Consider the following 111,958-nt stretch of genomic DNA (forward strand, 5'->3'; position numbering starts at 1 on the left):
GACCGCCGCCTACGGAGTCGCGCTGGCCATGCGGGCCGACCCGTCCGACGCGGCGCTGGAGGAAGCCCATGCGCGGCTGCTCGCCACCCGCCCGACCGCGGTCAACCTGCGCTGGGCGCTGGATCGGATGCGCGCCCGTCTGGCGCCGCTGCCGCCCGCCGCCCGTACCGAGGCCGCCTACGCCGAGGCCGCCGCGGTCTGCGACGAGGACGTCGCGATCAACCGCGCCATCGGCGAGCATGGCGCCGCCCTGATCCGCGAGGCCGCCCGCCGCAAGGCCCCGGGCGAGCCGGTGAACGTGCTGACCCACTGCAACGCTGGCTGGCTCGCCACCGTCGATTGGGGCACGGCGCTCGCCCCGGTCTATGTCGCCTTCGAGGAGGGCATCCGCCTGCATGTCTGGGTGGACGAGACGCGTCCGCGCAACCAGGGCGCCAGCCTGACCGCCTGGGAGCTGAACCGCCACGGCGTGCCCCACACGGTGGTGGTGGACAACACCGGCGGCCACCTGATGCAGCACGGCATGGTCGACCTGTGCATCGTCGGCACCGACCGCACCACGGCGACCGGCGACGTCTGCAACAAGATCGGCACCTATCTGAAGGCGCTGGCCGCCCACGACAACGGCGTGCCCTTCTACGTCGCGCTGCCCTCGCCGACCATCGACTGGGGCATGGCCGACGGGGTGAGGGAAATACCCATCGAGGAGCGCGACGCCCGCGAGGTGACCGAGCTGACCGGCATCACCGCCGATGGGCGGATCGAGACCATCCGCGTCACCCCGGCCGGCAGCCCGGCGGTCAATTACGGCTTCGACGTGACCCCGGCCCGTCTGGTGACCGGTCTGGTGACCGAGCGCGGCGTCTGCCCGGCGAGCCGGGAGGGGCTGCTGGGGCTGTTCCCCGAGCGGGGCGGCGCGCCGCGCTGACGCCCTCCGTCTCCGAACAGCGGCTTACGCCGCGGCGACGACGAGCAGGGCGACGGTGAGCGCCACCGCGTCCTCGATCAGCGCCGCCGGCCGGTCGCGGCCGAAGGCGGCGGCCATGCGCCGGCGCGCCTCATAGCCGAGGAGCGTGCCGGCGACCGCGCCCAGCCCGCCGGCGATCAGGCCGGGAACCCACGCGCCCGCGTTCGCGCCGATGGCCGCCCCCGCGATGGCGCCGCCGGCGATGCGGCTGGCGAAGGGGAAGGGGAGTTTGCGGCTGGGGGTGCTCGGCAGCTTGTCGGTGATCAGCTCCCCCACCGCCATAACGGTGAAGACCCAGGGCGAGACCGGGTGGCCGAGGAAGAACAGCCAGCTTCCCGACAGGTCGAGCCAGCCGCCATAGGCGGCCCAGGAGACGGCCGCCGGTGCGAGAAGAGTGCGCGAACCGGCGACGGCGCCGATCAGGACGGCGAGAATCAGGGCAGTCGTCACATTGCTCTCCGCGTCAATCGGTCCGGCGGTCGCGCAGGGCCTGGATCAGGGTCCGGACCGCCCCGGCGCGGGCGCCGGGACCGCCGTGGAGCAGGCGGAGCGCCGCCAGCATCAGCGCCGCGTCGCCGTCGCGCGGCGGGTCGGTGTGGGGAAGCCGCCGGCCGCGCCGCACCGAGACGGTCTTCACCCGCGTCATCTCCAGAAGCCCCTCGGCCCCGCGGGTGACCCCCCAGCCGCTGGCGCGGCGCCCGCCGAAGGGCAGACGGGGGTCGGCGGTCGGCACGATCAGGTCGTTGACCGTCACCGTTCCGGCGTCCAGCCGCCCGGCCAGCGCGCGCGCCTCCTCCTCCGGCCCGAAGACCGAGGCGCCGAGCGCGTAGGGGCTGTCGGCCGCGGCCTCCAGCGCCTCCCCGACATCGCGAACGGGCACCAGCGACAGGATGGGGGCGAACAGCTCCTCGCGCAGCAGCGCCATGCCCGGCCGCGCGTCGGCCAGGACCAGCGGCGCCATCGCCGGGTCGGAGTCCTCGGGCAGAGGGCCGAGCGGGCGGGCGCCCTCCGCCATCGCCGCGCGGACCAGCCCGACCAGCCGGCGCCGCACCGGCAGGGGCACCGCCGCCGGCGGGATCGCCGCCACGCTGCGCGTCAAGGACTCCTCCAACTCGGCTGCCAGGGCGCGCGGCACGAAGACCCGGCGCGGCGCGATGCAGGTGGCGGAGCCGTTGAGGCGCAGGCCGAAGGCCAGCGCGCGGGCGACCGCGTCGAGATCGGCGCCCGGCAGGACGAACACCGGGTCGTTGCCCGACAGCTCCATGGTGGAGGGCACCAGCGAATCGGCGAGCTGGCGGGCCACCGCCCGGCCGGTGCCGGCCGATCCGGTCAGCACCAGCTTGTCGATGCCGGCGGTGATCGCGTCGGACACCGCGTCGGGGGACTCGTCGAGCAGTTGGAACAGGCCGTCCGGCAGACCCGCCTCGGCCAGCCAGTCCGCCAGCCGCTCCATCGGCGCGGAGCAGCCGGGCGCCGGCTTGACCAGCACGGCGTTCCCGGCGGTCAGCGCCTGAAGCGCCTGCACCCCCGGCAGCAGCAGCGGGTAATTGGACGGGCCGACGATCAGGATGGTGCCGAACGGCTCCCGCCGCACCTCCGCCGCGACCCCGAACAGCCAGACCGGACGGCCGCGCGCCCCCAGGCGCCGCGGCGCCAGCAGCGCGGCGGCCTCGCGCTCCAGGAAGCGGCAGGCTTCGGCGAGCGGCAGGATCTCCGCGCTCAGGCTCTCGGCCGCGCTGCGTCCGGGGCGGGGCGCCAGCGTTCGCACAAGGTCTTCGGCATCCGCCGCGATGCGGCGGCGGATTTTGCGGATGATGGACAGTCTTTCGGCTGTATTGCCGCCGGCCCACGCCGCCCGCGCAGACGAAAATGGATCGATGGTCCCGCTTGTCCAAGGGGTTACACCTGGAGAGGTGGTATTGTGGCTGTGATCCATTTCCGGTCCATGTTCGTAACTGCCTTCACACAAGTCGGCAGCTCGGGAGCGTTTGACAAGCGGATGGAACGGCAAGTCGTGATCATTGGCGCTGGGCCGGGTGGATTGGCATCCGCGATGCTTCTGGCGCTCACCGGGGCGAAGGTCACCGTGCTGGAACGGCAGGACCGCATCGGCGGCCGGTCGGCCGGCTTCGCGCTCGACGGGTACCGCTTCGACAGCGGGCCGACCTTCTTCCTCTACCCCCGCATCCTGGAGGAGATCTTCGAGGCCTGCGGGCGCCGCCTGTCGGACGAGGTCGATCTGATCCGCCTCGACCCGCTCTACCGGCTGGTCTTCGAGGCCGGTGGGGAACTGCGGGTCCACGGCGAGATGAAGGCGCTGATGGCGGAGATCGCGCGCCTCAACCCGCGCGACGCCCAGGGACTGCCGCGGTTCCTGGCCGACAACCGGGCGAAGATGGAGCTGTTCCGCCCGATCCTGGAGACCGACTTCTCCAGCCCCTGGGCGCTGGCGTCGCTGCCGATGCTGAAGGCGCTGGGACGGCTCGCGCCGCAGCGTTCGGTCGATCGCGACCTGTCCCGTTACTTCCAGGACCCGCGCGTCCGCCTCGCCTTTTCCTTCCAGAGCAAGTATCTGGGCATGTCGCCCTTCCGCTGCCCCAGCCTGTTCACCATCCTCTCCTTCCTGGAGCACGAGCACGGCGTCTTCCACCCGCGCGGCGGCACCGAATCGGTGATGGAGGCGATGCGCCGGGTGGCCGAGAGCCTCGGCGTCACCGTGCGGCTGAACGAGACGGTGCGCCACATCCGCTTCCAGGGCCGCCGCGCCGTCGGGGTGCGGACGGAGGCCGGCGAGTATCCGGCCGACGCGCTGGTCATCAACGCCGACTTCGCCCGCGCGATGACGACGCTGGTGCCCGACGACCTGCGCCGCCGCTGGAGCGACGCCCGCATCGCCACCAAGAAATTCTCCTGCTCCACCTTCATGCTCTATCTGGGGATCGAGGGGCGGATGGAGGGGCTGGACCACCACACCGTCTATCTGGCGGAGGATTACGCCCGCAACCTCGCCGAGATCGAGGACGGTCGCGAGATGCCGCGCCGCCCGTCGATCTACGTGCAGAACGCCTGCGTGAGCGACCCGGACCTCGCCCCGCCCGGCGGCAGCACGCTCTACATCCTGGTGCCGGTCGGCCACCAGCGCGGCCACATCGACTGGGCGGCCGAGGCGCCGCGCTACCGCCGTCTCGTGCTCGACCGGCTGGCCGGCTTCGGCCTGAGCGATCTGGAGCGCCGCATCCGGGTGGAGCGGGTGGTGACTCCGGCCGACTGGGACCGCCATTTCGCGGTGCACCGCGGCGCCACCTTCAATCTGGCGCACAGCCTGGACCAGATGCTCCACCTGCGTCCGCACAACCGGTTCGAGGATCTGGACGGCGTCTATCTGGTGGGCGGCGGCACCCACCCCGGCAGCGGCCTGCCGGTGATCTTCGAAGGCGCGCGCATCACGTCGCGGCTGCTGGCCTCGGAGCTGGGCCTGCCGACGCCCTGGCGCAGCGAAACCATGGGACTGTCCGGCCTGCCCAAGCGGGCCGTAGCGGGGGGACTGGCATGACGGATCGGATCGCGGTGATCGGCGGCGGCCTGGGCGGGCTGGCGTCGGCGGTGGTGCTGGCGGCGCGCGGCCACAAGGTGGTGCTTCTGGAGAAGAACGGCTGGGTCGGCGGCAAGGCGGCGGTGCTGGAGGAGGGCGGCTTCCGCTTCGACATGGGGCCGACCATCCTGACGGTGCCGCGCGTCCTGCGCCGCATCCTGGCGGAGGCCGGCTGCGACCTCGACCGCGAGCTGGAGCTGGTCCGGCTGGAGCCGCAATGGCGCTGCTTCTTCGACGACGGCACCGTGCTGGACCTGTCGGAGAACATCGGCGCGATGGCCGCGGAACTCGACCGGCTGACCCCCGGCCGGGGCGCCGGGGAGGGCTACCGCCGCTTCCAGGCGCTGTCGGAGCGTCTGCACGGCATCTCCGAACGCTTCTTCTTCTGGAAGTCGGTGGAGGATCTGGGCGACACGCTGAAGTTCCGCGACAGCATGAACACCAGCACCTTGTCCGACGTGCTGGCCCTGCGCATGGGCAGCACGGTGGCCGGCACCATCCGCAGCCACGTCCCCGACGCCCGCGCCGCCCAGATGCTCGACCATTTCACGCAGTATGTCGGGTCCTCCCCCTACGGCTCCCCGGCGGTGCTCTGCGCCATCGCGCACATGCAGACCAACGACGGCGTCTGGTACCCGATGGGCGGCACCCGCGCCGTTCCGGTGGCGCTGGAGCGGGTGGCCCGGCGCCTCGGCGTCGAGATCCGCACCGGCACCGGCGTGCGCCGGCTGGAGGTGACGGACAAGCGCGTCACCGCCGTCGAGACCGAGGGCGGGGAGCGCATTCCGGTGTCGGCGGTGGTCTCCAACATGGATTCCGTCCGCACCTACGAGGAGCTGGTGGGCGGCGCCCCGGCCAAGCGCTTCCGCAAGCGACGCCGTTACGAGCCGGCCTGCTCGGGCGTGGTCTTCTATCTCGGGCTCGACCGCGGCTACGACCACCTGCTGCACCACGACTTCGTCTTCTCCCGCGACCCGGCGGAGGAGTTCGACTGGATCTACCGCCGCGGCGAGCCGGCGCCCGACCCGACCTGCTACATCGCCGCGCCCGCCCGGACCGAGCCCGGCGTCGCGCCGCCGGGGGGCGAGGCGCTCTATGTGCTGGTCCACACCCCCTACCTGCGGCCGCACCACGACTGGTCGCGGATGCTGCCGGACTACCGCCGCGTGGTCTTCGACAAGCTGAAGCGCACCGCCGGCATGAGCGACCTGGAGGACCGCATCCGGGTCGAGCGCGTTCTGACCCCGCAGGACATCCACGACCGCTACCGCGTGCTGAACGGGGCCATCTACGGGCTGGCCAGCCATGGCCGCTTCATGGGCGCCTTCAAGCCGGGCAACCGCTCCCGCGACGTCGCGGGGCTGTATCTGGCCGGCGGGGCCGCCCATCCGGGGCCGGGCATGCCGATGGTGCTGATGTCGGGCTGGATCGCCGCCGACAGCCTGGACCAGGACCTCCGGAGCGGGGCGCGCGACAACGACCTGCGCGCCGTCGCCTGAGGGGTGGGCATGGGGGATGATGGGCGGGATGACGGGCTGAAGGACGATCCGGTCGCGTTGCGCTCGCCGGCGCTCTGCCGCTTCTTCGGCGCCGTCATGGCGCGGCGGATGCGGCGCGACTTCCACGCGGTGCGGCTGGCCCGGCCGGGCTGGCCGGCCCTGCCGGCGGACCGGCCGGTGATCGTCTGCCTGAACCACCCGTCCTGGTGGGACCCCGCTCTGCTGATCGTGATGGGGACGACCCGCTACCGCGACCGGCCGGGCTACGGCCCCATCGAGGCGGCGATGCTGCGCCGCTACCGCTTCATGGCGCGCATCGGCCTGTTCGGGGTCGAGCCGGGCCGGGCCGGGGCCGCCGCCTTCCTGCGCCATGGCCGGCGCATCCTGGCCGATCCGCGGTCCATGCTGTGGATCACCGCGGAGGGAGCCTTCACCGACCCGCGCCGCCGCCCGGTCCGCCTGCGTCCGGGCATCGCCCATCTGGTCCGCCGCGCGCCGGAGGCGCTGGTGGTGCCGCTCGCCGTGGAATACCCGTTCTGGGACGAGAGCACGCCGGAGGCGCTGGCCCGCTTCGGCGAGCCCCTACCGGCGTCCACCTTCGCCGGCCAGCCGGTGCCCGACATCGCCGCCGCGCTGGAGCGGCGGCTGGAGGCGGTGATGGACGCGCTGGCGCTCGACGCGCAGAGCCGCGACCCGGCGCGCTTCCTGACGCTGATCGACGGCACGGCGGGGGTGGGCGGCGTCTACGACCTGTGGCGCCGGGCGCGCGCCTGGGCCGGCGGACGGCGCTTCACCCCCGCGCATGGTGACGCATCCGATAAGGAGGGGGGGTGCCGCCCATGACCGCCGCCACGCTGCTGGCCGCGCTGGCCCTGGCGCTCGCCCTGCTGCCGCTGGGGCTGGGCCTCGTGAATCTGTGCCTCTACCGCCGCCCGCGGGCCGAGCCGCCGCCGGGCGCCGCCGTCAGCATCCTGATCCCCGCCCGCAACGAGGAGGCCACCATCGCCGCTGCGGTGCGGGCGGCGCTGTCGAACTGCGGCGTGACGGTGGAGGTGGTGGTGCTGGACGACCATTCCACCGACCGCACGGCGGAAATCGTCCGTGCCATTGCCGCCCGCGACCCGCGCCTGCGCCTGGAGACGGCGCCGCCGCTGCCGCCGGGCTGGTCGGGCAAGCAGCACGCCTGCCAAGCGCTCGCCAAACTGGCGCGGCACCCGGTGCTGCTGTTCCAGGACGCCGACGTGCGGCTGGCCCCGGACGCCGCCCGGCTGGTCTGCGCCGCGCTTCTGGCGGGCAAGGCGGGGCTGGTCAGCGGCTTCCCGCGCCAGGAGACCGGCACCCTGGCCGAGGCGCTGGTCATCCCGCTGATCCATGTGCTTCTGCTCGGCTATCTGCCGATGGTCGGGATGCGCTGGTCCTCCAGCCCGGGCTTCGCCGCCGCCTGCGGTCAACTGATCGCGGTGCGGCGGGACGCCTACGAGACGGCCGGCGGTCATGCCGCCATCGCGACCTCGCTGCACGACGGGGTGACCCTGCCGCGCGCCTTCCGGCGGGCGGGGCGGGGGACCGACCTGTTCGACGCGACCGGCCTCGCCCGCTGCCGGATGTATCGCGGCTGGCGGGAGGTGTGGTCCGGCTTCTCGAAGAACGCGACGGAGGGGATGGCGACCCCCGTCGCCCTGCCGGTCTGGACCCTGCTGCTGTTCAGCGGCCATGTCCTGCCCTGGCTGCTGCTGGGCTGGGCGGCGCTGGTCCCGCTGCCGGACGCAGTGGTCATCATGGCGGCGCTGGCCGTGGCGGCGGGGCTGTCGTTCCGCTTGCTGCTGGCCGTGCGTTTCCGTCAGAGTCTGGCCGGCGCGCTGCTCCATCCGCTGGGCATCCTGATCCTGCTGGCGATCCAATGGTCGGCGCTGCTGCGCGCCCGCCGGGGCCGCCCGGCGGAATGGCGGGGCCGCGCCTATCCGTCCACCTCACGAACGGGTGCACCATGACTCGCTGGCAGTTCCGGAACGCTCGTCGCTTCGCCGCCGGTGGATGGCTGGCCGCTCTGGCGGTCCTTCTGGCGACGGCCCAGGCCGCCGCCGCCGATCTGGCCATCACCGTCGCCAACGTCGCGAACGCCCAGGGAAAGGTGCTGGTCGCGGTGTGCACGCCGGAGACCTTCCTGGGGCCCAACTGTCCCTACACCGCGGCGGAACCGGCGCGGCCGGGCAGCGTCACCGTGGTGGTGCACAAGGTGCCGCCCGGCACCTACGCCGTGCAGTCCTTTCATGACGAGAATCAGAATCTCGAACTCGACCGCAACTTCCTCGGCCTGCCGAAGGAGGGGGTCGGCTTCAGCAACGACGCCCCCATGCGCTTCGGCCCGCCGCGCTACGCCGACGCCGCGCTGGCCGTCGCCGAGCCGGTGACGCGCACGACGCTGACCCTGCGCTATCTGGTCGAGCGCTGATCTTCACATCATCGGCACCAGACGCCGCCGCCGGGGCGGCGGGTTGCCGCCCTTGCAGGGGCTGTAGCCGCCCGGCGCCAGCTGCCCCAGCGTGATGCCGGTGGCCGCGGCGATGTCGGCCAGCCGCTCCAGCCCCAACACGCGGGTGGCGGCGAGCGCGATGCGCCCGCAGGCCTCGGCGTCGCTGCCGGCGCGGTGGTGGTCCAGCGCGATGCCCAGATGGTCGGCCAGATAGTTCAGCTTGTGCGCGGCCAGCTGCGGCCACGCCTTGCGCGCCAGAACCACGGTGCACAGGTAGCTGCAGGCCGGCCAGTCCAGCCCGTAATCGTCCAGCGTGTGGCGCAGCACGCTGATGTCGAAGGAGGCGTTGTGGGCCAGCACCAGACGCCCCTCCAGCCGGCGGGCGAAGCGGTGCCAGACCTCCGGGAACTCCGGCGCGCCGGCGACATCCTCCGCCCGCAGGCCGTGGACGGCGGTGTTGAAGGGGTTGAAGCGCATCTCGCGCGGGCGGATCAGATGCTCCTCCGTCTCCACCACGCGCCCATCCTCGATCCAGGCGACGCCGATGGAGCAGGCGCTGGTCCGCAGTTCGTTGGCGGTTTCGAAGTCGATGGCGACAGCCTGCATAACGTCTTTCCTCAACCGAGGATCAGGCGGGTGACGTCCTCGGGCAGGTCGCCGTCGAGCGCCATCAGACGGACCCTCATCAGGCAGGCCACCGCGATGGCGTCGGTGATCTCCCCGCGCTTGACCATGGCGTAGGCCTCCGCGAAGGGGACGTGGCGCAGCTGCAGGACCTCGGTCTCCTCCGGTTCCGCCTGCCCCTGCTCGATCCCCCAGGCGAGATAGCAATGGGCGGTCTCGTCGGTGATGCTGTTGGAGAGATGCATGGTCAGGATCGGCAGCCAGTGGCGGGCGGTCTGGCCCGTCTCCTCCAGCAGCTCGCGCCGGGCCGACTCCACCGGATCGACGCCCTTCTTGCCGCCGCCTTCCGGGATCTCCCAGCTGTACTGCTCCAGGGGGAAGCGGTACTGGCCGACCAGCGTGACGCGGCCCTGGTCGTCGATGGGAACCACCCCGGTCGCCAGATTCTGGGCGTGCATGACGCCGTAGATGCCGGGGTTGCCGAGCGGGGTCAGCACGTCGTGCTCCACCACCCGCATCCATGGATTCTCGTAGATCGGCTTGGTCGTCAGGACGGTCCAGGGGTTGCCGGTCTTGTGCGGCACGCCGGTGCTCCTTGCGCGGGGTGGGGAACGGGCTGTGGGGGTGCTGGGGCGGAACTATAGGCATTGCAGGGCCATGCTGCAACGCGGCGCGCTTTGGCCGCCGCGCCGCGCGTCGGCGCCGTGACCGCAGGCGGCGGGTGTTGCGGAAATATTTCACAGTTAGATAAAATTTTCGCGACAGTTCATGCAAGTCCTCTCCAACTGTTCGCGCTGGTTACTTGACTCCCCGACTGTTGAGGTCTACCTCTATATTGTGCGGTATCCGTTGATGCCGGCGGTGGCCGTCCTTCGTGGGGCAGCAATTTTGGAAACGCAGCGCCGGATGCGGCACAATTTTCAGGATAGGGAGCGCTGGCGCAACCCGGACTGGCGGACGAAATTCGTCGCCTGGTGGGAAGGCTACGACCTCGCCGCGCTGTCCCGTCTGGCCCGCACCGCCCCGGCCTCCCGCCTGCCGCTGCGCGGCCCGGTGGCGGCTCTGGGCTCCGCCGCTCCCGCCGCCGCCCTGCCGCCCGAGGCGCCGCGGGCCGATGCCGATCTTGAGCGGCTGGAGAACCTGCAGCTGGACCGCCAGGGCGAACCGGTCTGGTCGGTCGCCCGCACGGAAGGGGCGCAGATGCTGTGGGGCCAGGACTGCGTCGGCCCTGGCGACTCGCAATGGATGGTCGAATCCGTCCGCTCCTTCGGGCTGAACCCGGCCAAGAGCGTGCTGGACCTGTCGGCGGGGCTGGGCGGACCGGCGCGCGGCATCGTCGACAGCTACGACACCTGGGTGACCGGGCTGGAGATGTCGCCCCTGCTGGCCAAGCTGGGGATGGAGCGGTCCAAGGCGCTGGGCGTGTCGAAGAAGGCGCCGATCGGCCATTACGACCCCGAGCATTTCAACCAGGCGGGCTCCTTCGACCTCGTGCTGGCCGACCGGGTGATGCACCGGGTGCGCGACAAGGAGGGCTTCCTCGACCGCGTCTGCGACTGCGTGAAGCCGAAGGGCGGCGTGCTGCTGTTCGATTACGTGATCGAGGGCACCCCGTCCTCCTGGGAGAGCTGGAACGGCTGGCGCGACTCCGAGCCGCTGGAGGTCTATCCCTGGTCGGCCACCCGCATGGCCGACGAGCTGACCCAGCGCAACCTGGACCTGCGCATTTCCGAGGATCTGACCCAGTTCCACCGCCGTCAGGCCGTGGATCGGGTGCGCCGTCTGGGCGAGGCGCTGAAGACCGCCGCCCCCGAGCCCCGCGTGCTCAAGGCGCTGGCCCGCGAGCTGGCGCTGTGGTGGTCGCGCCTGCGCGTGCTGGGCAGCGGGCTGCGCTTCTGCCGCTACGTGGCGATGCGCCCGACCTGACAGGTCCTAATCGCAGGCGCGCGGTTCGATCTTGCGTTCCGCCGCGAAGCGCCGGGCCGACTCCGCCACCAGCTTGCGGATCAGGGCGCGGCGCGGCTCGATGGGGCCGGAGACGTCCAGCCAGCGCTCCCCGTCCCACTGCTGCACGTGCAGCGGCGCGATCCCCTCATGGTCGGCGCAGGTGATGCGCAGCGGCTGCATGAAGCCGTCCAGCCCCAGCGCGGCCAGCCGTTCGGCGGTCAGGTCCAGATGGTCGAAGCCCCAGGCCACTTGCGCCCCGGTCAGCGGCCGGCGCCCATACTTTCCCTGCGCGGTGCGGATGGCCTCGACCAGGACGGCGGCGTTGAAGACCCCCCGGTTGTAGAGCACCGTGCCGATCTGGCCGGGATCGCCGGCCCCCAGCCCATGGGCGTGGACCCGCTCGCGGATGGCGCGGATCACCGGCAGGTCCGCCCCGGCGGCGTGGAAGGCCACCGCCTTGTAGCCGACCGCCGCCGGGCCGACCGGCCGGACGTCCAGCTCCGACCCGGCCCACCAGACGCCGATCATGCGGTCGGCGGGGTAGCCGGCGGCGGCGGCATCGCGCAGGGCGGTGGAGTTCTGCACGCCCCAGCCCCACAGGATCACGTAGTCGGGCCGGTAGTGGCGGGCGATCTGCGTCCACACCGCGCGCTGGTCCAGCCCCGGCGGGGCGACCGGGAAGCTGCGCATCTCGAAGCCCAGCGGGCCGCGCAAGGCCTCCAGCATGGGCAGCGGCTCCTTGCCGAAGGCGCTGTCGTGGTAGACGTAGGCGATCTTCCGCCCGCGCAGCCGCTCCGTCCCGCCCAGTTCCGCAGCGATGTGGCTGATCGCGGCGTCGATGCCCGTCCAATAGCTGGCCGGGGCGTTGACCGCGTAGGGGAAGACCCGCCCGTCCGATACGTCCGCCCGCCCGTAGCCGGAGGAGAAGACCGGGATGCGGTCGGCGGCCCCGCGCTCGATCAGGGCGTAGGTGATGCCGGTGGACAGCGGCAGCACGGCGGCGGCCCCGGTCGGACCCTTGCCCTTCAGCCGCTCGTAGCAGTCCACCCCGCGGTCGGTGTTGTAGCCGGTGTCGCACTCCTCCCAGGCGATGGGCACGCCGCCGATGCCGCCGTCGCGCCGGTTGACCAGCGTCAGATAGTCGGCCACCCCGTCGGCCAGCGGGATGCCGTAGGGCGCGTAGGGGCCGCTGCGGTAGACGAGGTGCGGGAAGAACTGCGCCCCTTGCGGCGACTCCGGGGCAGCCCCCGCCGGCGCGCCGACAAGCACCCCCGCCAGGGCCGCAACCGCCAGGGCCACACCCGTCAAGGCCGTGGCGCGCCATGCCATTCCGTTTCCTCCACCCGTCGCGCGCCGGGCCGTTCCGCCCGTCCGCCTGATTATCATTTCCCGCGATTCTAGTACGGACCGGCCCCATTTCGCACGAAGAGAGCGCAGCCCCCACGCTTGCGCTTGCCTGCCCTTTGCGAGGAGCCGTTTGAAGGGGGGCGGGACCGGCACTAAATCAGGCGGTTGAGACATGCGGAAACCATGGCCGCCGCCCGGCCGGTCCGCCAATAACGCGAAGGAGGGGTACCGTGACGACGTTCACCGGTCAGGACTCGCTGAAAACCCGCCGCTCCCTGTCCGTCGGGGGCAAGAGCTACGATTATTTCAGCATCAAGGCCGCGGAGGACGCCGGACTGGGCGACCTCTCCCGGCTGCCCTATTCCATGAAGGTGCTGCTGGAGAATCTCCTGCGCTTCGAGGATGGGCGCACCGTCTCCACCGACGACGTCAAGGCGGTGGCCCAGTGGCTGCACGACAAGCGGTCCGACCGTGAGATCGCCTACCGCCCGGCGCGCGTGCTGATGCAGGACTTCACCGGCGTGCCGGCGGTCTGCGATCTGGCGGCGATGCGCGAGGCGATGGCCGCGCTGGGCGGCGATCCCAAGAAGATCAACCCGCTGGTGCCGGTCGATCTGGTCATCGACCACTCGGTGATGGTCGATTTCTTCGGCAGCCCCTCCGCCTTCGAGAAGAACGTGGAACTGGAGTTCGAGCGCAACCTGGAGCGCTACGCCTTCCTGCGCTGGGGCCAGAAGGCGTTCGACAACTTCCGCGTCGTGCCGCCGGGCACCGGCATCTGTCACCAGGTGAATGTCGAGTATCTGGCGCAGGGCGTGTGGACCGACACCGACCCGGCGGGCAAGCTGGTCGCCTATCCCGACACGCTGGTCGGCACCGACAGCCACACCACCATGGTGAACGGGCTGGGCGTGCTCGGCTGGGGCGTCGGCGGCATCGAGGCGGAGGCGGCCATGCTCGGCCAGCCCATCTCCATGCTGATCCCCGAGGTCGTCGGCTTCAAGCTGACCGGGCGGCTGAAGGAGGGCACGACGGCGACCGACCTCGTGCTGACCGTCACCCAGATGCTGCGCAAGAAGGGCGTGGTCGGCAAGTTCGTGGAGTTCTACGGGGCGGGGCTGGATCACCTGACCCTGGCCGACCGTGCCACCATCGGCAACATGGCCCCGGAATACGGCGCCACCTGCGGCATCTTCCCGATCGACGCGGAGACCATCCGCTACCTGACCTTCACCGGCCGCGACGCCGACCGCGTGGCGATGGTCGAGGCCTACGCCCGCGCCCAGGGCATGTGGCGCGACGCCGGCACGCCGGACCCCGTCTTCACCGACACGCTGGAGCTGGACATGACGACGGTCGAGCCGTCGCTGGCCGGCCCGAAGCGCCCGCAGGACCGCGTGCCGCTGTCCGGGGCGGCGCAGAGCTTCAGCGGCGATCTGGTGGGGACCTTCAAGGCGGAGGACGCCGACCGATCCATCCCCGTGCAGGGCTGCGGCTACAGCCTCGACCAGGGGGCGGTGGTGATCGCCGCCATCACCTCCTGCACCAACACCTCCAACCCCGCGGTGCTGGTGGCCGCCGGCCTCCTGGCCCGCAAGGCGGTGGAGAAGGGGCTGAAGTCCAAGCCCTGGGTCAAGACCTCGCTGGCGCCGGGCTCGCAGGTGGTCACCGACTATCTGGCCAAGGCCGGGCTCCAGCCCTACCTCGACCAGCTCGGCTTCAACATCGTCGGCTACGGCTGCACCACCTGCATCGGCAACAGCGGCCCGCTGCCCGACCCCATCGCCGCGGCGGTGGAGGAGGGCAACCTCGTGGTCGCCGCGGTGCTGTCGGGCAACCGCAACTTCGAAGGCCGGGTGAACCCGCACACGCGGGCGAACTATCTGGCCTCGCCGCCGCTGTGCGTCGCCTACGCGCTGGCCGGCAACATGAAGATCGACCTGACCAGGGACCCCATCGGCACCGGCCATGACGGCCAGCCCGTCTATCTGAAGGACATCTGGCCGACCAACCAGGAGGTCCAGGACGCCATCGACGCCTCGCTGTCGGCGGAGATGTTCCGCAGCCGCTACGGCAACGTGTTCGAGGGGCCGGCGCAGTGGCGCGGCATCCAGACGGCCGAGGGCCAGACCTACGAGTGGCAGGCCGGCAGCACCTACGTGAAGCTGCCGCCCTTCTTCGCCGACATGCCGAAGACGCCCGAGGCGGTCAGCGACGTGCGGGGCGCCCGCGCGCTCGCCGTGCTGGGCGACAGCATCACCACCGACCACATCTCCCCCGCCGGCTCGATCAAGAAGACCAGCCCGGCCGGCGAGTATCTGCTGAGCCATCAGGTGCGCCCGCAGGACTTCAACTCCTACGGCGCGCGGCGCGGCAATCACGAGGTGATGATGCGCGGCACCTTCGCCAACATCCGCATCCGCAACGAGATGCTGGTGGGCGTGGAGGGCGGCGAGACCCGGCACTATCCCTCGGGCGAGCAGTTGCCGATCTACACCGCGGCGATGCGCTACGCCCAGGAGGGCGTGCCGCTGGTGGTCATCGCCGGCAAGGAGTACGGCACCGGCTCCAGCCGCGACTGGGCGGCCAAGGGCACCAAGCTGCTGGGCATCCGCGCGGTGATCGCCGAAAGCTTCGAGCGCATCCACCGCTCCAACCTCGTCGGGATGGGCATCCTGCCGCTGCAGTTCAAGGACGGGCTGACCCGCAACGATCTGGCGCTGGACGGCACGGAGACCTTCGACATCGACGGCATCGAGCAGGACCTGCGCCCGCGCAAGGACGTGACGATGACCATCACCCGCGCCGACGGCCAGACGCGGCAGGTGCCGCTGCTGCTGCGCATCGATACGGTGGACGAGGTCGAGTATTACCGGAACGGCGGCGTGCTGAACTTCGTCCTGCGGAACCTGGCGAAGTAGCGGACCCCGGCGGGGAGGCCGCGGCGCCTCCTCCCCGCCTCGCGGCGTCCCGGCCGGGCCTCACTCTCCGTAGGCCGGGTCGGGGGCGCTCAGGATCTCCTGGATGCTCTGGACGATCAGGGTGCTGCCATGGGCCGAGAAATGGCCCTGGTCCAGGAAGTAGAAGCCCTGGTCGTCCCGGATCCGGCAGAGCGGAAGGGCCTTGCACGGGTCGGGGTCGCAGAAATAGTCGGAGGTGTCGACGAACCGCGCGCCCTGCGTCGCCGTGATGACCGGCTGGTCGGCGGCTTGGCCGGTGATCGAATAGGCCCGCTCCGACTTCATGAAATAGGTGTGGTCGTAGGGGTTGCGAAAGCGGAAGACCGGGCTTTGCCCCAGCACGACGATGCGGATGCCCCGGTTCAGCAGGGTCTCCACGGTTTCATGCAGGCGGCGGAGGTCGAGGGCGTTGGTGTCCATGTACCATTCCCACCGCGCCGCCATGATGACGATGCGGATGCCGTTGCGGTCGATGATCTCCTCGACCCGGCTGTTGAACTCCTGGCAGTTCGGGCGGGCGTTGACGGACAGATCCTTGATGGGCGGGCAGCCGGACGCCGTGTACTGGACGATGTTGAAGGGCAGGGTGTCGGCGACGGTCTGGAGCCCCGGCACATAATGGGCCGCGAAGGAATCGCCCCAGAGCAGGGCGGTGGGCGCCTTCGCCTTCAGGGGGCCGATCCGGCAACTCTCCAGGCCCGGCCACGCCTCGGGCGGCTGGTCGGTTTCGAGGAAGCAGGTGTGTTCCTTGTAGAGTTCCCGTCCTGAGATGTCCTGCGGCGCGTAGTCGGTGAAGCGCTGCGGCAGTCCGTTGGTCAGATGGCCGATCAGCCCGACCCCCGCCAGCCCCGCCATGGCCCAGCCGGTCCGGGCGAAGACCTTGGACGGCTGGCGGTCCGACGCCGTTCCCGCCTCCGCCCTGGGCTTGCGGAAGGGAACCTCGATCAGCCGCCAGGACAGCACGGACACCGCGGCGATGGCCGCGAGAAGGACCAGCGTCTCCTTGGTGGACAGGTCCCGCCCCTTGTGGAAGCGCGCGAAGACCATCAGCGGCCAATGCCAGATGTACATCGAGTAGGAGATCAGGCCGATGAAGACCATGGGACGCAGCGTCAGCACCGTCCCGACCGCCGTCGGGCCGCTCCGCCCCGCATGGATGACCAGCGCCGCGCCCAGGCAGGGCAGCAGCGCGGCGTAACCCGGAAAGGCCGTCGCCTCCGTCAAGGCGAACACGCTGACGAGGATCAGCGCGGCACCGAGCGCGGCAGCCAGTTCCCGCACCGCGCGGCTGGGGATGTCCGGAACGGCGCCGAAGGCGAGAAGGGCGCCCAGCACCAGCTCCCACAGCCGGGGCGGCAGCAGGTAGAAGGCGGCCACCGGATGATCCCGCACCAGGAACACGCCCAAGGCGAAGGACGCCGCCGCCGCGGTCAGCAGAACGGCGATCCACACCGGGCGCCCGTACGGGAGCAGGACCAGCAGGGCGAGGGGAAAGACGATGTAGAACTGCTGCTCCACCCCCAGCGACCAAGTGTGGAGAAGCGGGTTCATCTCCGCCGCGTTCTCGAAGTAACCGGACTTCAGATAATAGACGATGTTGGACGAGAACAGCGTGGTCGCCGCGAGGTTCTGGGAAAAGCTCTTCAACTCCTGGGGCGACAGCAGAAACAGGGCGAGCACCGTGGTGACCGCCAGCGCCGCGAACAGGGCGGGAAGGATTCGGCGGATGCGGCGGACATAGAAGGTGGCGAGGGAGAAGCTGCCGCGCCGCGCATCGTTCAGGACGATCGAGCCGATGAGATAACCCGAAATCACGAAGAACACATCGACGCCGATGTATCCGCCGCTGAACAGGGAAAACTTCGCGTGGAACAGCAGAACCGAAAGGATCGATACCGCGCGCAGGCCATCGATGTCGGGGCGGTACGTCATGGGACCCGCAAGGTTTGGGTGAAACGAAGGCGCGGGTTAGCGGTCCCGAACCCGGTTCTACGGCGGGAGGCGAGCGACGATGGGCGCAGGGTTGTCCGGTCAGGCGGGGGAGCGCAGCGGTTCCGCTCCCCGACAATCCAATGATGTCGATCCAGTGATGTCGATGAAGACTATGGATAAAGACGCTGAATTATGGGCGTAAGGTTTGCGTTGTTATCGCTTGGATTGCATCAATGTTTTTGGTGTGGTTGATAGGAAAATGCCCTTGAATTCGATGGTATGGCATCGGAGCGCGGTGTTGAAGAAAATTCTTGAATGAATGTCCTTAGGGTGTCGGCATTTTGAATGATGTAACAAGGATGCAAAGGTAATCGGCGGCCGATGGGGTAGAGGAGGCACCCGTTATTGCGTGGGGTGTCTGGGGTCCGACCGGGCTTTCACAGTGAATCCGTGTGCTCCGCCGGGGAGTTGGTCACGGCCCCGTCTTCTCCGCCCAGCCCGCCTCGCGAACCGCCGGCGCGTAGCTGCGGCTGACCGGCACGCGCAGGCCGTTGCGCAGGACCAGCACCAGCTTGCCGTCGGGCTTGCGCTCCACCCCGGCGACGGCCGCGGCGGCGACCCAGTGGGAACGGTGGACCTGCATCCCGTCCAGCCCGGCCAGTTCGGCGATGGCGTCCCGCAGCCGCATCAGGATCAGGTCGCTGCCCTCCGTGGTGTGGGCGCGGACGTAATGGTCCTCCATCTCCAGCGCCAGCAGGTCCCGGCCGAGGCGCGCGGGCAGGCGGGCGAGGAAGGCGGGCTCCGGCGGGGTTGCCGCCGCGTCGTCCGGGAGGGGCGGGGCCGGCGCCGGCACCGGTGCGGCGAGAAGCCCGCGGTCGCGCAACTCCAGCCAGACCGGAATGGCGGAGACCAGAACGGTGACGAGGGCGACGTAGACGAATAGCTCCGCCAGACCCAGCGGGTGCAGCATGTCCTTGCCGCGCAGCGACTTCTCCAGCAGCGCCACGGCCAGCGTCATCGGCGCCGCCACCGCCAGCGTCACCCCGGCCAGCATGGCGCGCCACGCCTCCGGTCTCTCCCTCAGCCGGCGGGTGGCGGCCAGGGTCAGAAGCTCGAAGGCGAAGCCGCCCAGCCCGATCAGGCCGACCCAATAGGCCAGCCGCTGAGCCAGCGTCAGATCCGCGAAGGTGCCGAAGGGACCCAGCAGGGCCAGCACCAGCGCCGCGGCGAGCAGCACCGGCAACCGCCGGCCCAGCAGCCGGCGGCGGTAGGGCGTGCGGGGCTGCCCCATGTCAAGTGTGTCCATGGCGGGTGTGTCCATGGCGTCACGCAGGGTCACGCGCTGGCGGAGCGGGCGGACTGTTCCAGCGACTTGATGTGGGACAGGCCGGGCAGGATTTCCGACTTCACGAATTCCATGCGCCGGTTCGGGCCGCCGCCGCCGCGGGCGAAGCGCGCCTTCCACAGGTCCATCTTCACCGCCAGACCGCACAGCACGCCGCCGATGGTGACGTGGTGGGACGCGATCAGCTCGCGGATGGAATGGAAGGTCTCGGCGTTGATGTCGCGCCAGAAGTCCTTGGACCGGTTGTCGAAGCTCTCGAAGCGCCCGGTGATCGAGGTGGAGATGTCGGTCAGGTCGCGGCTGATCTCGTCCAGCATGCGCATCTGCCGGGCGTCGCGCTTGACCTCGGTGGAGCTGCGGATCTCGGCCATCCAGGAGAGGAAGCGCTGGATCTCCGGGACGATGTCGTCCAGGCATTTCTTGAAATAGGCCAGCGACAGGAAGATGTCGCCGTACTCCTCGAGGAACTGCGGGATCTCTCCAAGCTCGATGTCCAGCCGGTCGGCCATCATGCGCAGGTTGCGCAGCGCCTCGTCCCGGTTGGGGTTGGAGAACATGCCGATGATGTCCTTCACGTCCTGGACCTGCATGTCCTCGGACCCGTAGACATACTCGACCAGCGGGCGCGTGAAGACGCGCATGTAGTTGGTCAGCTCCTCCTTCTTGCGGTCGGACAGGGTCAGCGACTCGACGCTGTTGACGTCGATGTTCATCCGCCGCAGCTCGATGCGGGAGGTGTAGACGTCGAAGCTGGAGGCGGCGGCGATCTTCTCGATCTTGACAATGTCGCGCTCCACCTCCTCCTTGTAGGATTCGAAATAGGCGGTGAGGTGGCGCGGCGAGACCTGCCCGCTGCCGGTCTGGACGTCGTGGAACATCTCGACGACGGTCTGCAACCGCACGTTCTTGATCAGCCGGGCGTGCTGGAGTCCCGGCGTCTCCAGCGGGATGGCCGACAGCGGCATGATGTGCAGCGCGTCGCGGGCCTCGTCCTCCCACTGCTTGCGCCGGCCTCCGCCCTGGGAGCGGGCGGATTTGTCGCCCGCAACCTCGGCCACAGCCTCGCTGGTGTCTGCCCCGTCGCTCAATGCCATCTCCCCGCAAGCCGGCGCCCATCCGCCCGCTTGGCCACTGTCGCGGTCCCCCACAAGGATAGCGGGTTGAGGGGGGCAGGCAAGGGTTGAAGGGGGCGTCCCGGAGCAATGTCATAGCACCGGTCGTACAGAAACGAAAAGGGCCGGTCCGCGGCGGACCGGCCCTTTCGCAACCTCCGGGGAGGTTTCGGAGAAACCACCGGGCGTCACCAACAAGACGCCCCAGGCGTCAATGGACCTCAAAGACACCCCAGGCGTCAATGGACCTCAAAGACGCCCCAGGCGTCAATGGACGCTCAGCGGCTCCATGTCGTTCTGGCGGACGGTGGCGAAGGCCACGTCGCGTTCGGCCAGCACCGTCAGCGGCGTGCCGTCGGCGGCGTGGACGGAGAAGGCCGGGGCGTCGTCGACGGTCACCGGCCGCACATAGGCCACATGGTCCAGCCCGAAGGTGGCGAAGTCCTGGGGCGACAGTTGGCGCAGGTAGGCCGCGGCCTTGTCGATGTCGAAGCTGTTCATGACGCAGTCCTTTGGACGAATCGGTCGAAGAGGTGCGAGGCGGCGGGCGATCACGATGGCGGACAATCGCGATGGCGGACAATCGCGATGGTTGGCCGTCAGGCCGGTCAGGCGTCGCCGCGGTCGGGGGCGACGTCGATGGTCTGCGGTCCGGCGGTGCCGCTGGCGGCCTGGGCGGGCTGTTCGATCTTGATGGTGCGGACCTTCGGTTCCGGCAGGGGCCGCTTCAGGTCGATGTTGAGCAGGCCGTTGTCGAGCGAGGCGCCGACCACCTCGATCCCCTCCGCCAGCACGAAGCTGCGCTGGAACTGGCGGGCGGCGATGCCGCGGTGCAGGTAGATGCGCGAGCGGTCATCGGTCTGGCGGCCGCGGATGACGAGCTGGTTGTCCTCGATCTGGACCGACAGGTCCTCGGAGGTGAAGCCGGCCACGGCCAGCGTGATGCGCAGGCCCTCGTCCCCGATCTGTTCGATGTTGTAGGGCGGATAGCCTTCCGCGGAATTCTTGGCGATGCGGTCCAGCGTGCGCTCGAACTGGTCGAAGCCCAGGAGCAGCGGACTGTTGAAGAGCGAAAGACGTGTCGTCACGGCGCATCCTCCTCGAGAGGCGAGCGAGTTGCACATTGGGCCCGTTTCCGGCGCCCGGCTGGCTGGCGGCCCGAAAGGGGAGGATCGGCGCCGCTCCGTCATAGATTGGGGTAGGCCGCCCGGCGGTCAAGGTTCGCCGTTGCGGCAAAGCGCCCCCGCCCCTCGGGCGGGGGCCAGCGCCGGGGACTCAGACGAGGGGATTGGCGGCCGGCGCGGTGAAGACGAAGCGCCGGCTCGACCAGTAGTTCCAGGCGAAGGTGACGGCGGTCGCCGCGATCTTGGCGGCCAGCGGGGGAACGGTGGGGACGAGCAGCCCGACCACCAGCGTCGACAGCCCCAGCCCGACGAGGTTGAAGGCCAGGAACAGCGGCAGGCGGCGGGCCATGGGGGCCGCCTCGCGGCGCAGGCGGAAGGTCCAGCTGCGGTTCAGCAGGAAGCTGCACAGCACCCCGGCGCCGTAGCCGACGGCGTTGGCGGCCAGAACGGGGGTGCCGGCCAGCGACACCAGCGCCAGGAACAGCGCGAAATCCACCCCGGTGTTCAGCAGGCCGACCACGGCGAAGCGGATGGCCGTCCAGGGAACGGCCCGCCCCCGGCCTTCGCCGCGGCTCAACTGTTCGCCCCGCTTTTGGCCTCGATGCGGGAGAAGGCGCCGGCGGCGGCGGCGATGCCGGTTCCCAGATGCACCTCGACGGGGACCGGCGCCGGCTGTCCGTCGGCGGCGGCCTGGGCCGCGGCCTGGACAGCGGCCTGGACGGCGGCTTGGTGGGCGGCGATGGCGTCGGGATGGCGGGCGATGCGGTCCACCACGAACAGCGGCCGCTGCTTCGTCTCCATGTAGAGCCGCCCCAGATACTCGCCCAGGACACCCAGGATCAGGAGCTGGGTGCTGCCCAGCACCAGCGAGACGACCATCACGCTGGTCCAGCCGGGGACCGTCGCGTGCTGCGACCAGCTCACCAGCGCGTAGCCCAGCGCCAGCACCGCGCACAGCGCGAAGAAGAAGCCGATGTAGGAGGCGGCGCGCAGCGGCTTGATGGAAAAGCTGGTGATGGCGTCCACCGCGAAGCGGATCATCTTGCCCAGCGGGTACTTGGTCTCGCCGACGGCGCGGGCCTGCCGGTCGTAGGGCAGCGGCTCCTGCTTCAGCCCGATCCAGCTCACCATGCCGCGGATGAAGCGGTGCTGCTCCGGCATGGCGTTCAGCACCTCCAGGGCGCGCCGGCTCATCAGGCGGAAGTCGCCGGTGTCCTTGGGGATCTCGATGTCGACCAGCCGGTCGAGCAGGCGGTAGAACAGCGCCGCCGTGCCCTTCTTGAACCAGGTCTCGCCGTCGCGGGCCATGCGGGTGCCGTAGACCACGTCGGCACCGGCGTCCATGCGGGCCATCATGGTGGAGAGCAGTTCCGGCGGGTCCTGCAGGTCGGCGTCGATGATCAGGATGCGCTCGCCCCGGCAGACATGGAGACCGGCCGTCAGGGCCAGCTGGTGGCCGTGGTTGCGCGACAGCCGCACCCCCGTCACCGCCGGATCGTCGCGCACCAGATCGGCGACGCGGCTCCAGGTGCCGTCGCGCGACCCGTCGTCCACCAGGATCAGCTCATAGCTCTCCCCGACCTCGGCGCGGCAGGCCGCGGACACCCGGCGGTGCAATTCGCCGATCCCCTCGGCCTCGTTGTAGCAGGGAACCACCACGGACAACCGCGGAGCCCCGGCAACGGCGTGCTGCATAAACCTTCTCCCCTCACCGCCTCCCGTCCGCCCCCCGGCCCGATGGCCGTCCCACCGACGGCTTTCACGGCGTGAAACCCAACGGAGAACCCCTTCGGGCGAGAGGGCAGTCTTCGGGCGACACCGGCGCGGTACCGCCGGCATCCCGCTTCGCCAACGGGATCGCAGGCCCTTTTGCGCCGCCGGAATTCGGTACTAACCCGGTCATGCGCCCGCCAAGCCGGCCTGGCCGGCGGAAATCCCCGGATCGTCACAGGCCTATGGCATTTGCGACGATTGCCGGCGCGGACGGGGTGACCCGAAGGGCGTGGTGCGATGCGCAATGCCGGGCCTTTTCCGTCCCGGGCCGCCGCCGCTCCGCCACCCCGGACGGGGATGCCGGGCGGATTGCCTCCGCCGGGTTGCCTATGACGGGTGACCACCTCCGGAGCGGCACGTCCTTTGCGTGAACGGGGCGAGCGGGCGGACCGGAACAGAGCGGCATCCTCCCGTAAGCCGGGAATGCGTCGCACGATGCGAATCCGCATCGCACGGCACAGGCAAAATGCAAAACGGGACCGCTGGGAGGTTGCGATGAACATGGTTTCCAGTGAACTGCTGCTCGGACTGGCGCAGAACATTGGGCTGTTCGCCGTCGTGGCGGTCGTCTTCCTGCAGATCCGCGGCCGCGCCGCCGGCTGGCCGGCGCCGCTGGCCAACGCCCTGCTGGGGCTGATGTTCGGCGGGGTGGCGGCCCTGGGCATGGCCGATCCGGTGCGGGTGGCGCCGGGCCTGTTCATCGACGCGCGCAACGTGATGGTCGGGCTGGCCGGGCCGTTCGGCGGTCCGCTGGCCGGGGCGGTGGCGGCGCTTCTGTCCGGTGCCTTCCGCCTCTGGATGGGCGGTCCGGGCGCGGTGGCGGGGGTCACGTCGCTGTTCGGGGCGGGGCTGATCGGCATGCTGGTGGGCGCGGCGGCGCGGCGGAGCGGGCGCTTCAGCAATCGGCATCTGACCGCGTTGGCCCTGCTGGTGACGGTCATGGCGCCCTTCAGCTTCCTGCTGCTGCCCCCCGATCTGGCGCGCCGGCTGATGGACACCGCGCTGGTGCCGCTGAGCCTCGGCAACTTCTTCGGCACGCTGGCGCTGGGCACCTTCCTGCGCAAGGAGCAGGAGCGTCTCGATCTCCAGATCGCCCTCACCGAAAGCCAGCGCCGCTTCACCGCGACGGTGGCGAACCTGCCGGGCGGCGTGTATCAGCGGGTGCTCGGGGTGGACGGCCGGTTGCGCTTTCCCTATTGCAGCCCCGGATTCTTCCAGGTGATGGGCCTGCCGCCGACCGAGCGGGTGACGCTGGAGGCGCTGAACCGCATCCTCCATCCCGAAGACCGCCCGCGCCTCTTCGCCTCGATCCATGCCTCGGCCGAGACGCTGGAGCCCTGGAACCTCGAATACCGGATCGTCCGGTCCGACGGCGAGATCCGCTGGATCAGCGCCACCAGCCGCGCCGCGCAGCGCGACAACGGCGACATCGTGTGGGACGGCATCGTCACCGACGTGACCGAGGCCAAGCGCAACGAGCAGGCGCTGATCCAGGCCCGCCTGGAGGCCGAGGCGGCCAGCCGCTCCAAGGCCGAGTTCCTGGCGACCATGAGCCACGAGATGCGCACCCCGCTGAACGGCATCCTGGGCTTCTCCCGCCTGCTGCTGGACGAGGATCTGACGCCGCGGCAGAACCACCACGCCCGCCTGGTGCGCGACGCCGGACGGTCGCTGCTGACGGTGATCGAGGATGTGCTGGACTTCTCCCGCATCGAGGCGGGACGGCTGGTGTTGAACGACACCCCCTTCGCCATCCGCGACCTGATCGCCAACTGCGCGGCGGTGCTGCGCCTGGAGGCCGAGGCGAAGGGCTTGACGCTGCACGCCGCCGTCGCGCCGGACGTTCCGGACTGGCTGAACGGCGATCCCGACCGGCTGCGGCAGGTGGTCCTGAACCTGCTGGCCAACGCGGTGAAGTTCACCGAGCATGGCGGCGTCGGCCTGACCATCGTGAAGATCGCCGATACGCCCACCGGCCCCCACCTGACGATCAGCGTCACCGACACCGGGATCGGCATTCCGCTCGACCGGCAGGGCCAGCTGTTCCAGCGCTTCAGCCAGATCGACCGGTCGCGCGGGGGCACGGGCCTGGGCCTCGCCATCAGCCGGCGGCTGGTGGAAATGATGGGCGGAACGGTCGGGGTGCAGAGCCAGGCGGGCGTCGGCTCCACCTTCTGGCTGTCGCTGGTGCTGCCGGAATCGGCCCCGCCCATCCGGGGCTGCGTCCCTTGCGCGGCGGCCCCCCCGGCCCCGCGCCGTCCGTCGCGCATCCTTCTGGCCGAGGATCTGGCGATGAACCGGGAACTGACCGTGGCCATGCTGCTGGGGGGCGGCCACCGGGTCGACACGGTCACCGACGGGCGGCAGGCGGTGGAGGCGGTGCAGCGCGGCGTCTACGATCTCGTGTTGATGGACGTGCACATGCCGGAAATGGACGGTCACGCCGCCACGCGGGCGATTCGCGCCCTGCCGCCGCCGGTGGGGGCCATCCCGATCCTGGCGATGAGCGCCAGCGCCTTGCCCGACGAGGTCCAGCGCTGCCACGCCGCCGGCATGAACGGCCACATCGCCAAGCCGGTGGACCGCAGCCTTCTGCTGGACGCCATCGATCGCGCGGTGGAAGGCGCCGTCGAGGGCGAGCCGGCCGTTCCGCCGAGGACCATGGCGGCGCCGATTCCGCTCCGTCAGCCGCTGGACCTGGCGATGCTGCGCCGGTTGTCCGACGACCTGGGGGAGGGCGCCTGCGTCCGTCTCGCCGTCGCCTTTCTCGATGACCTCCCCGAGCGGATGAGCCTCCTGGTCGCCGGCGGCGCGTCGGGGGCCGAGTCCGGCGACGTGGCGGCGCAGGCGCAGCAATTGATCGCGCCGGCGGCGAGTCTGGGGCTGGTCCGTCTGGCGTCCACCTGCCGCGCGCTCTGCGCCGCGTCCCGGGCGGGTCGCCGGGACGAGGCGGCGGGACTGGTCCGCAGCGTCCTGGAGGCGGCGGCGGAGGGGGAGAGGGCCCTGCGCGACGTCCTGTCGGCCAACCGGGCGGAAGGCCTTTTCAAGTCTCTTGCGAAGGACATCGTCCGGACGCCATAATTACCATGCGCGGCAATTTTCTCTCTTCCGGCGTGCGCCGGACTGGGCGGGCACCGGTGATCGACGACGTTTTCCTGACGACGGAGGGGTCCGCCGCGGCCCCCCGCACGCGGTTGCGGACCCTGTTGACGACCATCGTCGGGGTGATCGCCCTGTTCGGAGTCGGCCTGTGGGGGGCGGCCACCTGGGCCGACCGCGACGAGGCGGTGAGCCATGCCCGCGACCGGACGCTGAGCGCCGCCCGCCTGCTGCACGAGCATGTGCGCCGCACCGTCGCCACCAGCGATCTCGTGCTGCAGCGCGTGGACGACCGGCTCCGCGTGCGGGAGATGGAATCGGTCGCGCGCGACCTGCCGCTGTGGCAGGAGCTGCGCGCCATGGCCGACGCCATACCGGAGATCAGCGCCATCTGGATTCACGACGCCGCCGGAAACGGGCTGCTGACCACGCGCCAGTTCCCGGCCCCGCCGATGAACAACACCGACCGCGCCTTCTTCCAGGCCCACCGGAACGGCGAGGCGTTCCACATCGGCGGGATGATCCGGGGCCGCCTGTCGGGCAAGCCGACCTTCACCATCAGCCGAAGGATCGGCACGGTGGAGACGTTCCAGGGCACCGCCAACATCGCCGTGGACCTTGATTATTTCCGGTTCTTCTTCGAGGGGCTGAACATCGGCCGCGGGGGGGCGGTCGCCGTCTACCGCGAGGACGGTACCCTGCTGTTCAGCCTGTCCGGCCAGGAAAGCGACGCGACGCCGTCTGCGGCACCCGCTGCAGCCCCCGCTGCGGCCCCCACTGCGGCCCCACCGAACCTGCCGCCGGTCGCTCCGCCGATGGACGAGGCGCCGCGGACCACCGGCGGCACGATCTTCAGCCGGTCCCCGGTGGACGGGTCGGAACGGATCGTCGCCAACCTGCGGGTCCAGGATCTGCCGCTGATCGTGCAGGTCGGCATGTCGCAGGACGAGGCGCTGACCCCCTGGCGCGAGCGCACGATCCATGGCGGCCTGCTGGTCCTGCTGGCGGTGGCCGCCTGCGCCGCGCTGGCGATGGCGGCGGCGCGCAGCCTGTCGCGCGAGGAGGTGGGGCGCCGCCGGCTGGCCGAGACGAACGCCGACCTGGACGCCACCGCCCGCAGCCTGGAACAGGCCAACCGCGCCTTCGCCGGGGCCAACCGGCGGCTGAACCTGATCCTGCAATCCGCGTCGGAGGGCATCTGCGGCGTCGACCGGGACGAGCGCATCACCTTCGCCAACCCCGCCGCCTGCGCGCTGACCGGCTACAGCAACGAGGAGATGCTGGGCCGCAGCCTGCATGTGCTGCTGCACCACACCCGCGCCGACGGCACGCCGGCGCCGACCATCGACTGCCCGGTCTTCGAGGTGCTGCGCACCGGCGAGGCGCGGGGCGGCTCGGAGGACATCTACTGGCGCAAGGACGGCACGAGCTTTCCGGTGGAGTTCGCGGCGTCGCCGATGCTCGAGGACGGGCGGGTCGAGGGCGCCGTCGTCGTCTTCCACGAGATCGCCGAGCGCAAGCGGGCCGAGGAGGCCCTGCACCAGGCCAAATCCGTGGCCGAGGCGGCCAGCCGCGCCAAGAGCGAATTCCTGGCCAACATGAGCCACGAGATCCGCACGCCGATGAACGCCATCCTGGGTCTGGTCCATCTGCTCCAGCAGACCGACCTGTCGACGCGCCAGCGCGACTACGCCCAGAAGATCCGCGTGTCGGCGCAGTCGCTGCTCGGCATCCTCAACGACATCCTGGACTTCTCCAAGGTCGAGGCCGGCAAGCTGGAGCTGGAGCGGGTGGAGTTCCGCCTGGACGACCTGCTGCAGAACCTCGCGGTGATCGTCGGCGCGGCGGCGCAGGACAAGGACATCGAGGTCCTGTTCTCGGTCGGGCCGGAGGTTCCGCTCGACCTCGTCGGCGATCCGCTGCGCCTCCAGCAGGTGCTCATCAACCTCGCCGGCAACGCCATCAAGTTCACCGACGCGGGGGAGGTGGTGGTGTCCGTCCGCGCCGTCGAGGTGACGGAGGAGCGGACGGTCCTGGCCTTCTCAATCCGCGACACCGGCATCGGCATCGACGCCGAGCAGAAGGAGCGGCTGTTCCAGGCCTTCAGCCAGGCCGACAGCTCCACCACCCGGCGTTACGGCGGCACCGGCCTGGGGCTGGCCATCTGCACGCGGCTGGTCGCGCTGATGGGCGGCGTGATGGACGTGACGAGCGAGCCGGGCCGCGGCAGCGACTTCCATTTCACCGCCGTTTTCGGGAACGCCGCCCGCGGGCTCGCCGCCCTGGGGAGCGCCGGGCGGGCGGGGGAGCGTCCGTCGCGGTTCCGCGCCGTGCCGCGCGGCCTGTCGGTGCTGGTGGTGGACGACAACCTCACCGCGCGCGAGGTGCTGGGCGAGCTGGTCACCTCCTTCGGCTGGCGGACCTCGCTCTGCGCGTCGGGGGCCGAGGCGATCGCCGAGCTGGAGCGCGCGACCGCCGCGGGGCAGCCCTACGACGTCGTGCTGATGGACTGGAAGATGCCGGGGATGGACGGGCTGGAAACCTCCCGCCGCATCCGCGACGACGGGCTGGTCAAGGCGCCGGTCATCATCGTGGTCTCCGCCTTCGGACGCGAGCGGATGGGCGCCCAGTCGGGGGATGCGGACGCGCAGGATCTGGGGCTGAGCGGCGCTCTGGTGAAGCCGGTCACCGCCTCCTCCCTGCTCGACGCGGTGATCGACGCCTTTGGGCGCGGCGCCGACGGCGAGGCGCCGGGCACCGCCCCGCTGCACGCCTGCGCGCCGGTCCCCGCCGGGCTTCTCCGGCCGCCGCAGCGGCGCCCGCTGTTCGGGCAGCGCCTGCTGCTGGTGGAGGACAACGGCATCAGCCAGGAGGTGGCCCGTGAGATCCTGGAGCGCGCCGGCGCCCGCGTGACCCTGGCCGGCAACGGCTACGAGGCCATCGCTTGCGTCGAGGAGGCGGACCCGCCCTTCGACCTCGTCCTGATGGACGTGCAGATGCCGGAAATGGACGGTTTCGAGGCGACCCGCCGGCTGCGCGCCCGGCCCGCCGGGCAGGGGCTGCCGATCATCGCCATGACCGCCAGCGCCCTGCCGTCCGACCGCCAGCGCTGTCTGGACGGCGGCATGGACGACCACATCGCCAAGCCGATCGACGTGGATCAGCTGTTCTCGGTGGTGACGCGCTGGCTCGGCCAGCCGGCGGTGGGCAGTCTGGCTGCGGGCAATTTGGCTGCGGGCGCGCCGCTGCTGCCCAAGGCCGTGCCCTTCGCGGCCCGCGCGTCCCTTCCCATCGAGCTGCCGGGCATCGACGTGCAGGACGCGCTGCACCGGCTCGACGGCGACGTCGGGCTGTTCCGCAAGTTCGTCGCCGACTTCGCCCGGACCTACGACGGGGTGGCGGACGGAATCGCCGTCGCCCTGGCGTCCGGGGACTTGCCGCGGGCCAAGGCGCTGGGGCACGAGTTGAAGAGTCTGGCGGGCAACATCGGCGCCCGCAGGCTGTCGGCTGCCGCGGACGCCGTGCAGGTCGCCGCCTTCCGTGGGGACGGAGGGGCGGCGGCGGCGCAGCTGCCGGTTCTCCGTGCGGAGCTGGAGGCGGTGCTGGACTCCGCCGCCCGGCTGGCCGTTGCGCCGGGACGCGCACCCGGCGGCGCACCCAAATGCGGCGCTGGCGGTGGCGCTGGGGAGCCGGCGGTGGACATCCAGACGCTGGACTCCATGCTGGAGCGTTTCGCGCGGCTGCTGCGTGACAGCAACTTCGCCGCGGCCGAGGAGTTCGCCGCCCTGGCTCCGTCGCTGGCCGACTGGATCGACCCGGTGGCCATGAAGTCGCTCTCATCCGCCGTCGACGGCTTGGACTTTACAAAGGCTCAAGGAATATTGCGCAGGATCATGCTGGATCTCGGCTTGTCCCTTCCGGCCGACTGACCCGCGCCGCACCCGCAACCGCCGTCTGGGACCCGCTCTCCGGGACCCGCCGCCCGGGAACCACCCTCCAGGAACCGACCATGACCGATGCACGTCCCAAAATCCTGGTGGTCGATGACATCCCGTCGAACGTGCATGTGCTGAGCCGCATCCTGAAGGACGAGCACGACATCTATTTCGCCACCGACGGGGCGAAGGCGCTGGAGCTGGTGCAGGCCCGGCTGCCCGATCTCGTTCTGCTGGACATCATGATGCCGGGCATGGACGGCTACGAGGTCTGCTCGCGGATCAAGGCCGACCCGATCACCCGCGACATCCCGGTCATCTTCATCTCGGCCAAGAGCGAGGTGGAGGATGAGACCTATGGGCTGGAGGTCGGCGCCATCGACTTCATCTCCAAGCCGATCAGCCCGCCCATCGTCAAGGCCCGCGTGCGCAACCATCTGCTGCTGAAGCGGCAGACCGATCTGCTGCGCACCCTGTCCTTCAACGACGGCCTGACCGGCATCGCCAACCGCCGCCGATTCGACGAGGTGCTGATGCGCGAATGGCGGCGCTGCGGACGGGCGCAGCTTCCGCTGTCGCTGATCATGCTCGATGTCGACCAGTTCAAGCCCTACAACGACCATTACGGCCATCAGGCGGGCGACGAGTGCCTGCGCGCGGTGGCGCAGATCCTGGGCGGGCAGATCATGAGGCCGGGCGATCTGATCGCCCGTTACGGCGGCGAGGAGTTCGTCTGCCTGCTTCCCGAAACCGACGAGGACGGGGCGGTCGAGGTCGCCGAACGCCTGCGCCAGACGGTGGCCGAGCGGCGCCTGCCGCACGCGGTCTCCCACGTCGCCGACCACATCACCATCAGCCTGGGCGTCGCCACCGCGCGGCCGATGCCGGACGACACGCCGGACCGGCTGACCCAGCTTGCCGACGGCCTGCTCTATGAGGCCAAGCGCGCCGGCCGCAACCGTGTGTGCAGCGGCGGTGTGGAGGTTGCGGTATAAGGGGCCGACCTGAGGCATCACGGGTGCAGCCATGAGTTCGGCCAGAGCCGGAGACGACCGCGCAACCGCGGACCGGCGTCCTTTTGCAGCGACTCCGCCCGACGTGCGCGGGCGCGGCTTCTCCAGCCGGGCTTCCCTGCCGGTCATGGAAGGCTGGATCGACGCGACCATTCTCCCCTTGCCGCCACGCGCCGCGGCTCCGGCCGATCTCGCCGCCACGCTGGCGGAGGGCGTGGTTCTCGCCGCACCGGTGAGCGCGCCGGGGGATTGGCCGCCCGCCGACCGGGCCGCCCGCGACGGGGTGGCGGTCGCCTCCAGCGACACGCTGGGCGCCGGCTCCTACAACCCGGTTCCGCTGCCCGGCGCCGTGACGGTCGCGGCGGGCGAGCCGATGCCGCCGGGGACCGACGCCGTGCTGCCCGTGGAGGCCATGCAGGCCGATGGCCCCTTCGTCGAGGCGCTGGGCAGCGCCGCTCCGGGCGAGGGAATGGAGCGGCGGGGCGAGGGCCTGCGCGCCGGGACGGTGGTGATGACGGCCGGGCACCGCTTGCGCCCGCAGGATCTCGGGCTGCTCGCCGCGCTGGGGGTCGGCACGGTGAGCGTCGGTGCCCGCCCGCGGGTGCGGATCGTGCTGGCCGGGGGGCCGCGGTCCGGCCCCGAAACGCTGGGCGCCATGCTGACCGCGCTGGTGGCGCGGGATGGCGGCGTGGTGGAGCTGATGGGGCCGCTGCCCGCGGACCGCGCCGCGCTGGCCGCCGCCTATGCGGCTCCCGGCGCCGACCTGCTGATTTCCGCCGGGCGCACCGGGGTGGGGGACGACGACGTGGCCCCGCTGGCGCTGGCCGACGCGGGGCAGCTCACGCTGCACGGCGTGGCCCTGCGCCCCGGCGATTCGGCGGCTCTGGGGCTGGCCGGCGGCGTGCCCGCCCTGCTGCTTCCCGGCGAACCGATGGCCTGCCTGACGGCCTACGAACTGCTGGCCGGGCGGGCGGTGCGCCGTCTGGCCAGGCGCGACCCCGCGCTGCCGCATCCGGCCGTCCCCGCCGTGATGGTGCGCAAGCTGGTGTCGGAGATCGGCTGCACCGAACTGTACCGCGTGCGCCGGACGGCCGACGGGATGGTCGAGCCGGTGGCCTCCCCGCACCGGCCGGGTCTGGCGGGGGCGGTGCTGGCCGACGGCTTCGTGCTGATCCCGGCGGAAAGCGAGGGCGTTCCCGCCGGGGCGACCGTGACCCTGCGCTGTTTTGACGGTACAACTCTCTGAACGGCATCAAACGAGGGGGGAGGGGCGTGTCCCAACAGGACATCCGGCGTTTTGTCGCCCAGGCGGCCCGGCAGGAGCAGTTTCTCGAGGTGGTGGGCCGCGACGAGGCCGAGGCGCGGTTCCGCCGCCATCTCGACCTGACGCCCAAGGGGGCGGAGACGGTGCCGCTGGGCGCCGCGCTGGGCCGCGTCCTGGCCGCCGACGTGGTGGCGGAGGTCGATGTGCCCGGCTTCGACCGTTCCTCGGTGGATGGCTTCGCGGTGCGCGCCGCCGACACCCAGGGGGCGGGCGAGGACACGCCGGTCGTTCTGCGTCTGAACGAGGAAGTGCTGTCGGCCGGGCGCGTCCCGTCCCTGACCGTCGCCCCCGGAACGGCCACGGTGCTCGCCACCGGCGGCATGCTGCCGCGCGGCGCCGACGCCGTGGTGATGGTCGAGCACACCGAGTCGCATGAGGAGGGCGACGCCCTTCTGGTGGAGATCCGCAAGCCGGTGGTGCCCGGCGCCTTCGTCGCCGCCGCCGGGTCGGACATCGGGCGCGGCGAGACGGTGATGCGCCGCGGGCAGTTGCTGACCTCCCGCGAGATCGGCGTGCTGGCCGCCATCGGGCGGGCCGAGGTGTCGGTGGTCCGCCGCCCCCGCGTGGCGATCCTGTCCACCGGCGACGAGATCGTCGCGCCGGGCGCGCCGATCCGGACCGGCGCCGTCTATGATTCGAACGCCGCCATCCTCGCCGCCGCGGTGGAGGAGCTGGGCGGGGAGGCGGTCCGGCTGGGCATCGCCCGCGACGACGAGGCGGAGCTGGCCCCGCTGGTCGAGCAGGGGCTGGCCTGCGACGCGCTGCTGCTGTCGGGCGGCACGTCGAAGGGGGCGGGCGACCTGTCCTACCGCATCGTCAGCCGCCTGACCGACCCCGGCATCGTTGCGCATGGCGTCGCGCTGAAGCCCGGCAAGCCTCTGTGCCTCGCCGTAACGAAGGGCAAGCCGGTGGTGATCCTGCCCGGCTTCCCGACCTCCGCCATGTTCACCTTCCACGAGTTCGTCGCCCCGGTGCTGCGCGCGCTGGCCGGCCTGCCGCCCGCCGCGAAGGAGAGCGTGGAGGCGACGGTGCCGATGCGGCTGGGATCGGAACGGGGCCGGACCGAATATGTCATGGTCTCGCTGGTGCGCGGGGCCGACGGCGCTCTGGCGGCCTATCCGCTGTCCAAGGGTTCCGGCGCGGTGACCGCCTTCAGCGCGGCGGACGGCTTCATCGCCATCGACCCGCAGGCCGAGGCGGTGGAGGCCGGCACCCCGGTGTCGGTCCAGCGCATCGGGCGCGACACCCGCCCCGCCGACCTGATCGTGATCGGCAGCCATTGCGTCGGGCTGGACGCCATCACCGGCCAGCTCGTCGGGGAAGGGTTGACGGTCAAGGCGCTGAACGTCGGCTCGATGGGCGGGCTCGCCGCCGCCCGGCGCGGCGAATGCGACGTGGCGGCCATCCACCTGATGGACCCCAAGAGCGGCGCGTACAACCGCCCCTTCCTGACCCCGGCGCTCGGCCTCGTGACCGGCTACCGCCGCCTCCAGGGCATCGTCTTCCGCAAAGGCGACACTCGTTTCGAGGGCGGAACGGCCGAGGAGGCCGGTCTGGCGGCGGCGCAGGACCCCGACTGCATCCTGGTCAACCGCAACGCCGGCAGCGGCACGCGCATCCTGACCGACCGGCTGCTGGGGGCGGCGCGCCCCACCGGCTACTGGTCGCAGGCCAAGTCGCACAACGCCGTGGCGGTGGCGGTGGCCCAGGGCCGCGCCGACTGGGGCGTCGCCATCGAAAGCGTCGCCACCCTCTACGGGCTGGGCTTCCTGCCCCTGCAGGCGGAGCATTACGACTTCGTGATCCCCAACGACCGCCGGGAACGGCCGGCGGTCCGGCGCTTCCTGGCGGCGCTGGCCGATCCGGCGGTGCGGGAGAGGCTGACGGCTCTGGGCTTTACCGTTCCGGAAGCGGAATGAATTCCGTCTCGCCGGGAACGGCGTCGAACCGCCCGGCCTTCCATTCGGCCTTGGCCTGTTCGATGCGGTCCTGGCGGCTGGACACGAAGTTCCACCAGATGTGGCGCGGGCCGTCCATGACGGCGCCGCCCAACAGGATCAGGCGGGCGGCGGTTTCGGCCTCCACCGTCACCGCGTCGCCGGGGCGCAGCACCAGGAGCCGCCCGGCCTCGAAGCGGTCGCCGTGGATGGTGACGGTGCCGTCGGCGATGTAGAGCGCCCGCTCCTCCGTCTCGCGGTCGATGGGCAGGCGGGCGCCGGCGTCCAGCGAGGCATCGACGTACAGCGTGTCCCACAGGGTGTTCATGGGCGAACGTACACCGTACGCCTCGCCCGCGACGACGCGCAGCCGCTTGCCCTCGCCCTCCACCACCGGCAGCTCGTCTGCGCCGAGATGGACGAAGGCGGGGTCGGTTTCCTCATGGGTCTTGGGCAGGGCGACCCAGGACTGGATGCCCGACAGCAGCCGGTCGCGCCCGCGCTCGTCGGTGGCGGAGCGTTCGGAATGGGCGATGCCGCGCCCGGCGGTCATCCAGTTCACCGCCCCCGGACGGATCGGCAGGACGGTGCCCAGGCTGTCGCGGTGCAGGATCTCGCCATCGAACAGATAGGTGACGGTGGCCAGCCCGATGTGCGGGTGGGGGCGGACGTCGATGCCCGCCCCGGCCTTGAGGATCGCCGGCCCCATCTGGTCGAGGAAGACGAACGGCCCGACCATCCGCTTGCGGACGGAGGGCAGGGCGCGCCGCACCTCGAACCCGCCGATGTCGCTGGTGCGCGGGACGACCACCGTTTCCAGCCAGCCGTCCGGAGACTCGGTCGATGTTGGCGCCGTCGTCATGCTTGTCCTCCCGTTCCCGAAGCCTGTTCCCAATGGTGGGTGCCACCAACAGGTGGGGTCCGGCGCCGCGAATGGGAGGGGGAAAGCGCTCAGTGCCTGGGGGTGCCGCAGCCGCCGCTTCCGCAGCCGCAGCCGCCGGCCGGGGCGGTGACGTGGATGGCGCCGCGCGCCGTGGCCAGCAGCACGTCCAGCGGGATGCCGGTGGCCTTGGCGAGATCGCCCAGGCTGGCGCTGTCCGGCACGCCGACTCCGGGGTTGAAGACCGGGTGGATCTGCGCCAGACGGCCCACGGCGTCCGGATCGACGGCGTTCAGCGCGCCCAGGGTGGTGTCGCCCGTCAGGGTGTTGGCGATCAGGATGTCGGCCATGGCGTGTCCGAAGCGGGAGGGAAGGGGAATCGGCGGAAGCCGAAGGTGCCGCCCGACCAAAAAGCCTTCCTTGACGCCTGTCAAGACGGTGGCGGAGGGGGGAATGGGAAGAAAAAAGGACCCGAAACGCCGAAGGGCCCGCGCGGTGCAGCGCAGGCCCTTCGGGTATTTGGTGGAGCCAAGGAGGATCGAACTCCTGACCTCTACAATGCCATTGTAGCGCTCTCCCAGCTGAGCTATGGCCCCGAAACTCTGGGTGGCGAGCCTTGCGGCCTGCCTCGGTGGAGCGGGATATTGGTCAGGACGGGGGGCCGATGCAAGAGAAAAATTCGGCCCCACCCACCTTTTTCCACCCCACCGCACCCCTCCTTCCTAGGGGAGCGCGGATCAGCGCTCCTCCTCGTCCTCGCCTTCGACGTCGACGACCTCGTCCATGTCGTCCTCGCCCAGCTCCGAGGTGTCCTCGATCAGGACATCGTCCTCGTCCTCGGGAGTCTCGTCGGTTTCCTCGATGTCGTCGACGGACACGTCGTCCTCGACCTCATCGAGTTCCGTCGACTCCTCTTCCTCGGTCTCGGTTTCCTCGTCCTCCGAGGAGACCACCGGGGCCTTCTTGACATCGTCGACCGGCGCCGGGCGCGCCTTGCGGGACTTCAGCAACGCCTCGGGATCGAACTGCGCTCCGCAGCTCGGGCACACCGGCGGGTCCTTGCGCAGATCGTAATAGCGCGCGCCACAGCTCGGGCAGATGCGCTTGACGCCCCATTCGGGTTTGGCCACGCCTCGTCCTCCGTCACGTTCCTAGGGAATGCCCAATTCGGGAATTGCAAGAATTACAAGCCGCGCCCTTTGCCACGCCAGCGGGCGCTTGTCAAAAAAAAGTTCGCTGAATGTCGCCGGCAAACTGGCGGAGGCGCCGGCCGGTGACAAACTTCACCCTGCGGTGGTCCTCCGGGCCGCCGGCAAGGATACCATGATAATGGGGGAGGAACCCGATGCCGATCCTGCTGTCCCGCCGCTGGCGGGCGCTGCTGTCCGCCGGCCTGCTGGCGGCGCTGCCGCTGGCGGCCCTGGCCCAGACGGCGTCCTCCACGGCGCCCTCCACAGCGTCACCCACAGCGCCTTCCGCCGCGGGTGACGTGGCGCCGGAGCGCGCGACCGGACGCGGCAGCCGCGGCGTCGACACCGCCACCCGGTACATGGTGGCCGCCGCGAATCCGCTGGCGGCGGAAGCCGGGCGGGAGATCCTGCGCGCGGGCGGCAGCGCGGTGGACGCGGCCATCGCCGTGCAGCTCGTCCTCAATCTGGTGGAGCCGCAAAGCTCCGGCATCGGGGGCGGCGCCTTCCTGGTCCATTACGATGCCGCAACGAAGACGGTGACCTCCCTCGACGGGCGCGAGACGGCGCCCGCCGCGGCGACTCCGGAGCGTTTCCTGGGAGCGGACGGCAAGCCGATGCCCTTCTACGACGCGGTGGTCGGCGGGCGGTCCGTCGGGGTGCCGGGCACGGTGATGCTGCTGGAGCACGCCCACCGCACGCACGGCAAGCTGCCCTGGCCCCGCCTGTTCGAGCGCGCCATCGCGCTGGCCGAGACCGGCTTCACGGTCAGCCCCCGGCTGAACGGCCAGCTGGCGATGGAGAAGCACCTGCCGGCCAACCCCACGGCGCGCGCCTATTTCTACCAGCCGGACGGCACGCCCTGGCCGGTCGGCCATGTGCTGAAGAATCCGGAGTTCGCGGCGACCCTGCGCGCCATCGCCGAGAGGGGCTCCGCCGCCTTCTACGAGGGGCCGATCGCCGCCGACCTCGTCACGGCGGTCACCGGCCATCCCACCAACCCCGGCGACATGACCGAGGCCGACCTGAAGGCCTATCGGGTGAAGGAGCGGGAACCGGTCTGCGGTCCCTATCGCGCCTACACCCTGTGCGGCATGGGGCCGCCCAGCTCCGGCGGGGTCGCGGTGCTGCAGATGCTGGCCGTCCTGGAGGGACGCGACATGGCCGCCACCCGCGGCGACCCGGCGCTGGCGGCGCACTGGCTGTCGGAGGCCGGGCGACTCGCCTTCGCCGACCGCGGGCTCTATCTGGCCGACCCGGATTTCGTGTCGGTGCCGGTGAAGGGGCTGCTCGACCGCGGCTATCTGGCGGGCCGCGCCGCCCTGGTCGGCGAGCGGTCCATGGGCAAGGCGCAGCCGGGCGAGCCGCCCTTCCGGGAAGGCCGCGCCTGGGGCTTCGCCGAAGCCGAGGAGCATGGGACCAGCCACATCTCGGTGGTGGACGGGGCGGGCAACGCGGTCGCCATGACCACCACCATCGAGGACGGCTTCGGCTCCCGCCTGATGGTGCGCGGCTTCCTGCTGAACAACGAGCTGACCGACTTCGCCTTCACCCCGACGGAGGACGGCAAGCCGGTCGCCAACCGGGTGGAGCCGGGCAAGCGCCCGCGCAGCTCGATGGCGCCGACGCTGGTCTTCCGCGACGGCGCCCTGGTGGCCTCGGTGGGGTCGCCGGGCGGCAGCAACATCATCAATTACGTGGGCAAGACGCTGGTCGCCCTGCTCGACTGGAACCTCGACCCGCAGGCGGCGGTGGACGCTCCCAATTTCGGCAGCCGCAACGGCCCGACCGAGCTGGAGCAGGGCACCGAGGCGGAGGGCTGGATCGCCGCGCTGGAGGCGCGGGGGCACACGGTCAAGGCGATGGAGCTGACCTCCGGCACCCAGGCGATCGTGGTGACCGGCCAGGGGCTGTCCGGCGGCGCCGACACCCGGCGCGAGGGGGTGGCGGTCGGGGACTGATCGCTAGAGCCGCGCATCGCTCGCATCGCCCTTCCCGCTGTGCTAGGTACTCCGCCCTGGTCACATTCTTGTCTGGGGAGCCCTCCCATGCTGCAGGCGAAGCCGCTTCGCTCATCCTCCACCGGCGCGCTGGCCGGCACCATCCGCGTGCCGGGCGACAAGTCCATTTCGCACCGGTCGCTGATGCTGGGCGCCGTTGCGGTGGGCGAGACCGTCATCCACGGCCTGCTGGAAGGGGAGGACGTGCTGAACACCGCCGCCGCCATGCGTCTGCTCGGCGCCCAGGCGGAGCGCGGCGGGGACGGCGTGTGGCGCGTGCGCGGCGTCGGTCTGGGCGGGCTGGGCGAGCCGACGCAGGTGCTCGACATGGGCAACAGCGGCACGGCGGCGCGCCTGCTGATGGGCCTCGTCGCGTCGCACCCGATCACCTGCGTCTTCACCGGTGACGCCTCGCTGAACAAGCGTCCGATGGCCCGCGTGACCGGCCCGCTGGAGCAGATGGGGGCGCGCTTCGTCGGGCGGTCCGGCGGGCGGCTGCCGCTGGCCGTGGTCGGCAGCGACCGCACCGTGCCGATCACCTACCGGCTGCCGGTGGCCTCCGCCCAGGTCAAGTCGGCGATCATCCTCTGCGGCCTGAACACCGCCGGCACCACCACGGTGATCGAGGCGGAGCCGACCCGCGACCACACCGAGCTGATGCTGCGCCATTTCGGCGCCACCGTCACGACCGAGCGGATGGAGGACGGCTCCCTGGCCGTCTCCGTCGTCGGCCAGCCCGAGCTGACCGGGCGTGAGATCGTCGTGCCCGCCGACCCCAGCTCCGCCGCCTTCCCAGCGGTCGCGGCCCTGCTGCGCCCCGGCTCGGAGCTGCTGCTCCCCGGTGTCGGCATGAACCCGCGCCGCACCGGCCTCTACGACACGCTGGTCGAGATGGGCGCCGACATCGCCTTCGAGAACCGCCGCGACGAGGCGGGCGAGCCGGTGGCCGACCTGCGGGTGAAGCACGGCCCGCTGAAGGGCATCGTCGTCCCGGCGGACCGCGCCCCCAGCATGATCGACGAATACCCGATCCTCGCCGCCGCCGCCGCCTGCGCGGAAGGCACCACCGTCATGCTCGGCCTGAAGGAGCTGCGCGTGAAGGAGAGCGACCGCCTCGCCATGGTCGCCGACGGGCTGACCAAGTGCGGCGTGAAGGTGGAGGTCGGGGCCGACGACAGCCTGACCGTCTACGGCACCGGCAAGCCGCCGCAGGGCGGCGCCACCGTCGCCACCGCCATGGACCACCGCATCGCCATGAGCTTCCTGGTGCTGGGCATGGCCACGGCCGAGCCGGTGCAGGTGGACGACGGCGCCTTCATCGACACCAGCTTCCCCGGCTTCGTCGCCCTGATGAACGGCGTCGGCGCGAAGATCGCGGGGGTCTGAGGGCGATGGGACGGGTCATCGCCATCGACGGGCCCGCCGCGGCGGGCAAGGGCACGCTGTCCAAGCGGGTCGCCCAGGCCTACGGCTTCGCGCATCTCGACACCGGCGCGCTTTACCGCGCCGTCGGCGTCAGTGTCCTGCGCGCGGGCGGCGACCCGGCCGATGCGGAGGCCGCGACACAGGCCGCCCGTGGGCTGCGGCCGGACGACGGCATCCTGAACGACCCGGCCCTGCGCAGCGACGAAGCGGCGCAGGCGGCGTCGAAGGTCGCCGCGGTGCCGGCGGTGCGGGCCGCGCTGCTCGATTTCCAGCGGACGTTCGCCGCGACCCCGCCCGGCGGCGCGCCGGGGGCGGTGCTGGACGGGCGGGACGTCGGGACGGTCGTATGCCCGACCGCCGATGCCAAGCTGTTCGTTACCGCTTCCGTGGAGGTGCGGGCCGAGCGGCGACTCAAGGAGTTGCGGGAACGCGGGATTCCGGCTATACCGTCCGACGTCCTGGAGGACATGAAGGCCCGTGACGCGCGCGACAGCCAGAGGACGGTAGCACCGCTCCTGCCGGCTGCCGACGCTTTTGTGCTTGATACCTCCGCCCTCGACGCCGACCAGGCGTTCGCAGCGGCGACCGCCTTTATCGGAACGAAAACCGGTTTCGGCCCCAAGGTCTGAGCATCAGGGTCCGGGCGCTTCGGCCCTCCAACGGAACATATGTCAACCAAGTCGCCGGGCGTGGTGCCCGGCGCGGTGGTCCCATCGGGGGCCGGCCCGTTTTGCCGCGGGACGGACCATGGCGGGATCGCTTTCGGCCAACCTTAGGAGTTTCAATGGCACAAGCTATGGCCCGGACCGGCGAGAAGGAAAGCTTTGCGGCTCTGCTCGAGGAGTCGCTCGGCACGGCCGAGTCCCTCGAAGGCTCGGTCGTCAAGGGCCGCGTCGTCTCCGTCGAGAACGACATGGTCACCATCGACGTCGGCCTGAAGTCGGAAGGCCGCGTCGCGCTGAAGGAATTCGCCGTTGCCGGCCAGCCGCCCGAGCTGAAGGCGGGCGACACCGTCGAGGTGTATCTGGAGCGCATGGAAGACAAGAACGGCGAAGCCGTTCTGTCGCGTGAGAAGGCCAAGCGCGAAGAGGCCTGGGCGCTGCTGGAGAAGTCCTTCCAGGACCAGACCCGCGTCACCGGCGTCATCTTCGGCCGCGTCAAGGGCGGCTTCACCGTCGACCTGTCGGGCGCCGTGGCGTTCCTGCCGGGTTCGCAGGTGGACATCCGTCCGGTCCGCGACATCTCCCCGCTGCTGGGCACCCCGCAGCCGTTCCAGATCCTGAAGATGGACCGCTCGCGCGGCAACATCGTCGTGTCGCGTCGCGCTGTGCTCGAAGAGAGCCGCGCCGAGGCCCGTTCGGAGCTGGTGGCCAACCTCAAGGAAGGCCAGGTTCTGCAGGGTGTGGTCAAGAACATCACCGACTACGGCGCGTTCGTGGATCTGGGTGGCGTCGATGGCCTGCTGCACGTCACCGACATCGCGTGGCGCCGCATCAACCACCCGTCCGAGGCCCTGCAGATCGGCCAGACCGTCACGGTCCAGGTCATCCGCTTCAACCCGGAGACCCAGCGCATCAGCCTCGGCATGAAGCAGCTGGAAGCCGATCCGTGGGAAGGCGTGGAAGCCAAGTACCCGGTCAGCTCGCGGTTCAAGGGTCGCGTCACCAACATCACCGACTACGGCGCCTTCGTGGAGCTGGAGCCGGGGATCGAGGGCCTGGTGCACGTCTCGGAGATGTCCTGGACGAAGAAGAACGTCCATCCGGGCAAGATCGTGTCGACTTCGCAGGAAGTCGAGGTCATGGTCCTGGACGTCGATCCGCAGAAGCGCCGCATCAGCCTGGGCCTCAAGCAGTGCCTGGACAACCCGTGGGAGACCTTCCTCGACAAGTTCGGCCCGGGCACGGAGCTGGAAGGCGAGGTCAAGAACATCACCGAGTTCGGTCTGTTCGTCGGTCTGCCGGGCGACATCGACGGCATGGTCCACATGTCCGACCTCGACTGGAACAAGTCGGGTGAGGAGGCCATCGCCGAGTACAAGAAGGGCGACCGCGTCAAGGTCAAGGTCCTGGACGTCGACGTCGAGAAGGAGCGCATCTCCCTCGGCATCAAGCAGCTCGCGAACGATCCGTTCGAGGCTGCCACGGCCGGCCTGAAGAAGAACGAGGTCGTCACCTGCACCGTGACCCAGGTCACCGACGGTGGCATCGAGGTGACGGTCGGCGAGGGCTACACCGGCTTCATCCGCAAGTCGGATCTGTCCCGCGACCGTTCGGAGCAGCGTCCGGACCGCTTCGCCGTCGGCGAGAAGGTCGACGCGAAGGTTACCCAGATCGACCGCGGCTCCCGCCGCATCTCGCTGTCCATCAAGGCCCGCGAGATGGAGGAGGAGAAGCAGGCGATGGCCGAGTACGGTTCGTCCGACTCGGGCGCCTCGCTGGGCGACATCCTGGGTGCGGCTCTGAAGCGCAAGCAGCAGACCGGCGAGGAGTAAGGTCCTTCCCATCTCCCTCCCCTGCGAAAGCGGGGGAGGGCCGGGGAGGGGGCCAGTCTCCCGCACCTACGCCAAAGAAAAAGCCGCCGCGGTCACCCCGCGGCGGCTTTTTCCTTTTTAACGCGTCAGTCCCTCATCCCTCCTCGTCCTCCTTGATGAGATCGCGGTAGGCGTGCCAGCTCGCGTGCCCGACCAGGGGCAGGGCGACGATCAGCCCGAGGAAGCCGGTCAGCAGCCCGGCGCCGGTCACCAGCACGATCAGCCCGGCCCACAGCGCCATGACGCGCGGGTTGCGCAGCACCGCCATGGCCGAGGCCACCGCCGCCGCGAAGACGTCCACCGGGCGGTCCATCATCATCGGCAGGGCGGTGACGTTGGTGATGAAGGCGAAGGCGGCGAAGGCGAAGCCCAGCGCCGTGATGAAGGCGGTGAAGACCAGACCGTCCAGGCTGAACATCTGCGCCACGAAATGATCGAGCGCGATGGCCTCGTGCGGGAAGAACAGGGCGAAGGCCACCACGTTCATCCGCGCCCAGATCATCACATAGAGCATCAGGATCAGGCCGGCGGTCAGGATGTGGTAGGGGTTGGCCCGCCACGCGGTCAGCGCCCGCCACAGGCTGGGCCGCCGCCCCTCCTCGACGTCCTTGGAGATCCGGTAGAGGCCGAGCGCCAGAAGCGGGGCGATCAGCAGGAAGGCGCCGATCATCGGCGCGATCAGATAGGCCATCCCGGCCAGCACCAGCCCGCCGGTCAGCGCGAAGCCGATGGCCACGAACAGGGCGCCGTAGGCGAGGCTGACCCAGCCCGACGCCCGCAGGTCCGCCCAGCCGGCCCGCAGCCAGCCCAGCGCCTGGGCGGCGGTGACGGTGCGGACGCGGTCCGCGTAGGGCAGGCCGGCCAGCGGGTCGGCGGGGCCGGTGTGATGGGCGTGCGTCATGGCGAACCTCCAACCGCGTCCCTCCAACCGCGTTCGGCGACGGGGACCGTTCCATCCATGTCATCGGAAATGGTGTGATCAAAGGCAATCCGTAAGACGGATTAATCACATTTCGGGCCTTTTTCCGGACGGTGATCGGGCAAGCCGGAGCGTTGCCGGGAAAAGGGTTCCGCCAGAAAGGCTTAGCTTGACGGTCACCGGACCCGGTGGCACGCTTGCGCGCAGGTCAAGGAGCGCGGTCCAAGGGCGCTCGAACCGGGGGAAACGGAATCGCCATGACCAAATCAGAGCTGATTCAACGGCTCGCGGAGCGCAATCCGCATCTGTACCAGCGCGACATCGAAAAGATCGTCGGCACCATCTTCGACGAGATCTCCGAAGCGCTCGCCCGCGGCGACCGGGTGGAACTGCGCGGGTTCGGCGCCTTCTCCGTCAAGCGTCGCGACGCCCGCACCGGCCGAAACCCGCGCACGGGCGAAGCCGTCGAGGTGGGCGAGAAGGCGATCCCCTTCTTCAAGACCGGAAAACAGTTGCGCGAGCGCTTGAACACCGACGAATGATTTCCGTTCATTGACAGCCTGTCACTGATTCATCGGCCCGGACCCGGCGCTGCCCCGGTCCCCGACCACGGACACGAGGACCATACCCGTGCGTTTCATCGCCCTCATCATCGCCGTTCCCATCGCGCTGGCCGCGGTGCTGTTCGCCATCTCCAACCGTGGCCTGGTCACGCTGTCGCTCTGGCCGCTGCCCTTCACGCTGGAGGTTCCGGTCTACCTCGCCACGCTGGTGGCGCTGGTGATCGGCTTCCTGGCCGGCGGAGTCGTCGCCTGGAACGCCCAGCGCCGCCACCGCCGCCGCGCCCGCCGCTCCTCCGACCGCGTGTCCTACCTGGAGCGCGAGCTGAAGGAGACGCAGGTCCGCGCCGCCGCCGCGGAGAAGCGTCTGGCGGAGATGAACCGTCCGGTGTCCGGCACCGGCGGCCTGCCCGCGGTGACCGGCTCCGGCGCCGCCCTGCCGGCGACCACGGTCCACTGACCGCCCGCCGGCATCCCCTTCGGCCTCCCGTCCGGCTGGGGGGCGGGAGGGGGGTTCCGCTTTGCCGGACCTGTGGAGGGAGCCGCCGATGCGCACCGTCACCGGAGCCGAGCTGAAATCCGTCCTGCACTTCCGCATGCTGATCGAGCGCATGCGGCAGACCTTCCGCGCCGGGGTCGAGGTGCCGATGCGGCACCACCACACGGTCGAGACCTATGGCCGGAACGACGGCACGCTGCTGCTGATGCCGGCGTGGCAGGTCAACCAGTCCATCGGCGTCAAGGTGGTCACCGTCTTCCCCGACAACGGGGCGAAGGATCTGCCGGCGGTGCAGGGCATCTACCTGCTGATGGACGGCAGGACGGGGATGCCCCAGGCGGTTCTGGACGGCACCGCGCTGACCAAGCGGCGCACCGCGGCGGCCTCCGCGCTCGCCGCCTCCTACCTCGCGCGGCCCGACTCGGAACGGCTGCTGATGGTCGGCACCGGGGCGCTGGCGCCCGAGCTGATCGAGGCCTTCGCCACCGTCCTGCCGATCAAGCATGTGCTGGTCTGGGGCCGCAGCCTCGAGAAGGCGAAGAAGGTGGCGAGCCGCTTCCACCGCCCGAAATTCCGCATCGAGGCCACCGCCGACCTGGAGGGGGCGGTGCGCGGCGCCCAGGTGATCTCCTGCGCCACGCTGGCGAAGGAGCCGCTGATCCGCGGCGAATGGCTTCAGCCGGGCGCCCATCTCGACCTCGTCGGCGGCTTCACCCCGGAGATGCGCGAGGCGGACGACGACTGCATCCGCCGCTCCCGCGTCTTCGTGGACACCCGCGAGGGGGCCTGCACGGAGGCGGGCGACATCGTCCAGCCGATGAAGGCCGGCATCCTGACCGACGCGGACATCGCCGGCGACCTCTACGACCTCACCCGCGGCCAGCGCGCCGGCCGCCGCTTCTACGACCAGATCACCCTGTTCAAGTCGGTCGGCACCGCGCTGGAGGACCTCTGCGCCGCCCAGCTGGCGGTGGAGATGGTGATCCACAACGACACGATCCGTTAAGGCGTTTTCCCATCATGACTCTCCGCATCACCGTCGTCGGCGCCGGCATCATGGGGCTGTGCACGGCCTGGGCGCTGGCCCGCGCCGGGCACGAGGTCGCGGTCTTCGACCAGGGCCAGGTGCCCAACCCCTTCGGCAGCTCCGTGGACCAGCACCGGCTGTTCCGCCACGCCTACGGCGCCAGCGCCGGCTACGCCCGCATGACCGACCGCGCGCTCCAGGCCTGGGAGCGGCTGTGGGGCGACCTGGGCGAACGGCTGCTGGTTCCCAGCGGCACGCTCTGCACCGCCTCGGCGGAGGACGGGCGGCGCTGGCTGGCCGACAGCGCCGCTGTGCTGGAATCGCTGGGCCATCCCTTCCGCCGCCTGACCCCGGCGCAGCTCGCCGCGGAATTCCCGCTGGTCGACGCCAACGCGGTGGCCGAGGGGCTGCATCTCGAGTCGGGCGGCGTGCTGCTCGCCGGGCGCATCGTGGAGCTGCTCAGCCATCATCTGAACGCGCTGGGGGTGACGGTTCACGCGCGTGCCCCCGTGACGGCGATCGACGCGGAGCGCGCCACCGTGACGCTCGCCGACCGCCGGACCATCGGCGCCGACGCCCTGGTCGTCGCCGCCGGGGCCTGGGTGACGAAGCTGCTGCCGGAGACGGCGGCGCGCCTGACCCCGTCGCGGCAGGTGGTGGCCTATCTGATGCCGCCGGAGGGGCTGCGCGGCGTCTGGGCCAAGGCGCCGATGCTGATCGACGCGGACGGGGAGAGCGGGGTCTACGTCGTGCCCCCGGTGGCCGGCACGACGATGAAGGCGGGCGACCACCGCTTCTCGCGCGTCGGCGACCCGGACGCCGACCGCGACCCCGATCCGGACGAGGCGCGCGACGTGCTGGACCGCGCCCGCCGGGTGCTGGCGGACGGCCACCGCTACAGCCTCGCCAACGCGGCGACCTGCTTCTACACGGTGACCGACGACGAGCGCTTCGTCGTCGAGCCGCTGTCCGCCCGCTGCTGGCTGATGAGCGCCTGCTCCGGCCACGGCTTCAAGTTCGCCCCGGCGCTGGGCGAGGCGCTGGCGGGCGCCATCGCCGATCCGGTCGGCGATCCGGCGCAAGCGTCGCAATTGCCGGACTGGGCCGCCGGGCGCTGAGCGCTCTCCCGGCGCCGCCCCTCCGGGAACCGGCGGAACGGTGCGGCTCCACCCCTGTTGAGAGGGCAATCAGCCTGTGTTGGCTGAAGCCTTACCGACAGGGAGTGAAGCATCCATGGCCGACGAACCTCGCAAAGTGGGTGTCTATGACACGGACGGCAACCGGACGGCGACGGGCGGTGCGGCCGGCTCCATGAACTGGTGGGTCATCGCGCTGGTCGTGCTGGTGGTCCTCGCCCTCCTCTATTTCTTCCTCTGAGTCCGGACCACGTCCGGATCGGACCAGCACAGGAGCGGGTTCATGAACAAGAAGACCATTGTCGCGCTGTACGACGATCTGTCCGGCGCCGAACGCGCGTTGAGCGAATTGGAGGCCGCCAATCTGCGGCAGGACTTCACCATGATGGGCGCCGACAGCGCGAAGCTGGGCTCCTCGGCCAGTCTGGCCACCGAGAACCGGCTGGAAAGCTGGCGCCACGCCGCCGATTTCGGGCAGGACCCGAATTTCGACGCCCGCGACCGCCGCGTCTCCATGCTGACCGGCGTCGGCGTGACGCGGGAGGACGCGGAGGTGTTCGCGGAGGGCGTGCGCCGCGGCGGCGTGCTGCTGGTCGGCCGGGTCGATGAGGCGATGTGCGACTCCGCGCTGACCGTCATGCAGCGCCACGGCTCGGTGGACATCCCCGGCCGGGCGCAGGGCTACCGCGAGGCCGGCTGGAGCGGTTACGACGCCGGCACCGCCGATTACGACAGCGAGCAGGTCGCCGAGGAACGCCGCCGCGCCGCCGCCGCTTCGCTGCGCGACGTCAACACGCAGGGCGCCAACCCGGCGGCGGGCGCTCCGGCCGCCACGCCGACCGCCGCCCCGGCGGCGACCCCGGTCTCGACCCCGACCGGCCGCGTCGATGTGAACCGCGAGTAACGTTTCCTAATATCTCTCCGGCCCCCGGAAGTCTGGTGATTGCCGCCGGCCCTTGTTAGGCTGCGCCCCGTCACCATCGTCCAGGGTCCGGAGAGCCGTTTTTCCATGAGCACGCCCAGCATCGCGCCCGCCTCGCGCATCTTCTGCGCCGTCGATACGACCGACCTCGACACCGCCCGCGACCTCGGCCGGCGCATCGCGGGGGTGGTCGGCGGGATCAAGCTGGGGCTGGAATTCTTCATCGCCCATGGCCCGGCGGGCATCCGCGCGGTGATCGGCGAGGATGGTCCGCCGCTGTTCCTCGACCTGAAGCTGCACGACATCCCCAACACGGTGGCGGGCGGCATCCGGGCGGCGCTGCCGCTGAAGCCGGCCTTCCTGACCATCCACACCTCCGGCGGCCCGGCGATGATGCGCGCGGCGGCGGAGGCCGCGGCGGGCGCCGGCGCGGAGCGTCCGAAGATCCTCGCCGTCACCGTGCTGACCAGCATGGACGCCGCCGACCTCCAGGCCGTCGGCCAGAGCGTTCCGGTGGCTGATCAGGTGAAGCGGCTGGCGCTGCTCGCCAAGGACTCCGGGGTGGACGGCGTCGTCTGCTCCCCCGCCGAGGTGGCGCTGATCCGCGAGGCCTGCGGGCCGGACTTCATCCTGATGGTGCCGGGCATCCGCCCCGCCTGGGCCGCCGCCAACGACCAGAAGCGCGTCATGACCCCCGCCGAGGCGCTGGCCGCCGGGGCGGACCATCTGGTCATCGGCCGCCCGATCACCGGCGACGCCGATCCGGAAGCCGCCGCCCGACGCATCGTTTCGGAACTGTAAGGACCCGCGCCATGCCCGTCAGCGTGAAGATCTGCGGCCTCACTGAGCCCCTGTCGCTGCACGCCGCGGTATCCGGCGGGGCGCGCTATGTCGGCTTCGTCTTCTACCCGCCGAGCCCGCGCTCCATCGCGCCGTCCATGGCGGCGGAGCTGGCGCGGCTGGTCCCCACCGGCGTGCGCACGGTCGGGCTGTTCGTCGATCCGGAGAACGACTTCCTGGAGCATGTGGTCAGCCAGGTCCCCTTCGACCTGATCCAGCTCCACGGCAAGGAGACGCCGCGCCGCATCGCCGAGGTGAAGGCCGCCTTCAACATCCCGGTGATGAAGGCGATCAAGGTCGGTGGGCCGGAGGATCTGGCCGCCGCGCTGGAGGCGGCCGAGGTCGCCGACCGGCTGCTGTTCGACGCCAAGCCGCCGGCCAAGGTGTCGGCGCTGCCGGGCGGCAACGGCATCGCCTTCGACTGGACGCTACTCGCCGGGCGGAGCTGGCCGAAGCCCTGGATGCTGTCCGGCGGGCTGAAGCCGGAGAACGCGGCGGAGGCCGTGCGGACGACCGGCGCCACGGCGCTCGACGTGTCGTCGGGCGTGGAGGACCGCCCCGGTCACAAGGACCCGGAACTGATCCGCCGCTTCCTCGACAGCGTGGCCGGGCTGTGACGTGTCGCCGCAGCGAGGCATTTGAATAAAATTTGATGGTACCGCTGGGCTTTCCCTTTTGGCGGACGGGCACAACTTAATCGCACGACCGGGTTGCGGACGGGCGTTATGACTTCGTGCGATACTGTTGGCATCCGCCAGCCGCGACCGGTGGATGTGTCCGAAGGGAAGCCGTGCAAGCCCGATGACCAGCTCGTCCGACACACGCTCGCCATCCGACAGCCTCGGCCTCGTGCTCGACGAGCATTTGCGATGGATCGGGCAGTGGCACCGCGCCGTCTTCTTCCGCGGCGGGCAGGGGGGTGAGCGGGTGTCGGCCCCGGCCTCCTTCGCGGCGTGGTGCGTGGCGGTCAACGCCGACGATCTGGCCCACCAGCCCGCCGTGGAGAAGCTGGTCACCCTGCACGAGCAGATGCACCGCAAGGCCAAGCTGCTTCTCCTGAAGGCGGCCGGCGGCGAGAGTCCCAGCGAGGCCGACTATGAGGGGGTGATCGCCCGCTTCGAGGAGTTCGTCCTGCATCTGCGCCGGGTCGAACGGGCCTTCGGCGCGGCGGCGAGCGGGCTGGACCCGCTGACCGGCCTGCGCACCCGCCGCGGCATGCAGGAGGCGCTGGAGCGCGAGCACAACCGCTTCCGCCGGAACGGCCCGGCTTTCTGCGTCGCCATCTGCGACATCGACCGCTTCAAGGGCATCAACGACACCTACGGTCACGACATCGGCGACCGCGTCCTGGCCGCCACCGCCGCCGCCATCAGCCGGGGCATCCGCAGCTTCGACGAGGCCTTCCGCATGGGCGGGGAGGAGTTTCTGATCTGCCTGAAGGAAACCGGCCTCGCCGAGGGGTTCCGGGTCATCGAGCGGCTGCGCGGCGAACTGGCGCGGACCCCGGTGGCGCTGCCGGACGGGCGGCGGATCGCGGTCACCGCCTCCTTCGGACTGGTCGAGGCCGGGGAGGGGCTCCCGGTGGAGGACATGGTGGTCTGCGCCGACCGCGCCCTCTATCAGGCGAAGAACAGCGGGCGCAACCGCGTGGTCCGCTATGGGCTGGATCAACCCGTGGACGCCGCGCCGACCCGTCGGTAATTCCTTTCCGGTCCGGGATGGGTGATTTGCGGGCGCATCCGGCGGCATCGCTTAAGGGCGGCTTGGCCGAAGCGGGTCCGCCGGGTTAGGATCGGGGCCTAGACAGGCCGCGGCACGAGATCCATGCGCACCAATTCCGAATTTCCCAATCTGTTCGTCCTCGACCACCCGCTGATCCAGCACAAGCTGACGCTGATGCGGGCCAAGGAACGCTCCACCGGCGGCTTCCGCACCCTGCTGCGCGAAATCTCGCTGCTGATGGGCTATGAGATCACCCGCGACCTGCCCTTGACGACCGAGCGGATCGACACGCCGCTCCAGCCCATGGACGCGCCGGTCATCGCCGGCAAGAAGCTGGCCATCGTGCCGGTGCTGCGCGCCGGGCTCGGCATGGCCCAGGGCCTGCACGAGCTGGTGCCGTCGGCGCGCGAGGGGCACATCGGCCTCTACCGCGACCACGACACCAAGATGCCGCACGAGTATCTGGTGAAGCTGCCCGAGGCGGAGGGCCGCCTGTTCATCGTCGTCGATCCGATGCTGGCGACCGGCAACTCCGCCGTCCACGCCTGCGACGTGCTGAACCGCCACGGCGTGGACGACGAGAACATCCGCTTCATGGCGCTGGTCGCGGCGCCCGAGGGCATGCGCGTCTTCGCCGCCGCCCACCCGCGGGTGAAGGTCTTCACCGCCTCGCTCGACAGCCATCTGGACGAGAACGCCTACATCGTCCCCGGCCTGGGCGACGCGGGCGACCGCATGTTCGGCACCAAGTAACCGCAACGGCAGCCGCATCCCTGTCATACCGCCGGGGGAAGGGGATGCGGCATGTTGTCATTGCGAGTTATTCGCACAGTGTGACACCATAGGGGTCCCGTTCGACACATCCCTATGGGCGCAACCTGCCTTGACGACGGACACCTTTCAAACCCCCGGCCCGGCCCCGGGCGGCCCGGTTCAGGCCGCCGGCTTCCACTCCTCCCTGTGGCATCGCGTCGGTTTCAGCGGTTGGACGCTGGCGACGCTGGTGATCGCGGCGCTGGTCGCCCTGCCGGTTCTGGCGGTGATCAGCCGCGTCTTCGTGCCGACGGACGGGGTGTGGCAGCATCTGGTCGACACGGTGCTGGCGGAGTATCTGCTGAACACCGTCCGCCTCGTTTTCGGGGTGGGGGTGGGCACGCTGGTCATCGGGGTGGGCACCGCCTGGCTGGTCACCATGTGCCGTTTCCCCGGCAGCCGGATGCTGGAATGGGCGCTGCTGCTGCCGATGGCGGTGCCGGCCTACGTCATGGCCTACGTCTACACCGACCTGCTCCAGTTCGTCGGCCCGGTGCAGACCGCGCTGCGCGAGGTTTTCCACTGGTCGCGGCGGGACTACTGGTTTCCCGACATCCGTACGCTCGAAGGCGCCGCGCTGATGATGACGCTGGTGCTCTACCCGTACGTCTATCTGCTGTCGCGCGCCGCCTTCCTGGAGCAGTCCGTCTGCGTGCTGGAGGTCAGCCGCACGCTCGGCCGCGGGCCGTGGCGCAGCTTCTTCACGGTGGCGCTGCCGCTGGCCCGCCCCAGCATCGTCGCCGGCCTGGCGCTGGTGCTGATGGAGGTGCTGGCCGATTTCGGCACGGTGCAGTATTTCGCGGTGAACACCTTCGTCACCGGCATCTACCGGACGTGGTTCGCCATGGGGCAGCCGGTGGCGGCGGCGCAGCTGGCCGCGGTGCTGATGATGTTCGTCCTGGTGCTGGTGCTGATGGAGCGCTGGTCGCGCCGTCAGGCCCGCTACCACCACACCACCACCCGCTACCGCCGCCTGCCGAAGCATGAGCTGAAGGGCTGGCGCGCCGCCGCCGCCATGACGGCCTGCGGCCTGCCGCTGCTGCTCGGCTTCCTGCTGCCCGCCGGGCTGCTGGTCCGCATGGCGGTCACCGCCGGGGATCAGGCCTTCGGCCCGGTGTTCCTGACGCTGGCCCGCAACAGCTTCACGCTGGCGGCGCTGGCAGCGGTGCTGGCGGTGTCGCTGGCGCTGGTCCTGGCCTACGGGCAGCGGCTGCGCCCGACGCCGCTGCTGAAGGGCGCTGTGCGCGTCGCCGCCATGGGCTACGCCATTCCCGGCTCGGTGATCGCGGTGGGCGTGCTGATTCCTTTCGCCCATCTCGACAACGCCGTCGACGCCTTCATGCGCCAGACCTTCGGGGTGTCCACCGGCCTGCTGCTGAGCGGTACCATCGCGGCGGTGCTGTTCGCCTATCTGGTGCGCTTCCTGGCGGTGTCCTTCAACACGATCGAGGCCAGCCTGGGCAAGATCCGCCCGACGATGGACTTCGCCTCGCGCGTGCTCGGCCACACGGCGGGGCGGACGCTGATCCGGGTGCACGCGCCGATCATGTGGGGCAGCCTGCTGACCGCCGGCCTGCTGGTCTTCGTCGATGTGATGAAGGAGTTGCCGGCGACGATGATCGTCCGGCCCTTCAACTTCGACACGCTGGCCGTGCGCGTCTACACGCTGGCCTCCGACGAGCGGCTGACCGAGGCCGCCACCGGGGCGCTGGCCATCGTCGCGGTGGGCATCGTGCCGGTGATCCTGCTCAGCCTGTCGATCAGCCGCTCCCGCCCCGGCCAGACGGACGAGTGAGGCTGTTGCCCCCGCCGCAACAGTGTTGAGCGGCGCTGGGGCTTTATCCGGCGGTCCGGAAAGAATACCTCTCTCTCAGCACACTGCTTGAGGAGAGCGTCCGATGACCGCCGAAACCGTCCGTCCCGTCCTGACCGCCGTCGAAGGCATGGAGGCGTCCGACGGGGCCGGCGTGCGCATGACCCGCATGGTCGGCACGCCGCGCCTGCGCATGCTCGACCCCTTCCTGATGCTGGACTATTTCGGGTCCGACACGCCGCAGGACTATCTGGCCGGTTTCCCCGACCATCCGCACCGCGGTTTCGAGACGGTCACCTACATGCTGGCCGGGCGCATGCGCCACTGGGACAACCACGGCCATGAGGGCGTGATCGAGACCGGCGGCGTGCAGTGGATGACCGCGGGGCGCGGCGTGATCCATTCCGAGATGCCGGAGCAGACCGAAGGGTTGATGAAGGGCTTCCAGCTCTGGATCAACCTGCCGGCGCGGCTGAAGATGTCGGAGCCCGCCTATCAGGAGTTCGCCGCCGACCGCATTCCAGTCGAGACGCGTGAGGGCGGGACGACGGTGACGGTGATCGCCGGGACCACCGGCAACGGCACCGCCGGCCCGGTGCGCAGCGGCCCGACCGAGGCCCGCTATTTCGACGTCACCCTGCCGGCGGGTGCTGCCTTCTCCGAGCCGGTGCCCGCCGGTCACGCGGCGGCGCTGGTGGTCTTCGAGGGGTCGGTGGTGGCACCCGGCAGTTCCGTCCGGCTGGGCGGCCCGCGGGTGCTGGTGCTGGGCGAGGGCGATCGGGCGGAGATCACCGCCGGCCCGTCCGGCGCGCGCTTCCTGCTGCTCTCCGGGCGGCCCATCGGCGAGCCGGTGGCCTGGGGCGGCCCCTTCGTCATGAACAGCCGCGAGGAGGTGATGCAGGCCTACCGCGACTACGAAGAGGGCAAGTTCTAAAGCGAATTTTCATTCGCTTTAGACTCACATGGCCTCATTTGCCGGCCGGGCTTCGGCCGCATGTGCGGCCGGGTCCGCCGTCGCGGTCCAAAGCGGATTGCAATCCGCTTTAAATTTTACAAACGAAAAGGGCGCGTCTCCACCGCTGGGACGCGCCCCTTCGTTACGCCGGACGGTGGCTTACTTCCAGCCGGCGCGATCCATGATCTTCAGAGCCTCGGCGTTGTTCTTGCCGTAGACGGCGGCGTTCAGCGGGTCTTCCTTGAACTTGCCCCAGGTGACCAGCACCGGCGCGGTCTCGGCCCCGGCGACGATCGGGTACTCGTAGTTCTTTTCCGTGAACATCCTCTGGGCCTCGGGGCTGACCAGATACTCCAGGAACTGGACGGCCTGCTCCTTGTTCGGCGCGTTCTTCATCACGCCGGCGCCGGAGACGTTCACATGGGTGCCGCGGTCGTTCTGGTTGGGGAAGATCACGCCCAGCTTGTCCGCGATGGCCTTGTCCTCCGGCTTGGTGGAGGAGGCGATGCGGGCGAAGTAGTAGGTGTTGGTCACGGCCACGTCGCCTTCGTTGGCGGCCACGCCCTTGATCTGGTCGGTGTCGCCGCCCTGCGGCTTGCGCGCCATGTTGGCGACGACGCCCTTGGCCCATTCCTCCGTCGCCTTCTCGCCATGGGCGGCGAGCAGCGAGCCGACGAGCGACTGGTTGTAGACGCTGGTCGAGGAGCGGACGAGGACGCGGTCCTTCCACTTCGGATCGGCCAGCTCCTCGTAGGTCTTGATCTCGTCCGGCTTCACCGAGGCCTTGTTGTAGACCAGGATGCGGGCGCGCTTGGAGATGCCGAACCAATGGCCTTCCGGCTCGCGCAGGTGGGCCGGGATGGCCTCCTCCATGACCTTGGAGCGGGTCGGCTGGAGCAGGCCGGCCTCCTGGGCGCGCCACAGGCGGCCGGCGTCGACGGTGATGAACACGTCGGCGGGGCTGTTGCCGCCTTCGGTCTTCATCCGCTCGATCAGCTCCTCTTCCTTGCCCTCGATGACGTTGATCTTGATGCCGGTCTTCTTGGTGAAGGCGTCGTAGAGGTCCTTGTCCACATCGTAATGGCGCGCGGAGTAGATGTTCACCTCAGCGGCGCTGGCGAGGCCGGTCATGGCCAGCAGCGTCGCGGCGAAGGTGGCGGCAAACACGCCGCGCGATCCGATGTGCATCCTCATGACTCCCGAATTCTTGTCGGTTCACGCCCGCAATTGCGAGGCGTTCTCATGCGCCGACTTGAGCATTCAGGGGGCAGGGTGTCAAGCGTGAATGATAACCGTTCTCAATATTCAAAAAGGATGCGGAGCGGGACGATCATCCGGGACTAAGACGCCAACCAAAGGTGTAAAGGCTTGTTCGTCTTTGGGGTATGCCTATAATCCGTTCGCGGTGCCCGCCGTCGGGCGGGATCACGAGCGGCCGATCGGGACGACAGATGGGGAGCGTCAGGATGCGTTGGACAGGTCTCTTCGCTTTTGGTGCGGCGCTGCTGTCCGCGCTGGCCGTTACGCCGGCCTCCGCCGTCGATTTCTCCAAATCCGCCGCCGAGTACGGCCCGGAGGGCGCCTGGACCAGCCGCTGCGAGATCGACCGCATGACCGACACCAAGGTCTGCCGGCTGATGAACTACCGGCTGTTCGACGACGGCAAGGAAGTCGGCTTCGTGGCGCTGAGCGTCATCCCGACCGGCAACGATTACCACCTGTTCCTGACGACCAGCCAGGGCATGATCGACAACTGCGCCATCCGCGTCGACCGCCAGCCGCGCATTGAGACGCAGATCGCCACGCTGAACATGTGCATGTTCCCGAACTTCGTGTCGGGCCGCGTGGTCGACCAGTTCCGCAACGGCTCCACGGTGCTGGTCCGCGTGAACTTCCTGCGCGCCGGCAAGCGCGACATCGACTTCCCGCTGAACGGCTTCTCGCGCAACTTCGAAGAGATGCAGCGCAGCCTGCAGTGACCGGACGAACCGGACGGCATCAGTGAAAACGGCGCGGAGTGATCCGCGCCGTTGTCGTTTTCGGGCTTCCTGTCGGCCTCACCGCCAGCCGGTGCGGCCCCGGCGGTCGTCCTCGTCGAACAGCTCGGCCAGCTTGTTCATCATGGTGCCGCCCAGCTGCTCGGCGTCCACGATGGTGACGGCGCGGCGGTAGTAGCGGGTCACGTCGTGGCCGATGCCGATGGCCACCAGCTCCACCGGCGAGCGGGTCTCGATGTACTCGATCACCTGCCGCAGGTGCCGCTCCAGATAGTTGCCGGCGTTGACCGACAGGGTCGAATCGTCCACCGGCGCGCCGTCGGAGATGACCATCAGGATCCGCCGCTGCTCGGGCCGCCCGATCAGGCGGTTGTGCGCCCACATCAGCGCCTCGCCGTCGATGTTCTCCTTCAGGATGCCTTCGCGCAGCATCAGGCCGAGATTCTTGCGGGCGCGGCGCCAGGGCTGGTCGGCGTCCTTGTAGATGATGTGGCGCAGGTCGTTCAGGCGGCCCGGGTTGGCGGGCTTGCCGGAGGCGATCCAATGCTCGCGCGCCTGTCCGCCCTTCCAGGCGCGGGTGGTGAAGCCCAGCACCTCCACCTTCACCGCGCAGCGCTCCAGCGTGCGGGCCAGGATGTCGGCGCTCATCGCGGCGATGGAGATCGGCCGCCCGCGCATCGAGCCGGAGTTGTCGATCAGCAGCGACACCACCGTGTCGCGGAAGTCCATCTCCTTCTCCTTCTTGAAGGAGAGGGGAAGGACCGGGTTCACGACGATGCGGGCGAGACGGGCGGCGTCGAGGATGCCGTCGTCGAGATCGAACTCCCAGGACCGCTGCTGCTTGGCCAGGAGGCGGCGCTGCAGGCGGTTGGCGAGCTTGGAGATCACCCCCTGGAGATGGACGAGCTGCTGGTCCAGCATGTGGCGCAGCCGGGTCAGCTCCTCCGGGTCGCACAGCTCGGCGGCGTCGACCACCTCGTCGAAGCGGGTTGTGAAGGGCTTGTAGGCGTTGGGGTCGGGCTCGTTGCGGCCGCGCGCCTCCGGGCGCCAGGGCTGGCCGGGGCCGGCGGGCTCCTCCGCCCCTTCGCCCTGGCCCATCTCGGTGTCGCCCTCCTCGCCGGTGCCCTCCTCGGCCTGCTCGCCCTGGTCGGACTCCTGGGTCTCCTGCGAGGTCATCGATTCGGCTTGGCTCTGGGTGTCGTCCTCACCCTGGGTCTGGCCCTTGTTCGGCTCGTTCTCGTTCTCGCCGGAGTCGCGCTCGTCCTCCTCCGGCTCCTGCGGCTCGTCGGGGTCGTTGCCGACCTCCATGTCCAGCTCGGTCAGCAGCTTGCGCACGGCGCGGGCGTAGGCGTCCTGATCGGCCATGTGGCCGGCGAGCCCGTGCAGGTCCTTGCCCAGCCGCTCCTCGATCCAGCCGCGCCACAGGCTGACCGCGTGCTCGGCGGCGGGGGGCGGGGCGGCTCCGGTCATCGCCTCGCGGGCGATCAGGCGCAGCACCTCGGGCAGGGGGACCTGCTCGCGCTCCTCCAGCCGCTCGAAGCCCTGCTTGTGGTAGCGCTCGTCCAGCGCCGCCTCCAGGTTGGCGGCGACGCCGGGCATGTGGCTGGCGCCCAGCGCCTCGCAGCGGGCCTGCTCCAGCGCGTCGTAGGCGGCGCGGGCGCTGTCGCCCAGCGGCATGCGCTGGAGATGGATGGCGTTGTCGTGGAAGCGCAGCCGCAGCGACACGGCGTCCGCGGCGCCGCGCAGCGTGGCGACGTCGTGCGGGTTCAGGTCGCGCGCCGGGGTGGGGATGCGCACGCGCAGGCCGGCGACGCCGGGCGGCTCGGTGGAGAAGCCCACCTGCACGTCGGCCCGGCGGGAGAGGGCCCGCACCGCGGCGGCGGTGGAGCGCTTGAAGGCCTCGACGGGGTTTTCACGGTCGGTCATGGCGGGCTGTCTTGAGTCTGCGTCCGGCGGTCGTCGGACAAGATTGACACGGATTTCACGGACGAAGCACGGATTTCACGGATGTTCCCCCGTTACGGCAGGACACGGGCGAAGGTCAGGCTGGAACAGCCGAAATTGAACAACAGGCCGACCGGCAATCCGCTGGCGCGAAGATAATTGATGACCTGCCGTTTGTGCGGCTGCGCCAGCGCATCGGCGACCTTCAGCTCGACGATGACGCGGCGCGCCACCACGATGTCGGCGAAGTAGGTGCCGACGTTCGAGCCTTTGTAGCCGATCTGGAATGGAACCTCCTGTTCCGCATCCAGGCCGCGCTCGCGAAGTTCACAGAGAAGGGCCTTCTTGTAGACGGCCTCGACGAACCCTTGGCCGAGCGTGTTGAAGACCTCGAAGGCGGCTCCAATGATGTGCTCGGTCAAGGCGTCCAGGTCGCGGTCGAGAGTGACCCTCATCCGTGAAATCCGTGCTCAGATCCGTGAAATCCGTGTTGTCCTGTTGCCGGGGAGGCTGCGGGTCCGGGGGACGGGGCGCCCCCGTCACACCAGGTTCGCCTGCACCCCCGTCTCCGGCAGTTCGGTGCCGAAGCAACGCTGGTAGTATTCGGCGACGGTCGGCCGCTCCACCTCGTCGCACTTGTTCAGGAAGGTGATCCGGAACGCGAAGGCGATGTCGTTGAAGATGTTGGCGTTCTGCGCCCAGGTGATGACCGTGCGCGGGCTCATCACGGTGGAGATGTCGCCGTTGATGAAGCCGGCGCGGGTCAGGTCGGCCAGGCGCACCATTGACGCCACGGTCTTGCGGCCGGCCTCGCTGTCGTACTCCGGCACCTTCGAGGCGACGATCTTCACCTCGGCGTCCACCGGCAGGTAGTTCAGCGTCGCCACGATGTTCCAGCGGTCCATCTGGCCCTGGTTGATCTGCTGCGTGCCGTGGTAGAGGCCGGTGGTGTCGCCCAGGCCGACGGTGTTCGCGGTGGCGAACAGGCGGAAGGCCGGGTGCGGGCGGATGACGCGGTTCTGGTCGAGCAGGGTCAGCTTGCCTTCCACCTCCAGCACGCGCTGGATCACGAACATCACGTCGGGACGGCCCGCGTCATACTCGTCGAAGACCAGCGCGCAGGCGTGCTGCAGCGCCCAGGGCAGGATGCCTTCGCGGTATTCCGTCACCTGCACGCCGTCGCGCAGGACGATGGCGTCCTTGCCCATCAGGTCGATGCGGCTGATGTGGCTGTCCAGGTTGATGCGGATGCAGGGCCAGTTCAGGCGCGCGGCCACCTGTTCGATGTGGGTGGACTTGCCGGTCCCGTGATAGCCCTGGACCATGACGCGACGGTTGTAGGCGAAGCCAGCCAGGATCGCGAGCGTCGTGTCGCGATCGAAGCGGTAGGCTTCGTCGATGTCCGGCACATGCTCCGTGCGCTGGCTGAAGGCCGGCACCTGCATGTCGCTGTCGATGCCGAACACTTGACGCACCGACAGGGTGATGTCGGGAACGTGATCGAACAGGGCCGAGCTGGCCTGGGTGGCTCCTTGAGAAGGCATGGGAGGTTCTTATCGTTCCAACGTGTCTGTTGTCGGGGCCGCCCGGCCATTCTGGTCCGGCCAACCGTCGGGGTTACGCACCATAGCAGGCTTTCAGCGTGTTGTAGGCCTGATTGATCTCCTTCAACTTTTCTTCGGCCGCCTTGTCCCCGCCGTTGGCGTCGGGATGATGGATTTTCACAAGCTCGCGGTAGCGCGCCTTGATGCGCGGGAAATCCACCGGCGGGGCGAGGTCGAGGACGAGCAGAGCCTCCTCCTCCACGTTGCGGGCGGCCTGGCGGCGCTGCTTGCCCTCCTCGGACTGGTCCTTGCCGGCCTCGCGCCCGAACTCGAAGCTGAAGCCGTGCATCGCGCGGTCGCGCAGGAACTTCTCCTGCACCCCCCAGAAGCCGAGCGGCCAGCTCGGCCGCTGCCACGTGGTGTCGCGGCGGACCTCAGCCTCGATCTGCTCGGGCTTCATGCCGGCGTAATAGTCCCAGGCGCGGTTGTATTCGCGCACATGGTCCAGGCAGAACCAGTAGTAGTCGTTGAGCTGCCGGCGGCTCTTCGGCGCCCGGTACTCGCCCTCGCCGGCACAGCCCGGATGATCGCAGGCGCGCACGGCGGTGCGCGGCTGGTCGTAGCGGCTGAAGTCGTAGCGGGTGCGTGGCTTGCTCATGTGCGAAGTATGGGAAGAGGCATCCTTTCTGGCAAGCGCACGCAAGGGGGCGGTGCCGAACTGCGGAAAATGGCCGGTCTGCGGCATTGGCGGCTTGACGGGAGCGGTGCCGCGCCGTCACCTCAACCCCAAATCCGACCCAGCCCAAACCCCCAGCCCACATCCAGTGAGGACCCCCATGGAATACGCCACCCGCATGCGCCGGAAGCTGACCGACGCGCTGGCCCCCGAGCGGCTCGACATCCAGGACGACTCCGGCCGGCACGCCGGCCATGGCGGCGCCCATCCGGAAGGCGAGACGCATTTCCACGTCACCATCGTCTCCGCCGCCTTCGCCGGAAAGTCGCGCGTGGAGCGCCAGCGGCTGGTCTATGGTCTGCTGGCCCAAGAAATGGCGGAGCGTGTTCACGCTCTCGGCCTGACCACACTGACCCCCGAAGAGGCTCGCTGACAGCAACGCCGACAAGAACGCCCGGCCGCCGCCCGTGCAGCAAGGGAAAAGTGCCACCTGCAAATGCATACATATGCATGCAACTACTAGAGGTTCTTTTCCGTCTTCAAACATAATTGGAGTGCTGCCGTGGTTGCAATTCTCGCTGTATTTAGTAGAGTGCAGCGCATGCAACCAATCAATGCGCCGTGGGCGATGCACTTTTCGCGCGTCGTCCGGCGGGTTCGTGGAGAGGGCGGCGTATGGCGAAGCGCGGGCCGAAGAAGCGGTTAACAGTCAATCCGAACGCGTGTGTGGAACCGCTGAAGAGCATGAACATCATGATTGCCGGGCGCCGCACGAGCATGCGTCTGGAGCCGACCATGTGGGACGCTCTGGAGGACATCGCCCGCCGCGAGGGTCTGACGGTCAACGGCCTCTGCACTCTGATCAAGGACCGGCTGGACGAGCAGATCCGGCGGCGCGGCCCGGGCGCGGACAACGCGGAGGTCACCCTGACCTCGGCGGTCCGCGTCTTCATCGCGGCCTATTTCCGCCGGGCCTGCACCGAGGACGGCCATGTCAAGGCCGGGCATGGCGGCGGCGATCCCTTCGTCGGCACGCCCTTCGATCTGCCGCCGCTGGACGAGCTGGACCGGTCGGACAGCGCGGCCGGAACCACGGCGTCCGCGCTGCCGCCAACGGCGAAGCCGGTCGGACCCAGCGAGAATTTGCGGTCCGCGCTGGACGCGTGATGGCCTGACGGTTCCGATTCGGGAAAAGAAAGGGGCGCGTCCAGCGGGCGCGCCCTTTGTCATGAAAGCGGGCTTGGCCTTGTCCCGGGCGGATCGTCCCGGGTGTTGCGTCCGCCGCCTCAGTCCGCGGCGTCGCGCGGCCGGTCGCCGGTGTAGTGGTCGGGCCAGTTCTTCCGCACGACCTCGCCGTTGCTGTCGAAGATGTGGCAGGTGTTCAGCAGCACCGGGCGCTTGGTGCGCAGCATGTCCTCCTTGCTGCCCTCGCCGCCGCCGGCCGCCCGGGCCTTCTCGGCCTGCTCGCGCGCCAGGATGGGATAGATGGTCTGGAAGGCGGTGGTGGCGATCGGCCCGAGAAGCTCCACCAGATGCGTGCAGCCCTGGATGCCGCCCAGCCGCTCCTTCACCGCGCGCGTCCAGCCCGGCCCGATCTTCAGCCCGACCAGCCGCTGGAAATTGGGGGTGACGGAACCGCAGGTGCGGTAGGGGCTCTTCTCCGTCACCGCCTCGACCGCATGGACGGTCAGGTCGTTGTCCACCGTCAGGCGCATCCACATGCCGTGCACCGGGTCGCCGGGCAGGATCTGGCCGCGCTGCTCGGTGTGGAAGGCGTAGCTCTTCACGTCGGTCAGATGGCCTTCCACATCCCACAGCCCATCGGTCCGCCGATAGCCCCGGCAGGTGACTTCCCGGGTGTGGATCGGTTCGCGTGCGGCGGGCTCGGACAGCGGCATGGGACTCTCTGACGTTCGGCCTAGTTCGGACGGCCGGGTTGTTGGGGCGTATCCTGGAATATCGGTGGGGCCAGCGTTCAGGTCAAGCCGGCTCCACCGCATTGCAGCATTACGCGTCCCGTGGTTACGGAGGAGCGCTGGCGGAGTAGTTCGACCCGAAGATGAAGGCCTCGCGGTCGCGGATCTCATCCTCCAGATGGGCGCGGACCACCGCGAACAGGTCGCGGATGGAGACGATGCCCATCACCGCGCCGTCCGACTCGCCATCCGCGGTGACCGGCAGGTGGCGGTAGTGGTGGCGCTCCATCAGGTCCAGCGCCTCGTAGGCATGGGCGTCCGGCCCCAGCGTGTCGGGGGAGGCGGTCATGACCTCGGCCAGCCGGGTGGTCGCGGGATCACGGCCGGCGGCGACGACGCGGGCCGCGAGGTCGCGCTCGGTGAAAATGCCTTTGAGGGACCGGCCCCCCTTCGGCCGGTCCTGCGTGACCAGAAGGGCGGCGACGCGGCGTTCCGCCATCAGCAAGGCGGCGTCCTGGACGCTGGCGTCCGGGGGCAGGCAGACGAGTTGCTGGTCCTTGATGACGTCGGGGATGAGCTTGCGGTTCGGCATGTCCATTCTCCCTCTCTTGGGGCAGCGCTCCGCCGCATCTTGGACGCGAATCGGAACTGTCGTGAACTCTGACAGTTTGCTGCCCCAACGGTCAAGGGATTGTGGTGCACCGCATCAGCGGGCGACGGCATCCTCCAGTAGCGCCCGGACCACCGCCGGATCGACGTCGCGCCGGGTGAAAGCGTCGCCCAGCGCGCGCACCAGAACGAAGGCGATGCGCCCGTCCTTGACCTTCTTGTCCTTGGCCATGGACAGGATCAGCCCGTCGACGTCCCACTCCACGCCGGGTATGTCGGTGGGGCGGACCGGCAGGCCGACGCGGGCCAGATGGGCGCGCGCCTTCTCGGCGTCCGCCGCCGGGCACAGCCCCAGCCGCACCGACAGGTCGAAGGCCAGCACCATGCCAATCGACACCGCCTCGCCGTGCAGCAGGCGGGAGCCGAAGCCGGTCGCCGCCTCCAGCGCGTGGCCGAAGGTGTGGCCGAGATTCAGCAGGGCGCGGTCGCCGCTCTCCCGCTCGTCCGCGCCGACGATGGCGGCCTTGGCCCGGCAGCTCTCCGTGACGGCGTGGCGGCGGGCGTCGCTGTCGCCAGCGACCACCCGCTCGCCGTTCTCCTCCAGCCAGGCGAAGAAGCCGGGCAGGCGGATCAGCCCGTACTTCACCACCTCGGCGTAGCCGGCCAGCACCTCGCGCCGCGGCAGGGTGTCCAGCGTGGCGGTGTCGGCGATGACCAGCCGCGGCTGGTGGAAGGCGCCGATCAGGTTCTTGCCGTGCGGGCTGTTGATGCCGGTCTTGCCGCCGACCGAGCTGTCCACCTGGCTCAGCAGCGTGGTCGGCACCTGGATGAAGTCGATGCCGCGCAGCGCCGAGGCGGCGGCGAAGCCGGTGATGTCGCCGATCACCCCGCCGCCCAGCGCCAGCAGGACCGCCGACCGCTCGATCCCGCGCGCCAGGATGGCGTCCATCAGCCGTTCGAAATGGGCGAAGTCCTTGGTCTTCTCGCCCGCCGGCAGGACGATGGCCTGGGTCGGCTCGACGCCGGCCTCGCGCAGCGTGCGCTCCAGCGTCGGCAGGTGCCGCGGGGCGACGTTCTCGTCGGTGACGACGATGGGGGCCTTGCCGTTGGTGATCGCGGCGATGCGCGGCCCCGCGCCGTCGAGCACCCGGTCGCCGACCAGGATGTCGTAGCTGCGCGGGCCGAGGTCGAGGCGGACGGTGTCGGTGACGGTGTTGGTCATGGCGGGATCAGGGCTTGTCGTGGTGGTGGTGCGCCGGATGGCGGTGATGATGGTGATGCGAGGCGTGGGGCAGGGTGATGCCGAAATGCGCCTCCAGCGCCTCGATCACCTGCTCCACGGTCGCCTCCGGCGGACGCTCGTCGCTGATCACCGTCAGGTCGGCTTCCGCATAGACGGGGTAGCGGGCGGTCATCAGCCGGCTCAGGATCTCCTTCGGGTCGCCGGCGTTCAGCAGCGGGCGGTGGGTGCGCCGCGCCGTGCGGGCCAGCAGCACGTCCAGTTCGGCGCGCAGCCAGACCGACAGGCCGTGGGCGCGGATGGCCGCGCGCGTCTCCGGGTCCATGAAGGCGCCGCCGCCGGTCGCCAGGATGTGCACCGGCTGCTCGGTCAGCAGCCGGGTGATGATCCGCCGCTCCACCGAGCGGAACACCGCCTCGCCGTCGCGGGCGAAGATTTCCGCGATGGAGCAGCCCGCCGCCGTCTCGATCTCGGTGTCGGCGTCGGTGAAGGGCAGGTGCAGCCGCGCGGCCAGCCGCCGTCCGATCGCGCTCTTCCCGGCGCCCATCAGCCCGACCAGCACCACCGTCCTCGGAAGGGTCTTCGACGGGTCCGGCGGCTGTCCCTGCGGTGGTAGGCGGGCGGTCATGGTGCTGTGGACTTTCCTGATGCTGTTCCGGCCTGATGCGGTTCCGGAGGGCGGGTGTTCGATTCGGTCGCAGGGGCCTCCGCATGTTGCACAGCGGCGCCCCCGTGGCTAAAGTGGTACGTCCAGCGTTCATCGGCCATCGGGCCAGCGGTGCGGACGGTGTGCGATGATTAGCATGAAAGCGCACCCTTGTCCCAAGCCGCACGGACGCAGACCGTGATACAGCGCCGCCGTTCCTTCCACAGAAACACGACTCCGAACGCCATGAGCCGGGTTATTTCCGTTCTTTTCGTCCTGTTCCTCTTCGTCATCGGGGGTGGCATGGCCTTCCTTGCCTCCTGGGACATGCCGGCCCCGTCCAAGACGGTGGAGAAGGTCATTCCGGATGAGCGGTTCCCCCGCTGACGCCGGGGACGCCGACGGGCGCCGCCGCCGGTTCGCCGCTCCGCCACGGGGCGGCAGGGCCGGCGCCGGCGCCGTTTCCATGTTTGCCGCCGCTTCTCTCGGCTTGGCCCCGCTGGCGCTGGTCCTGTCCGGCGCCCTGATGGGAGCGGCAACGCCGGCGCTGGCCCAATCCCACGTCCAGGCCGTGCCCTCCGGGCCGCCGATCCGCCTGTTTCCGCCGCCGGAAAGGATGGCCGTTCCCGACGCCGAACCCGCGGCCGGCCGGGTGCTGGACGACCCGCTGGCGTCGCCGGGACCGTCCGTCGCCCCGCTGTCCCTGACGCCGCCCGTCCACACGCCGTCCTTCGACGTGGTGCCCATCGTGGCGCCGCCCTCGGCCATCGCGGTGGAGACGCTGGGGCCGCTCGACCCCGACGGCGCCGGCCCTCTGGCGGGAGCCGCCGGGCTGGGCGGCGACCCCTGGCGCGGCATCCCGCGCGCCGAGGTGCTGGCGCTGCTGCCGGAACTGCCGACCCTCACCCCGTCGCCCGCCGTGAAGGAGTTGCAGCGCCGTCTGCTGCTCAGCCGCGGCTCGCCCGCCGCCGCTCCGGGCGAGCCCGAACCGGCGCGCCGCTTCGGCGCGCTGCGGGTGGAGAAACTGGCGGTCATGGGCGATCCGCGCGGGGCCGCCGACCTCGCCGCTCTGCTGCCCGAGGCGATGACGGCCGACGAGGCCGCCGCCCGCGCCCTGACCGACGCCGAACTGCTCGCCGGCCCGCTGGACTGCGCCGCCGCGACGGAGCGCGCCAAGCCCTTCTCCGGCCCCTATTGGCAACGGGTGGAATTGTTCTGCCGCCTGCGCGCCGGGCGGATCGGCGGGGGGGTGCCGCTGGAGTCCGGGAGCGGCCCGGCGGGCGACGACCTCGCCTTCGACATGCTGCGCGAGCAGCCGGGCGGCGATCCCGATTTCCTGCGGGTGGCCGAGGCGATGGCCGGCGGCGCGGCGCCGCGGCTGCGCAGCCTGAAGGACCCCAGCCCGCTGACCCTGGCCGCCCTGCGGACGCTCCAGGCCCAGTTGCCGCCGGACGTGCTGTCGCTGACCGACCCGGCGCGGCTTGCCGCGGTGGCCGCCAACACCGGCACCGACCCGGCGACCCGCGTGACCGCGGCGGAGCGCGCCGCCGCCGCCCTGTTCCTCGATTCCCGGCGGCTGGGGGAGGCGTACCGCGCCGCCCCGGCCAAGGGCGACGAGCTTCTGCGGCTGAAGGACGCCGCGGCGCGCGACCGCACGGCACGCACCCGCGCGCTGGTCCAGCAGGCCATGCTCGCCGCCATGGCCGGCGGCCGGCGGGTGGAGCTGGCCGGGCTGGCGCTGGAGCTTCTCGACCCGCCGATGCTGGCCGGGCCGGTGGGTGCGGTGGTGGCCGACATGCTCGACACCCTGTCGCCGACTCCCGACGCCGCCGCCCTGGCCCCCGCGGCCGCCCGGCTCTGCTTCGCGCTGGGGCGGGCCGACAAGGGCAAGCGCTGGTACGACCTCGCCCTGCGCAGCCGCCCCACGGCGGAGGTGGCGCGGCTGTGGCCGCTCGCCGTCATCGCGCTGGGCGGTGGGGCGCTCGGTCCGCCGCCGGGCGGCGGGGCGCTGGGCCTCGCCGGCTGGCTGGACGAATCGCTGCGCGGCGCCGATCCGGAGGCCCGCGCCCGCGTCGCCGGGCAGATGGCCCTGCTCCAGGCGATGGGCGTCGCCATTCCGGAGGAAGCGTGGCGCCGGACCACCGACCCCGAAGAGACCGCCCCGGCCCCTGCCGATGCCCGTCCGCCCACCGCCGATCCCGCCCTGTGGCAGCGGCTGGCCGAGGCCTCCGCCGACCGGCGGGTGGGTGAGACGGCGCTGGCCGCGCTGCTGCTGCTCGGCGACGCCGGGCCGGTGGGCACGCCGCCCGCGGTGGTGGCGCGGGTGGTCGGAGCCCTGCGCGCCGTGGGCCTGGACGGCGATGCCCGCGCCATCGCCCGTGAAGCCGCCGCGGCCCTGGCCGGATGACTCCCATGCCCAAGACCCCCCTGCCGAAAGCCCAGCCGAAGCGGCGCGGGCGCCCCTGCAAACCGCGCCCGATCGCGGCCTCGCCCCACGTCGACGCCTTCCTGGACATGCTGACGGCGGAGCGCGGCGCCGCGCTCAACACCCGCATGGCCTACGAGCGCGACCTCGCCGACCTCGCCCTCTGGCTGGCCCAGCGCGGGCAGCCGCTGGACAAGGCGGGGACGGAGGATCTGCGTGCCTACCTCGCCTTCCAATATGTCGAGGGCGGGCAGAAGCCGGCGCCGCGCACGCTGGCCCGCCGCCTGTCGGCGATGCGCCAGTTCTACCGCTTCCTGGTCTCCGAAGGGCGGCGGGCGGACGATCCCGCCTCGGCGCTCGACAGCCCGAAGCAGGGCCGCCCGCTGCCCAAGATCCTGACGGTGGAGGAGGTCACCCGCATGATCGACTCCGCCCAGACCCGCGGCGGGCCGGAAGGCCTGCGGCTGGTCGCGCTGCTGGAGGTGCTCTATGCCACCGGCCTGCGCGTGTCGGAGCTGGTCGGCCTGCCGATGGCGGCCATCCTGCGCGATGGGCGCGGGCTGATCGTGCGCGGCAAGGGCGGGAAGGAGCGCATGGTGCCGCTGTCCGAACCGGCCTCCGCCGCTCTGGCCGCCTATCTGCCCTGGCGGAGCCACTTCATCCTGGCCGGGCGGGAGAACTGGCCGATCGCCTTCCTCTTCCCGTCGCGCAGCTCCACCAACGGCCATCTGACGCGCCAGCGCTTCGCCCAGCTTCTGAAGGAACTGGCCATCGAGTCGAACATCGACCCGGAGAAGGTCAGCCCCCACGTCCTTCGCCACGCCTTCGCAACGCATCTGCTCGACCGTGGGGCGGACCTGCGCTCGGTCCAGAAGATGCTGGGCCACGCCGACATCGCCACCACCCAGATCTACACCCACGTGGTGTCGGAGCGGCTGAAGCAGGTGGTGCACGAGCATCACCCGCTGGCCCGGCGAAAAACCGTTCGTACGCAATAGCGTTGCGCGCAGAAGGGGTGCGTCTTTCGAAAGATACCAATCCGGCTATGGCGGCTTCTCCCGCTGTGGTATAGCCCTTGTCCCAATGGGGTTGGCCGGCGACCGTGCCGGACCGCCCTCGCGACGAACAGGGGGAACCGCATGGCCACGACCATCTCCGGGCTTGAGATCCTGGGTCCGATCACGCCGGGCGTCGAGACGATCCTGACGCCGGAGGCCCTGGCCTTCCTGGCGGAGCTGGAGGGGCGGTTCGGGTCGGAACGGTTGCGCCTGCTCGACGTGCGGACCAGGCGGCTGGCCTTGATCGAGCAGGGCCACAAGCCGGACTTCCTGCCGGAGACCCGCGCCATCCGCGAGGCCGACTGGACCATCGCGCCGCTGCCGCACGACCTGCTCGACCGCCGGGTGGAAATCACCGGGCCGGTGGACCGCAAGATGATCATCAACGCGCTGAATTCCGGCGCGAAGGTCTTCATGGCCGATTTCGAGGATTCGAGCTGCCCGTCCTGGACCAACCTGATCGAGGGGCAGGTCAACCTGCGCGACGCCGTGCGCCGGACCATCGCCTTCGACGATCCGGCGTCGGGCAAGAAGTACCGGCTGAACGACAGGACCGCCGTCCTGACGGTCCGCCCGCGCGGCTGGCATCTGGCGGAGAAGCACGTCACCCTCGACGGCGAGCCGGTGTCCGGCGCGCTGTTTGACTTCGCCCTTTACGCCTTCCACAACGCGCGGGAGCTTCTGGCCCGCGGCTCCGGCCCCTACTTCTACCTGCCGAAGCTGGAGAGCCATTTCGAGGCGCGGCTGTGGAACGAGGTGTTCTCGGTCGCCGAGGATTATCTGAAAATTCCGCACGGCTCGATCAAGGCCACGGTGCTGGTGGAGACGATCCTGGCCGCCTTCGAGATGGACGAGATCCTCTACGAGCTGCGCGACCATTCCGCCGGGCTGAACTGCGGGCGCTGGGACTACATCTTCAGCTTCATCAAGACCTTCCGCAACGACCCCGCCGCCGTCCTGCCCGACCGGGCGGAGGTGACGATGGCGACGCCCTTCCTGCAGTCCTACAGCCTGCTGGCGGTCAAGACCTGCCACCGCCGCGGCGCCCCGGCCATCGGCGGCATGGCCGCCTACATCCCGGTGAAGGACGATCCCGCGGCCAACGAGACCGCCTTCTCCAAGGTCCGCGCCGACAAGGAGCGGGAGGTGTCCAACGGCCATGACGGCACCTGGGTGGCCCATCCCGGCCTCGTCCCCGTCGCGCGGGAGGTCTTCGACGCCTACATGCGCAAGCCCAACCAGATCGACCGCAAGCGCGCCGACGTCGCGGTGACCGCCGCCGACCTGCTGGCCGTGCCGGAGGGGCCGAAGACGGAGCGCGGCCTGCGCAACAACGTGGCCGTCGCCATCGGCTATCTGGAGTCGTGGCTGCGCGGCGTCGGCTGCGTGCCGCTGTTCAACCTGATGGAGGACGCCGCCACCGCGGAGATCAGCCGCACCCAGCTCTGGCAGTGGGTCCACCATCGCGCCGCGCTGGACGATGGGCGCCCGGTGACCATGGAGCTGGTGGACGAGGTCATCGCCGAGGAGCTGGCCGCCTGGAAGGCCCGCGTCGGCGAACGCGCCTTCGACCGGGGCCTGTACGAGGACGCCGCGGTGATGCTGCGCGACCTCGTGGAGCGGAACGACTTCGTGGCGTTCCTGACCCTGCCGGCCTACGACCGCATCGTCGCGCAGGGGGCGTGAGGCCCCCACCCTAACCACCACTCAAGGGCCCCCACCCTAACCCTCCCCCGCTGCGCAGGGGAGGGAATCTGGCTCCCTCCCCTGCGAAAGCGGGGGAGGGCCGGGGTGGGGGCGACGCTCACACGCGCGTCTCCGATGTGCCCGACCGGCTTGGCAAAAGGCGGGGGCTTCGCCATGTTCGCTGGCCTGTCCGCGTCCCGAGCCAGAGGTTTCGCCCCCGTGTCCACCCTGTCCACCGTTCCGCCGGCCTCGCGCGGGGCCGAATCGCTTGCGCTGCTGCTGCTCGTCGGCGGGTTGATTGGGGTGACCTTTCCGGTCACCAAATTCGCGCAGGCGGCCGGCGTGCCGCCGCTGCCCTGGGCCTTCTCCATGATGCTGGGCGCCGGGGCGATCCTGGCCGGGCTGGCCCGCGTCAAAGGTCAAGCGCTGCTTCCCGCCGGGCCGCTGACCGGGCGGTACCTGCGCTATTTCGCGGTGTCGGGGCTGCTGTCCATGGCGCTGCCCAACGTGGTGCTGTTCTTCGTCATGCCCTGGCTGGGGGCCGGGCTGTCGGCGGTGGTCTACACGCTGCCGCCGATCCTGACGCTGCTGATGGCGGTGGCGGTGCGGATCGAAAGGCCCGACCGCGGGCGGGTGGCGGGCATCCTGCTGGGCCTCATGGGCGCGCTGATGATCGTCGGGCCGCGCGGCAGCCTGCCTTCGCCCGATCTGGCGGGCTGGATGGCGCTGGCCTTCGTCATGCCGGCCGCGGTCGCGGCGGGCAACGTCTACCGCACCGTGGCCTGGCCGCCGGGCGGGCAGCCGGTGGCGCTGGCCGCGGGCACCATGCTGGGCGGGGCGGGCTGGGTCCTGCTGGCGCTGCTCGGCACCGGGGCGGTGGCGGAATTGCCGGCGCTGGGCCTCGCCCCCTGGCTCGCCCTGCTCCAGATCGCGGTGACCGCGCTGACCTACGTGCTGTATTTCCGGCTCCAGGTGGTCGCCGGTCCGGTCTATCTCAGCCAGATCGGTTACGTGGCGACCTCCGTCGGGCTGGGCACCGGGACGCTGCTGTTCGGCGAGCGCTATTCCCCCTGGGTGTGGGGCGGGGCGGCGGTGATCGTCCTGGGCGTGCTTCTGGTCAGTTTTGGCCGGCGTTTCGCGCGATAAGCTGTGGCATCGCCGCCGCGCACCGTGGTACCAAGGCCGGTCCGCGACGTCCGCGTCCTATCCTATTCGGTCCGTGATCCTTCCGGCATGCAAACCTTCCTGGAATTCGAAAAGCCGATCGCCGAGCTTGAAGGCAAGATCGAGGAACTGCGCCACCTGACCAACGCCGGCGACATCAACATCGCCGACGAGGTCACGAAGCTGCAGACCAAGGTCGACAAGCTCCTCCGGCAGACCTACGCGAAGCTCACCCCGGCGCAGAAGGTGCAGGTGGCCCGCCACCCCAACCGTCCGCACTGTCTGGACTATGTGAAGGGGCTGATCGACGACTTCACGCCGCTGGCCGGCGACCGCGGCTTCGCCGAAGACCGTGCGGTCATCGGCGGGCTGGGCCGCTTCCGCGGCCGTTCGGTCGTGGTGATCGGGCAGGAGAAGGGCCACGACACCGAAACGCGCGTGCGCCACAACTTCGGCATGGCCAAGCCCGAGGGCTACCGCAAGGCCCAGCGCCTGATGGACCTCGCCGACCGCTTCACGCTGCCGGTCGTGTCGCTGGTCGACACCGCCGGCGCCTTCCCCGGCGTCCAGGCGGAGGAGCGCGGCCAGGCCGAGGCCATCGCCAAGAGCATCGAGCGATGCCTGCGCCTGTCCGTGCCCATGGTGGCCGCGGTCATCGGCGAGGGCGGGTCCGGCGGCGCCATCGCCATCGCGACCGCCGACCGGGTGCTGATGCTGGAGCACGCCATCTACTCCGTCATCTCGCCGGAGGGCTGCGCCTCGATCCTGTGGCGCAACCCCGACATGGCCGGCGAGGCCGCCGTGGCGCTGCGCCTGATCAGCCACGATCTCAAGGAACTCGGCGTCATCGACCGGGTGGTGAGCGAGCCGATCGGCGGCGCCCACCGCGACCCGGCGGAGACCGTCAAGGCGCTCGGCGACGCCATCGAGGAGTCGCTGGGCGATCTCGACGGGCTGGACGGCGAGGCGATCCGCGCCCAGCGCCGCCAGAAGTTCCTCGACATGGGCCAGAAGGGCCTGGGGTAAGACGCCATGGCCGCCGCCCCGGAGACCCGTCCATCCAAGACCCGTCTTCTGCGTCTGGCGGCCACCGTCAACCTCGCCGCGGTGGTTGTGGCGCTGCTGGCCCTGTGGCTGCTGCCCCCGCTGTTCGCGCCGCCGCCCGGCATCGCCGATCCGGGCGCGCGCATGGCCTTCTGGGGGCGGCTCGCCCTGTGGCCGGCGCTGGTGCTGTTCCTGACGGTGGGCGGGGTGCTGGTCGCCCGCGCCCGCTCCGTCGCCCTGAACCCCATCGACGACGCCGAGTCGCGCTTCTACCGGGTCAGCCAGCGCGTGCTGACCAACACGGTGGAGCAGACGCTGATCTTCGTGCCCGCCCTGGCGGCGCTGGTGGCGCAGATGCCGCTGCCCGACCTGGGCTTCGCCCGGCTGGCGACCGCGCTGTTCGTGCTGGGCCGTCTGCTGTTCTGGGCAGGCTACCTGATCCACCCCTATGTGCGGGCGCCGGGCATGGCGGTCACGCTGACCGTCAACCTCGTCGTGCTGGGCTGGGCGCTGGTGCTCGCCATCGTCTGACCGTCCGCTTTTTCACGGCCCGCCTCTCCGGCGCGTCGATTCATGGCATCGCTTGACCTTGCGCCCTCGGGCCGTTGGAGGTGCCATGAAACTCCTGTCCCGCTTCCCCTCGCTGTTCCAGATCGCGCAGTCCGCCGTCCTGCTGCTGAGCGCGCTGTTCGAACTGCTCGACACCATGCTGGAGGATTTCATCGGCACCGGGATCACCACCGCGCACGGCCTGTTCCTGTTCGCCGCCGGCAAGATGATCAAGGAATGGCTGGAGGTGCGGAAGGAGTTCTCCGAAACGCGGGAGAAGGTGGACGGCGCGCGGGGCCGCGAGACCGCCTCGCCTCCCGTCGGCTGAGCGGTTCCTACAGCCAGCGCCGCCGCTTGAAGTGGATCATCGGCAAGGCCGCCGACAGGATCATCAGCATCACCGCCAGCGGATAGCCGAACGTCCAGTCCTTCTCCGGCATGTTCACGAAGTTCATGCCGTAGACGCTGGCGACCAGGGTCGGCGGGAACAGGGCGACCGTCAGGATCGAGACGATCTTGATGATCTCGTTCTGCTCCACGTTGATCCGTCCCAGTGTGGTGTCCAGCAGCAGGCTGACCTTGCCCGACAGGAACTGGGCGTACTCGCCGAGCCCCGTCACGTCCTGCAGGGCGGCGCGCGCCCAGCGCCGGGTCCGCTTGGCCGGGGTCCAGCCCTCGCCGCGGGCCAGGAAGGTCAGCAGGCGGTTGAGCGTGGACAGGCTGACATGGGCCTTGCCGATCAGGTGCCCGGTGTGGCCGATGCGCTTCAGCGTGCGGGTGTCGTCCCGCCGCTCCCCCTTGACCGGCAGGGCGCGCCCGCGGAAGGCGCGGCTGCCCATGGTGTCCAGCTCCAGCCCGACGCGGCGCAGGACGGCGGCGGTGCGCTCCACCACCCCGTCCAGCAGGGCGGCCAGGACCGCCTCGGCCGTCAGTTCCGCGCCGCCGTTGCGGGTGACGCGGCGGCGGAAGGCCAGGAAGGGCTGGGGATCGACGGCGTGGATGGTGGCGAGCCGCCCGCCGGCCAGGACGAAGCTGACCGGGACGATGCGCGGCTGGTCGGTGTCGGCCCAGACCAGGACGAGCGCGGTCATGTGCACGGCGCCGGGCGTGATGCGCAGGCGGCTCGATTCCTCGATCTCCGCCATCTGCTCCCGAGTCGGCAGCTTGATGCCCATCAGCGCCTCGGCGCGGGTCAGCTCGTCCGGAGTCGGGTTCTGCAGGTCGAGCCAGACGGCTTCGGTGGGCAGGGGAGTGCTGACGCCCTCGGCCTCGCGGGCCCAGCGCAGCCGGTCACCGTCGCAGGCGAAGACGTGGAGCATGGCGGCGGCCCGCCTTAGAGGAGACGGCCGAAGCGGCGCGGCTTGCGCGGCTCGGCGGGGGTGTCGGCTTCCCCTTCCGGCAGCCCCGCCGGGAGGTCGAGCGGAGCGCCGTCCTGGCGCAGCGCGGCCTCCAGCTTGCGCCGGAAGGCCCCGCCGTCGTCCTTGGAGTCGAGGAAATGCCCGACGGCTTCCTTCGCCGAGTCGCGGTCGTAGGGGACCTTGCCGAAGACCGACAGCTTGGCGCGCTCCAGCAGCTTCGGGTCCATCCGTTCGCGGATGGCCTTCATCTGGCGGAGCAGGTCCTTGCGCACGTCGGACATGGCGGGTCCCCTTCGCTTTTACACGGTCACTCGCGGCCGATCAGCGTGCCGGCCCCGCCCTCGGTGAAGATCTCCAGCAGCAGGGCGTGCGGCACCCGGCCGTCGAGGATGACGGCGGCGTCCACGCCCTGTTCGACGGCGTCGATGCAGGTCTCGATCTTCGGGATCATGCCGCCGGTGGCGGTGCCGTCGGCGATGGCGGCGCGCGCCTGGTCCAGCGACAGGCGCGGCACCAGCTCCTTGTTCTTGTCCAGAACGCCGGCGACGTCGGTCAGCAGGAAGAAGCGGGTGGCGCCCAGCGCCGAGGCGACGGCGCCCGCCGCGGTGTCGGCGTTGATGTTGTAGGTGTCGCCGTTGCGGTCGAAGCCGATGGGGGCGATGACCGGGATGATGTCCGACTGAGCCAGCGACGTGAGGATCTGCGGGTTCACCTGATACGGCTCGCCGACGAAGCCCAGGTCCAGCACCTTCTCGATGTTGCTGTCCGGGTCGCGCTGGGTGCGGCGCAGCTTGCGCGCGGTGATCAGGCTGCCGTCCTTGCCCGACAGGCCGACGGCGCGGCCGCCCGCGTTGTTGATGGCGGCGACGATCTGCTTGTTGATGGAGCCGGCCAGCACCATCTCGACCACCTCGACCGTCTCCTTGTCGGTGACGCGCAGGCCGTCGATGAAGCTGGACTTGATGGCCAGCCGCTGCAGCATCTGGCCGATCTGCGGGCCGCCGCCGTGCACGACCACGGGGTTGATGCCGACCTGCTTCAGCAGGACGATGTCGCGGGCGAACTTCTCCGCCAGGCTGTCGTCACCCATGGCGTGGCCGCCGTACTTGATGACGAAGGTGCGCCCGGCGTAGCGGCGCATGTAGGGCAGGGCTTCGGACAGGGTGCGGGCCTTGGCGAGCCACTCGTCGCGGGTCGTGTTCTGCACGGGATGGAGCCGTTCGTCGGGGTGGGCCAATCGGGTGAGATTCCGCCGACTCTTTAACGGAAAGCGCCGGGGGTGCCTAGGGGGCTTTTTCAGGGGGGCGCCGCGTCCGGGAACCCTCGCCGCGCCCGGCGGTTCGTCAAGGCAGGACGAACCGCTCAAGGACCCCGTCATGAACGACCGCATCATGCCGACGCCGCGCAACCCCTTCACCGAGGCCCACAGGGCGGAGATGGAGGAAACCGCCCGCCGGGCCGAGGAGATCTACGGCTCCCCCGACGCGCAGGAGGTGACGGAGGCCAACAAGGCATTGAAGGAGCAGGCCCGCGGCGACGGAAAGGGCGGGTCGGAGGGGCCGGATTCGGAAGGGCTGGGCGCCGATCCGGTGGTGACCGGGAACGTGCGCAAGCCCGGCTGAGCGGTCAGGCCGTGCCGGCGTGGCCCGCCCGGCGGCCGGCGATCCGCCCGGCCAGCAGGGTCATCGGCTGGGTCAGCGCGGTGACCACCACGGCCATCAGGACCATGGCCGAGAAGCAGGCGTCCGACAACACGCCCGCTTCCAGCAGGATGGTCAGGACGATCACCTCCATCAGTCCCTTGCAGGACATCAGCGTGCCGAGCCGCCAGGAGTCGGCGGCGCTCTCGCCCGACAGCCGGGCGGGCAGGGCGGTGCCCAGGACCTTGCCCAGGATGGTCGCCACCGTCGCCAGGGCGAAGACCCACCACTGGGCCGAGGCGGCGAGGTCGAGATTGACCTTCAGCCCGGTCAGGGTGAAGAAGAAGGGCAGCAGGATCAGCGTGGCGAAATGCTCCAGCCGGTCCAGGATGGCCGCCGCCAGCCGCCGCGGCATGACCGTGCCGGCGACGAAGGCGCCCAGGATGTAGTGCAGCCCGATCAGCTCCGTCACCGCGGCGGAGCCCAGCAGGGCGGCGCAGGTGACCACCACCACCATGTCGCCGACCGCGCCGTCCGGGGCGATGCGGTTCATCAGCCGGGTCAGCAGGGGGCGGGCGAACAGCTCCGTCGCGGCGAGATAGGCGAAGCCCAGGACGGCGATCTGCGCCACCCCGGCGAAGCCGCCGCCGCCTCCCGCCGCCAGCGCCAGCACGGCGGTGATGAGAATCCACAGCAGCGCGTCGTTGACCGCCGCATAGCCCAGCGCCAGCCGCCCGACCCGCTCCCCGATCAGCCCCATCTCGCGCAGGATGGCGCCCAGCACCGGCAGGGCGGTCACCCCGACGCAGATGCCGAAGCCGGCGGCGAACAGCAGCGGGTCGGCCTTCGGTCCGGCCATCTCGGGAAAGGCGCCGACGATCCACCAGCCGAGCGCCCCGCCGACCAGGGTCGGCACCATCATGCTCGACAGGCTGATGCCGACGAAGGCGCGCCCGCGCCCCTTGAACTCCTCCAGGTCGAGATGCAGCCCGGTCAGGAAGGCGAAGAAGACCACGGCGAGCAGAGCCAGTCCGGAGAGCGGCGCCAGAGACCCCTTGGCGAACAGCGGTTGCCAGATTTCCGGCGCGGCCTGCCCAAGAACCGACGGACCGAGCGCGATCCCGAACAGGATCTGGATGACCACCATCGGGGCCACATGCTTCAGACCGGACAGCCGCCACAGCAGGAACGGACCGGCGATCAGCACGATGGCCTGGATGAGGAACAGCAGGGCCGGCGTCAGTTCGAAGGGCATCGGGTCATCCCAGGCTGGCGAGTTGGGCGAGGCTGGCCCGCAGCTCGGCGATGCCCTGGCCCTTCTCGGAGCTGGTGACGTGGATGTCCGGGAAGGCGGCGGGGTGCTTCTTCAGCGCCGCCACGGTGCGCTTGCTCACCTCGGCCAGCTCCTGCGACCGCACCTTGTCCGACTTGGTCAGGACGACGACGTAGGGCACCGCCGCCTGATCGAGCATCGTCATGATCTCCTCGTCGTTGGGCTTCAGCCCGTGGCGCGAATCGACCAGCACCAGCGCCCGGCGCAGCGTGACGCGGCCGCGCAGGAAGCGGCGGACCATGTCGTTCCAGAGTTCGATCTTCTCCTTCGACTCCTTGGCGTAGCCGTAGCCGGGCATGTCGACCAGCTTCAGCCGGTTGCCGAGGTTGAAGAAGTTGAGCTGCTGGGTGCGGCCCGGCGTGTTGGAGGTGCGGGCCAGCGTCTTGCGCCCGGTCAGCGCGTTGACGAGGCTGGACTTGCCGACGTTGGAGCGCCCGGCGAAGGCGACCTCCGGCAGGTCGGCCTCCGGAAGCTGCTCCGCCGTCTGGGCGCCCCAGATGAAATCGCATTCCTTGGCGAACAGAAGCCGCCCCGCTTCCAGGGCCTCCTCGTCGAAACCGGAGATCGGGGAGCTGCTGGAAGAGGTCATGGACGGCGCTTTCGAAAGACACGGGGTACGGATGATCGTGACCGGCCCAAAACATAACCGCCGGCAAACGCCCGTCAAGGGAGGCGCTTGCCAGCGGTCGATGCCCTGAAAACAGACAGGGAAATCAGGGAAGCCGGGTATCAGGTGGAACGGACCCTCAGGTCACCTTCACACCGTCCTGCCGCATGATGATCCACTGCTGGGCGATGGACAGGGTGTTGTTCCAGGCCCAGTAGATGACCAGACCAGCCGGGAAGCTGGCGAGCATGAAGGTGAAGATGATCGGCAGGAACTGGAACACCTTCTGCTGCACCGGATCGGGCGGTGCCGGGTTCAGCTTCTGCTGGAAGTACATGGTGATGCCCATGATGATCGGCCACAGGCCCAGCATCAGGAGGTGCGGCGGCTGCCACGGGATCAGACCGAACAGGTTGAAGATGGTGGTCGGATCGGGCGCGGACAGGTCGTGGATCCAGCCGAAGAACGGCGCGTGCCGCATTTCGATGGTCACGAACAGCACCTTGTAGAGCGCGAAGAACACCGGGATCTGGATCAGGATCGGCAGGCAGCCCGACACCGGCGAGACCTTCTCGCGCTTGTAGAGCGCCATCATCTCCTGGTTCAGGCGGACCTTGTCGTCGCCGAAGCGGTCGCGCAGCTCCATCATCTTGGGCTGCAGCTTCTTCATCTTGGCCATCGCGTGATAGGACTTGTTGGCCAGCGGGAAGAAGGCCGCCTTGACGATCACGGTGAAGACCAGGATGGCGATGCCGAAGTTGCCGAACAGGCGGCCCAGCAGGTCCAGCCCGTAGAAGAACGGCTTGGTCAGGAAGTAGAACCAGCCGAAGTCGATCGCTAGGTCGAAGTTGGCGATGCCCAGCTTGTCCGAATAGTCGTCCAGCAGGCGGACCTGCTTGGCGCCGGCGAACAGCCGGTCGGTCAGCTCGACGGTGGCGCCGGGGGCGACCTCCACGGCCTTGCCGAGCGTGTCGACCTGATAGCGGTCGGCAGCGCCGGGGGCGGAGTGGACGAAGCGGGCGGTGATCGGGGCCTTCTGGTCGGGGACCAGCGAGACCAGCCAGTACTTGTCGGTGATGCCGATCCAGCCGCCGGTCGACTGGGCGGAGATGGTGCCGGCCTTGCGCAGGTCGTCGTACTTGTGCTCGTTCAGCTTGCCGTCGAAGACGCCGAGCGGGCCCTCATGCAGGATGTAGTAGCCGTCGGTGTGCGGCGTGCCGGCCCGGCTGACGAGGCTGTAGGGCAGCAGGCTGACCGGGGCGGAGCCGGTGTTGCGCACCTTCTGGGTGATCGTGAACATGAAGTTCTGATCGACCGCGATGGTCCGCTCGAACACCAGCCCGTTGCCGTTGTCCCAGGTCAGGACCAGCGGCTGGTCCGGCGTCAGCGCGGTGCCGGCGGCGGTCCAGCGGGTGTCGGCGCCGGGGACCGGCTGCGACTTGTCCTCCGGAACCCAGCCGAACTCGGCGTAGTAGGCCTCGGGCGTGCCGGCGGGGGCCAGCAGGACGATTTCCGGGCTCTTGGGATCGGGGGTGACGCGGTAGTCGGCCAGCGTCAGGTCGTCGATGCGGCCCCCAACCAGATTGACCGATCCGTGCAGCGACGGCGTGTTGATCTTGACGCGCGTTCCGGCGGCCATCTGCTCGGCGAGCAGGCCGGCGCGGTCGCGGACCGTGGCGGGCGCCGCCGTGCCGGGGACCGAACCGGGAGCGGCGCCCGGCGCGGGCGCGGCGCCGGGAGTGACCGACTGCTCCGTCTGGGCGGCCTGCTGCGCAGCCTGCTGCTGCTTCACCCGGGGTCCATCGTAGAAATACTGGAATCCCAGGAGGATGGCGATCGACAGAGCGATCGCGAGGATGAGGTTGCGTTGATCGGTCATGGCATCCCGGTTGCCGTGGGCCTTCTTTAAGAAGGGGGCCGAACGCCGGTTTTCAGGCCGGCATGCGAATTGCTGCATCGATGCGCCGCTTCATCCGGCCCGTGCGAACAGCGGGTGGACCGCCCCGGCTCGGGCACGGGATCATATCCCCACCCGCCCCAGGGATGGCAGCGCAGAAGCCTCCGGACGGTCAGCCAACTGCCCCGGATCGCTCCGTGCTTAGATAGCGCATCCAGCGCATAGTTTGAACAGGTCGGCTGAAATCGGCAGTGCCACCCGATGAAGGGCGACAGGGTCCACTGATAGCCGACCACGAGCGCGCGCAGAAAATAGGCGAGCGGGCTCACGCGCCGGCCTCCCCGCCGCCGGAACCGTTGCCGGTTCCGCCGTTGGGTTTGACGGCGTTTGGCCCGCCATTCGCCTCGTTCTTGGGCACCTCGTTCTTGGACGCATCGCGCCACAGACCGAGGCGTTTCAGCGCCGCAATCAGATCGCCCAGCAGCTCCGTCCACGGCCTTTCGGCCGTCGCGGCGCGGGCCACCAGCACGAAATCGTGACCGGGGGCCGCGTGGGCGGTCAGAATTTGACGGGCCGCTTCGCGAAGGCGGCGGCGTGCGCGATTGCGCACGACCGCGTTCCCCACTTTGCGGCTCGCCGTCAGGCCAAGACGAATCGGCGGCTCGCCAGGGGCGGGCCGCTGCCGTTCGTCGTGTCGGCGCACCTGCAGGATAAGGCCGGGAGCCACATGCTTGCGCCGTGTACCGGCCACGGCCAGAAACTCCGGCCGCCGCTTCAGGCGCCCGACCCTGGGGTCCGGCGCCGCCATGCGTATCAGGCGCTCAGGACACTGCGGCCCTTGGCGCGACGGCGGGCAATCACCTTGCGGCCACCGACGGTCGCCATGCGGGCGCGGAAGCCATGCCGGCGCTTGCGCACGATTTTGCTGGGCTGGAACGTGCGTTTCACGGCACCATACTCCTCGATCTCAGGGCAAAAAATGAGCCCCGCTGTATAGAGGTACCGCCCCCCGGAGTCAATCACGCGCTGCCACCCAAGCGTGGGAAATATTCTCCGTCCGGATGGAAGGTGGCGCAAAGGAGGGTGAAAAGGGGTAGGGCCCTGCCTCCCCCGCCGTGCCGCGTGTTTACCCCCTGACATCGCGAAAGGTCCGGGGGAAGTCGGCATGCTGCACCGGCGGCAATTCATCGTGTCCAGAAACGCCCAGGCGCTCCGTCCGGATTGGGTGAGCCGTGACATCGGCGGGCTCGTCCTGTCCCATTGTCCCGACTTGCCGGTCCGGCGCGTGCTGGGCGCCGACAAGACGGTCTGGCATCTGCTGGGCCTGCCCGTGCAGACCGACCCGGCGCGCCCGGACCCGGTGGAGGCGCTGGCCGCGTCCCGCGCCGGGGACATCGCGGAGCTGTGCCGTTCCTGGACGGGACGCTGGCTGCTGCTCAACAACCGGGCGGTCCATCTCGACACCGGCGGGACGCTCGGCTGCTTCTACGCGACGGTGGACGGCGCCCTGACGCTCACCTCCAGCGCCGGGGTGATGGCGGAGCTGCTGGGCGACGAGGCGACCTTCCGCCGCCCGCTGGCGCACGAGGCCGGGCTGGACTGGTACCCGCTGCCCGGTTCCGGGCTGGCGGGGGTGCGGCGGCTGCTGCCGACCCAGGTGCTCGACCCCGCCCGCCCGATGGACGATCCGGGATTCCTGACCTTCCGCCGGCCCTTCCCGGCGGTTCCGCCGGGCTTTTCCGATTCGCTCGCCTATGAGCGGATGGAGTCCATTCTGGTCACCGCCATCCGCAACCTGCACCGGACCCTGTCGGGGCCGGAGGGCGGCAACCGTCCGCTGATGCTCCAGCTCACCGCCGGCTATGACACGCGGCTGCTGCTGGCCGCGGCGCAGAAGGCCGCGGTGCCCTTCGCCACCTTCACCTTCGACCACCGCGACCTGACGCCGGGCGACCGCAAGCTGCCGCCGAAGCTGGCCCGGCTGGCCGGGGTGGAGCATCACCTGATCCCCTGCCCGCCGTTGGACGCCCAGCGCGCGCGGGACTACGCCGCCCACACCGGCGGGCACACCGCGGCGATGGACGGGGAATTCTACGCCAACGGCGCCTGGGACGGCGTGCCGGAGGGCGCGGTGGTCCTGCACGGCGGCGTCTTCGAGGTGGCGCGCTGCTTCTACTGGGGCCAGATCCCGCCGGGCCTGGCCGCCGACGGCGAGGACACCGCCGCCCGGATGTTCGACGCCTTCCGCGGCAAGCTCTACAACCCGCCGTCCCATTGCGAGGCGCTGCGCGAGTGGCTGGCCTGGGTGGTCAAGACGCCGGACGTGCTGCCGGGCGGCACGATGGACCTGCGCGACCGCTTCTATCTGGAGCAGCGGGTGGCGGGCTGGCTGTCGGCCATCGACCAGGGGGTGGACCTGACCGGGCGGCAGCTCTTCCAGGTCGGCAACTGCGCGGACTTCCTGGCCATCGCCCTGGCGATGCCGGTGGATGTCCGGCGCTCCAGCCAGCATCAGGCGGAGCTGATCCGCCGCATGGCCCCCGACCTGCTGAGCGAGCCGATCAACCCGCCGCAGCCCGCCGTGCTGCGCCAGCTGCGCAAGCTGCCGCGCCGCCTGAACAAGCTGCGCACGGCGATCGGGCACCATCTGGCGCGGACATCGGCGTAGGGGGCATTAATAAGGGGAGCGGTTTGCCCCCACCCTAACCCTCCCCCGCTGGGCGGGGGAGGGGATTGTGGGCTGGCGCGGGGTCGGGTCGGGGAAGGCCGGGCGCGGCGGTCTTGGACAGATGCAGCCAGCGGCGGTAGGCGTCCTCGCTGACGGGGGCGCGGTGCTTCAGGCCGATGCGCAGGATCTCCGGCAGGGCCAGCAGGACCTTCAGGTCGGTCAGCCGCGGGCCGTGGCGCAGGTTCTTCCAGCTGTTGCCGATCCAGCTCCGCGCGAAGCGCAAGGGCAGCAGGCCGGCGGGGCAGCGGGCGATCTCGCGGATCAGGTCGTTGCGGTGATTGTAGAAGCGCTCCAGCCCCGGCTTGCGGCCCTTCTCGCTCTTGTCGTGATAAACCATGACGCCGGGCAGGGCGACCACCCGGTGGCCGGCGCCGATCAGCCGCAGGCAGCGGTCCTTCTCCTCCCCCTGGCGGTACAGTTCCGGCATGTAGAGGCCGGCGGCGGCGACCGCGCTGCGGCGCAACAGGTGGCCGCAGCCGACGTACCAGGGCGCGTCGAAGGGATCAGCCTGCGGCGGGAAATAGACCAGCCCGTCGCGCGTCTCGATGTTGCAGGCCACCGCCGCCACGTCGGCGTGCGTCTCCATGTAGGCCACCGCGCGGGCGAGGCCGTCCGGCTCGGCGAACCAGGAATCGTCGTCCACCGACAGCACGTAATCGCCCACCGTGTTCACGAAGCCGAAATTGCGGGCGTAGATCAGCCCGGCGTTGTGCGGCAGCCGGACGTAGCGGACGGTGGGGAACTCCCCCCGCACCATGGCGTCGGTGCCGTCGCTGGAGCCGTCGTCCACCACCAGGATCTCCGCGACGGGGTGCGTCTGGGCCAGCAGGCGGGACAGCGCGGTGCGAAGCTCCGGCGCGCGGTTGAAGGTGGCGATGACGGCGCTGACGGTGGGCATCAGGCGACCTCGCTGGAGGAGGACGGGGCGGGGCGCGGCCGCTCGGGCAGGGGCAGCCGGACCGGCGGGCGCTTCAGCTCCTCCGGATACTCGTCGCGCAGCCCGCACAGGTAGCTGTCCAGGAAGACCCGCAGGCCCCGGAAGTCCCGGTTCACCAGATAATGGGCGGTGTATTTGGCGATCATGCGCGGGATCACCCCGGCCTTCTCGTAGTTGGCGTGGATGTAGCCCATGTTGCGGAAGAAATGCGGCGCCCGGTCGGCCCGCATCGTCTCCACCGTGCCCAGCCGGCCGCCCAGCACCTTGTGCTCCGTCCGCGACATGCCGGGATGGATGTGAAGGGCCTTCACCGCCGTGCCGACCTTCAGCCCGGCGCGGCGGGCGCGCAGGGTGAACTCGTACTCGTCGCCCCAGATGAACATCTCGCGCTTCACGTTGCCGATCCGCTCGAACACCGCCCGCCCGATCAGCGTGCCGTTGAACAGGGCGATGGTGCCCGGCGCCAGCCCGTCCACCGCCCGCGCCATCAGGCTGTCCGGGTCGCGGGTGCCCTGCATGGGGAAGGCCAGGGTGGAGCGGTCCTCCGCCGCCAGCACCAGCGGGCCGACCATGGACAGGCCGTGGTGCCGCGCCTGGGCCAGCAGCTCGGCCAGCGCCCCCGGCTGCGGGATGCCGTCGTCGTCGGTGCTCCAGATCCAGCGGGCGCCGAGGCCGAGCGCCGTCTCGAAGGCGGTGTGGTAGGCGCCGGCGGAGCCGCAGTTGGCCTGCCGCACCACGACCAGCGCGTCGCCCCACTCGTCCGTCTGCGCGGCCAGCCATTCCGGCGTGCCGTCGCTGGACCCGCTGTCCACCACCACCAGCCGCTCCGGCCGCGGCTGCTGCCCGAGGATCGCCGCGACGCAGGTGGCCAGAAGCGGCAGGCGGTTGTGGGTGACGACGATCGCCACGACGCTGCGGGCGATGTCCGCCGGGATGTCCTCCGCCGGGGCGGTGTCCCCCGAAAATAGGTCCTGTGGCATGGCTGGGCGGTTCCTCCTGGTCCTGTCCATCAGTCGGTTTGGGTGCGGGTGGGGGCGCAGTCGCCCTGCCCCGGCCGGCAGGGCAGGATGGCGACGTCCGGCGACGGATCGGTGGCGCCCGACAGCACGCCCAGCCGCCCCAGCGTCCGGGCGACCGTCCGCGCCGCGTAGAGCTGCCCCTCCAGCCCCCAGCGGCTGCCGTTGGGCGTGTAGAGGTCGCGCGTCCCGCCGGCGGCCAGCGCCGTCAGGCCGGCGGCGAGCGGCACCGCCTGGAGCGTCGGGTCGGCGGCCATGACCTCGTCCACCGCGGACCGGTGGGGCGGGGGATCGAGCAGGAAATCGGCGTAGACCGTGCCCTTGTCCGGAGCGACCAGCAGCAGGAAGCGCGTCACCCCGTTGGCCTCCACCGCGTCCTGGATCGCGTGCAGACTCGCGCGGCGCTCCTCCAGCAGGCGGTGATCGGCGCGCCAGGGCTGGAAATCCTCCGCGCGGAAGAGGGTGGTCGTCGCGGCGGCGGAGCTGAACAGGCCCGCATAGGACAGGGACCGCTCCTCCACCGGGCCGCCGCTCACGTTCAGCAGCGTGCGCGGCAGCGCCTTGACCAGCAGATCCAGCGCGTGGCCGACCGGCGGCGGGTTCCAGGCATGGGCTCGGGCGCGCTCCATGGCGCGGGGCTGGCGGTTGAGGGGCTCGACGGCGAGGGGGCGCAGGGCCGCCACGCCATGGGGTCGGGGGGTGGTGACGGTGGACAGCTCCAGCCCGCCGACGCGCTCCCCCAGGTCGCGCTCCGATAACTGCAGGATCACCACGCGCGGCGGCCGCTCCCGGAAGTCGGGGGAGGCCAGATAGGCGGCCAGCGCCGCGGCGCCCGCGGGCCGCACGCCGACGGAGAGGCCGGTCAGGTTGCGCAGATGGTCGGTCCAGTAACGGCCGTAGCGGCCGTGGCGCTCCTCCGCCTCGGGGCGGGAGAAGCCGTCGCCGAACACCAGCGCGTCGTAGTTGGCGCCGGGCCGCGCCGCCTCGGCCAGGGGCGGTGCGAAGATGGCCTGGGGCGTCCTGGGGCCGAAGCGGTTCTCCGCGTAGCCGCCCAGCTCCGTCAGGTCGCCGTCCGGCGGGTCCAGCGCGAAGGCCAGCGGCAGGACCAGCGCCGCGGCCAGGGCCAGCCCGCGCAGAAGGATCCTGTCCAGCCCGCCCCCCACCGGTCGCCTCACGCCCGGTCCGCGGGGAAGCGGAGGCCCGATGGGCGGAAGCCGGGAAGGCGGAAGACGGACATGCGGCGCTGGGCGAGCGGCGTTCCGGCGGAGTCGCCGATCCACAGGCGCAACGCCTTGGTCGCGCCGATCCACAGCAGGATGGGCAGCAGCGAGAAGAAGCCGAACTTGACGATGGTGATGTTGCCGTCGCGGTACCATTGCAGCGACAGCGGGATGAAGGCGCAATAGAACAGCACCGCGTAGCGGTTGGTGAAGCCCGACTCCCAGAACCAGCGGTGCAGCCGGCCCAGGATCAGCCCGACCACCACCATGGTGACGATCACGCCGATCCACCCCGCGCTCATCCAGCCGTCGCCGGCCAGCGAGGTGGTCAGGTTGGAGAAGTTGCCGAAATCGTGCAGCGACACCCATTTGACCGGCGCGCCGATGGGCTTGTCCGGCCACAGCATGCGCGGGATCGGCTCGGTGAACAGTTGCAGGTACTGGGTGAACCAGGTGTAGGTCCCCGACTGCTGCGGCACCGCCCACAGGATGAAGGCCAGGAAGTCGAAGTTGGCGATGTCCTGGTTCGACACGCTCTCGACGAAGGAGCCCTCGCCGCCCTGGAAGATGCTGAACAGCTTGCCCGGATTCTCGGTCCCGGCCAGAACGCCGCGCAGGAAGTCGCGGTTGTTGCCCAGCGTGTGGAACAGCAGCAGCACCGGCAGGCCGCAGGCGAGCTGCCACCAGCGGAACCATTTGGTGCGCGTGTGGTAGAGGATCAGCAGCACCATGCCCAGCACGCCCATGATGATCGCCCAGCGCCCCCAGCCCAGATAGGCGCGGTAGCTGACGAAGGCGATGAAGGGGATGAAGGACAGCGGGTGGAAGCGGCTGACCCAGATGATGCCCAGCGTCAGCGGCAGGCCCATCGAATGGGCCTCGGCGATGTAGCCGGTGGTGTTGACGTAGACCGGCTGGCCGGTCAGCGGGTCGCGCTCCATCTGCACGTCGCCGGTGCCGGTGAAGTCGGCGCCGTCCTGGCGCAGGATCGCCGAGTAGATGGCCAGCGGCCCCAGCGCCGCCACGGTCAGGGCGAAGGCGGTGATGTCCAGCCGGTCGAAGGTGAAGGTGGGCGCCCGGCTGAGGTCCGGCTTGACCCGCCCGGCCCAGCCGCAGGCGATGGAAAAGGCGACCAGGGCGACCGAACTGACCGTCAGCGACTTCACGAACTCCGCGGCGCTCGGCCAGTAGCCCATGAACAGCCAGGCGTTGTCGATGCCGAAGCCGTGGACCAGCAGCGGGCGGATCACGAAGACCAGCGTGTGGAAGATCAGATAGTAGGTCAGCGGGTGGAACATCGACGCGGTGCCGGTGCTGAGGAACACCACGGCGACCAGGGCCACCACCAGCACCTGCGCGATCAACGCCGTTTCGATCATGCCGGTCTCCGCCTTGCCTCGTGAACGCGCGGCACCGCCGGCCACGGCCGGTGGTGGCGGCCGGTGGGGCGGTGTCGTCGTGCCGGCCCCCAAGGGCGAGGGCGGCGCACCCGGAAGCAACACCGCCGGCCCCGGTCGGGTCCCCCCGTCCGGGAGCGCAGACGGCGAGGGCCTTCCGGTCAGGGCTATCCGCGCGGCACCTTCGTGGCACCCCGTCCGCGCTTTTGCTTCATCCGCCCCCCGCCGCCAGTTTCGCTGGGGTGCCGAACGGAGGTGATATGACGCGCCGGATTCCTGGACTCTTCGCGGGCGGGCTGTTGTGGCTGGTCCTGTTGCTGGCTGGTCCCGCCCCGTCCATTGCGGCGGAGCCGGCGATCCACGTCTCCCCACAGGGCGACGACCGCTGGTCCGGGCGGGCCGCCGCCTCCACCCCGGACGGGCGCGACGGCCCCGTCGCCACGCTGGCCCGCGCGGTGGAGGAGGCGCGCAAGCGCGGGCTGCATCTGATCCTGCTGCGCGGCGGCACCCATCGGCTGACCGACACGGTGACTCTGGGGCCGGAGGATTCCGGGCTGCGCATCGCCGCCTTTCCCGGCGAGACCCCGGTCCTCTCGGGCGGGGAGGTGGTGACCGGCTTCAAGGCGGAACGGGACGGTGTCGTCTCCGCCCCGCTGGCGCGCGAGCCGGGGCTGGACGTGACCGTCGGCGGGGCGCGGCTGCGCGCGGCGCAGAGCGGCGCCTTCGATCCGCAGGACCCGATCCGCAGCGGCTGGTTCGTCGCCCAGCAGACCAAGGGCGGCGGCGACAAGCGGCAGTTCCGCTTTCCCCCCGGCACCGTCCAGGCGGCCTGGGCGGTCCCCGGCGTGCGCGTCCAGGCGCTCGACCGCGAGCGGCAGGCCGACGACATCCGCGGCATCGAGCGCATCGACCGCAACGGCACGCTCGTGCTCGACCGCGACGGCTGGTACCCGTTCCGCGACGGCAGCACCTTCCGCCTGCTCGGCCATCCCGACTTCCTGAAATTCCCCGGCCAGTTCGCCTGGAGCGCCAAGGACCGGCGCCTGCTGCTCCGCCCCCACGACCCGGCGGCCTTCGCCCGCGACGGCGCGGCGGGCTCCGCCCGCGACGGCGAGGCGGTCGTGGCGCGCACCGCCCCGCTGATCCAGGCGGAGAAGGCGGACTCCATCACCCTCGACGGGCTGTCCTTCGCCGACGTGCCCTACAACGGCGCCGCGGTGCGGCTGGCCGGCGGCACCGGGCACCGCGTCCTCGACAACCGCTTCTCCGCCGTCGGGACGGGCGTGCTGCTGGTCGGCGTCGCCGACAGCGAGGTGCGCGGCAACCGGCTGGAGCATCTGGGGCGCAGCGGGATCGAACTCACCCCCGGCAGCGCCGGCAACCGGATCATCGCCAACACCATCCGCCATGTCGGCGAGGTGAACTTCTACGGCGGCGGCATCATGAGCGCCGGGGTGACCCGGACCCTGATCGCCCACAACGACATCCGGCACGCCGCGCGCTACGGCATCTCCATGAAGAACTGGAACCCGGAGACGAAGAACACCGACAACGTGATCGAGTACAACCGCATCCGCGACGTCGGGCGGGAGACCGCCGACCTCGGCGCCATCGAGACGCTGGGGCGCAGCGACATCGACACGAAGCTGGTCATCCGCTTCAACGACATCCGGGGGACCGGCGGGATCGCCACCGACGCGGCGGGGCGCTGGATGACCCGCTACAAGGGCTTTGGCGTCTATCTGGACGACCTGACCAACGGGGTGCGGGTGGAGGGCAACTTCCTGGAGGACACCGGCTGGGCGTCGGTCTTCATCCACGGCGGCGACGGCAACCGGGTGGAGAACAACATCGCCGTGCTGACCGACGAGCGCGACCGCTTCCTGCGCTTCGAATGGGTGCCGAAGGCCGGAACGGCCGGCTTCCTGCGCGACAACGAGGCCAGCCGCAACATCATCCATGCCCGCGTGCCGGTGGAGCAGCTGGTGACCGCGCTGACCGGCGGCGAATACCGGCTGGAGAACAACATCTTCGACCGTCCGGGCCGTGGGCTGCGCGCGCCGGGGGCGGCCATGGAACGGACGCAGGCGCGCTCCGTCCAGGGAGGCAACCTGCCGGACCCCTATTTCATGAACCCGGCGAAGGACGACTACCGCCTGCGCCCGAACTCCCCCGCTTTGAAGATCGGCTTCCAGGAGCTTCCCTGGTCGCGCATCGGTCCGGAAGGGGCGCGCTGAACCCGTGGACACGCACACTCCGTCGCCCAGCCTCTCGCCCGAGGCCCCGCCGTCCGCCACCATCGGGCTGGCGCCGCCCCGTCTCGACCTATCCGCCCTGCCGCCCCGCATCCTGCGCGAGCTGCGCGCCAGCCATGTCGGCGAGACCGTGGCGGTGTCCCTCTACGACGGCGTCGCCGGGGCCACGACCGACCCGGAGGTCCTGCGCTTCGCCGCGTCCCACCGCCGCGTCGAGCGGCGGCACCTGCGGCTGTTCGAGGCGGTCCTGCCGCCGGAGAGGCGCAGCGGGTTGATGGGCTTCTGGCGCTGGTCGGGCCGGGTGATGGGCGGGCTGCCGGCCTGGCTCGGCCCGCCCTGTTTCTACGCGGTGGTCGCCGGGGTGGAGGCGTGGGTGGATGGGCACTACGCCCGGCAGATCGCCCTGGCGCGGCGGCTCGCCCCCGATCCGGACCTGTTGAATTTGCTGGAGGCCTGCCGCCTCGACGAGAGCCTCCACGCCCGCGATGCCGCCCGGTTGGACCCGGCGCCGCCCTGGACCGCCCGCGCGCTGGCGCGGCTGGCGGTGTTGCTGTCCCGCGTGGGTGTGACGGCGGCGCGCTGGGTGTGACGGCGGTCTCTATGGGCGGTGGTCGGCGGATGGCGGTCAGCCCATGGCGCGCTTCGGGCGGACGGCCGGCCCGGCGGCTTCGGGCAGCGGACCGGCGATGCGGTCGAGCAGGGCGTCGAGGCCGCTGTGCCCGGCCTCATGGGCGGCGCGGGCGCGGGCGTGGGCCTGTTCGGAGGCGAGCGCCAGCGCGTCGCGGTCCTTGGCCCAGAGGCGCAGCGCCGGCAGCACCGCCTGGATGAAGTCCCGGTCCTGCGGGACGAGGCCGGGGCGGGGAATGTCGCTGCCGATGCAGCCGCGGTCATAGGCCAGCACCGGCACGCCCGCCGCCATCGCCTCGAACAGCACCAGCGGCTGCGCCTCGTTGCGGTAGCGGGTGGGAAAGACGAAGACGTCGATGTCGCGGTAGAAGGCCGCCTTGGCCTCGTCGTCCACCGGGCCGCGATACTCCACGTCGCCGTCGAAGGCCGCGAGCCCCGCCGCGACCAGCGCGTTGTCCATGCGCCCCAGACCCGGCCCGGCCAGCACCAGCTTGACGTCCACCCCCTCCGACCGCAGGGCGCGCAGCAGGGTGAACAGCGTGTCCAGCCCCTTGTCGGCGCACAGGTTGGACAGGTGGCCGATGCGCAGCGGGCCGGACTTGCCGTGGCGCGGGCGCGGCACCGGCGGGGTGAAGATGGCGTTGGAAACGCTCATCGCCGTCCGCGCCGCCGGGTAGAGCGCCTGGAACCGCGCCTGCATGGCGGGGCAGAGCAGCACATGCATGCAGTCCGTGCCGGCGAGGCGGGTCAGCAGGCTCATCCGCCAGGTCGGCTTGGAGATGGTGGCGAAGGAATGGTGGTGCAGCGTGCGCTCATAGCCGAACAGCCGCGCCGCGCCGGCCAGCGCCGCCGTGTAGAAGATGCCGAGCCCCGAATCGACGGGCATGTAGAAGCGCCGTCCGGGGATCGTCGCCCCGGCCGCCAGACGCAGGCCCGCCAGCAGCACGCGCATGGCCTTGGCGGCGTGGTAGCGCAGGCCGCCGCCATTCCAGCCCGGCGACAGGTCCGCGACCTCCACCGTGGCCTGCACCGGGCCGCGATCGCGCAGGCGGTCCAGCACCAGGGCGGTGACCCGGCTCATCCCGTCCATGGGCGGGGGAAGGCGGCCCGAGACGACGATGTGAGGGGTGTTGCGGCGGTCGGTCATCAGGCTTCGCTTTCACGGGTGCCCTTGCGGGCGCTTTCATCAGTGTTTTGGGCAGCGTCTTTGCGGGCTCCCAGGCTGTGCAGGGCCTTCTCCACGGCCTCCGCGAAAAAGCCGGCGTCGGCCAGCGCCTGGAAGGGCCGTCCGTTGAGGCTGAGGCGGCGCCATTCCGCCTCGTCGGACGCGACGGACAGCATGTGGCGGGCCAGCCCCTCGGGGTTGTCGGGCTCGACGATGTGGCCGTTCAACCCGCTGCGGATCAGCACGTCGCGGGCGCCGCACTGGTCGGACAGGATCGTCGGCACGCCCATGGCCAGCGCCTCGTTCACCACCAGCCCGAACTGCTCCTCCAGCGAGGGCAGCAGCAGGCACAGGGTGGAGCCCAGCGTCTCCGCGATCCCCTTCTCCTGAAGGAAGCCGCGGAAGAGGATGTGCCCCTCCAGCCCGCGCTTGGCGACCTCGGCCCGCAGATCGGCCTCCAGCGGGCCGGAGCCGCACAGGTGAAGGGGCCGCGCCGCCGCGCCGGCCAACCGGCGGTAGAGATCGTACGCCTCGACCGCGCGGAACAGGTTCTTCTTCGGCACGAAGCGGGCGATGATGGTGAAGTGCCGCTCGGCGAAGGGCACGCCGTCCGGGGCCGGGGTCATGCCGGACAGCCGGCGCACCCGCTCCAGCGACAGGGTGTCGTAGCCGATGAACAGCCTGTCCTTGGGCAACCCGAGGAAGCGGTAGTAGTCGACGGTGCGGTGGCTGCCCCCGATGGCCGCCTGATAGGGCTTGTAGAGCAGGGACTTCAGCGCCTCGCGCCAGAGGACGCGCGGCTTGTCGTCGAATTTGGAGGCGTTCATGTTGACGACGCGCCGGCCCATCAGCCGCATCGTCACCGCCAGCGCGAAGACGTCCGGCTCCTCGTAATGGCACAGGAAGACGTGGCTGGCCCCCGCCTTGCGGCATTCGCGCAGCAGGGCCCGGTAGACCTGGAAGGACGGGATGTCCGCCTTGGAGCGTCCGGGGAACAGCGTGACCTTGCGGAAATGCTGCCCTTCCCCGGTGGAGTCCCAGGCGTAGGTGTGGGACTTCGACCCGACCTCCAGGCCGACCACGTCGTAGAGATGGCCGAGCCGCCGCCCGACCGCCTCCAGCCGGTCCATGTGGTAGGGGCCGAACATCTCCCAGGAAAAGACCAGGGCGGGCTTCGTCATGCGGCGTCGTCTCCCAGCAGCAGCGTGGCGTAGCGCGCCAGGACGGCGCTGCGGCTGGCGTTGCCCTCCACCCAGGCGCGACCCCGGCGGCCCATGGCGGCGCTCCGGGCGGGGTCGTTCAGCAGTTCGGCCACGGCCTGCGCCATGGCCTCCGGCGCGTCGGGCGGGGTGCGCCGGAAGGCGTCGATCTCCGTCCCCAGCCGGTCGAGCGCCGAGCCCGGCAGGCAGGTGCAGACGAAGGGCCGCCCGGCGGCCAGGATGGTCACCGCCTTGCCCGGCATGGCGAAGGCCGCCCCCTCCGGACGCTGCGGCACCAGATGCACGTCGCCCTCCGCCAGCCCCTCGGCGAGCCGGTCGGAAGGGATCAGGGGAGCGAATTCCACGTTGGGCAGCGCCATGGCCTTGGCCTGGGCCTTCAACTCCTCCTCCAGCCCGCCCTGGCCGCGCATCAGCACGCGGGCGTCGGGGCGCAGCGCGTGGAGGTGGCGGGCCATCTCCAGCACCTGGTCCAGCCCCTGCTTGCGGGCGAAGGCGCCGCTGTAGAGCACGGTCGGCGGCTGGCCCTCGGGCCGGGGCAGGGGGCGGACGGCGTCGGCGTCGACATGGGGCGGGATCACCGTGATGGGCCGCCGCACGCCGAGGTCGCGCAGCACGTCGGCCATCGCCTCCGACAGGACGACGATGCCGTCGGCGCGGTTCAGCGCGGTGCGCTCCACCGCCTGGATGCCCTTCAGCGCGGCGCCGCCGCCCATGCCCAGCGCGCCGGCGAGGCCCGACTGGATGTCGTGCACGATGGCGATGTGCCGCCCGCCCGGCGCCCGGAAGCGGTCGGCGACGGCGACGCTGAAGATCGAGGGGCAGAGCGACAGCACCGCCTTGTGCGGCGCGACGCGACCGCGAACGCGCGCCGCCAGGAAGCCGGCGTGCAGCACCCCCTCGTGGATCAGCCGGGCCTTCATGCCGCCGCCCTTGGGCGGGATGGTGAGCAGCCGCTCGATGCGGACGCCGTTCACGGTGCGGCGATCCTCCGCCCCGTCGGCGTAGCCGTCGTAGATGGCGTGGCCCGGATAGTTGGGGCGCGCGGTCAGAACGGTCGTGTCCGTGCCCGCCGCGGCGAAGGCGGTGGCGAGGTCGGTCATCATCGGCGCGCTGCCGGCGGGCTCCGGCCAGTAGCTCATCGCCACCAGCAGGACCGATGGCGGCAGGATCGATGGCGGCTGGGCGGCCGGAGCCGCCGGTCCGGCGGAGACCGGCGCGCGCAGGGGTGTGGAGTCATCGGGCATGGGCGGTCACTCCGCGGCTTCGCCGGTCGTGGTGGCGGCGGGACGGGGAACCGGCGGGGCGGCGTTCTCCAGGAACCACGCGTAGGTGCGGCTCAGCCCCTCCTCCAGCCCGACCTTGGGCCGCCAGCCGGTGGCGAACAGGCGCGACACGTCCATCAGCTTGCGCGGGTGGCCGTCCGGCTTGCTCAGGTCCTGGGTCAGCGCCCCCTCGTAGCCGACCACCCCGCGGATCAGGCGGGCCAGATCGCCGATGGCGATGTCCTCGCCGGGGCCGACGTTGATGATGTCCTCGCCGTCGTAGGTCTCCATCAGGTGCAGGCAGGCGTCGGCCATGTCGTCCACATAGAGGAACTCCCGCCGCGGCGTCCCGGTGCCCCACAGGGTGACGCTGGGCGCCTGCTCCGTCTTCGCGTCGTGGAAGCGCCGGATCATGCCGGGGATGGCGTGGGAGCCCTCCGGGTCGAAATGGTCGCCGGGGCCGTAGAGGTTCGACGGCATGGCGCAGATGGCGTTGAAGCCGTACTGCCGCCGGTAGGCCTGGCACTGGGTGATGCCGGCGATCTTGGCGATGGCGTAGGGCTTGTTGGTCGGCTCCGGCGGGCCGGTCAGCAGCGCCTCCTCCTTCAGCGGCTGCTCCGCGAACTTCGGGTAGAGGCAGGAGGAGCCGAGGAACAGCAGCTTCCTCACCCCCGCCCGCCACGCCGCGTCGATGACGTTGGTCTGGATCAGCAGGTTGTCGCGGATGAAGTCGCCGCCGAAGCGCTCGTTGGCCAGGATGCCGCCGACCTTGGCCGCGGCCAGGATCACGTAATCGATCTTCTCCCGGTCGAAGAAGGCGCGCACCGCGGCCTGGTCGGTCAGGTCCAGCTCGTCGCGGCCGCGCAGCACGAGGTCGTCGTAGCCATCCTCCACCAGACGGCGGACGATGGCCGAGCCGACGAGGCCGCGGTGCCCCGCGACGAAGATGCGGCTGTTTCGCTCCATGGGTCTCGGTTTCCTTATTCGGCGGCGCTGGCGATCGGGGCGTCGCCGTCGCGGCTGCGGGCGGCGTACCAATCCACCACGCCGGGCAGACCGTCCTTCAGCGGGATGCGCGGCGCGTAGCCGAGCGCGGAGAGGCGGGCGATGTCGGGGCTGCGCCGCTGGGTGCCGCCGGGAGCGGGCGGCCCGATCTGGATGTCCGCCACCCGCCCCAGCACGGCGACGATCTGCCGGGCGAGTTCGGCGATGGAGATCTCCTCCGGGTTGCCGACATGGTAGATGCCGAGGTGCTCGCCGCGCTCGATCACCGTCATGATGCCGTCCACCGCGTCGTCGATGTGGACGAAGGCGCGGGTCTGGGTGCCGTCGCCCTGGATGGGGAAGGGGACGAGCGCATCCGGGCTGCGGTCGATGGCGTCCACGGCGCGGCGCACGAACTCCGGCACCACATGCTCCCAGCCCATGTCGGGGCCGTAGACGTTGTGCGGGCGGAAGATGGCGACGCGGTCGAAGCCGGTGCGGCCCCAGTTGACCGCCAGAAGCTCGGAGATCAGCTTCGACCCGCCGTAGCTGTAGCGCGGGTTCAGCACGTCCGGCACGACCAGCGGGATGTTCTCCGGCGTCGGCACCGTCGGCGGGGTCTGGTAGGCCTCGGAGGAGGAGGCGACGACCAGATCGCCCACCCCGTTCGCCCGGCAGGCGTCCAGCACGTTCAGCATGCCGCGCACGCCGACGTCCAGAACCACCTCCGGCTTCTCGTAGAAGTGCCTGGTGCCGTTGACGGCGGCCAGATGCAGCACGCCGTCGACGCCGCGCACCGCCTTGCCCACCGCCGCCGGGGCGCGGATGTCGCCGGACACGAATTCGACCGCCTCGGCGGCGTCGCCCAGCCGGCGCGGATGGCCGCGGGAGTTGTCGTCGAGCACGCGGACGCGGTGCCCGTCGCGCACCAGCCGGCGCACCAGGGCGGCGCCGATGAAGCCGCTGCCTCCGGTGACGAGGTAATGTTTCGGCATTGGTTTTTTTCCCTCAGGCAGCGGTGTCAAGCGACATGGGCGAAGCGGGCGGCGCCGTGGCTGCCCAGCGCCACGTAGGCCGTGCCCTCCGGCAGGTCCACCTCGCGGCTGTTGAAGTTGTTCCAGAAGTCGTAGATGACCCCCGGCCGGTCCATGCGGCGCGCCAGATCGGGCAGCGGCATGGAGGTGAAGACCGGGTGGTTGTTCAGGATGACGGCGAGGTTGGCGCCATCCACCGCCTCGGCCATGCTGTTGGCCGGCTCCAGCCCGAAGCCGCGGATGTCGTCCGCCGCCACCACCGCGTCGAAGCCGCGCCAGCGCGCCTTGGGGAAGCGGGTGCGCAGCTCCTCGAACAGCGGCTTGGCCATGGTGCCGCGCAGGTCGTCGGTCGCCGGGCGCCCCTTGAAGGCGAGGCCCATCAGGCTGATGGTCGGGTCCTGCGGGAACCCCTGCATGGAGCCGGTCAGCCGTTCCAGGAAGTGCGACACCTCGACCGGCTGGCTTTCGTTGATGCGGCGCCCGGCGGCGGTGATGTCCATCTCCACCCCGAATTCGCGGGCGGATTCGATCAGGATGTGCGGGTCCTTCTCCAGGCAGGGGCCGCCGACCGGGCCGGGCAGGGGGAGCTGCGTGCGCGGATAGCCCAGCTTGCCCGCCCGCGACACCTCCAGCGCCGACACCTCCATGGCGTTGCACAGCCGGGCGATCTCGTTGGCGAAGGCGAAGGTGACGTCGCGGTAGGTGTTGTCCACCAGCTTGATCATCTCCGCCGTCTCCAGCGTCGAGACCTTGACCGTCGTCGGGGTCAGCATGCCGAAGATCTGCGAGGCGCGGGCCGCCACCTCGACGCTTTCCGCGCCGATGATCTGGGGAAGCTGGTTCAGCTCGATCAGCGCCTGCCCCTCCAGCGTGCGCTCGGGGCAGAAGGCGATGTCGAAGCGCTTGCCGGTGCGGCGCAGGATCGGCGCCACCACCTCGCGGGTGGTCCCCAGCTTCACGGTGGAGCGCAGGATGACGAGGTCGCCGTCGTGGATGCGGTCGGCCACCTGACGGGTCGCCGCCTCGATCATGTCGGTGCGCACGCGGCCGTCGCGGTCCAGCGGGGTGCCGACGGTGATGATGAAGACGGTGCAGTCCCGGCACCCGTCCGTCGTGCGGCCGAAGGTGAAGCGCCCGCGCTCCATCACATGCCGCAGCTTCTCGGCGAGGCCCGGCTCATGGAAATGGGGGACGCCGTGGGCCAGCTTGTCCAGCACCTCGTCCCGGACCTCCACGCCGTGCACCTGGAATCCCGCGTCCGCCATGGCGACGGCCAGCGTCAGCCCGACATAGCCGAGACCGAGCACGCAGACGTTCCGGTCGGGAAAGGACTTTGGGAGCATAGTCTTTCGATCCTGCTTAGTGATTGGAGCATGCATCCAAAGGCGCCGCCATCCGCCACCCGCGCCATGCGCAATCCGAACGTCTTGCAACGCGGCATTGTTCCGGCCGTTCGGGGTGGCGTGAAATGGCTATGCCGTTGATCGGGCATTGTTTTTTTCGTGGTACCCCGGACCGGCGGCAAGGGTGCGTCCGGTCGGCATCCTTCGGGATTCGGGATGAGGCGGGCGCATCATGTCGCCGCCGCGATCAGCCGGCGCAGCCGCGACGGTCGGACCAGCCCGGTCAGCAGCGCCGCCAGCGCGTAGACCGTGACCAGCACGCTGCCGCCGATCAGCAGCGCGGGCAGGGGGTGCGCGGGGGCCATCAGCTCCGGCAGCGCGTGGGTCAGACCCAGGGTCGCCGCCATGGCGAGCGCGCCGCACAGCGCCGCCCGCGCGGCGATTCCGAGATAGAGCTGGCCGACCGCCCGCCGGTGCAGCCAGGCGAGTCCGGCCATGGCGGTCAGCTCGGCGACGATGGTGGCGGCGGCGGAGCCCTCGATCCCGTAGCGCGGGATCAGGATCAGGTTCAGCGCCGCGTTGGTCAGGCCGCCGATCAGGATGGCGGTCATGTAGCCGGTCTGCCGGTGCCAGACGAGCAGCGGGTTGCCCATCGTCAGGTTGATGTGGACGATGGCGACCGCGATCATCAGCAGCCGCAGCGTGTCGGCGGCCGGCGCGTAGGCCGGGCCGAAGACGGTGCCCAGGATGGCCGGCGCCAGGGTGAAGCCGCCCGCCGCGATCAGCGCGCCGATGGACAGGATGGTCGCGGCGTAGTCGCGCATCCGCGCCCGCATCGCCTCGCGGTCCCCGTAGGCGGCGGCGAGCTGCGGCATGAAGGCGCTGAGGATGATGTTCCCCGCGGTCAGCGACAGCACCAGCAGCTTGGTCACCGCGGCGTACCAGCCGACCTCCGTCTGCGGCGCCATGAAGCCGAGCATCACCAGATCGAGGTGGGAGAACAGCGCCCAGGCGAAGACGCTGACCGCCATGGGGGCGGAGGTCTTCAGGATCGCCCGCCACTTGGCGAGGTCCACCCGCGGCCGCGGCATGCGGAAGTCGCGGCTGAAGCGGGCCAGCATCAGGGCGGCGTTGAGGACGAAGGAAACGGCGGTGATCCCGGCGGCGATGGCCAGATCGTCCGGCCCGCGCACCAGCAGCAGAACGGCGACCATGTTGCCGAGCGACGTGCCGATCTCGCGCACCGCGATGACGCCCATCCGCTCCGTCGCCTGATAGACGAAGTCGAGCAGCAGCGCGTTGCCCAGCAGCTGCACCGCCTGGACCAGCAGCACCGCCTTGACCAGCGCCGATTTGTCGAGCTGGAGCACGAACAGGGCGTAGAGCCCGCCCACCAGCACGGCCAGCAGCATCCGCAGGGTCAGCACATGGTCCGCCAGATCGGTGGCCTTCTCCCGGTCGCGGGCGATCTCGCGCACCGCGTAGGTGGACAGGCCGAGATTCACGAACAGCGCCGCGTAGGCCAGCATGGAGGTGCCGAAGCCGAGCACGCCGAAGCCGTCCGGTCCGAGCGCGCGCGCGGTCCAGGCCGTGGTGATCAGCCCGCTCAGCAGCGTGGCGACGCGGGCCAGCCCCAGCGCGCGGATGTTCAGGAAAATGCGTCGTCCGGCGGTCATTTGGCGGCAGTCATTGGGTGTTTTCGGGTGTGGCGGCAAATGCGGGCGTCGGACCCCCACCCAACCCTCCCCCCGCTGTCGCAGGGGAGGGCTTTTTCTCCTCCCCCTGCGAAGCGGGGGGAGGTCGGGAGGGGGGCCCGACGCGACCGCTTCCTTCAAGCGCCGCCGTCAGTTCGCGTAGTAGCGGCGGTAGCCGTGGTAGCGCCCGCTGTCCGGGAACTCGTACTGGGCGTGGCGGCGGATATCGACCTGGGAGAACAGGACGCCGACGACCTCGCCGCCCGCCTCGACGATCTCCTTCAGCCCGGCCATGGCGGTCTCCCGCTTGGTCTTGCCCCAATGCACGATGAAGACCGTCTGGTCGGCCAGCGCCGCCAGCAGCTTGCCCTCCGACACCGCCAGAACCGGCGGGCTGTCCAGGATCACCCGGTCATACTCCAGCGCCAGCCGCGAGATGAGCTGGTGCATCCGGCTGGAGCCCAGCATGTCCTGGGGCAGGGCGGAGCCGCGGCCCGACGCGATGAAATGCAGGCCGGTGCGCGGGTCGGTCTGGATCACCTCGTTCGGCGCGCATTCGCCGGACAGCACCTCGTACAGGCCGTGCCGGTTCTCCAGCCCCAGCATCGGGTGCAGCCCCTTGCGGCGCATGTCGCAGTCCAGGATGATCGTCTTCTGGCCGGCGTTGGCGCAGATGCGCGCGAAGGCCGCGGCGATCGAACTCTTGCCCTCGCCGGGGACGGAGGAGCTGAACAGGATCACCCGCTGGTGGCCGTCCGGGTTGGCGAGCAGCAGGGTGGTGCGCAGGTTCTGCATCGCCTCCGCGAAGGCCGACATCGGCTTGTCGATGGCGTAGGCGGCGGGCGAGGTGCCGCGCCGCCGCCGCCCGATGGCCGGGACGATGCCCAGCGAGCGCACGCCGGTCGCCGATTCGAACTGGTGCGGGCTGCGGAAGCCGCGCTCCGACTGCTCGCGCAGCATCGCCAGCAGCACGCCCAGCGTGGCCGAGGCGACCAGGGCCAGCAGCACGATCATCTTCTTGTTGGGCTGCGACGGGTTCAGGGGGATCGCCGCCTCCGACACGATGCGGGCGTCGGGCTGCTGGATCTCGGTCTGGCCGGCGATCTCCTGGAAGCGGGTCAGCATCGCCTCGTACATGGTCTGCGAGGTCTCGGCGTCGCGCTCCAGCGTGCGCAGGGTCACGTTGGATTCCTGCTGCTGGTTGCGCTGGGCCTGGAGCTGGTCGAGGTTGGTCTTCAGGGCGGCCTCGCGCCCGCGCTCCACATCCACCTCGTTGCTCAGGTTCTGGACGATGCGGTTCACGTCGGCCCGGATCTGGCCTTGCAGGTCGCGCAGCTCGCTCTGCAGCGCGGTCAGCGTCGGGTGGCGGGCGCCGTACTTGTTGGCGGCCTCGGCGATCTTGCGCTGAAGCTCGACCTCCTGCTGGCGCAGCGCCTGGATCAGGGGGGAGCCGAGCACGTCGCCGATGGCCGACACGCCGCGCGGGCTCTGCGCCAGGGTGGACACCTCGCGCAGCTTGGACTCCGCCTCCTGCCGCTTGGTGCGGGCCAGGACGTAGCTGGTGTTCAGCTCGGCCAGCTGCTGGGCGATCAGGGTGGTTTCGCCGTTGGCGTTGGTCAGGCCGCTTTCGGCGCGGTACTTCTCCGCCGCCTCGCCGGTCGTCTTGGCCTCGCGGCGCAGCTCGGTGATGCGCTCCTCCAGCCAGGCCGTGGCGCGCTTGGCCGCCTTGAACTTCTCGTCGAGCTGGTCGACGAGGTACATCTCGCCGATGGTGTTGGCGATGAGGGAGGCCTTGCGCGGGTCCTCGCTGTCGAAATCCACGGCGATGACGTAGGACCGGCCCTGCGGCCGCACCGCCAGATTCTCGATGAAGCTGTTGACGACCGAGGTTCTTTCGTTGGCCGTCTTCTCCTCCGGGCTCAGCGCGATCTCGGGCCGGTCGCCGCGGGCGCTGTTCCACACGGAGTCGGGCACCCAGTTCTTCGGGTTCAGATAGTAGAACCAGTTGGTCTGCTCGGGCCGCAGCGCCGCGTTGAACTCCGGGTCGTTCATCAGGCCCAGCTTGTTCACCACCTTCTCCGCGAAGGCGGGGGATTTCAGGATCGCCACCTCGCTCTGCAGGGCGCCCAGCTCCGTCGAGAGGCCGGAGACGACCTCCTGGTAGTTCATCACCTGATTCTTGCGGTGCTCCACCATGATCAGGGTCTGGGCGGTGTAGAGCGGCGTCATGCGCAGGGCGACGAGACCCGCGATGCCCGTCCCCAGCACGATCACCGTCCCGATCAGCAGCTTGTGGCGCAGCAGCATGCCGGTGGTGCGGCGCACCGCGCTGGCCGCCGCGGTGGACAGGTCGAACGAGACTGGGGCCGAAGCCGGTGCCGCCTGCCGCCGCTGGGGTTGATCCTGAATGTCCTGGGTGGCCAAAGCGGGTTCCTCCTCGCATGCCGAACGGCACCCCGTTCGGGGCGTTACGGTTGCCTAGAACGCCATCGACCGTCCGGCCGTTTCATGCTGACCGGAGGGCATACGGTGGGGAAGACACGCTCTTTGGGTACCCTCCCCGGAGTCGCCATTGGGTGGAGGGGGCTGTGGGGAGGTCGTTGGGGTGGACCGGGGAAGCCCCTTCGCGGATAATGGTCATGGTCGTTCGAGGGGGGCCGGGCATGCCACCGCAACATGTTGAAAAGATTGACGGTGCCTGGATGGGCGCGTTTCCGGCGCTGTCCGCCCTGGAACCCGACGCGCAGGCCGTCCTGCGCGCGCAGGGCGCGCGGATGGCGGTGCCGCGCGGCACGGTGCTGTTCCGCATCGGCGGTCTCTGCCACAATTTTCTCATGCTGCTGGACGGAACGGTGCGGGTCCAGATGACCGCCGAGACCGGGCGGGAGATCGTCCTCTACCGCGTCGGGGCGGGTGAGACCTGCATCCTGACCACCGCCTGCCTGATGACGCGCGCCGACTACAGCGCCGAGGGGGTGGCCGAAACCGATCTGGACGCCATCGCGCTCGGGGCCGGGGCCTTCCACGAGCTGCTGGCCCGCTCCGCGGTGTTCCGCGACTTCGTCTTCGCCTCCTTCGGCACGCGCCTGCTCGGCATGATGATGCTGGTGGAGGAGGTGGCCTTCGGGCGCATCGACCTGCGGCTGGCCCGCTTCCTGGTGGACCACCGCGACGCCCGCGGCGGGCTGGACACCACCCACCAGACGCTCGCCGTCGAGCTGGGCACGGCGCGCGAGGTGGTCAGCCGCCAGTTGAAGGAGTTCGAGCGGCGCGGCTTCGTGGAGCTGGCGCGCGGCCGCGTCGGGGTGCGCGATCCCGACGCGCTGCTGGCGCTGGAGCGCACGGACGGCGTGTGACGGAGTCACAGACCGGCGGTCGGAAAGGGGCTTGGATGGGCGCACCAACCGCCCAACCCAAATCCCAAGGTGCTTCCATGCCCGTCAACGTCGGCACCATCGACCGCGCGCTGCGCGCCATCGTCGGCCTCGTCCTGATCGCCCTCGTCTTCGTCGGCCCGCAGACCCCCTGGGGCTGGATCGGCCTCGTCCCGCTGCTGACCGCGGTGGCCGGCTTCTGCCCGGCCTACACCCTGTTCGGCGTGAGGAGCTGCTCCGTCAAGAAGTGAGAGGGCGGGGGCAAGGCGCATGGCGCCAAACGCCAGGCTTTGCCCCCTCCGCCGCCCCTTTCGGCGGGTGGTCGGCGCGCCGGGTTTCGGTTATAGAAAGGCGATGTCCACATCGCCGCGCATCAGCATCGATGTCCGCAGTTACGGGGCGGCGCACAGCGCCCACCGGCACGATTTCGCTCAGCTCGTTCTGCCGTTGCATGGTGCCCTGGACATCGACATCGCCGGAAAGGGCGGCCGTCTCGGGCCATGCCGGGCGGCTTTCGTCGAAGCCGGGTCCTCGCATTCCCAGATGAGCGACGGGCCGAACCGCTCGCTCATCCTGGATCTCGACCCCGCTATCCTGGAACCGGAGATCGGCGACCGGCTGATCCGCCATCCTTTTGTCGCGCTGACCCCGGTGGCCGGCAAGCTGATCGACTACATGGGCCTGATGGTGGGAAGCGGCGGCGTGTCGGCGAACAACCTCCGCCTTTGGGTGCCCTTGCTGCTCGACGCGCTCGCCGAGGAACCCGCGCATTCCCCGTCGAGGCTCGGTGGTCTGCTTGCCACGGTCGAGCCCGACCTCGCGAAGCCGTGGACCGCCGAGACGATGGCCGAACGGGCCTGCATGAGCGTCAGCCGGCTGCATGCCCTGTTCCGCGCCGAACTGGACACCACTCCACGCGCGTGGCTCGCGGAGGCCCGGCTGAAACGGGCGTGCGACTGGCTCGCGCGGTCGGAGCTGCCGATCGCGGAGATCGCCTACCGCGCCGGCTACGCCGACCAGAGCGCGTTCACTCGGGCGATGCGGCGGGCCACCGGCCTGACTCCCGCGGCCTACCGGCGCCAAAGCCGCGAGACCCGGCACAAAAGTCCGTAGCCTTGGACAAGAAGACAGTCGCGTCCCATGCCATCCTTGCCTCGGAAACCAGTGAGGGTCGGGAGCAAGGATGGGCACGACGTGGTTGGGGATCGCCTGCGGCATCGTCGCGGGGGCCTTGTGGGGGCTGGTCTTCCTCGCCCCCGAACTGGCATCGGCCTTCACGCCGCTTCAGCTTGCCGCCGGGCGCTATCTCGCCTATGGCCTGTTCGCCGTCCTGCTCGTGCTGCCGCGCTGGAGGACCCTGTGCGCCGGGCTCGGCCTGCGGGAGTGGTGGGCTCTGGCGTGGCTGAGCCTGCTCGGCAACATCCTCTATTACGCCCTGCTGGCCACCGCCGTGCAGTTGGGCGGGATGGCGATGACCTCGCTGGTCATCGGCTTCCTGCCGGTCGCGGTCACCGTCATCGGCAGCCGGGATCATGGAGCGGTTTCCGTTCGGAAACTCGTGCCTTCGCTGCTGCTCGGCGCGGCGGGCATCCTGTGCATCGGCTGGCAGGCGGTGGGTGACGCGCTGGGTGATGGCCGGACGGGGATGCCGATGGCCGAGATGACCGGGCTGCTCTGCGCGGTCGGCGCGCTCGTCTCCTGGACGGTCTACGCCGTGGGCAACAGCCGCTGGCTCGCCCGGCTCGGCCACGTGTCGGCGCATGACTGGAGCCTGCTGACCGGGGTGGTGACCGGCGCGCAGGCGCTGCTGCTCGCGGTTCCCGCCTTCCTGTTCGCCCGGAGCGGCCACGCCGCCGGGGAATGGCTGCACTTTGCCGCCGTGGTGACCGGCGTGGCCATCCTCGCCTCGATCGTCGGCAACGCCTTCTGGAACAGGATGAGCCGGCTGCTGCCGCTGACACTGGTTGGCCAGATGATCCTGTTCGAAACCATGTTCGCCCTGCTCTACGGCTTTCTATGGGAGCAGCGGCTGCCGACGGGGATGGAGCATGCCGCCCTCGTCTGCGTGACGGGCAGCGTTCTGTCCTGCGTCGCGGCCCACCGTGCAAAGCCGCCGCACCCGGAGGCCGGGCGGCAGCCGGCCGCGGCGTGAAGCAGGATGGGCCTGTTTGAAACGACAACGCCCCCTCGCCGCACCGGCGAGGGGGCGTTGTCACGCCGAGAAAGGAGGCATCACCCCCGCGGGGCGTGCTTGTTCAGGATGCGCTGCAGGGTGCGGCGGTGCATCTTCAGCCGGCGGGCGGTTTCGGAGACGTTGCGGTCGCACTGCTCGAACACGCGCTGGATGTGCTCCCACCGCACGCGGTCGGCGGACATCGGGTTTTCCGGCGGGGAGGGCAGCGGACGGCCGTCGGCCAGCAGGGCGGATTCCACGGCGTCGGCGTCCGCCGGCTTCGGCAGATAGTCCACCGCGCCGGCCTTCACCGCGGCGACCGCCGTGGCGATGTTGCCATAGCCGGTCAGCATGACGATGCGGGCGTCGGGGCGGGCGTCGCGCAGGGTCTTGACCACGTCCAGGCCGCTGCCATCGGCCAGCCGCAGGTCGACCACCGCGAAGGCCGGGGCCGATTCCTGGGCGACGTCGATGCCGAGCTGCACGCTGTCCACGGCGACAACGTTGAAACCGCGCTTTTCCATGGCGCGCGCAAGGCGGGTTCGGAAAGGCGCGTCGTCGTCGACGATGAGGAGGCTGCGGGTAACGTCACCCGTGAACGTCAGCTTGGCGGTTTCGCCCGTTGGACTCTCGTCCGTGGTCATCGCGCTATCCACCACTAGTCCTCTGGTTCTAAGACACCACGGTCCCAACGTACGACAACTCGCGCGCCGCCGCTACGGTTATTGCTAAAGGCTACAAGGGCGCCCGTTTTCTCTAGCAGCGTTTGTGCAATAAAGATTCCCAGCCCCATATGGCCCGACCGCTCGCTTCTTGCGGACAGGTAGGGCTCGCCGATGCGGCTCAGCAGATGGGCGGGATAGCCCGGCCCGTCGTCCATCACCACCACGGTCGCCGACTTGGCGTCCCAGGACGCGGCGACCGTCACCCGCCCGCCGGCGAACTGGTGGGCGTTCTGGATGAAGTTGCCCAACCCATGGATGATCTCCGGGCTGCGGCGGACGATGGGCTCCTCGCCCACGGAGCCGTCGCTGCGCTCGACCGTGAACTGGATGTGGCCCAGCCGGTGGGGGGCGCCCGCCGCCTCCACCAGGGCGGTCAGGGGCAGACGCTCGAACGGATCGCCGCCGTCGGCCTCCGGCTTGCGGGCCAGCTCCGCCAGGATCTCGCGGCAGCGCATCACCTGGCTTTGCAGAAGCGCGACATCCTCGGTGTAGGGGCTGTCCGGCGGCATGTCGTGCAGCAGCTCCTTCGCCACCACCGCGATGGTGCCGAGCGGCGACCCCAGCTCGTGCGCGGCGGCGGCGGCCAGCGCGCCCAGCGAGGACAGCCGCTGCTCGCGCGCCAGCGCCACCTGCGAGGCCGACAGGGCGTTGGCGAAGCGCCGCGCCTCCTCGGCCACGCGGAAGACGTAGCCGCTGATGAAGCCGGCCGACACCGACAGCGACAGCCAGATGCCGAAGGCGTAGAGCGGGGCGACCGAGGGCATCGGCTCCGGCCAGGGCAGCGGGAAGTGCCACAGCGCCAGCACGGTCAGGCAGACGAGGTTGAGCCCCGTCAGCAGCACGACGCTGTAGCGCGACAGGATCGCCGCGGCCACCGTCATCGGGGCCAGCAGCAGGATGGCGAAGGGGTTGGCGAGGCCGCCGGTCAGGTACAGCAGCAGCGTGAGCTGCAGCATGTCGTAGCCGAGATAGAGCGCCGCGTCGCGGTCGGCCAGCCGCAGCCGCCCGCCGCGCTGGGCCATCGCCACGAGGTTCAGCAGCACCGACGCCCCGATGGCCGCCAGCACCGGCCCCAGCGGCAGCGGGAAGCCCATGACGAGCTGAACCGTCGCCACGGTGGCGAGCTGCCCGATCACGGCGATCCAGCGGATCAGGATCAGGGTGCGCAGCGTGACGCGCCCGTCCAGGTTGGTCCACTGGGCCGGCCCCGGACGGCCGGCGTGCGTCATGGCGTGGCGGAGGGACGAGGCGGCGGTGGCTGTCATGGGCGGGCTTTCCAGCAATGGCCGCTGTCGCCGCGGCTTCGTATCGGGGCGCTTGGCCGATTTGTCGGTGCTGTTTTGCCACTCTGGCGTTTGCGCGCCAAGCGGCCATATTCTCCGCCTATGGATCAATGCGCAAAACAGCACGCCATCCGGGCCGAGAATCTGACCAAACGCTACGGCACCGCCCGGTCCGGCGAGGTCACCGCCGTGGACGGCATCTCCTTCACCGTCGCGGCGGGGTCGGTCACCGGGCTTCTCGGCGGCAACGGGGCCGGCAAGACGACGACCATCTCCATGCTGCTCGGGCTTCTGCTGCCGACCTCCGGCTCGGTGGAGGTGCTGGGGGTGGACATGGTGCGCCACCGCCACGCGGCGCTGCCCCGCATGAACTTCTCCTCCCCCTATGTGGAGCTGCCGCACCGGCTGACCGTGCGGGAGAACCTGACCGTCTACGGCCACCTCTACGGGCTGAAGGGAGTGAAGCGGCGGGTCGAGGAGCTGGCCGAGCATCTGGAGCTGACGCGCTTCCTGGAGCGGCCCTCCGGCGGGCTGTCGGCGGGACAGAAGACGCGGGTGGCGCTGGCCAAGGCGCTGCTCAACCGGCCGGAGCTTCTGCTGCTGGACGAGCCGACCGCCTCGCTCGACCCCGACACGGCGGATTGGATCCGCACCTATCTGGAGCGCTACCGCATGGAGTCGGGGGCCACCATCCTGCTCGCCTCCCACAACATGCTGGAGGTGGAGCGGATGTGCGACGACGTGCTGATGATGCGCCAGGGGCGCATCGTCGACCGCGGGTCGCCGTCAGGGCTGCTGGCCCGCTATGGCCGGACCTCGCTGGAGGACGTGTTCCTCGACATCGCCCGCGACCGCGCCAATGGTGAGGATGCCCGCCGGGAGGCCGCCGATGCCGCCGAGTGACGCCGCCGTCCTGGTCCACGCCAACCCCGCCTTCTCGCTGCGCCGGGTCGGGGCGATGGTGCTGCGCTACTGGTATCTGCTGCGCGGCTCCTGGCCGCGCTTCCTGGAGCTGGCCTACTGGCCGACCATGCAGATGATCCTGTGGGGCTACATCAACCAGTTCATGGCCTCCTCCAGCGCCTGGGTGGCGCAGGGGGCGGGGGTGCTGGTCAGCGCGGTGCTGCTGTGGGACGTGCTGTTCCGCGGGCAGCTCGGCGTGTCGGTGTCCTTCCTGGAGGAGATGTGGTCGCGCAACCTCGGCCACCTCTTCGTCAGCCCGCTGCGCCCCGGCGAATGGGTGGCGGCGCTGTTCGGGATGAGCCTGATCCGCACGGTGATCGGCGTCGTCCCGGCGGCGCTGCTGGCGATCCCGCTGTTCGGCTATTCGCTGTTCGACCTCGGGCTGCCGCTGGCCGGCTTCTTCGCAAACCTGATCGTCTTCGGCTGGTCGCTGGGGCTGGTCATCGTGGCGCTGATCCTGCGCTACGGCATGGGGGCGGAAGGGCTGGCCTGGATCGTCGTCTTCATGCTGGCCCCGGTCAGCGCCGTCTACTACCCGGTCAGCGTCCTGCCGGGCTGGCTGCAATGGGTGGCCCTGTCGCTGCCCTCCGCCCACGTCTTCGAGGGGATGCGCGCCATCCTGTTCGACGGCACGATGCGCTGGGACCATCTGGCCTGGGCGGTGGGCCTGAACGCGCTGTTCATGGGGCTGTGCAGCGCCGCCTTCCTCTACTCCTTCCATCAGGCGCGGGTGCGCGGGGCGCTGCTGCAGACCGGTGAATGACAAAAAGCGCCGGCCCTCGCCAGCACCGGTCAGCCGTGCTAGCGTCCCGGCCTCTTCGGACCGACAGCCAGAGCGCCGCCATGACTCCCGTTTCCCCCGCCGCCCCGGTCACCCTCGCCGAGATCGCCGCCGCCCTGGGCGCGTCGCTGGAGGGCGACGGCACCGTGCGCATCGCCCGCGCCGTCCACCCGTCGGAGGCCGAGGGGCCGGAGGATCTGGCGCTCGCCATGGAAAAGGGCCTGACGGAGCTGCTGGCCAACGGCAAGGCCGTCGCCGCGGTGGTCGCGGAGGGGGCGGAGGTGCCGGCCAACCTCAAGGGCTGGATCGTCGTCAAGCGCCCGCGCTTCGCCATGGCCGGCCTGACCACCGTCTTCGAGAAGCCGGTCCACGCCGAGCCGGGGGTGCATCCCACCGCCTTCGTGGCGCCGGAGGCCATTCTGGGGGCGGGCGTGTCGGTCGGTCCCTTCGCCTATGTCGGGCCGAAGGCGGTGCTGGGCGAGGGGGTGATCGTCATGCCGCAAGCCACCGTCGGGGCGGAGGCGGTGATCGGCAAGGACTGCCTGCTGCACCCCGGCGCCCGCATCGGCGAGCGGGTGGTGATGGGCGAGCGCTGCATCATCCACCCCAACGCGGCGGTCGGCAACGACGGCTTCAGCTTCGTGACGCCGGAGCCGGGCAGCGTGGAGTCGGCCAAGGCGACGGGCCGGGTGGTCGGCACCAACGTGCTGATCCACCGCGTGAACTCCATCGGCACGGTGATCCTGGGCGACGACGTGGAGATCGGGGCGAACGCGACCATCGACCGCGGCACCATCACGGCGACCCGCATCGGTTCCGGCACCAAGATCGACAACCTCGTGCAGATCGGCCACAACGTGCAGATCGGCACCAACTGCATGCTGTGCGGCCATGTCGGCATCGCCGGCAGCACGACCATCGGCGACCGCGTGGTTCTGGCCGGCAAGGTCGGGGTGGCGGATCACGTGAAGATCGGCAACGACGCGGTGGTCGCGGCGAATTCCGGCGTGGGGACGGACATCCCGGCGAAGGCCGTCTACATGGGCTACCCGGCGGTGCCGCGCGAGCGCGCCTTCGACCAGTACAAGGGGCTGGCCCGGCTGAAGCGGATGTACGCGGACGTGATCGACCTGAAGAAGCGGGTCGGCGCGCTGGACGGCGGGGCGAAGTCCGAATAAGGGAGCACTTGCCCCCACCCTGACCCTCCCCCGCTAGCGCAGGGGAGGGGATTAGGCTCCCTCCCCTGCGCTAGCGGGGGAGGGAAGGGGCCCACGGCGAAGCCGTGGGAAGGGTGGGGGCAAACCCCGTCCCAACAGAACCCCTACTGGAACGCGATCTTCGCGTGATCGCCCGGCTTCGGCGGCTCGCCGGTGATCTTCGCCTTCACATAGCCGTAGGCGTAGACCATCGCGCTCGACGGGCTGTCCCAATATTCGGCCTGATCGACGCTGACCTTCAGCAGCGCGAGATCGGGATCGTCCACCCCCTGCGGGAACCAGGTGGACAGGATGTCCCGCCACAGGAAGCGGATCTTGTCGCGGTCGCGGACCGTCTCCGCCACGCCGGACACCGACACGTAGTCCTGCTTGTCGGGGTCGGCGTAGGACAGGTTGACGCGCCAGTGCGTCTTCAATTCATGAACCTTCGGCGAGTCGGCCCGCGTAAAGAACCACAAGGTTCCATCGTCGAATCCCGCGTGCGGTAGGGTCGCCATCGGGCGGGAATGCAAAATGCCGTTCTCGTCCAGCGTCGTCATCATGCAGATGCGGAGGCCCTTGATCATGCCCCAGAGCTTCTCGGCGGCCTCGCGATCGTCAGCGCTTCTTGCCATGGTCTGACCCTCTATTGGTAGCCCAACGGAGTCCGGTCAACGGCCATGTCCCGAAAAGGTTCCGAGCGCGTTCAGAGCCGTGACCGACCAGGAACCGCCCTCCTCGCCGCTGCCGTAATGGTCGATGCGCGACAGCGACAGCGGGGCCACCGCCAGCCGCAGCGCCGCCCGCGGCGTCAGGTCGAGGGCGAGCGCCAGAGCCGCGCGGATCGACCCGCCGTGGATCACCGCCACGATGTCGCGCCCGGCGTAGAGGTCGGTCAGCCGGGCGACGGCGCCGGCCACCCGCTCCATCACCGCCGCGAAGCTCTCGCCATCCGGTGCGGCCTCGGTCGCCGGATCGCTCCAGAAGCGGCGGGCCTCCTCGGGGTGCAAGTCGGCCACCGCGTCGTGGGACAGCCCCTCCCAACGACCGAAGTCCTGCTCGGCCAGCGCCCGCTCGACCAGGGCCATGTCGCTGCCGGGCAGGCGCAGCGCCGCCGCCGTCTGGCGGGTGCGGCGCAGGTGCGAGGTCACCCAGACCGCCTGCGCGGGCAGCCGAGCCGCCAGCGCCGCCAGAGCGTCGGAATCGTCGGTGTCGGCGGGGGGATCGCTTCGCCCGTAGATCACTTTTCCCGGATTCGGGACGGGAGCGTGGCGGATGAGCCACCAGCGAGTGTTCTTCATGCAACAGTCGCGGCCAGGGTGAGCAGAACGGCGGCCTCCGCCACCTGTTGCGCGGCGCCGAACACGTCGCCGGTGTGGCCGCCGATCTGCCGTCGCGCCTGCCACGCCACCGCCACGACCGCCAGAATCGCGGCCAGAATCGCCGCGGGCGCGAGCCCCTTCAGCGCCGCCACGGCCACGGCCAGCGCCAGGACGAGCGACAGGGCCACCGTGCCGGGCGACGGGCGCCCCTGCCGGGCGGCGAGCCCGTCGGCGCGCGCCGGGTCCATGAAGCGGGCGACCGCCGCCATGCCGCCGCGCGACAGGGCGCCCGAGGCGAGCAGGGCGGGGATGACGAGGCGCGGCTCGGCCAGCGCGGCCAGGGCCGAGCCGCGGACCGCGACCGAGAAGACGATGGCGAGCACGCCGTAGCTGCCGACCCGGCTGTCCCGCATGATCTCCAGCTTGCGGGCCTTGTCGCGCCCGCCGCCGAAGCCGTCGGCGACGTCCGCCGCCCCGTCCTCGTGCAGGGCGCCGGTCAGCCAGACCATGGCGCCCAGCGCCAGCAGCGCCGCCGGCAGCGGCGGCAGATGGGCCAGCGCCGCCAGCCCGTGGACGGCGCCGCCGACCAGCCCGACCCCGGCGCCGACCAGCGGGAACCAGCCCATGGCGCGGGCGTGGGCGTCCTCGGCCAGCGGCCCGGACAGGCGCAGGGGCAGCCGCGTCAGGAAGACGACGGCCAGCGCCAAGTCGGCGATCCAGCGGGGGGCGATCCAGCGGGAGACGGGCGGGGCGGGGGAATCCTCAGGCATGGCGCTTCGGAGTACGGCAACCCCCGGCCCGCCGCAACGGATAACAGCCCAGCAACGGATGACAGACAGGACGAGAGGCGCTTTGACAGCGGATCGGGAATGGTCCAAGGTCGCGCCGCTTTTTCCACTGTTTACCCTTCACCGCATCCTCTGCCGTCAGCGCCAGGACCCTTCGCCATGAGCAACACGCAGCCCGCCATCACCTTCGAGGAAATCCGCGCGCTGGTGCGCAACCTGCCGGGGCCGGACCTCGACGCCGGCACGGCGGCCCTCCAGCGCGAACGGCAGCTCACCAAGCCGGCGGGCGCGCTCGGCCGGCTGGAGGAGATCGCGCAGTGGATGGCGACGTGGCAGGGCCAGCACCCCGCGGAGGTGCGCCGCCCGCGCGTCGCCGTCTTCGCCGGCAACCACGGCGTCGCCGCCCGCGGCGTGTCGGCCTACCCGGCGGCGGTGACCGCCCAGATGGTCCAGAACTTCCAGAACGGCGGCGCCGCCGTGAACCAGCTCTGCGAGGTGGCCGACGCCGACCTGCGCGTCTACGAGCTGGACCTGGACACCCCCACCGCCGACTTCACCGAAGGACCGGCGATGGGCGAGGAGGACTGCTGCCAGGCCATGGCCTACGGCATGATGGCCGTGGAGACGGGCGTCCAGCTTCTGGCGCTGGGCGAGATGGGCATCGGCAACTCCACCGCGGCGGCGGCGCTCTGCCACGCGCTGTTCGGCGGCGAGGCCAAGGACTGGACGGGCCGCGGCACCGGCGTGGACGACGAGGGGCTGGCCCGCAAGGTCGCCGCCGTCGAGGCCGGTCTGGCCGCCAACCCGCAGGCCAAGGACGACCCGTTCGAGGCGCTGCGCTGCTTCGGCGGCTATGAGCTGGCGGCCATCGCCGGCGCCATCCTGGCCGCCCGCATGGCGCGGGTGCCGGTGCTGCTCGACGGCTACGCCTGCACGGCGGCGGCGGCGGTGCTGTTCAAGGCCGACCGCCGGGCGCTCGACCACTGCATGGTCGCCCATCGCTCGGTCGAGCCGGGACACGACCATCTGCTGGCGGCCATCGGCAAGGAGCCGCTGCTCGATCTGGGGATGCGTCTGGGCGAGGGCTCGGGCGCGGCGCTGGCCATCAACATCGTGAAGTCGGCCTGCGCCTGCCACGCCGGCATGGCGACCTTCGCCGACGCGGGCGTCAGCACCCGCGGGGTGTGAGGGGGAGCGAGGTACTCTTACCCCCACCCACCCGCTTCGCGGGTCCCTCCCTCCCCCGCTGCGCAGGGGAGGGCCAATTTCCCCTCCCCTGCGCAGCGGGGGAGGGTCAGGGAGGGGGCAAGGACGACCCGCCCTACAGCAGCCCGTCGGCGAAATCGGTGATGAGCGCCGACAGGAACAGGTCGAGCAGGACCAGGACCGCCGCCGCGACGCCGGAGATGTCCAGCGCCGTGCGCATGACGAACCACTGGTAGGTCAGCATCGCCAGCATGATGCCGAACACCAGCCCTTCGGAGATCGGGCCGGGCAGAAGCCCCGTGGCGGCCAGGATCACCACCGGCAGATAGATGCTCATCTGCACGACCGACGACCAATTGTAGGCGCACAGGAAATCGATGTAGCGGCTTTGCCGGTCCAGCAGCCCGCTCACCCCGTGCATGACCACGGGGAAGGCCGTCCAGCTGATGACGTAGGCGATGGCCTCGACCACCACGAGCTGGAACAGCGGCGTGTCCGGCACCTGGTCCCACAGCCGGATGGCCAGCAGCAGCGTCCAGGCCGGGGCGACGATCACCGCGGCGTAGAAGGACTTCCACGCCCCTTCGGGGGTGCGGTCCAGATGCTGCAATCCGGTGGGGTCGAACCGGGCCAAGCGATAGGCGCCGAAGACGGAGGAGGCGACGTCCCGGGCGGTCAGCGGCATGTTGCGGTCACCG

At 70.5% G+C, this 111,958-nt stretch carries 104 protein-coding genes and 1 tRNA gene (1 of these 105 cut by a window edge); 52 read left to right on the plus strand and 53 right to left on the minus strand.

Translation table 11 applies throughout. The features are described from left to right. Positions 1–928, plus strand: the 3' portion of a protein-coding gene (mtnA, locus tag TSH58p_RS12700) for an S-methyl-5-thioribose-1-phosphate isomerase (protein WP_109070661.1). The gene continues 179 nt to the left of window position 1, outside the view; 928 of the gene's 1,107 nt are visible here — the last part of the coding sequence; its start codon lies beyond the left edge, outside the window; it ends in the stop codon at positions 926–928. Between the two features lie 24 nt (positions 929–952). Here the strand turns inward: mtnA and TSH58p_RS12705 are convergent, their stop codons facing one another. After that, positions 953–1,417 (minus strand): DUF4126 domain-containing protein, encoded by a 465-nt coding sequence (locus TSH58p_RS12705; RefSeq protein WP_109070662.1) that lies wholly within the window; start codon positions 1,415–1,417, stop codon positions 953–955. Between the two features lie 13 nt (positions 1,418–1,430). Next, complete coding sequence (locus TSH58p_RS12710) at positions 1,431–2,903, minus strand: aldehyde dehydrogenase (RefSeq protein ID WP_109070663.1); 1,473 nt, start codon at positions 2,901–2,903, stop codon at positions 1,431–1,433. Positions 2,904–2,966: 63 nt separating this feature from the next. Between TSH58p_RS12710 and crtI the strand changes: the two genes are divergently transcribed. Genes crtI through TSH58p_RS12735 form a run of 5 tightly spaced genes read left to right on the plus strand, consistent with a single transcriptional unit; the run spans position 2,967 to position 8,510 of the window. After that, positions 2,967–4,520 (plus strand): phytoene desaturase family protein, encoded by a 1,554-nt coding sequence (gene crtI / locus TSH58p_RS12715; protein WP_109070664.1) that lies wholly within the window; start codon positions 2,967–2,969, stop codon positions 4,518–4,520. Beyond that, a complete protein-coding gene (locus TSH58p_RS12720) occupies positions 4,517–6,058 on the plus strand; it encodes an NAD(P)/FAD-dependent oxidoreductase (RefSeq protein WP_109070665.1) in 1,542 nt (513 codons plus the stop codon). Before crtI ends, TSH58p_RS12720 begins: the two co-directional genes overlap by 4 nt. Before the next feature lie 9 nt (positions 6,059–6,067). Continuing rightward, positions 6,068–6,901: a lysophospholipid acyltransferase family protein gene (locus TSH58p_RS12725; protein WP_109070666.1), complete on the plus strand. Its 834-nt coding sequence runs from the start codon at positions 6,068–6,070 to the stop codon at positions 6,899–6,901. Then, the gene (locus TSH58p_RS12730; RefSeq protein ID WP_109070667.1) at positions 6,898–8,049 is read left to right on the plus strand and encodes a glycosyltransferase family 2 protein; all 1,152 of its coding nucleotides are present in this window, start codon (positions 6,898–6,900) and stop codon (positions 8,047–8,049) included. Before TSH58p_RS12725 ends, TSH58p_RS12730 begins: the two co-directional genes overlap by 4 nt. Beyond that, positions 8,046–8,510, plus strand: coding sequence for a DUF2141 domain-containing protein (locus TSH58p_RS12735; protein WP_109070668.1), 465 nt, complete (start codon positions 8,046–8,048; stop codon positions 8,508–8,510). The genes TSH58p_RS12730 and TSH58p_RS12735 overlap by 4 nt, the downstream gene beginning before the upstream one ends. Positions 8,511–8,513: 3 nt before the next feature. Here the strand turns inward: TSH58p_RS12735 and TSH58p_RS12740 are convergent, their stop codons facing one another. After that, a complete protein-coding gene (locus TSH58p_RS12740) occupies positions 8,514–9,137 on the minus strand; it encodes a 3'-5' exonuclease (RefSeq protein WP_109070669.1) in 624 nt (207 codons plus the stop codon). An 11-nt stretch (positions 9,138–9,148) separates the two neighbouring features. Then, positions 9,149–9,739, minus strand: a complete 591-nt coding sequence (locus tag TSH58p_RS12745) for an NUDIX hydrolase (protein WP_109070670.1) — start codon at positions 9,737–9,739, stop codon at positions 9,149–9,151. Positions 9,740–10,061: 322 nt separating this feature from the next. Between TSH58p_RS12745 and TSH58p_RS12750 the strand changes: the two genes are divergently transcribed. After that, positions 10,062–11,081, plus strand: a complete 1,020-nt coding sequence (locus tag TSH58p_RS12750; protein WP_109070671.1) for a bifunctional 2-polyprenyl-6-hydroxyphenol methylase/3-demethylubiquinol 3-O-methyltransferase UbiG — start codon at positions 10,062–10,064, stop codon at positions 11,079–11,081. Between the two features lie 6 nt (positions 11,082–11,087). On the opposite strand, the gene TSH58p_RS12755 is transcribed toward TSH58p_RS12750, so the two are convergent. Next, positions 11,088–12,431, minus strand: coding sequence for an ABC transporter substrate-binding protein (locus TSH58p_RS12755; RefSeq protein WP_109070672.1), 1,344 nt, complete (start codon positions 12,429–12,431; stop codon positions 11,088–11,090). 248 nt (positions 12,432–12,679) lie between these two features. On the opposite strand from TSH58p_RS12755, the gene acnA reads away from it, so the two are divergent. Next, a complete protein-coding gene (gene acnA / locus TSH58p_RS12760) occupies positions 12,680–15,370 on the plus strand; it encodes an aconitate hydratase AcnA (RefSeq protein WP_109070673.1) in 2,691 nt (896 codons plus the stop codon). Positions 15,371–15,430: 60 nt separating this feature from the next. Here acnA and TSH58p_RS12765 read toward each other — a convergent pair whose 3' ends face one another. The 7 genes from TSH58p_RS12765 to TSH58p_RS12795 form a co-directional block, all read right to left on the minus strand. Beyond that, positions 15,431–17,341 (minus strand): acyltransferase family protein, encoded by a 1,911-nt coding sequence (locus TSH58p_RS12765; RefSeq protein WP_109070674.1) that lies wholly within the window; start codon positions 17,339–17,341, stop codon positions 15,431–15,433. A gap of 472 nt (positions 17,342–17,813) precedes the next feature. Next, positions 17,814–18,647, minus strand: a complete 834-nt coding sequence (locus tag TSH58p_RS12770) for a LytTR family DNA-binding domain-containing protein (RefSeq protein WP_109070780.1) — start codon at positions 18,645–18,647, stop codon at positions 17,814–17,816. A gap of 29 nt (positions 18,648–18,676) precedes the next feature. Beyond that, positions 18,677–19,774, minus strand: a complete 1,098-nt coding sequence (locus TSH58p_RS12775) for a hypothetical protein (protein WP_109070675.1) — start codon at positions 19,772–19,774, stop codon at positions 18,677–18,679. Between the two features lie 291 nt (positions 19,775–20,065). Beyond that, entirely contained in the window at positions 20,066–20,299 is a 234-nt protein-coding gene (locus tag TSH58p_RS12780) for a DUF1150 family protein (RefSeq protein WP_094301653.1), read from the minus strand. A 107-nt stretch (positions 20,300–20,406) separates the two neighbouring features. Then, positions 20,407–20,886: an Hsp20 family protein gene (locus TSH58p_RS12785; protein ID WP_014239222.1), complete on the minus strand. Its 480-nt coding sequence runs from the start codon at positions 20,884–20,886 to the stop codon at positions 20,407–20,409. A 187-nt stretch (positions 20,887–21,073) separates the two neighbouring features. Then, positions 21,074–21,499: a GtrA family protein gene (locus tag TSH58p_RS12790; protein WP_146205893.1), complete on the minus strand. Its 426-nt coding sequence runs from the start codon at positions 21,497–21,499 to the stop codon at positions 21,074–21,076. Next, positions 21,496–22,617: a glycosyltransferase family 2 protein gene (locus TSH58p_RS12795; protein WP_109070676.1), complete on the minus strand. Its 1,122-nt coding sequence runs from the start codon at positions 22,615–22,617 to the stop codon at positions 21,496–21,498. The genes TSH58p_RS12790 and TSH58p_RS12795 overlap by 4 nt, the downstream gene beginning before the upstream one ends. 573 nt (positions 22,618–23,190) lie before the next feature. Between TSH58p_RS12795 and TSH58p_RS12800 the strand changes: the two genes are divergently transcribed. From TSH58p_RS12800 to TSH58p_RS12820, 5 genes are all read left to right on the plus strand, one after another. Next, on the plus strand, positions 23,191–25,776 hold the full coding sequence (locus TSH58p_RS12800; protein ID WP_158282619.1) for an ATP-binding protein: 2,586 nt from the start codon (positions 23,191–23,193) through the stop codon (positions 25,774–25,776). A gap of 56 nt (positions 25,777–25,832) precedes the next feature. After that, positions 25,833–29,723 carry a response regulator gene (locus TSH58p_RS12805; RefSeq protein ID WP_247874096.1) on the plus strand — a complete coding sequence of 1,297 codons (3,891 nt, stop codon included), beginning with the start codon at positions 25,833–25,835 and terminating at the stop codon, positions 29,721–29,723. Positions 29,724–29,803: 80 nt separating this feature from the next. Further along, the gene (locus TSH58p_RS12810) at positions 29,804–30,724 is read left to right on the plus strand and encodes a diguanylate cyclase (RefSeq protein WP_109070679.1); all 921 of its coding nucleotides are present in this window, start codon (positions 29,804–29,806) and stop codon (positions 30,722–30,724) included. A gap of 31 nt (positions 30,725–30,755) precedes the next feature. Further along, complete coding sequence (locus TSH58p_RS12815; protein ID WP_109070680.1) at positions 30,756–31,988, plus strand: molybdopterin-binding protein; 1,233 nt, start codon at positions 30,756–30,758, stop codon at positions 31,986–31,988. A gap of 26 nt (positions 31,989–32,014) precedes the next feature. Then, complete coding sequence (locus TSH58p_RS12820) at positions 32,015–33,985, plus strand: molybdopterin biosynthesis protein (protein ID WP_109070681.1); 1,971 nt, start codon at positions 32,015–32,017, stop codon at positions 33,983–33,985. Here the strand turns inward: TSH58p_RS12820 and TSH58p_RS12825 are convergent. From TSH58p_RS12825 to TSH58p_RS12840, 4 genes are all read right to left on the minus strand, one after another. Beyond that, on the minus strand, positions 33,963–34,865 hold the full coding sequence (locus TSH58p_RS12825; RefSeq protein WP_109070682.1) for a pirin family protein: 903 nt from the start codon (positions 34,863–34,865) through the stop codon (positions 33,963–33,965). The genes TSH58p_RS12820 and TSH58p_RS12825 overlap by 23 nt on opposite strands. 89 nt (positions 34,866–34,954) lie before the next feature. Continuing rightward, positions 34,955–35,233 carry a hypothetical protein gene (locus TSH58p_RS12830; protein WP_109070683.1) on the minus strand — a complete coding sequence of 93 codons (279 nt, stop codon included), beginning with the start codon at positions 35,231–35,233 and terminating at the stop codon, positions 34,955–34,957. A gap of 170 nt (positions 35,234–35,403) precedes the next feature. Beyond that, positions 35,404–35,479: transfer RNA gene (locus tag TSH58p_RS12835), tRNA-Ala, on the minus strand. 141 nt (positions 35,480–35,620) lie between these two features. Beyond that, positions 35,621–36,013, minus strand: coding sequence for a TIGR02300 family protein (locus TSH58p_RS12840; protein ID WP_035671072.1), 393 nt, complete (start codon positions 36,011–36,013; stop codon positions 35,621–35,623). Between the two features lie 215 nt (positions 36,014–36,228). Here TSH58p_RS12840 and ggt point away from each other — a divergent pair, with 215 nt between their 5' ends. The 4 genes from ggt (at position 36,229) to rpsA (ending at position 41,989) form a co-directional block, all read left to right on the plus strand. Further along, complete coding sequence (gene ggt, locus TSH58p_RS12850; protein ID WP_109070684.1) at positions 36,229–38,031, plus strand: gamma-glutamyltransferase; 1,803 nt, start codon at positions 36,229–36,231, stop codon at positions 38,029–38,031. Positions 38,032–38,118: 87 nt separating this feature from the next. After that, positions 38,119–39,456 (plus strand): 3-phosphoshikimate 1-carboxyvinyltransferase, encoded by a 1,338-nt coding sequence (aroA, locus tag TSH58p_RS12855; RefSeq protein WP_109070685.1) that lies wholly within the window; start codon positions 38,119–38,121, stop codon positions 39,454–39,456. A 5-nt stretch (positions 39,457–39,461) separates the two neighbouring features. Next, positions 39,462–40,124 (plus strand): (d)CMP kinase, encoded by a 663-nt coding sequence (gene cmk, locus TSH58p_RS12860; protein WP_109070686.1) that lies wholly within the window; start codon positions 39,462–39,464, stop codon positions 40,122–40,124. A gap of 155 nt (positions 40,125–40,279) precedes the next feature. Next, the gene (gene rpsA, locus TSH58p_RS12865) at positions 40,280–41,989 is read left to right on the plus strand and encodes a 30S ribosomal protein S1 (protein WP_041810874.1); all 1,710 of its coding nucleotides are present in this window, start codon (positions 40,280–40,282) and stop codon (positions 41,987–41,989) included. Between the two features lie 133 nt (positions 41,990–42,122). Here the strand turns inward: rpsA and TSH58p_RS12870 are convergent, their stop codons facing one another. Then, on the minus strand, positions 42,123–42,929 hold the full coding sequence (locus tag TSH58p_RS12870; protein ID WP_109070687.1) for a DUF2189 domain-containing protein: 807 nt from the start codon (positions 42,927–42,929) through the stop codon (positions 42,123–42,125). 275 nt (positions 42,930–43,204) lie between these two features. Here TSH58p_RS12870 and ihfB point away from each other — a divergent pair, with 275 nt between their 5' ends. From ihfB to TSH58p_RS12925, 12 genes are all read left to right on the plus strand, one after another. Next, positions 43,205–43,489: an integration host factor subunit beta gene (gene ihfB, locus TSH58p_RS12875; RefSeq protein ID WP_014239239.1), complete on the plus strand. Its 285-nt coding sequence runs from the start codon at positions 43,205–43,207 to the stop codon at positions 43,487–43,489. Positions 43,490–43,577: 88 nt separating this feature from the next. Continuing rightward, complete coding sequence (locus tag TSH58p_RS12880) at positions 43,578–43,967, plus strand: lipopolysaccharide assembly protein LapA domain-containing protein (protein WP_109070688.1); 390 nt, start codon at positions 43,578–43,580, stop codon at positions 43,965–43,967. A gap of 88 nt (positions 43,968–44,055) precedes the next feature. Then, positions 44,056–45,012 carry an ornithine cyclodeaminase family protein gene (locus TSH58p_RS12885; protein ID WP_109070689.1) on the plus strand — a complete coding sequence of 319 codons (957 nt, stop codon included), beginning with the start codon at positions 44,056–44,058 and terminating at the stop codon, positions 45,010–45,012. A 14-nt stretch (positions 45,013–45,026) separates the two neighbouring features. Next, positions 45,027–46,151, plus strand: a complete 1,125-nt coding sequence (locus TSH58p_RS12890; RefSeq protein WP_109070690.1) for an FAD-binding oxidoreductase — start codon at positions 45,027–45,029, stop codon at positions 46,149–46,151. A gap of 115 nt (positions 46,152–46,266) precedes the next feature. Further along, a complete protein-coding gene (locus TSH58p_RS33120; protein ID WP_014239243.1) occupies positions 46,267–46,410 on the plus strand; it encodes a hypothetical protein in 144 nt (47 codons plus the stop codon). A 42-nt stretch (positions 46,411–46,452) separates the two neighbouring features. Further along, a complete protein-coding gene (locus TSH58p_RS12895; RefSeq protein ID WP_109070691.1) occupies positions 46,453–47,073 on the plus strand; it encodes a hypothetical protein in 621 nt (206 codons plus the stop codon). A gap of 105 nt (positions 47,074–47,178) precedes the next feature. After that, the gene (gene pyrF / locus TSH58p_RS12900; protein ID WP_109070692.1) at positions 47,179–47,892 is read left to right on the plus strand and encodes an orotidine-5'-phosphate decarboxylase; all 714 of its coding nucleotides are present in this window, start codon (positions 47,179–47,181) and stop codon (positions 47,890–47,892) included. 11 nt (positions 47,893–47,903) lie between these two features. Further along, positions 47,904–48,548 (plus strand): phosphoribosylanthranilate isomerase, encoded by a 645-nt coding sequence (locus tag TSH58p_RS12905; RefSeq protein ID WP_109070693.1) that lies wholly within the window; start codon positions 47,904–47,906, stop codon positions 48,546–48,548. A 184-nt stretch (positions 48,549–48,732) separates the two neighbouring features. Then, entirely contained in the window at positions 48,733–49,632 is a 900-nt protein-coding gene (locus tag TSH58p_RS12910) for a diguanylate cyclase (RefSeq protein ID WP_109070694.1), read from the plus strand. A gap of 123 nt (positions 49,633–49,755) precedes the next feature. After that, a complete protein-coding gene (gene upp, locus TSH58p_RS12915) occupies positions 49,756–50,406 on the plus strand; it encodes a uracil phosphoribosyltransferase (RefSeq protein WP_109070695.1) in 651 nt (216 codons plus the stop codon). Positions 50,407–50,536: 130 nt separating this feature from the next. Beyond that, complete coding sequence (locus tag TSH58p_RS12920; RefSeq protein ID WP_109070696.1) at positions 50,537–52,261, plus strand: iron ABC transporter permease; 1,725 nt, start codon at positions 50,537–50,539, stop codon at positions 52,259–52,261. Between the two features lie 103 nt (positions 52,262–52,364). Further along, positions 52,365–53,213, plus strand: coding sequence for a pirin family protein (locus TSH58p_RS12925; protein WP_109070697.1), 849 nt, complete (start codon positions 52,365–52,367; stop codon positions 53,211–53,213). Positions 53,214–53,393: 180 nt separating this feature from the next. Here TSH58p_RS12925 and TSH58p_RS12930 read toward each other — a convergent pair whose 3' ends face one another. Next, a complete protein-coding gene (locus TSH58p_RS12930) occupies positions 53,394–54,422 on the minus strand; it encodes a Fe(3+) ABC transporter substrate-binding protein (RefSeq protein WP_109070698.1) in 1,029 nt (342 codons plus the stop codon). A gap of 278 nt (positions 54,423–54,700) precedes the next feature. Here TSH58p_RS12930 and TSH58p_RS12935 point away from each other — a divergent pair, with 278 nt between their 5' ends. Then, the gene (locus TSH58p_RS12935; RefSeq protein WP_014239253.1) at positions 54,701–55,213 is read left to right on the plus strand and encodes an invasion associated locus B family protein; all 513 of its coding nucleotides are present in this window, start codon (positions 54,701–54,703) and stop codon (positions 55,211–55,213) included. A 78-nt stretch (positions 55,214–55,291) separates the two neighbouring features. On the opposite strand, the gene cobT (TSH58p_RS12940) is transcribed toward TSH58p_RS12935, so the two are convergent. From cobT (TSH58p_RS12940) to TSH58p_RS12955, 4 genes are all read right to left on the minus strand, one after another. Beyond that, a complete protein-coding gene (cobT, locus tag TSH58p_RS12940; RefSeq protein WP_109070699.1) occupies positions 55,292–57,157 on the minus strand; it encodes a cobaltochelatase subunit CobT in 1,866 nt (621 codons plus the stop codon). 92 nt (positions 57,158–57,249) lie between these two features. Continuing rightward, the gene (locus tag TSH58p_RS12945; RefSeq protein ID WP_109070700.1) at positions 57,250–57,630 is read right to left on the minus strand and encodes a GxxExxY protein; all 381 of its coding nucleotides are present in this window, start codon (positions 57,628–57,630) and stop codon (positions 57,250–57,252) included. 84 nt (positions 57,631–57,714) lie between these two features. Then, positions 57,715–58,719, minus strand: a complete 1,005-nt coding sequence (cobS, locus tag TSH58p_RS12950) for a cobaltochelatase subunit CobS (RefSeq protein WP_014239256.1) — start codon at positions 58,717–58,719, stop codon at positions 57,715–57,717. 73 nt (positions 58,720–58,792) lie between these two features. Beyond that, positions 58,793–59,377, minus strand: a complete 585-nt coding sequence (locus TSH58p_RS12955; protein WP_109070701.1) for a DnaJ domain-containing protein — start codon at positions 59,375–59,377, stop codon at positions 58,793–58,795. A gap of 178 nt (positions 59,378–59,555) precedes the next feature. Between TSH58p_RS12955 and TSH58p_RS12960 the strand changes: the two genes are divergently transcribed. Both TSH58p_RS12960 and TSH58p_RS12965 read left to right on the plus strand, forming a co-directional pair. Then, positions 59,556–59,828: a BolA family transcriptional regulator gene (locus tag TSH58p_RS12960; protein WP_014239259.1), complete on the plus strand. Its 273-nt coding sequence runs from the start codon at positions 59,556–59,558 to the stop codon at positions 59,826–59,828. Positions 59,829–60,139: 311 nt separating this feature from the next. Next, on the plus strand, positions 60,140–60,562 hold the full coding sequence (locus tag TSH58p_RS12965; RefSeq protein WP_247874097.1) for a ribbon-helix-helix domain-containing protein: 423 nt from the start codon (positions 60,140–60,142) through the stop codon (positions 60,560–60,562). Positions 60,563–60,681: 119 nt separating this feature from the next. Here TSH58p_RS12965 and TSH58p_RS12970 read toward each other — a convergent pair whose 3' ends face one another. The 4 genes from TSH58p_RS12970 to TSH58p_RS12985 form a co-directional block, all read right to left on the minus strand. Continuing rightward, the gene (locus TSH58p_RS12970) at positions 60,682–61,293 is read right to left on the minus strand and encodes a DUF2889 domain-containing protein (protein WP_109070703.1); all 612 of its coding nucleotides are present in this window, start codon (positions 61,291–61,293) and stop codon (positions 60,682–60,684) included. A gap of 124 nt (positions 61,294–61,417) precedes the next feature. After that, entirely contained in the window at positions 61,418–61,909 is a 492-nt protein-coding gene (locus TSH58p_RS12975; RefSeq protein ID WP_247895498.1) for a cyclic nucleotide-binding/CBS domain-containing protein, read from the minus strand. Positions 61,910–62,017: 108 nt separating this feature from the next. Continuing rightward, positions 62,018–63,142, minus strand: coding sequence for a 3-dehydroquinate synthase (gene aroB / locus TSH58p_RS12980; RefSeq protein WP_109070704.1), 1,125 nt, complete (start codon positions 63,140–63,142; stop codon positions 62,018–62,020). 7 nt (positions 63,143–63,149) lie between these two features. Beyond that, positions 63,150–63,788 carry a shikimate kinase gene (locus TSH58p_RS12985; RefSeq protein ID WP_109070705.1) on the minus strand — a complete coding sequence of 213 codons (639 nt, stop codon included), beginning with the start codon at positions 63,786–63,788 and terminating at the stop codon, positions 63,150–63,152. A gap of 264 nt (positions 63,789–64,052) precedes the next feature. Here TSH58p_RS12985 and TSH58p_RS12990 point away from each other — a divergent pair, with 264 nt between their 5' ends. The 8 genes from TSH58p_RS12990 (at position 64,053) to TSH58p_RS13025 (ending at position 72,060) form a co-directional block, all read left to right on the plus strand. After that, complete coding sequence (locus TSH58p_RS12990; protein WP_174452031.1) at positions 64,053–64,193, plus strand: hypothetical protein; 141 nt, start codon at positions 64,053–64,055, stop codon at positions 64,191–64,193. After that, on the plus strand, positions 64,174–66,213 hold the full coding sequence (locus tag TSH58p_RS12995; protein ID WP_109070707.1) for a hypothetical protein: 2,040 nt from the start codon (positions 64,174–64,176) through the stop codon (positions 66,211–66,213). Before TSH58p_RS12990 ends, TSH58p_RS12995 begins: the two co-directional genes overlap by 20 nt. Beyond that, positions 66,210–67,229 carry a site-specific tyrosine recombinase XerD gene (xerD, locus tag TSH58p_RS13000; protein ID WP_109070708.1) on the plus strand — a complete coding sequence of 340 codons (1,020 nt, stop codon included), beginning with the start codon at positions 66,210–66,212 and terminating at the stop codon, positions 67,227–67,229. The genes TSH58p_RS12995 and xerD overlap by 4 nt, the downstream gene beginning before the upstream one ends. Before the next feature lie 141 nt (positions 67,230–67,370). After that, a complete protein-coding gene (aceB, locus tag TSH58p_RS13005; RefSeq protein ID WP_109070709.1) occupies positions 67,371–68,975 on the plus strand; it encodes a malate synthase A in 1,605 nt (534 codons plus the stop codon). 219 nt (positions 68,976–69,194) lie between these two features. Beyond that, complete coding sequence (locus TSH58p_RS13010) at positions 69,195–70,121, plus strand: DMT family transporter (protein WP_158282620.1); 927 nt, start codon at positions 69,195–69,197, stop codon at positions 70,119–70,121. 87 nt (positions 70,122–70,208) lie between these two features. Next, positions 70,209–71,165 (plus strand): acetyl-CoA carboxylase carboxyltransferase subunit alpha, encoded by a 957-nt coding sequence (locus TSH58p_RS13015; protein WP_109070711.1) that lies wholly within the window; start codon positions 70,209–70,211, stop codon positions 71,163–71,165. 6 nt (positions 71,166–71,171) lie between these two features. Then, a complete protein-coding gene (locus TSH58p_RS13020) occupies positions 71,172–71,714 on the plus strand; it encodes an MAPEG family protein (protein WP_109070712.1) in 543 nt (180 codons plus the stop codon). Between the two features lie 85 nt (positions 71,715–71,799). Continuing rightward, positions 71,800–72,060, plus strand: a complete 261-nt coding sequence (locus TSH58p_RS13025; protein WP_109070713.1) for a hypothetical protein — start codon at positions 71,800–71,802, stop codon at positions 72,058–72,060. Positions 72,061–72,067: 7 nt separating this feature from the next. Here the strand turns inward: TSH58p_RS13025 and TSH58p_RS13030 are convergent, their stop codons facing one another. Genes TSH58p_RS13030 through argB form a run of 3 tightly spaced genes read right to left on the minus strand, consistent with a single transcriptional unit; the run spans position 72,068 to position 74,297 of the window. Then, positions 72,068–73,051, minus strand: a complete 984-nt coding sequence (locus TSH58p_RS13030; protein ID WP_109070714.1) for a magnesium transporter CorA family protein — start codon at positions 73,049–73,051, stop codon at positions 72,068–72,070. Positions 73,052–73,065: 14 nt separating this feature from the next. Beyond that, positions 73,066–73,371 carry a hypothetical protein gene (locus TSH58p_RS13035; protein WP_109070715.1) on the minus strand — a complete coding sequence of 102 codons (306 nt, stop codon included), beginning with the start codon at positions 73,369–73,371 and terminating at the stop codon, positions 73,066–73,068. Positions 73,372–73,397: 26 nt separating this feature from the next. Next, complete coding sequence (argB, locus tag TSH58p_RS13040; RefSeq protein ID WP_109070784.1) at positions 73,398–74,297, minus strand: acetylglutamate kinase; 900 nt, start codon at positions 74,295–74,297, stop codon at positions 73,398–73,400. A 169-nt stretch (positions 74,298–74,466) separates the two neighbouring features. Between argB and TSH58p_RS13045 the strand changes: the two genes are divergently transcribed. Next, positions 74,467–74,712 carry a hypothetical protein gene (locus tag TSH58p_RS13045; RefSeq protein WP_109070716.1) on the plus strand — a complete coding sequence of 82 codons (246 nt, stop codon included), beginning with the start codon at positions 74,467–74,469 and terminating at the stop codon, positions 74,710–74,712. Between the two features lie 4 nt (positions 74,713–74,716). On the opposite strand, the gene TSH58p_RS13050 is transcribed toward TSH58p_RS13045, so the two are convergent. The 6 genes from TSH58p_RS13050 to rpmH form a co-directional block, all read right to left on the minus strand. Next, on the minus strand, positions 74,717–75,985 hold the full coding sequence (locus TSH58p_RS13050; RefSeq protein ID WP_109070717.1) for a cation:proton antiporter: 1,269 nt from the start codon (positions 75,983–75,985) through the stop codon (positions 74,717–74,719). Between the two features lie 4 nt (positions 75,986–75,989). Further along, a complete protein-coding gene (gene yihA, locus TSH58p_RS13055) occupies positions 75,990–76,652 on the minus strand; it encodes a ribosome biogenesis GTP-binding protein YihA/YsxC (RefSeq protein ID WP_109070718.1) in 663 nt (220 codons plus the stop codon). Between the two features lie 157 nt (positions 76,653–76,809). Next, entirely contained in the window at positions 76,810–78,549 is a 1,740-nt protein-coding gene (gene yidC, locus TSH58p_RS13060; RefSeq protein ID WP_109070719.1) for a membrane protein insertase YidC, read from the minus strand. A gap of 26 nt (positions 78,550–78,575) precedes the next feature. Then, positions 78,576–79,010, minus strand: a complete 435-nt coding sequence (yidD, locus tag TSH58p_RS13065) for a membrane protein insertion efficiency factor YidD (RefSeq protein ID WP_371732441.1) — start codon at positions 79,008–79,010, stop codon at positions 78,576–78,578. Next, complete coding sequence (gene rnpA / locus TSH58p_RS13070; protein WP_109070720.1) at positions 78,893–79,375, minus strand: ribonuclease P protein component; 483 nt, start codon at positions 79,373–79,375, stop codon at positions 78,893–78,895. Before rnpA ends, yidD begins: the two co-directional genes overlap by 118 nt. 5 nt (positions 79,376–79,380) lie before the next feature. Next, entirely contained in the window at positions 79,381–79,515 is a 135-nt protein-coding gene (rpmH, locus tag TSH58p_RS13075) for a 50S ribosomal protein L34 (RefSeq protein WP_014239280.1), read from the minus strand. 217 nt (positions 79,516–79,732) lie between these two features. Here rpmH and TSH58p_RS13080 point away from each other — a divergent pair, with 217 nt between their 5' ends. Continuing rightward, positions 79,733–81,235 carry a hypothetical protein gene (locus TSH58p_RS13080; RefSeq protein ID WP_109070721.1) on the plus strand — a complete coding sequence of 501 codons (1,503 nt, stop codon included), beginning with the start codon at positions 79,733–79,735 and terminating at the stop codon, positions 81,233–81,235. A gap of 34 nt (positions 81,236–81,269) precedes the next feature. On the opposite strand, the gene TSH58p_RS13085 is transcribed toward TSH58p_RS13080, so the two are convergent. The 4 genes from TSH58p_RS13085 to TSH58p_RS13100 are packed head-to-tail and all read right to left on the minus strand — an operon-like array spanning position 81,270 to position 85,847. After that, complete coding sequence (locus TSH58p_RS13085; RefSeq protein ID WP_109070722.1) at positions 81,270–82,193, minus strand: glycosyltransferase family 2 protein; 924 nt, start codon at positions 82,191–82,193, stop codon at positions 81,270–81,272. Next, complete coding sequence (locus tag TSH58p_RS13090; RefSeq protein ID WP_109070723.1) at positions 82,193–83,212, minus strand: glycosyltransferase; 1,020 nt, start codon at positions 83,210–83,212, stop codon at positions 82,193–82,195. The genes TSH58p_RS13085 and TSH58p_RS13090 overlap by 1 nt, the downstream gene beginning before the upstream one ends. Positions 83,213–83,241: 29 nt before the next feature. After that, complete coding sequence (locus tag TSH58p_RS13095; RefSeq protein ID WP_146205896.1) at positions 83,242–84,423, minus strand: hypothetical protein; 1,182 nt, start codon at positions 84,421–84,423, stop codon at positions 83,242–83,244. Beyond that, on the minus strand, positions 84,420–85,847 hold the full coding sequence (locus TSH58p_RS13100) for a hypothetical protein (RefSeq protein WP_109070725.1): 1,428 nt from the start codon (positions 85,845–85,847) through the stop codon (positions 84,420–84,422). Before TSH58p_RS13100 ends, TSH58p_RS13095 begins: the two co-directional genes overlap by 4 nt. A gap of 278 nt (positions 85,848–86,125) precedes the next feature. Here TSH58p_RS13100 and TSH58p_RS13105 point away from each other — a divergent pair, with 278 nt between their 5' ends. After that, complete coding sequence (locus tag TSH58p_RS13105; RefSeq protein WP_109070726.1) at positions 86,126–88,102, plus strand: right-handed parallel beta-helix repeat-containing protein; 1,977 nt, start codon at positions 86,126–86,128, stop codon at positions 88,100–88,102. 4 nt (positions 88,103–88,106) lie between these two features. Beyond that, positions 88,107–88,709: a demethoxyubiquinone hydroxylase family protein gene (locus TSH58p_RS13110; protein WP_109070727.1), complete on the plus strand. Its 603-nt coding sequence runs from the start codon at positions 88,107–88,109 to the stop codon at positions 88,707–88,709. Between the two features lie 36 nt (positions 88,710–88,745). Here TSH58p_RS13110 and TSH58p_RS13115 read toward each other — a convergent pair whose 3' ends face one another. The 8 genes from TSH58p_RS13115 to TSH58p_RS13150 form a co-directional block, all read right to left on the minus strand. Beyond that, positions 88,746–89,894 (minus strand): glycosyltransferase family 4 protein, encoded by a 1,149-nt coding sequence (locus tag TSH58p_RS13115; protein WP_199230151.1) that lies wholly within the window; start codon positions 89,892–89,894, stop codon positions 88,746–88,748. Then, on the minus strand, positions 89,894–91,093 hold the full coding sequence (locus TSH58p_RS13120; protein ID WP_109070728.1) for a glycosyltransferase: 1,200 nt from the start codon (positions 91,091–91,093) through the stop codon (positions 89,894–89,896). The genes TSH58p_RS13115 and TSH58p_RS13120 overlap by 1 nt, the downstream gene beginning before the upstream one ends. Then, positions 91,090–92,376 (minus strand): glycosyltransferase family 4 protein, encoded by a 1,287-nt coding sequence (locus tag TSH58p_RS13125; RefSeq protein ID WP_109070729.1) that lies wholly within the window; start codon positions 92,374–92,376, stop codon positions 91,090–91,092. Before TSH58p_RS13125 ends, TSH58p_RS13120 begins: the two co-directional genes overlap by 4 nt. Positions 92,377–92,382: 6 nt before the next feature. Continuing rightward, the gene (locus TSH58p_RS13130) at positions 92,383–93,360 is read right to left on the minus strand and encodes a GDP-L-fucose synthase (RefSeq protein WP_109070730.1); all 978 of its coding nucleotides are present in this window, start codon (positions 93,358–93,360) and stop codon (positions 92,383–92,385) included. A gap of 14 nt (positions 93,361–93,374) precedes the next feature. Continuing rightward, complete coding sequence (locus TSH58p_RS13135) at positions 93,375–94,373, minus strand: NAD(P)-dependent oxidoreductase (protein WP_109070731.1); 999 nt, start codon at positions 94,371–94,373, stop codon at positions 93,375–93,377. Between the two features lie 26 nt (positions 94,374–94,399). Continuing rightward, positions 94,400–95,755 (minus strand): nucleotide sugar dehydrogenase, encoded by a 1,356-nt coding sequence (locus TSH58p_RS13140; RefSeq protein ID WP_109070732.1) that lies wholly within the window; start codon positions 95,753–95,755, stop codon positions 94,400–94,402. Positions 95,756–95,985: 230 nt separating this feature from the next. After that, positions 95,986–97,431, minus strand: coding sequence for a flippase (locus tag TSH58p_RS13145; RefSeq protein WP_109070733.1), 1,446 nt, complete (start codon positions 97,429–97,431; stop codon positions 95,986–95,988). A gap of 168 nt (positions 97,432–97,599) precedes the next feature. After that, positions 97,600–99,873 (minus strand): GNVR domain-containing protein, encoded by a 2,274-nt coding sequence (locus TSH58p_RS13150; protein ID WP_109070734.1) that lies wholly within the window; start codon positions 99,871–99,873, stop codon positions 97,600–97,602. A 278-nt stretch (positions 99,874–100,151) separates the two neighbouring features. Here TSH58p_RS13150 and TSH58p_RS13155 point away from each other — a divergent pair, with 278 nt between their 5' ends. The 4 genes from TSH58p_RS13155 to TSH58p_RS13170 all read left to right on the plus strand — a co-directional run bounded on the left by TSH58p_RS13155 (position 100,152) and on the right by TSH58p_RS13170 (position 102,975). Next, positions 100,152–100,805, plus strand: coding sequence for a Crp/Fnr family transcriptional regulator (locus TSH58p_RS13155; protein ID WP_247874098.1), 654 nt, complete (start codon positions 100,152–100,154; stop codon positions 100,803–100,805). Between the two features lie 77 nt (positions 100,806–100,882). Next, positions 100,883–101,074 carry a DUF2892 domain-containing protein gene (locus TSH58p_RS13160; protein ID WP_109070736.1) on the plus strand — a complete coding sequence of 64 codons (192 nt, stop codon included), beginning with the start codon at positions 100,883–100,885 and terminating at the stop codon, positions 101,072–101,074. A gap of 19 nt (positions 101,075–101,093) precedes the next feature. Continuing rightward, a complete protein-coding gene (locus TSH58p_RS13165) occupies positions 101,094–101,936 on the plus strand; it encodes an AraC family transcriptional regulator (protein WP_247874099.1) in 843 nt (280 codons plus the stop codon). 70 nt (positions 101,937–102,006) lie between these two features. Then, positions 102,007–102,975 carry a DMT family transporter gene (locus TSH58p_RS13170; protein ID WP_109070738.1) on the plus strand — a complete coding sequence of 323 codons (969 nt, stop codon included), beginning with the start codon at positions 102,007–102,009 and terminating at the stop codon, positions 102,973–102,975. 80 nt (positions 102,976–103,055) lie between these two features. Here the strand turns inward: TSH58p_RS13170 and TSH58p_RS13175 are convergent, their stop codons facing one another. Next, positions 103,056–103,640, minus strand: coding sequence for an ActR/PrrA/RegA family redox response regulator transcription factor (locus TSH58p_RS13175; protein WP_014239303.1), 585 nt, complete (start codon positions 103,638–103,640; stop codon positions 103,056–103,058). 14 nt (positions 103,641–103,654) lie between these two features. Next, positions 103,655–104,986, minus strand: a complete 1,332-nt coding sequence (locus tag TSH58p_RS13180) for an ActS/PrrB/RegB family redox-sensitive histidine kinase (protein ID WP_109070739.1) — start codon at positions 104,984–104,986, stop codon at positions 103,655–103,657. 120 nt (positions 104,987–105,106) lie between these two features. On the opposite strand from TSH58p_RS13180, the gene TSH58p_RS13185 reads away from it, so the two are divergent. The 3 genes from TSH58p_RS13185 to lpxD all read left to right on the plus strand — a co-directional run bounded on the left by TSH58p_RS13185 (position 105,107) and on the right by lpxD (position 107,926). After that, positions 105,107–105,907 (plus strand): ABC transporter ATP-binding protein, encoded by an 801-nt coding sequence (locus TSH58p_RS13185; protein WP_109070740.1) that lies wholly within the window; start codon positions 105,107–105,109, stop codon positions 105,905–105,907. Then, positions 105,894–106,730, plus strand: a complete 837-nt coding sequence (locus TSH58p_RS13190) for an ABC transporter permease (RefSeq protein WP_109070741.1) — start codon at positions 105,894–105,896, stop codon at positions 106,728–106,730. Before TSH58p_RS13185 ends, TSH58p_RS13190 begins: the two co-directional genes overlap by 14 nt. A gap of 80 nt (positions 106,731–106,810) precedes the next feature. Next, a complete protein-coding gene (lpxD, locus tag TSH58p_RS13195) occupies positions 106,811–107,926 on the plus strand; it encodes a UDP-3-O-(3-hydroxymyristoyl)glucosamine N-acyltransferase (protein WP_109070742.1) in 1,116 nt (371 codons plus the stop codon). A gap of 143 nt (positions 107,927–108,069) precedes the next feature. Here lpxD and TSH58p_RS13200 read toward each other — a convergent pair whose 3' ends face one another. Genes TSH58p_RS13200 through cobS (TSH58p_RS13210) form a run of 3 tightly spaced genes read right to left on the minus strand, consistent with a single transcriptional unit; the run spans position 108,070 to position 110,036 of the window. Then, entirely contained in the window at positions 108,070–108,579 is a 510-nt protein-coding gene (locus tag TSH58p_RS13200; RefSeq protein ID WP_109070743.1) for a pyridoxamine 5'-phosphate oxidase family protein, read from the minus strand. Positions 108,580–108,615: 36 nt separating this feature from the next. Then, complete coding sequence (locus TSH58p_RS13205) at positions 108,616–109,245, minus strand: histidine phosphatase family protein (protein ID WP_109070744.1); 630 nt, start codon at positions 109,243–109,245, stop codon at positions 108,616–108,618. Then, complete coding sequence (gene cobS, locus TSH58p_RS13210; protein ID WP_109070745.1) at positions 109,242–110,036, minus strand: adenosylcobinamide-GDP ribazoletransferase; 795 nt, start codon at positions 110,034–110,036, stop codon at positions 109,242–109,244. The genes TSH58p_RS13205 and cobS (TSH58p_RS13210) overlap by 4 nt, the downstream gene beginning before the upstream one ends. 177 nt (positions 110,037–110,213) lie before the next feature. Between cobS (TSH58p_RS13210) and cobT (TSH58p_RS13215) the strand changes: the two genes are divergently transcribed. After that, entirely contained in the window at positions 110,214–111,242 is a 1,029-nt protein-coding gene (cobT, locus tag TSH58p_RS13215) for a nicotinate-nucleotide--dimethylbenzimidazole phosphoribosyltransferase (RefSeq protein WP_109070746.1), read from the plus strand. 133 nt (positions 111,243–111,375) lie between these two features. Here the strand turns inward: cobT (TSH58p_RS13215) and TSH58p_RS13220 are convergent, their stop codons facing one another. Further along, on the minus strand, positions 111,376–111,945 hold the full coding sequence (locus tag TSH58p_RS13220) for a hypothetical protein (protein ID WP_109070747.1): 570 nt from the start codon (positions 111,943–111,945) through the stop codon (positions 111,376–111,378). Positions 111,946–111,958 lie beyond the last annotated feature (13 nt).

This window comes from Azospirillum sp. TSH58 (genome assembly GCF_003119115.1).
Lineage (GTDB): Bacteria > Pseudomonadota > Alphaproteobacteria > Azospirillales > Azospirillaceae > Azospirillum.

What these genes read in the sequence shown, in the direction of transcription:
- TSH58p_RS12710 (WP_109070663.1), bottom strand. Translation starts at nt 2,903, where the DNA reads ATGGATCACAGCCACAATACCACCTCTCCAGGTGTAACCCCTTGGACA.
- crtI (WP_109070664.1), top strand. Translation starts at nt 2,967, where the DNA reads ATGGAACGGCAAGTCGTGATCATTGGCGCTGGGCCGGGTGGATTGGCA.
- TSH58p_RS12720 (WP_109070665.1), top strand. Translation starts at nt 4,517, where the DNA reads ATGACGGATCGGATCGCGGTGATCGGCGGCGGCCTGGGCGGGCTGGCG.
- TSH58p_RS12725 (WP_109070666.1), top strand. Translation starts at nt 6,068, where the DNA reads ATGGGGGATGATGGGCGGGATGACGGGCTGAAGGACGATCCGGTCGCG.
- TSH58p_RS12730 (WP_109070667.1), top strand. Translation starts at nt 6,898, where the DNA reads ATGACCGCCGCCACGCTGCTGGCCGCGCTGGCCCTGGCGCTCGCCCTG.
- TSH58p_RS12735 (WP_109070668.1), top strand. Translation starts at nt 8,046, where the DNA reads ATGACTCGCTGGCAGTTCCGGAACGCTCGTCGCTTCGCCGCCGGTGGA.
- TSH58p_RS12740 (WP_109070669.1), bottom strand. Translation starts at nt 9,137, where the DNA reads ATGCAGGCTGTCGCCATCGACTTCGAAACCGCCAACGAACTGCGGACC.
- TSH58p_RS12750 (WP_109070671.1), top strand. Translation starts at nt 10,062, where the DNA reads ATGCGGCACAATTTTCAGGATAGGGAGCGCTGGCGCAACCCGGACTGG.
- TSH58p_RS12755 (WP_109070672.1), bottom strand. Translation starts at nt 12,431, where the DNA reads ATGGCATGGCGCGCCACGGCCTTGACGGGTGTGGCCCTGGCGGTTGCG.
- TSH58p_RS12765 (WP_109070674.1), bottom strand. Translation starts at nt 17,341, where the DNA reads ATGACGTACCGCCCCGACATCGATGGCCTGCGCGCGGTATCGATCCTT.
- TSH58p_RS12770 (WP_109070780.1), bottom strand. Translation starts at nt 18,647, where the DNA reads ATGGACACACTTGACATGGGGCAGCCCCGCACGCCCTACCGCCGCCGG.
- TSH58p_RS12780 (WP_094301653.1), bottom strand. Translation starts at nt 20,299, where the DNA reads ATGAACAGCTTCGACATCGACAAGGCCGCGGCCTACCTGCGCCAACTG.
- TSH58p_RS12795 (WP_109070676.1), bottom strand. Translation starts at nt 22,617, where the DNA reads ATGCAGCACGCCGTTGCCGGGGCTCCGCGGTTGTCCGTGGTGGTTCCC.
- TSH58p_RS12800 (WP_158282619.1), top strand. Translation starts at nt 23,191, where the DNA reads ATGAACATGGTTTCCAGTGAACTGCTGCTCGGACTGGCGCAGAACATT.
- TSH58p_RS12810 (WP_109070679.1), top strand. Translation starts at nt 29,804, where the DNA reads ATGACCGATGCACGTCCCAAAATCCTGGTGGTCGATGACATCCCGTCG.
- TSH58p_RS12815 (WP_109070680.1), top strand. Translation starts at nt 30,756, where the DNA reads ATGAGTTCGGCCAGAGCCGGAGACGACCGCGCAACCGCGGACCGGCGT.
- TSH58p_RS12825 (WP_109070682.1), bottom strand. Translation starts at nt 34,865, where the DNA reads ATGACGACGGCGCCAACATCGACCGAGTCTCCGGACGGCTGGCTGGAA.
- TSH58p_RS12830 (WP_109070683.1), bottom strand. Translation starts at nt 35,233, where the DNA reads ATGGCCGACATCCTGATCGCCAACACCCTGACGGGCGACACCACCCTG.
- ggt (WP_109070684.1), top strand. Translation starts at nt 36,229, where the DNA reads ATGCCGATCCTGCTGTCCCGCCGCTGGCGGGCGCTGCTGTCCGCCGGC.
- aroA (WP_109070685.1), top strand. Translation starts at nt 38,119, where the DNA reads ATGCTGCAGGCGAAGCCGCTTCGCTCATCCTCCACCGGCGCGCTGGCC.
- cmk (WP_109070686.1), top strand. Translation starts at nt 39,462, where the DNA reads ATGGGACGGGTCATCGCCATCGACGGGCCCGCCGCGGCGGGCAAGGGC.
- rpsA (WP_041810874.1), top strand. Translation starts at nt 40,280, where the DNA reads ATGGCACAAGCTATGGCCCGGACCGGCGAGAAGGAAAGCTTTGCGGCT.
- TSH58p_RS12870 (WP_109070687.1), bottom strand. Translation starts at nt 42,929, where the DNA reads ATGACGCACGCCCATCACACCGGCCCCGCCGACCCGCTGGCCGGCCTG.
- ihfB (WP_014239239.1), top strand. Translation starts at nt 43,205, where the DNA reads ATGACCAAATCAGAGCTGATTCAACGGCTCGCGGAGCGCAATCCGCAT.
- TSH58p_RS12885 (WP_109070689.1), top strand. Translation starts at nt 44,056, where the DNA reads ATGCGCACCGTCACCGGAGCCGAGCTGAAATCCGTCCTGCACTTCCGC.
- TSH58p_RS12890 (WP_109070690.1), top strand. Translation starts at nt 45,027, where the DNA reads ATGACTCTCCGCATCACCGTCGTCGGCGCCGGCATCATGGGGCTGTGC.
- TSH58p_RS33120 (WP_014239243.1), top strand. Translation starts at nt 46,267, where the DNA reads ATGGCCGACGAACCTCGCAAAGTGGGTGTCTATGACACGGACGGCAAC.
- TSH58p_RS12895 (WP_109070691.1), top strand. Translation starts at nt 46,453, where the DNA reads ATGAACAAGAAGACCATTGTCGCGCTGTACGACGATCTGTCCGGCGCC.
- pyrF (WP_109070692.1), top strand. Translation starts at nt 47,179, where the DNA reads ATGAGCACGCCCAGCATCGCGCCCGCCTCGCGCATCTTCTGCGCCGTC.
- TSH58p_RS12905 (WP_109070693.1), top strand. Translation starts at nt 47,904, where the DNA reads ATGCCCGTCAGCGTGAAGATCTGCGGCCTCACTGAGCCCCTGTCGCTG.
- TSH58p_RS12910 (WP_109070694.1), top strand. Translation starts at nt 48,733, where the DNA reads ATGACCAGCTCGTCCGACACACGCTCGCCATCCGACAGCCTCGGCCTC.
- upp (WP_109070695.1), top strand. Translation starts at nt 49,756, where the DNA reads ATGCGCACCAATTCCGAATTTCCCAATCTGTTCGTCCTCGACCACCCG.
- TSH58p_RS12925 (WP_109070697.1), top strand. Translation starts at nt 52,365, where the DNA reads ATGACCGCCGAAACCGTCCGTCCCGTCCTGACCGCCGTCGAAGGCATG.
- TSH58p_RS12930 (WP_109070698.1), bottom strand. Translation starts at nt 54,422, where the DNA reads ATGCACATCGGATCGCGCGGCGTGTTTGCCGCCACCTTCGCCGCGACG.
- TSH58p_RS12935 (WP_014239253.1), top strand. Translation starts at nt 54,701, where the DNA reads ATGCGTTGGACAGGTCTCTTCGCTTTTGGTGCGGCGCTGCTGTCCGCG.
- cobT (WP_109070699.1), bottom strand. Translation starts at nt 57,157, where the DNA reads ATGACCGACCGTGAAAACCCCGTCGAGGCCTTCAAGCGCTCCACCGCC.
- TSH58p_RS12945 (WP_109070700.1), bottom strand. Translation starts at nt 57,630, where the DNA reads ATGAGGGTCACTCTCGACCGCGACCTGGACGCCTTGACCGAGCACATC.
- cobS (WP_014239256.1), bottom strand. Translation starts at nt 58,719, where the DNA reads ATGCCTTCTCAAGGAGCCACCCAGGCCAGCTCGGCCCTGTTCGATCAC.
- TSH58p_RS12955 (WP_109070701.1), bottom strand. Translation starts at nt 59,377, where the DNA reads ATGAGCAAGCCACGCACCCGCTACGACTTCAGCCGCTACGACCAGCCG.
- TSH58p_RS12960 (WP_014239259.1), top strand. Translation starts at nt 59,556, where the DNA reads ATGGAATACGCCACCCGCATGCGCCGGAAGCTGACCGACGCGCTGGCC.
- TSH58p_RS12965 (WP_247874097.1), top strand. Translation starts at nt 60,140, where the DNA reads ATGAACATCATGATTGCCGGGCGCCGCACGAGCATGCGTCTGGAGCCG.
- TSH58p_RS12970 (WP_109070703.1), bottom strand. Translation starts at nt 61,293, where the DNA reads ATGCCGCTGTCCGAGCCCGCCGCACGCGAACCGATCCACACCCGGGAA.
- TSH58p_RS12975 (WP_247895498.1), bottom strand. Translation starts at nt 61,909, where the DNA reads ATGGACATGCCGAACCGCAAGCTCATCCCCGACGTCATCAAGGACCAG.
- aroB (WP_109070704.1), bottom strand. Translation starts at nt 63,142, where the DNA reads ATGACCAACACCGTCACCGACACCGTCCGCCTCGACCTCGGCCCGCGC.
- TSH58p_RS12985 (WP_109070705.1), bottom strand. Translation starts at nt 63,788, where the DNA reads ATGACCGCCCGCCTACCACCGCAGGGACAGCCGCCGGACCCGTCGAAG.
- TSH58p_RS12990 (WP_174452031.1), top strand. Translation starts at nt 64,053, where the DNA reads ATGAGCCGGGTTATTTCCGTTCTTTTCGTCCTGTTCCTCTTCGTCATC.
- TSH58p_RS12995 (WP_109070707.1), top strand. Translation starts at nt 64,174, where the DNA reads ATGAGCGGTTCCCCCGCTGACGCCGGGGACGCCGACGGGCGCCGCCGC.
- xerD (WP_109070708.1), top strand. Translation starts at nt 66,210, where the DNA reads ATGACTCCCATGCCCAAGACCCCCCTGCCGAAAGCCCAGCCGAAGCGG.
- aceB (WP_109070709.1), top strand. Translation starts at nt 67,371, where the DNA reads ATGGCCACGACCATCTCCGGGCTTGAGATCCTGGGTCCGATCACGCCG.
- TSH58p_RS13015 (WP_109070711.1), top strand. Translation starts at nt 70,209, where the DNA reads ATGCAAACCTTCCTGGAATTCGAAAAGCCGATCGCCGAGCTTGAAGGC.
- TSH58p_RS13020 (WP_109070712.1), top strand. Translation starts at nt 71,172, where the DNA reads ATGGCCGCCGCCCCGGAGACCCGTCCATCCAAGACCCGTCTTCTGCGT.
- TSH58p_RS13025 (WP_109070713.1), top strand. Translation starts at nt 71,800, where the DNA reads ATGAAACTCCTGTCCCGCTTCCCCTCGCTGTTCCAGATCGCGCAGTCC.
- TSH58p_RS13030 (WP_109070714.1), bottom strand. Translation starts at nt 73,051, where the DNA reads ATGCTCCACGTCTTCGCCTGCGACGGTGACCGGCTGCGCTGGGCCCGC.
- TSH58p_RS13035 (WP_109070715.1), bottom strand. Translation starts at nt 73,371, where the DNA reads ATGTCCGACGTGCGCAAGGACCTGCTCCGCCAGATGAAGGCCATCCGC.
- TSH58p_RS13045 (WP_109070716.1), top strand. Translation starts at nt 74,467, where the DNA reads ATGAACGACCGCATCATGCCGACGCCGCGCAACCCCTTCACCGAGGCC.
- TSH58p_RS13050 (WP_109070717.1), bottom strand. Translation starts at nt 75,985, where the DNA reads ATGCCCTTCGAACTGACGCCGGCCCTGCTGTTCCTCATCCAGGCCATC.
- yihA (WP_109070718.1), bottom strand. Translation starts at nt 76,652, where the DNA reads ATGACCTCTTCCAGCAGCTCCCCGATCTCCGGTTTCGACGAGGAGGCC.
- yidC (WP_109070719.1), bottom strand. Translation starts at nt 78,549, where the DNA reads ATGACCGATCAACGCAACCTCATCCTCGCGATCGCTCTGTCGATCGCC.
- rnpA (WP_109070720.1), bottom strand. Translation starts at nt 79,375, where the DNA reads ATGGCGGCGCCGGACCCCAGGGTCGGGCGCCTGAAGCGGCGGCCGGAG.
- TSH58p_RS13080 (WP_109070721.1), top strand. Translation starts at nt 79,733, where the DNA reads ATGCTGCACCGGCGGCAATTCATCGTGTCCAGAAACGCCCAGGCGCTC.
- TSH58p_RS13085 (WP_109070722.1), bottom strand. Translation starts at nt 82,193, where the DNA reads ATGCCCACCGTCAGCGCCGTCATCGCCACCTTCAACCGCGCGCCGGAG.
- TSH58p_RS13090 (WP_109070723.1), bottom strand. Translation starts at nt 83,212, where the DNA reads ATGCCACAGGACCTATTTTCGGGGGACACCGCCCCGGCGGAGGACATC.
- TSH58p_RS13100 (WP_109070725.1), bottom strand. Translation starts at nt 85,847, where the DNA reads ATGATCGAAACGGCGTTGATCGCGCAGGTGCTGGTGGTGGCCCTGGTC.
- TSH58p_RS13105 (WP_109070726.1), top strand. Translation starts at nt 86,126, where the DNA reads ATGACGCGCCGGATTCCTGGACTCTTCGCGGGCGGGCTGTTGTGGCTG.
- TSH58p_RS13115 (WP_199230151.1), bottom strand. Translation starts at nt 89,894, where the DNA reads ATGACCGACCGCCGCAACACCCCTCACATCGTCGTCTCGGGCCGCCTT.
- TSH58p_RS13120 (WP_109070728.1), bottom strand. Translation starts at nt 91,093, where the DNA reads ATGACGAAGCCCGCCCTGGTCTTTTCCTGGGAGATGTTCGGCCCCTAC.
- TSH58p_RS13125 (WP_109070729.1), bottom strand. Translation starts at nt 92,376, where the DNA reads ATGCCCGATGACTCCACACCCCTGCGCGCGCCGGTCTCCGCCGGACCG.
- TSH58p_RS13130 (WP_109070730.1), bottom strand. Translation starts at nt 93,360, where the DNA reads ATGGAGCGAAACAGCCGCATCTTCGTCGCGGGGCACCGCGGCCTCGTC.
- TSH58p_RS13135 (WP_109070731.1), bottom strand. Translation starts at nt 94,373, where the DNA reads ATGCCGAAACATTACCTCGTCACCGGAGGCAGCGGCTTCATCGGCGCC.
- TSH58p_RS13140 (WP_109070732.1), bottom strand. Translation starts at nt 95,755, where the DNA reads ATGCTCCCAAAGTCCTTTCCCGACCGGAACGTCTGCGTGCTCGGTCTC.
- TSH58p_RS13145 (WP_109070733.1), bottom strand. Translation starts at nt 97,431, where the DNA reads ATGACCGCCGGACGACGCATTTTCCTGAACATCCGCGCGCTGGGGCTG.
- TSH58p_RS13155 (WP_247874098.1), top strand. Translation starts at nt 100,152, where the DNA reads ATGGGCGCGTTTCCGGCGCTGTCCGCCCTGGAACCCGACGCGCAGGCC.
- TSH58p_RS13160 (WP_109070736.1), top strand. Translation starts at nt 100,883, where the DNA reads ATGCCCGTCAACGTCGGCACCATCGACCGCGCGCTGCGCGCCATCGTC.
- TSH58p_RS13165 (WP_247874099.1), top strand. Translation starts at nt 101,094, where the DNA reads ATGGCGCCAAACGCCAGGCTTTGCCCCCTCCGCCGCCCCTTTCGGCGG.
- TSH58p_RS13170 (WP_109070738.1), top strand. Translation starts at nt 102,007, where the DNA reads ATGGGCACGACGTGGTTGGGGATCGCCTGCGGCATCGTCGCGGGGGCC.
- TSH58p_RS13175 (WP_014239303.1), bottom strand. Translation starts at nt 103,640, where the DNA reads ATGACCACGGACGAGAGTCCAACGGGCGAAACCGCCAAGCTGACGTTC.
- TSH58p_RS13180 (WP_109070739.1), bottom strand. Translation starts at nt 104,986, where the DNA reads ATGACAGCCACCGCCGCCTCGTCCCTCCGCCACGCCATGACGCACGCC.
- TSH58p_RS13185 (WP_109070740.1), top strand. Translation starts at nt 105,107, where the DNA reads ATGGATCAATGCGCAAAACAGCACGCCATCCGGGCCGAGAATCTGACC.
- TSH58p_RS13190 (WP_109070741.1), top strand. Translation starts at nt 105,894, where the DNA reads ATGCCGCCGAGTGACGCCGCCGTCCTGGTCCACGCCAACCCCGCCTTC.
- lpxD (WP_109070742.1), top strand. Translation starts at nt 106,811, where the DNA reads ATGACTCCCGTTTCCCCCGCCGCCCCGGTCACCCTCGCCGAGATCGCC.
- TSH58p_RS13200 (WP_109070743.1), bottom strand. Translation starts at nt 108,579, where the DNA reads ATGGCAAGAAGCGCTGACGATCGCGAGGCCGCCGAGAAGCTCTGGGGC.
- TSH58p_RS13205 (WP_109070744.1), bottom strand. Translation starts at nt 109,245, where the DNA reads ATGAAGAACACTCGCTGGTGGCTCATCCGCCACGCTCCCGTCCCGAAT.
- cobS (WP_109070745.1), bottom strand. Translation starts at nt 110,036, where the DNA reads ATGCCTGAGGATTCCCCCGCCCCGCCCGTCTCCCGCTGGATCGCCCCC.
- cobT (WP_109070746.1), top strand. Translation starts at nt 110,214, where the DNA reads ATGAGCAACACGCAGCCCGCCATCACCTTCGAGGAAATCCGCGCGCTG.
- TSH58p_RS13220 (WP_109070747.1), bottom strand. Translation starts at nt 111,945, where the DNA reads ATGCCGCTGACCGCCCGGGACGTCGCCTCCTCCGTCTTCGGCGCCTAT.